We start from the raw sequence: 111,091 nt of genomic DNA on the forward strand, positions 1-111,091 counted from the left end.
GGCGAGTTCGACCCGGAAGGTTTTCTCTACCTCAAGGGCCGCAAGAAGCATCAGTTCGTTACCAGTTTCGGACGCAACGTCAACCCGGAATGGGTCGAGTCCGAACTGACTCAGCGCCAGCACATCGCCCAGGCCTTTGTATATGGCGAGGCCTTGCCGCACAACCACGCCCTGCTCTGGCCACATCGCCCTGATTGCACCGATGCACAACTGGAAGCCGCCGTCGCCGCTGCCAACGAGGCCTTGCCCGATTACGCCCAGGTGCATCACTGGACACGCCTCGAACAACCTTTCACGGCCACCAACGGCCTGCTCACCGCCAACGGCCTGCTCACCGCCAACGGTCGCCCCCGCCGCGAGGCAATCGTCACGCAGTACCGCGCCGTGCTTACCGAATCCGCCTTTTCCGAGGAATCCGCACCATGAGCTTTTTTGACACCTTGCAAGAAGCCACGCACCAGGAACGCCACGAGCTGTTCAATTTGCCGATCATCCTCGATGCGCTGCAAGGCAAGGTCAGCCTTGAAAGCTATCGCGCGTTTCTCGCCCAGGCCTACTACCACGTGCGCCACACCGTACCACTGATGATGGCTTGTGGTGCGCGCCTGCCGACGCATCTGGAATGGCTGCGCATAGCCGTGTGCGAATACATCGAGGACGAATACGGTCATGAGCAATGGGTACTCGACGACATCGCCGCTTGTGGCGGTGATCGTGACGCGGTCCGGGACGGTCAGCCTTCGTTGCCGATCGAGCTGATGGTCAGTTTCCTTTACGACCTGATCGCCCGGGGCAACCCGGTGGGACTGTTCGGCATGGTGAATGTGCTTGAAGGCACCAGCATCGCTTTGGCCACACACGCGGCAGGCAGCATCCGCGAACGTCTGGCCCTGCCGGAAACGGCGTTCAGCTACCTCAGCTCCCACGGCTCGCTGGACATCGAGCACATGCAAACCTATCGCCGGCTGATGAATCAGCTGGAAGATCCGGCCGACCAGGCGGCGGTGATTCATGCCTCGAAAGTCGTCTATCGTCTCTACGCCGACATGTTCCGAGGCCTGCCCCGCGACGCGGAGGCTCAACATGCAGCTGCATGAAGCCCGTGTGGTGTTGACCGGTGCCAGCGGCGGCATCGGGATAGCGATCACGCGTGCCCTGTGCGCTGCCGGTGCGCAGGTCCTGGCGGTCGCGCGACATCAGGAATCGTTGCGCCCGTTGCTCGACCTTTACCCACAGAACCTGTGCTGGGTCGCTGCCGACCTGACATTCCTCAGCGACCGGCGCAAGGTGCTGGCCGCCGCCGAGGCCATCGGCGGCATCAACCTGCTGATCAACGCCGCCGGGGTCAATCATTTCGCAATGCTGGAACAGCTCGACGACAGCGACATCAACGCCATGCTGGCGGTGAACATCGGTGCGCCGATCTGCCTGACCAAACTGTTGCTGCCGCTGCTCAAACAGGCCGACAGTGCCATGGTGGTCAACGTTGGCTCGACCTACGGGTCGATCGGCTATCCCGGTTATGCCAGTTATTGCGCAACCAAGTTTGCCTTGCGCGGATTTTCCGAGGCCTTGCGCCGAGAGTTGGCGGATACCCGGGTCGGTGTGTTGTACGTGGCGCCCCGCGCCACACGCACCAGCATGAACAGCCCCGCCGCCCAGGCATTGAACGATGCACTCAAAGCCAGCGTCGACGATCCGCAGGCCGTCGCCGCTGCGGTGATTCATGCGATTGCCGGTGATCGCCGCGACCTCTATCTGGGCTGGCCGGAGCGCTTCTTCGTACGCCTCAACAGCCTGCTGCCCAATCTGGTGGATCGCGGTCTGCGCAAGCAATTGCCATTGATCCGTCGCCTGAGTGAAAAAACCGAGAACGAGACGCCGAAACCATGAAAAAACTTCTCGCCTGTGTGCTGCTGGGCGCCCTCAGTCAAAGTGTCTGGGCGCTGGAAGCTGCCGATCAACAACGCCTCAACAGCATCCAGCAGAGCTGGGCACACATCCAGTACGAAACACCGGAAAAACAGCGCGCCGCTGCATTTGAACAGTTGGCCGTCCAGGCAACGCACTTCGCCACCGAACGGCCGGCCGTCGCCGAGGCCTGGATCTGGAAAGGCATCGTCACCAGCAGTTGGGCCGGTGCCGAGGGCGGACTGGGTGCTCTGGGTAAAGCCAAGGATGCCAAAGCCGATCTGGAAAAATCCCTGACCCTGGACCCCAAGGCGCTGCAAGGTTCCGCCTACACCAGCCTCGCCGCGCTGTACGATCGGGTGCCCGGCTGGCCGATCGGTTTCGGCGACAGCGACAAGGCTGAGCAACTGCTCAAGCAGGCCCTGCAACTCAACCCTGATGGCATCGACAGTTTGTACTTTTGGGGCGATCACCTTTACCGTCAAAAACGCTACGCTGAAGCCAGAGCAGCGCTGCTCAAGGCCCTGCAAGCCGCTCCGCGCCCGGGCCGGGAAAGTGCCGATGCCGGGCGCCGCAAAGAGATCGCCGCGTTGCTGGTGGACGTAAACAAGAAACTCGACTGACAGGAGTCCGTGTGCGCTTATTACTGATCGAGGATGACGTGGCCCTCGGCGAGGGCATTCATCAGGCACTGGGGCGCGAGGGCTACACCGTCGACTGGCTCAAGGACGGCAGCAGCGCCCTGCACGCCCTGCTCAGCGAAACCTTTGATCTGGCGGTGCTCGATCTCGGCCTGCCACGCATGGACGGCCTGGAAGTACTACGCCGTCTGCGTAGCACTGGTTCTAACCTGCCGGTGCTGATCCTCACCGCCCGCGATGCCACCGAAGACCGCATTGCGGGGCTGGACGCCGGCGCCGACGATTACCTGATCAAGCCCTTTGACCTGGCCGAGCTCAAAGCCCGCCTGCGCGCCCTGCTGCGACGCAGTGCCGGACGCGCGCAGATGCTGATCGAGCACGCCGGCATCAGTCTCAACCCCGGCACCCAGCAAGTCAGCTATCTGGGGCAGCCGGTGGTGCTCACGCCCAAGGAATATCAGTTGCTGCACGAACTGCTCTCGCCGCCGGGTCGGGTCATGACCCGCGACCACCTCACACAACTGCTTTACGGCTGGAACGAAGAAGCCGAAAGCAACACCCTGGAAGTGCACATTCATCACCTGCGCAAGAAATTCTCCACCGACCTGATCCGCACCATTCGCGGCGTGGGTTATCTGGTGGAGGAGCGCCGATGACCTCGATCCGGCGCCGCACCCTGACCCTGATCATCGGCCTGATGCTCGCTGGTCTGACTGTGCTCAGCCTGTTCAACCTGCACGACAGCAACCACGAAATCGCCGAGGTCTACGACGCGCAACTGGCGCAGAACGCGCGTCTGCTGCAAGGCGTGATGCGCATGCCGTTGTCAGCGCCGGAACACACGAACCTGTATCAGGCCTTCAACTCGGCACTGGCTGAAGCCGTGCCTCGGGGCGATGGCCACCCCTACGAACGAAAACTCGCCTTTCAGGTGTGGAATCCCCAAGGCGAGGTGTTGGTACACACCGCCAGTGCACCCTCCTTCAGCACGCCGCCGATCCAGCCAGGCTTCAGCGACGTGGAGGATCTGAACAAGCGCCACTGGCGGGCGTTTGTCCTGGAAGACAAACAGAACGGTTTGCGCATCTGGGTGGGTGAACGTGGCGACGTGCGAGCGGATCTGGTTGACCGGATCGTCCGCCATACCCTGTGGCCGAACGTAATCGGCAGTCTGGTCCTTGCGGCGATGATCTGGCTGGCCATCGGCTGGGGGCTCAAGCCGCTGGCCAATATGGCGGCGACCCTGCGCGCCCGCCACAGTGGCGCTCTCGAACCGCTGCAACTGACGCCGCTGCCCAGCGAACTGGAACCGATGCAAGCCGCACTCAACCGCATGCTTGCGCAGATCCAGGAAGTGCTCGGTCGGGAACGCCGGTTCATCGCCGACGCCGCCCACGAAATGCGCACGCCGCTGGCGGTACTGCGGGTACATGCGCAAAACCTGCTGGAGGCTGGCACCGAGCAGGAACGTCGCGAGTCACTCGAATTTCTGATCGCCGGGGTGGATCGCACCAGCCGACTGGTCAATCAGCTACTGACCATGGCCCGCCTCGAACCCAAGGCCAGTGCGCCTGCCAACCAACGCATCGACCTTGGCGACACCGTGCGCAACAGTCTGGTGCAACTCACGCCATGGTTGCTGAGCAAACATCTGGAACTGGCCTTTGACGTCAGCGACCAACCTTTTCCAGCGTTCGCCGATGCTGCCACCATCGACATTGCCTTGAACAACCTCATCACCAACGCCGCCAACTTCTCCCCGGAGCAAGGCGTGATCAGCGTGCAATTGACCCGCGTCGACGGTTTTTACCATTTGGACGTTGAAGATCAGGGCCCGGGTATCGATGAAACGGACCGGGCGCGATTGTTCGAGCGGTTCTACAGCCGGGGCAACCCCGAGGGCGCGGGCCTGGGGCTGACCATCGTCAATACCATCGCCACCCGTCTGGGTGGGCGGATCACACTGCAAAACCGGGTCGAGGGAGGCCTGCGGGCGACGCTGTCGATTCCCGCCGGTTGAACAGGTCTTGGGACCGTTGAGTCAAGGCGTAACCATCCGCGACGCCTTGCTTTGCAGTGCAATTGAGTCGGCATTGGAACCCGATACTGTCTCGGGCACCGCCACCCAAAGCAGCACCAGCGCTACCAGCGCCACGGCCGCCAAGGTCAGAAACCCGGCGCTGTAACCGGCCTCTTGAACCACGATGCCCGCCAGACTGTTGCTCAATGCCGCGCCCAGTCCGAACACTGTCGAAATCGCCCCCAGACTGACGTTGAAGTGGCCGGTCCCCAGCGTCAGGTCTTTCACCACCACCGGAAACAGCGCGCCGAAAATCCCCGCGCCGATGCCATCGAGCAACTGCACCGAAACCAGCCACCACGGATCGTTCGACAGCACATACAGCACACCGCGCAACGGCAAAATTAGAAACCCCGCCAACAGCAACGGCTTGCGTCCCCACAGATCGGCCTTCGCCCCCACCAGCAGCGCGACCGGCACCATCACCAGTTGTGCCGCGACGATGCAGGCAGACGTGAGCGGTGTGGCCATCTGCAGATTGGCCTGCGCCAGCTTCTGGCTCACCAGCGGCAACATCGCCGCGTTCGCCAGATGAAACAGCGCGCAGCAAATCGCAAACATCAGCAGCGGGCGGTTGGTGAGCAACACGGAAAAGCCCGAAGGCTGCTTGCCCTGCCCCGCTTCGCTGGGGGAAAGACCTCGGGCGAGATCGTGGTCAATGGCGTCGGCCGATACGAACGAGACAGCAATCACACTGGCCAGCGCCATGACCGCCATCAAATAAAACACCGCAACCGGACCAAACAGGTACGCGGACAAACCGGCCAACAACGCGGCGCAGGCGTTGCCGGCGTGGTTGAAGGTTTCGTTGCGCCCGGTTCTTCGCGTGAAGGCACGAGGCCCGGTAATCCCGAGGGTGATCGCGCAAATGGCCGGCGCGAAAATCGAAGCGGCGACGGCACTGATGGCTTGCGTCACCGCCACCAGGCTGAACGACGTCACAAACGGCAGCAGCAGACAACTCCCGGTGACCACCAGCGCGGCAATCGCGATCAGCGCCCGTTTGAAGCGCGTGCTGTCGACCAGCGCACCTGCCGGGGTCTGGGTGATGAGCGCGGCGATCCCGGCAAGGGTCATGACCAGACCAATACTCGCCGGCTCCCAGTGGTGAACCGCCAGCAGGTAAATCGCCAGATAAGGACCGAGCCCGTCACGCACGTCGGCGAGGAAGAAATTCAGGCTGTCGAGGGACAGGTTATTGCGGCGATCGAGGTGAGTGGCCACGGGAAACGTCTTCGTTGTCGAGGTTCTGCGTGATGACTCAACCTCCGCAAATCGAATGACCTTTTGCCGGGCGTTTTAGTTGCATGAAACCGCTGTCTTTACTGGCCCATCAACAACTCGCGCTCGCCTTCGCACAAGCCCACGACGTAATCCCAGACCACCCGCAACCGTACCGACTTGTGCAACTCGCGCCGCGTGCTGATCCAGTAACTGCGCTCGATGCTCTCATCCGGCAACAGCGCTACCAGATCCGGATCCGACGCGGCCATGTAGCAAGGAAGTACCGCAATCCCCAACCCCGAGCGCGCCGCCTGCTGCTGGGCGATCACGCTGGTGCTGTGAAACACCACCCGTGGGTTGCGGCAGAAGCTGTTGAGAAACATCAGCTCCTGACTGAACAGCAGATCATCGACGTAGCCGATCCACGCGTGCCGTCCGAGATCTTCGCGACTGCGCAGCGGCGGTGAATTATCGAGATAGGCGCGGCTGGCATAGAGCGCGAGTCGGTAATCGGTGAGTTTGCGGGTGACCAGCATGTCCGCCGCCGGCCGCTCCAGGTGAATGCTGATTTCCGCCTCGCGATTGAGGATGCTGACGAAGCGCGGCACCGCCACCAGTTCCACTTCCAGCCCCGGATAGCGTTCGAACAACCCGATCATGCGGCTGGCGAGAAACATGATGCCCAGCCCTTCTGTCACACCGACGCGAATCTTGCCCAGCGGCGCCGTGGACTGGGTGATTTCTTCCTGAGCCAGCAGCGCGACATTTTCCATGGCTTCGGCATGCTTGAGCAGCGCCTCCCCCGCCGGAGTCATTTCGTACCCCTGGGCGTGCTGGACGAACAACGCGGTGCCAAGGCTTTTTTCGATGGCTTCGATATGTCGGGCGACGGTGGCGTGCGTGGTGTTCAGTCGGCGGGCGGCGGTGAGCAGGCGGCCGCTGCGCTGCAACTCGAGAAAGAACCGCAGGTCGTTCCAGTCGAACATGGCTTGTCCTTGTCGGCTATCGTCAGGGAGCACTGTTTGAAAACGCACAGCGGCTGCGCAAAAACTAACATTCTTTTGACGAAAGCTAACAACTAGGATGACTGACAACAAAAACAATAAGCGAGGTCAGGGAATGCAGACGTCCCTCGATGAGTTCGATTACATCGTGGTCGGTGCCGGGCCGGCCGGGTGTTTGCTGGCCAATCGGCTGTCGGCCGATCCACAGCAGCGCGTGCTGTTGCTGGAGGCTGGCGGGCGCGACAACTATCCGTGGATTCACATTCCCGTGGGTTACCTGTTCTGCATCGGCAACCCGCGCACCGACTGGTGCTTCAAGACCGAAGAGCAACCGAGCCTCAATGGCCGTGCGCTGAGTTATCCGCGCGGCAAGGTGCTGGGCGGCTGCTCGTCGATCAACGGCATGATCTACATGCGTGGCCAGGCCAACGACTATGACGGCTGGGCCGCCGAAGGCAATCCGGGCTGGGCCTGGAACGATGTGCTACCGCTGTTCAAACAGAGCGAAAACCATTTTGCTGGTGCGGCGGACTTTCATGGCGACAAGGGTGAGTGGCGAGTCGAACGCCAGCGCCTGTCGTGGCCGATTCTCGATGCCTTCCGCAGCGCTGCCGAACAGAGCGGCATCGCCAGCATCGACGACTTCAACCAGGGCGACAACGAGGGTTGCGGCTACTTTCAGGTCAATCAGAAGGCCGGGGTGCGCTGGAATGCGGCGAAGGCGTTTCTGAAGCCGATTCGCGATCGGGCCAATCTCACCGTGCTGACTGAAGTCGAAGTGGATCGCGTGTTGTTCGAAGACGGTCGCGCTTCGAAAGTCAGCGCCCGTTGGCAGGGTCAACAAAAGAACTTCAAGGCGCGCAAGGAGATCGTGTTGTGCGCCGGCTCCGTGGGCTCGCCGAGCATTCTGCAACGCTCCGGAATCGGGCCGCGCCCGCTGCTGGAAAAGCTCGGCATCGGCGTGGTGCATGAATTGCCGGGCGTCGGCGGCAACCTGCAGGATCACCTGCAACTGCGGCTTATCTACCAACTGGAGAACGCCCGCACCCTCAATCAGATCGCCGGCAGCGTGTGGGGCAAGATGGGCATGGGCCTGCGTTACCTGTACGACCGCAGCGGGCCGTTGTCGATGGCCCCGAGTCAGCTGGGTGCGTTTGCCCGTTCCGGGCCTGAGCAGACCTCGGCCAACCTCGAATATCACGTGCAGCCGCTGTCGCTGGAGCGCTTTGGCGAACCGCTGCACAGCTTCCCCGCATTCACCGCGTCGGTGTGTGATTTACGGCCGCAGAGCCGGGGTCGGGTCGAGATCCGTTCCGCCGATCCACAAACCGCGCCGCTGATTCAACCCAATTACCTCAGCCATCCCGAAGACCTGCGCGTGGCCGCCGATGCGATTCGCCTGACCCGGCGCATCGTCAGCGCCCCCGCCCTGCAAGCTTTCAATCCGGTGGAATACCTGCCCGGCGCCAGTCTGCAAACCGAAGAACAACTGCACGAAGCGGCGGCGAAGATCGGCACGACGATTTTCCACCCGGTCGGCACTTGCCGCATGGGCAACGACGCGGACGCCGTGGTCGATGCGCAGTTGCGCGTGCACGGCGTACCGGGGCTGCGGATTGCCGATGCGTCGATCATGCCGCGCATTACCTCGGGCAACACCTGTTCGCCTACGCTGATGATTGCTGAAAAAGCGGCACAGCTGATTCTCAACCCAACCGCCCGGAGTTTTCCCGCCGAAGAAAAAGCACTGACCGCACTCTCTTGACCAAAGGAACAGCGGCGCCCGCCCACAAGGCCGGTGCCGACAGTGGAAACAACAAAAACAATCACTGTGAGGGATACCGATATGTCAGAACACGTTCAGTCTCTGGATGCCGTGCGCAGCGCGGACGCCAGCCCCGATACCCGAAAGGTCATCTTCGCCTCGTCCCTGGGGACGGTGTTCGAGTGGTATGACTTCTTCCTCTACGGCGCCCTGGCGGCGGTCATCAGCAAGCAATTTTTCGCCGGGGTCAACGACACCACCGCATTCATCTTTGCGCTGATGGCATTTGCCGCAGGCTTCATCGTGCGGCCGTTCGGGGCGCTGGTGTTTGGTCGGTTGGGGGACATGATCGGGCGCAAATACACCTTCCTCGCAACCATCATCCTGATGGGCGTGGCGACGTTCGCCGTGGGCCTGCTGCCGACCTACGCCAGCATCGGCATCGCCGCACCGATCATTCTGGTGATACTGCGCATGCTTCAGGGCCTGGCCCTCGGCGGCGAGTACGGCGGCGCCGCGACTTACGTGGCCGAACACGCGCCGATCGGCAAGCGCGGGTTCCACACCAGCTGGATTCAATCCACCGCGACCCTTGGTCTGCTGCTGTCGCTGCTGGTGGTGCTCGGTTGCCGCTACTTCACCGGCGATCAATTCGAAGTCTGGGGCTGGCGTATTCCGTTCCTGTTGTCGATCGTGCTGCTGGGTATTTCCACCTGGATTCGCCTGAGTCTGCACGAATCGCCGGCCTATCTGAAAATGAAAGAAGAAGGCAAGGCCAGCAAGGCGCCGATCCGCGAGTCCTTCGGCAAATGGGAAAACCTCAAAGTCGTGCTGATCGCCCTGTTCAGCATCAACGCCGGGCAAGCGGTGACCTTCTACGCGGCGCAGTTTTACGTGCTGTTCTTCCTCACCCAGTTCCTGAAAATGGACCCGGCGGTGGCCAACAGTCTGCTGATCATCAGCGTGGTGATCGGCGCGCCGTTCTTCATCATTTTCGGCTGGCTGTCGGACAAGGTCGGGCGCAAACCGGTGCTGATGCTTGGCTTGCTGCTGGCCACCGCGCTGTACTTCCCGATCTTCAAATCCCTGGCCCACTACGCCAACCCGGCCATCGACCACGCCAGCCGACAGGCACCGATCACCGTGGTGGCCGACCCGGCGACCTGCACCTTCCAGTTCGATCCGGTGGGCAAGGCCAAATTCGACAGCCCGTGCGACAAGGTCAAGACCTTCCTGGTCAAGCAAGGCCTGCCCTACTCCAGCGTCGCCGCGCCGGCGGGCAGCACGGTGCAAGTGAGCGTCGGCGATGTGAAACTCGACGGCTTCGACGAAGCCGCCCTGCGCGGCGCCATCACTCTGGCCGGCTACCCGCAACAGGCTGATATGCAGCAAATCAACAAACCGATGATCGTGGCCCTGATCGTCGGCCTGATCATCATCTCGGCCATGTGCTACGGTCCGCTCGCCGCGCTGATGGTCGAACTGTTCCCGACCCGCATCCGCTACACCTCGATGTCCCTGCCGTATCACATCGGCAACGGCTGGTTCGGCGGATTCCTGCCAACCGTGTCGTTTGCGCTGGTGGTGTACACCGGGGATATTTTTTACGGGCTGTGGTACCCGGTGCTGATTACCGGAGTGAGCCTGGTGGTGGGGATGATCTGTCTGCGTGAGACGAAGAATATCGATCTGGACAAGAACTGATTGATATTCGTGTGGCGGGGGCGCAATGCCCTCGCCACCCTGCTGGATCTCAGACCTCCGCGTCCAGCAACTCAAACTTCACCTGATCGGGATAAAACGCCACGTAATCCTTGATCTGGCTGACCGAAATCTTCGGATTTTCGTACGTCCACACCGCATTCGCCCCTTCGTGCCCCGGCACTTGCAGACTGAAATAGTTGGCATCGCCCTTGTACGGGCAGTAGGTGGTGTGGTCGGTGCGGGCGAAGTATTTTTCGTCGATATCCTCGCGCGGGATGTAGTAGACCGGCGGGTAATTGGCTTCGAGCAGCACCAGGGCTCGGGCCGAGGCGGCGACCTGTATGCCGTGGAATTTTACCAGCAGGCAGCCAGGCTGCTCGGCGACGGTGATGACGGGACTGGGACCGGAACTTTTCATCGGTTTCTCCTGACGGGCGGCGAAGGCACCGGTTCAGGTATAACCCATGCGGGGGAATCTCGTCGGATCCGCAGCCGAACGGTTTTTTCTCCGATCAGCAACAACCGTCGCTTGCGAAGGCGGTGGTTTCTGTTTTCATATCACGCGCAAAACGACCAAGACGCCCACCGACAGGAGTCATCATGCGTAAGGATTACCTGGCTTTTTTCATCTCGCTGTTCCTGTCGCGGCTGGCGGATCAGATTCTGTTGTTCATCGTGCCGCTTGTGGTGTTCCAGACCACCAACAGCGCGTCCTGGGCGGGGCTCGCATTTTTCGTCGAGTCGCTGCCGCGCTTTCTCGCGTTTCCGCTATGCGGAGCTTTGTGCGACAAGTTCTCGCCCATCAGGATCCTGCACATCAGTCAGGTTTACCGGGCGTTGCTCTGCGTATTGGCAGTAGGGCTTTATGCCGTCTTCGGCGGTATCGCGTGGCTGGTGGTGCTGTCGGCGCTATGCGGCGTGCTGACGACTCAGGGCATCATGGCCCGCGAAGTGCTGATGCCGCGTATTTTCCAGCACTACAGCTACACCAAAACCCTTTCCTACTCGCAGATAGCCGACCAGACCGGGCTGGTTCTGGGGCCCTTGGTGGCGGCATTGCTGCTCGAAGTGTCGGCCTGGCACTGGGTGGTGCTGTGGGTGGCCGGGCTGTTCCTGCTCGCCGACCTGAGCATGCGGGTGTGGCAACGTTTCAGCCGTATCACTCTGGAGGTGTTCGAGCAGCATCAGGACATCTGGCTGCAGCCTCTGCGCATCGCTTTCAGGCATATCCGTGAACGGGCGGAGCTGAAGAAGATCATCACCCTGGCTGTGGGGGTCAACCTGATTGTCGGGGTCACCCTGGCCACTTCGGCGGCCATGGTGCTCGGTCAGTACAGCGCCGGCAAGGACGACTACGCCGTGCTGCAAACGGCAGGCGCGGTGGCCACCATCGTGATTCTGTTTTTCCTCGCCCGGGTGGTATTGCCGTTGCGCGTATTGGGTGGCGTTGCCTATTCGATGCTCGCCGCCGGCGCCTTCATCAGCGCCCTGAGCCCGAACCTGGCGGGTTATGTGCTGGGTTTCCTGTTGATCGTCGGCTTCGACAAGATGTTCAACGTTTACATGCGCAGCATTCGCCAGCGAGTCATTCCCCCTCAGGACTTCGGCAAGACCGTGGGCGTGATCACCCTGCTCAACAACTTGTCACAACCGCTCGCAGGACTGCTTGTTGCGCTGCTCGCCGCGCCTTTGGGGGCACAACGTGTGATCCTGATCCTGGCTGTGCTGGCGACGCTGCTGGGCGTTGCGGCTCTCTGGTGGTTTGCCAGAGTACGTAATACATCCGCCGCTTCGATCCTCGAAACCGAGCAGTAACCGATTTCAATGTCGTAGAGCGATGTCCGAAAACAAAAAAAACCGCAGCCTGCGAAGGACTGCGGTTTTTTTCGTTTCAGATCACGCGACAATATCGGTCGCCACAGCCTGCCCCACCACACCCACGGCGAAGTCCACCGAACCCTGGCCTGTGAGGTCAATCATCAGGCTGGTCTGGTTGGTCTGTTCGAAGTAAGTGAGGATCGCGTCCCCGGCATGCCCTGTGAAGCCGCTGACGAAGTTCAGAGTGGCTGCGCCGGTGGCGAACCCCGCGATGCCTGACAGGTCGATCTTGTCCAGGCCGCTGGTGAAATCCATGATCCAGTCTGGCGCGGTCATGGTCGAGTCGCTGGCCGCGCCGAACACGAAGGTGTCTGCGCCTTCACCGCCCCACAGCGAATCACCGCCGCCACCGCCGTAAATGATGTCGTTGCCGGCACCGCCGATCAGGTCGTTGGCCGCTGCGTTGCCGATCAGCAGGTCATTGCCCGAACCGCCAATGGCGTTTTCCACGGTCACGCCGTGAGCGATGGACACGTTGCCCACCAGACCGCCGACATCGGAGAACGACCCTTCGTTAAGGTTGATCTTCTGGTTCTGGCTGAAGCCGGAGAAATCCAGCGTGTCATTGCCGCCGCCGTCCCACACCGAGAACACCACTTTGGAAGTGTTCGAGGTGGCGCTGTAGAAGTCGCGATCGGCGTTCGAGTTGAAGCCGTACACGGTGTTGTCGGCACGGGTTTCGAAGTTGGCGCCGTAGAGTTTCTGCACCGCGACGATGTCGTCCATCAACGGTGCCGAGGCGTAGGCGCCGCTGCCGTCCTTGCTGAAGTTCTGGTCGGTGTTGGCTTCGCTCCAGTAGCTCATCAGGCTGTAGCCGCGGGTGTCTTCGGCGTATTTGGCGTCGCCGTAGGTCGGGTTGCCGTTGCCGGCGTTGTAGGCGCCCGGGTGCGACAGGCCGAGGGTGTGGCCGATTTCGTGGGTCAGGGTCTGGCGCCCGTAGTTGTTGGTGTCCGGGGTCTTGTTGACCTGGTACTGATCGTTGATCAGGTACCACGATTGACCGTCGTAGCTGCTGCCCTGCGGCAGGTAGGCGAACGCCGCGCCGCCGGTGCTGACATCGTAGTTGCCGAAGGTCATGTGGCCGTCACCGCCCTTGCCTTCGGTGAAGGTCACGTTGGCCACGTCGGACCACGATTGCATCGCCAGCACGGCCTGGGCCTTTTGCTGGGCGCTGAACTCGCTGAAGTTACCGAGTTTCGGGTTGTAGTTCGACGGTTTGTCGGTCAGGAACGTGTAGGTCAGATCAATCTTGCCGTCGGCATTCTTGTCCTGCCACGACATGCCCTTGCGCAGGATTTCGTCGGCAGCCTGGTCGGCGGTGAACGATGGTTTGCCGTTGACGGTCCCGGTGCCGCGATCGTACAGGTGGCTGAAGGTGTCGACGGCGGTGAAGGCGCTGCTGGCCTGGGAGGAAGGTTGAGACATGGTGTACGTCCTTGTTTCTGAAGAGTCAGTGTCAGACAGAAAAACGGCGATCTTCTGGCGAGATCGTCCTGTCACTCGCCCTGTTAGGCAGATTTAACCTGCCACAGCCGCCAACGAGGGGCTAATCAATTTCTCGATAGCGTCCCGGATTGCCCTGGCGACAGCTGTCATGACCGGCAATCTTTTTATCTGTATATCCATACAGATAAAAGTTGCCCGTTCGCCCGAGTCAGGCCATTCTGTGCGCCTCTTCGGGCAATGATCGACGACGGTGGTTATGCGGCTGTACCTCTGTGAAAAACCTTCCCAGGCCAAGGACATTGCGGCCGTGCTCGGCGCAAAGCGTCGGGGCGACGGCTGCTGGCTGGGAACGGACGTCACGGTGACCTGGTGCATCGGCCACTTGCTGGAAACCGCGCCGCCGGACGCCTACGACGCCAAATACAAGCGCTGGGTGCTGGCGGACCTGCCGATCATCCCGGACAAATGGAAAATGACCGTCAAGCCGCGTACCGCCAGCCAGTACAAGGCGGTCAAGCGCCTGCTCGGCGAGGCCAGCGAACTGATCATCGCCACCGACGCCGACCGTGAGGGCGAGATGATCGCCCGGGAGCTGGTGGAGCATTGCCGCTATCGCGGGCCGATCCGCCGCTTGTGGCTGTCGGCGCTGGATGAAGCCTCGATCCGCAAGGCGTTGGCAGCGCTCAAACCGGGCGCTGAAACCTTCAGCCTGTATCACTCGGCACTGGGGCGCTCGCGGGCGGACTGGCTGATCGGGATGAACATGAGTCGCCTGTTCACCCTGCTCGGCCGGCAATCAGGCTATCAAGGTGTACTGCCGGTGGGCCGGGTGCAGACGCCGACGTTGCGGCTGGTGGTGGATCGCGACCGCAGCATTGCCGATTTCGTGCCGGTCGCGTACTGGGCCATCGACGTGCAACTGCTGCACAACGGCACGCCGTTCACGGCGCAGTGGCGTGCGCCGGGCGATGCCTGTGACGATCAGGACCGTTGTCTCAATCAGGCCCTCGCCCAGCAAGCGGCCGCCGCCATCGGCAGCGCCGTCAGCGCCCGGGTGGTCAAGCTGCGCACCGAACGCATGCGCGAAGTGGCGCCCCTGCCCTTCGATCTGGGCACCTTGCAGGAAGTCTGCTCGAAGAAGCTCGGCCTCGGTGCCCAGGAAACCCTCGACATCGCCCAGGCGCTTTACGAAACCTACAAGGTCATCACCTACCCGCGCAGCGATTGCGGCTACCTGCCCCTGAGCCAGCACAGCGAGGCGCCAGGGATTCTTGCGGCGTTGCGTCAGGCCGATCCGAGCCTCGAAGCGCTGCGCGAGCATCTGGAGCCACAGCGCCGCTCCCGCGCCTGGAACGACGCCAAGGTCAGCGCCCACCACGGCATCATTCCGACCGCTGCCGCGAAAAACCTGGAGCGTCTGACCGGCAAGCACCGCGCGGTCTACACGCTGGTTCGCGCACGGTATCTGGCGCAGTTCCTGCCCAATCACGAATACGACCGCACCCAGGCCGATTTCGATTGCGCCGGGGAAGCCTTGCGCGCGGTCGGCAAGCAGATCATCGAGCCGGGCTGGAAACGCGCGTTGCCCGAAGCGCTGGCCCCGGCCAGGGGGCGTGAAGCCCCCGCGCCACAGACGCTACCGACACTGACCCAAGGCGCCGAGTGCGCCGTGGCGGACGTGAAGCTCAAGGACCTTTGGACGCAACCGCCCAAGCCCTATACCGAAGGCGACCTGATCAAGGCCATGAAGAACGTCGCCAAACTAGTGGAAGATCCGCTGCTCAAGCAGAAACTCAAGGACACCACCGGCATCGGCACCGAAGCTACCCGCGCCTCGATCATTCAAGGGTTGCTGGATCGCGGCTATCTGGTGAAAAACGGCAAGGCCCTGTCCGCCACGCCCGCCGCCTTCAGCCTGATCGACGCCGTGCCGCGGGCGATTGCCGACCCCGGCACCACAGCGATCTGGGAACAGGCGCTGGACATGGTGCAGAGCGGCGAAATGAGTCTGGAGGAATTCGTCACCAAACAGGCCGCGTGGATGAGCAAGCAAGTGACCCGCTGCGCCGGGCTGAGCCTGACCATCAGCGGCCCGCCACCTGCCGACAAAGCCGCTGCGCCATGGAAGAACAAACGCAAGACCACTCGGAGCAAAACCACCGGAACCGGCAAACGCTCGGCGAAACCGGCGGCCAAATAGCCCGCTGCGCGCTACTGTTTCAACAGTGATGGTCAGGAGGCAGCGGCATGTCTGTCATCGAACTGCGCGTCGCCCGGCGCGACGAACTGGAAACCCTTGAAAACCTGATGCAGTTCTACACTTATGACTTCAGCGAGTGGCTGCCGCTGAAGCTCGGCGGGCATGGGTTCTTCCCGATCCAGTTGAAAGACGATTACTGGCGCCAGCCGGCGACCCGGCCATTCCTGATCCACGTCGACGGCGAACTGGCGGGGTTCGTGACCGTGGATGACCACCTCCTCATCGAAGGCGCCGACTACAACATCGGCTACTTCTTCGTCAGCCGACGCTGGCGTGGCCAAGGCGTCGCGCAGTTTGTCGCCTCTGCCCTCTTGAGCCACCTGCCCGGTCGATGGCAGATTTTCCACGTCGACGCCAACCTGCCTGCACAGCGGCTCTGGGCCCGGCTCATCCCCGAGCTGAGCGGCGGCGACTTTACCCGCCAGACAAAAAACGTGGACGGCTATCCCTGCACGTTCTACTGCCTGCGCAGCCTTACTCCCACTGCCTGAAGCCCCCCTTTTTTCATTCCAGAATGACTTTGTCCGACAATATGTAGTGACAAAAAATAATCACTACAAAACCGTTGACGGCATCGTTTTGCTTTTGCATGATGCAGACGTCTCCCCGATCGGGAGCACTGGCAACACGCTTGAGCAAGCTCGTCTGACCGCCGAGCTGTTTTTTCCGGATACACGCTGCCCACAAGGCAGATTGAAGAAGCTGACCTGGCCTGAACGTCCAGTACAAGGACGAGAAGCGCTGGCGAAAATTCTCAAGACGCTTGTGGTCGACCCTGAAAACGTCGTCAAGGAGCCTCCCGGTTTTCGCTGCTTCTCCTCGTTGTGACGCTTTTGCGTAGCAGTTATTCAACACGACTACATGCAACAGACGCATGACCCCGTACTTCACACGGGCGACCGCTGACGTCCTGGTTTCGGTGCCAGGGATCAACTAACCGATGGGCTACCTGTATTAGCGAATCAACTTTGAAAGATCACCAGACTGGTCAAGGGGCAATATGATGAATCTGAACAATCAACCTACTATCGAAGAACTGGCTCGTATGTTCGCTGCGCAAAAAGACAGCCACGACAGCCATATTCTGTGGATCAGCAAGTCGGGTCAGGTCCATATCGACTGCCTGTCGCCCCATGCTGGTGAAGAAGAGTTCGACCGGAACAACCAGAACCTGCTGGCCCGCTTGAAGATGTACCGCCGCGGCCACGGCTATGTCGGCAAGAAAGCCGCGGCCGACAAGGACTTCATCGGTAATGTTCTGCAAACGCTGAAACAGGCGTGGGACTCGATGCAGAACAAGAACGAAGTTCGGGTGATTGATCGGTTCTGCTAAGTTAAAACTTCAATAAAACAAGAGCCTGCTTCGAAGACGAAGCAGGCTCTTTTTATTGCTCGCAAAAAAAGCTCATGAACGAGTTTCCAGCACCAACTTCATAAACGCCTCAGCCGCCGCACTGTGATAGTTGTTCTTGCGCCGCAACAACGCCGCTCCCCGCTGCGGCGCTTCGCTCTCGACCCGCAACCTGCGCAACGCCCGGTCCTCGGTCGCAATCGCCTCGGGCAGCATGGTCGCAATCGGCGCATGCCGGATCACTTCCAGCAACGTGCTCACCGAATTCACCTCGATCTGCACCTTGGGGGTGATGCCGTTCTGGCGGAAGTATTCATCGATCGACAGGCGCGTGAAAAAATCCGGCGCCAGCAAGGCGAAATCCAGCTGCGCGATGTCCTCCGGCGTCAGCACCGAAGCGCTGTCATACAACGGATGTTCACGCCCGACCATCACCCCCAACGTCTCGACAAACGCCGGAATGCACTCAATGTCCGGATTGCGCACTGGCGTGAAGGCAATCGCAATATCCAGCGAGTCATCCGCCAGCCCGGCCTCGATGTCATCCATCGACAACTCGAAAATCTCCAGGTGAATCCCCGGATACCGCGCCACGTAGTCGCGCACCAACGGCCCGACCAGGTACGCCATGAACGTCGGCGTCATGGCCAGGCGCAGCGAGCCTCGGGACAGATCCTTCACGTCATGCAACGCGCGCTTGCCCGCCTCCAGCTCCACCAGCACCCGTCGCGCGCATTCGATATAGGCCTGTCCGGCGTCCGTAGGTTTGACCGAGCGCGAGGTGCGATCAAACAGATCGACACCGAGGCTTTCTTCCAGTTGGCGGATCTGTTGCGACAAGGTCGGCTGCGACACATGCAACGCCTCGGCAGCCCGGGTAAAGCCGCCGTGATCGGCCACGGCCAGCAGGTATCGCAAATGTCGCAGCAGCATGGAACGCTCCATCTATAGGCATTACTTATGCTTGGCATTGTATATCGGTCTTGGACGCTATGGATCAATCGGCAGAAGATGAATCCACACAACAAGCCAACCCCGAAAGGAGAAGCACCATGCAATCCCAAGCCTACAACGACAGCCGCATCGCCCTGACCACCCGCGCCCTGGATGCCAAGGCACAGAAAAACCTGTCGTGGCAGGATCTGGCCGACGGCACTGGCCTGAGCCTGGCCTACGTCACCGCCGCCCTCCTCGGCCAGCATCCACTGCCGAAAGCCGCGGCCGAAGTGGTCGGTGACAAGCTTGAGCTGAGCGCCGAAGACGTCGCCGCCCTGCAAATCATCCCGCTGCGCGGCAGCCTCGACGGTGTGCCGACCGACCCGACCATTTACCGCTTCCACGAGATGATCCAGATCTACGGCACCACCCTGAAGGCGCTGGTTCACGAGCAGTTCGGCGACGGCATCATCAGCGCGATCAACTTCAAGCTCGACATCAAGAAAGTCGAAGACCCTGAAGGCGGCTCCCGCGCCGTAGTCACCCTCGACGGCAAGTTCCTCCCGCTGCGTCCGTTCTGATCCCTCCCGGGCCCGCACCCCGCGTGCGGGCCCATCCAAACCTGATTTGCCAAGTCATCACCACATCTGTCTGGAGGCTGCCCCATGCAAAAAATTCTGTTGACCCTGGCCCTGCTCGCCGGCCTCGCCGCCCAGGCCCAGGCTGATGAAGAGGCCGTCGCCTACCGCTACGGCATGTCGCTGGACATCGCGCAAGTCGTGAGCATCACCCCGGTCGCCGACGTCTGCGGCGTGGTGCCGGTCGAAATGACTTACCTCGACAGCCACGGCGCAAAACACATTCTTCAATACAGCGAATTCGGCACCGGCTGTTCGAACTGAGAGGACACACCATGAAAAACCTGATCGAAGGCTTCCTGAAGTTCCAGAACGAAGCGTTTCCACAACGCACCGAACTGTTCAAACACCTGGCGACTACCCAAACCCCGGGCACGCTGTTTATCACTTGCTCCGACAGCCGCGTCGTCCCGGAACTGCTGACCCAGCAAGAGCCCGGCGAGCTGTTCGTGATCCGCAACGCCGGCAATATCGTGCCGTCCTACAGCCCGCATCCGGGCGGGGTTTCGGCGACGGTGGAATACGCGGTGGCCGTGCTCGGCGTAACCGACATCGTGATCTGCGGCCACTCCGATTGCGGCGCCATGACCGCCATCGCCCAGTGCAAATGCATGGATCACCTGCCCGCCGTCAGCGGCTGGCTGCAACACGCCGAGTCGGCGAAAGTGGTCAACGAATCGCGGCCACACGCCAATGACGCCGCCAGGCTGAGTTCGATGGTGCGGGAAAACGTGATCGCGCAACTGGCGAATATCCAGACTCACCCGAGCGTGCGCCTGGCTCAGGAGAAAGGCCTGCTGAATCTGCATGGCTGGGTGTACGACATCGAGACCGGCTCGATCGACGCACTGAGTGCCGACCGTCGCACCTTTGTCTCGCTGGCCGAGCAACCGTCGACGTGCGCGGTCTACGGTCAGGCAGTCGATGCGGCTTGAAAACACAACGCCGCGCCCGTCATTGCGACGGGCGCGGCGTTGTTCTGTTCAGCGTTTAACGCCCAGATCGATCTGCGTCATGCGGCTGCGTACGGTGAACACGCCGTCACCCGAGAGGATCGCGCTGCGGGCAAACAGGCGGCCGCTTTCCCAGTTCGAAAGCCCCAGTTCCGGCTTGTTCAGCGCGTACTGGCCATCGACCCAACGGGTGATCCCGTTGCCCACGAACGGCGCGTTGACCGCGCTGTAGAAACGTTCCTGAACCGCCGCGTCTTCGCTGATCAGCGACACGGTGAATTGTGGGCTGTAGCGATTGAACAGCGCGATGGCCTGATCCAGGTCGTCGACGATCATCAGGCTGGTTTCCGGGGTTTCTTCCCATTCCCACTCGCGGCCCAGTCGGGCTTCCGACAGCGGTTCGGCCAGCGCTTCGGTCTGGTAACCCTCGGCGCGATAGACCTCGACCGTCGCGTTCTGCCAGTCGCTCGGCAGGTAGCTTTCGCTGCCTTCGACGATATGCAATTTGCAGCCCTGACCACGCGCGGTGCCGGCCTGCTGCAAGGCGTCGAGGAACAGCGGCACCAGTTCGGCAGCACGGTCGCGCTGGATCAGGCAGACGTTCAACGTGTTGCAGACTTTGCGATCCAGCGAATTGCGCACCACGGCGGCGAAGCGTTTGGCATCGGCATCGCGATCAGCAATCAGCCACGCGCCACCAGTGCCGTGCAGGCTGACGGCGGTGCCGGCCTGCTGGGCGATGCTGCCCAACTGGCTGACCGCACGCCCCGAACCACGAGCCACCGCCAGCGACAGACGCCGGTCGGCGAACATCGCCCAACCGGCGGCGTGGTTGACGCTCTCCACCAGCGACACCGCGCCCGCCGGCAGACCGGCATCGGCCAGCGCCGGGTTCAGGGCGTGAGTGACGATCGCTTGTGCGGTGCCCAACGCATCGCTGCCAATGCGCAGCACGGCGGTGTTGCCGGTGCGCAGTACGCCCGCGGCGTCGGCGAAGACGTTTGGCCGACCTTCGAACACGAACGCGACGATGCCCAGCGGCGACACTACCTGCTCGACCTTCCAGCCGTCATGTTCGACGCTGCTGATCACCTTGCCACGGGTGGCCGGCGCATCACGCCAGGCCCGCAGACCGGCGATCATGTCGCGGCGCATGCGCTCGTCGGCGAGCAAGCGGGTGGTGGAGCGACCGCGCGCCTTGGCCCGTTCGATGTCGGCGAGGTTGGCGGTTTCGATCAGTGCCCAGGCGTCAGGGTTTTCCAGGCGTTGGGCAAACAGATCAAAGAAGCGGCTGATGGCTTCATCCGGCACAGCGGACAACGCGGTAAACGCCGCCGCTGCACGCTCGATCGCCACCGAGGCTGCCTGCTGATCCGCCACCGGAATCAGCAACAGCTCGCCGCTCACCTGCTCCACCAAAAGGTGGTCGCCGGGGCGGAAACGCTCGGCCAGTTCGGGGCTGACCACGGTGACGCGGTTACCGGCGAAAGGGATAGGCGTGCCAGCGACGAGACGTTCGAGCGCGAGAGACATGGAGCGGATTCACCATATTGAGGGCGGCCGGAAAATGTATAGGTTGGCCTCCCTCAAAGCAACACGGCCTCAGAACACCGACCAGCCAATCCGCGAGCTGAGCATTTCCAGCGCCGCCATCCCCGCCAGCGAATTGCCCGCCGTGTTCAACTCAGGCGACCACACGCACACCGTGAACTGCCCCGGCACCACCGCGACGATGCCGCCACCGACGCCGCTCTTGCCCGGCAGACCAACGCGGTAGGCGAAGTTGCCCGCCTCGTCGTACAGGCCGCTGGTGGCCATGATCGAGTTGACTTGCTGGGTCTGGCGGCGAGTAAGAATCTGCTCGCCGCTGTGTTTGCAGAAGCCGTCGTTGGCCAGGAAACAAAAGGCCCGGGCCAGGTCGATGCAGCTCATGCGCAACGCGCAGTGGCTGAAGTAGCTGCGCAGCACCGCTTCAACGTCGTTGTGGAAATTGCCGAAGGATTGCATCAGGTACGCCATCGCCGCGTTGCGCGCGCGGTGCTGGTATTCGGAGTCAGCAACCTTGCCGTCAACCATCACCTGCGGGTTGCCCGACAGCCGTCGCACGAAGTCGCGCATCGACAACGCCGGTGCGGCAAAGCGCGACTGGTTGATGTCGCAGATCACCAGCGCCCCGGCATTGATGAACGGATTGCGCGGACGGCCGCGTTCGAATTCCAGCTGCACCAGCGAGTTGAACGGCTGGCCGGACGGCTCGTGGCCCAGACGCTCCCAGATCGCCTCGCCGGAATGTTCGATGGCCTGCACCAGGCTGAATACCTTGGAAATACTCTGCACCGAGAACGGCGTCTCGGCGTCGCCGGCGCAATACATCTCGCCGTCGTTGCCATACACGGCGATGCCCAGTTGATTGGCCGGCACGGTGCCGAGGGCGGGAATGTAGTCAGCCACCTTGCCCTGCCCGATCAGGGGCCGGACAGCGTCAAGGATCTCGTTCAACAGCGCTTGCATGCCGGGCTCCGAAGTCTCGCCCCATGGGATTGCGGGGACACCGTGGCTAGACGCTGCGCCCGGCAATCGAATCACAACGGCGCTGTGTATCGCAGTGTGTACGGCCCGACGCCCGACACATCCCGCGCACAAATCCGGCCCTTTGCGACACATCCGCGATACAGCCTGACGCTCAAATACGCCTGTCGATCGGCAACCCCGATCAAGCCTTTGAACTCACCTATCGCATCGGAGATACATCATGACCAAGCGCTCGAAAACCTCCCTGACCCTCGGCCTCCTGCTTGCCGGTGGCCTGGCCCTGTCCAACGCGGCTTCGGCTTCCGAAGCGTTCAGCGTCAAGCAACTGGATCACGGCTACAGCCAGGCCCAGGCCAAGGCCGACACCGCGGAAAAAACCTCGGAAGGCAAATGCGGCGAAGGCAAGTGCGGCGCCGGCGAATAACCCTTTTCACGGGGCACGTCGGTGCCCCGTTTTCTTTTGAATGAATGGAGCCTTCCCATGACCACAGCTCTCTCGTCGGCCGTCAAAGGCCTGCACTGGAACCTCGACCGCGCCGGCCAGTGGCTCGCGCCGCTGACCTTGCGCCTGTTCATCGCCTGGGAGTTTTTCGAATCGGGGCTGGAGAAATTCAACGGCCAGAACTGGTTCGAAGACATTCAGGAGCGGTTCCCGTTTCCCTTCGACCACTTGCCGGCCACGCTGAACTGGGAACTGTCGATGTGGGCAGAGCTGATCTGCGCGCTGGCGATCCTGATCGGATTCGGCACGCGGATTTCGGCGATTTCGCTGATTGTCGTGACCGTCGTCGCCACCGCTGCCGTGCACTGGCCGGCGGACTGGTCATCGTTGAGTGAACTGGCCCAAGGTTATGCGATCACCAACAAGGGCTTCGGCAACTTCAAGCTGCCGGCGATTTATTTGGCTGCGCTGCTGCCGCTGGTGTTTACCGGGGCCGGCAAGTTGAGCGTGGATGCGTGGCTGGCGCGGTTTTTCTGGAAACACGCCAGCCACTGAGGATCAATGCGCCCGGTCCAGCCCGGCCAGCAACGCACTGTCCCGGCTGTAGATGTCCGGTGCGTAGAGCACACGCCCCTGGCCGTCGACCTGTGCCGTCCAGTAAGTCATGAGGATCGGCACCGGATTGCTCAGGCGGAATTCATGGGTGGTGCCGGTGGCGAGCAAGGTGTCGGTGCGCGCCCTCTCCGCCGGGCTGAGCAGCAAATCGCGCAGCTTCATCGGATGCTCGACCCGCACGCAGCCGGAGCTGAACGCCCGTGGCCCCTTGTCGAACAGCGCCTTGCTCGGCGTGTCGTGCAGGTACACCGAAAACGGGTTGGGGAACCGAATGACCATTTGCCCCAGCGGGTTGCGTGGCCCGGCGTCCTGACGCAGGAGGATGTTGCCGGGGTTGTCCCAGTCGATGTCGGCGGCGGCCAGCGGCTGGCCGTTGGCGTCGAGCACTTGCAGGTTCTGGCGGCTGAGGAAGGTCTGATCCTTGCGGATTTCCGGCAGCTTGTCTTCCTTCCAGATGGTCGGCGGCACGGTCCAGGTCGGGTTCAGCGTCAGGCGCGTGACCCGGGATTTGAGCAGCGGGGTCTGGCGTTCGGCGCGCCCGACCTGGGTGCGGGTCTGCCACACCGGCAGGCCGCCCTGATAAAGCGTCAGCTCGGCCGCGGCGACGTTGACCAACAGACCATCCGGCTCCATGTCCTGGGCCATCCAGCGGAAACGTTCTAGGTTGACCCGCAACTGTTCACGGCGAGTCAGCGGACTGATGTTGAGTTCGGCAATCGTTCCCGGCCCGACCACCCCGTCGGCCTGCAACGAATGGTTGGCCTGAAAACGCTTCACCGCCTCCACCAATACGCCGTGATAAGCGTTGTCCGGCGTGCCGACCACACTGCTCAGATAACCTTCGCTGTAGAGCCGGCGGGCCAGTTCCGGCACGCGTTTGTCTTCCATGTCCGGACGCAGCAACGGCCCATTGCCCACCGACGTCCACTGAGGCAGGGCTTGCAGGCGCTGCGCGGCATACAGATGACGCAGGTTCTGGTACTGCGCCAACTGCGGCCGGGCCAGATCGAAGGCGGCGGGAACGTTGTGCACGCCCGGCACGGCGATCGCCAGCAATTCGGCCTGCCGGTCGCGTGGCGTTTCGTCGGAATGCCACAGCGGTTCGAAGTGCGATTGCAACAGGCGGCCGTAATGCAAATCCTGCAGGGCTTGCAGGTAATAGCGGCTGATCTCGATATCGGCGCACAGTTCGCCGTCCTGCGGGGCAGTGAGCGCTACCGGATAGCGTTTCGGGTTCAGGCCATCGTCGGCCAACAGCTGCAATTGCGCATGCAAGGCCGGCAATTGCCCGCCATCGGCCCACACTGGCAGCCAGTCCTGCTGCTGGTAGAACGCGCGCAACTGATCCAGCGACGGGCCGCTGAGGCTGGTGCCGATCGTCGGGCACGCCTGGGGCAGGCTGATCAGCGCAGCCTGCAACGGGCTCTGCGGTTCGATGGGCATTTCCGTCGGCACGGGCGGCAGCGTCGGAAGTTCCGGCAACGGTTCCTCGGCGCAAGCGACAAACGGCGCAGCGAGCAAACAAATGCTCAAGTAGCATGCGTACTTTTTGAACAACTGCTTTACTCCAATCCATGGCCGTCTTGATTGACGGTCAACCTTACCTCAGGTGCGGTGCACAGTCAGGCCCGATTCGCGGGCTTGCCGGGAACGACTGGACGTCAGGAGCCTAAGTGCCAAACAAGTAGCAAGTGGAGACTCACTTTAAATGTTGACGTTTTTGCGCCGACTTCTGCTGACTGCCACCGCCCTTGGCGTGCTGACCAGCCCAGCCTTTGCCGCCGGCACCTCTTCGCCGGTTCTCTACACCAGCCTCGCGCACGCCGCTCCGGAACTCAATCCCCAGGCGCTGAAAGGTGCCTTGAGCGCCATGCAATGTGCGATCAACAACGGCGCGAAGCAGTCTCGTCATCTGGCGATCATCGACTATTCGCAGCCGTCCACCGAGCGCCGGTTGTGGATCTTCGACCTGACCCGGAAAAAACTGGTGCTGCGCGATCTGGTCGCCCACGGCTCGAACTCCGGGGAAAATTTCGCCACCCGGTTCTCCAACCGTGAAGGCAGTTTCCAGTCCAGCCTCGGCCTGTTCCGGACCCAGGAAAGTTACCAGGGCACCCACGGTTACTCGCTGCGCATGGACGGTCTGGAACCGGGCATCAACGACATGGCCCGCGACCGCGCCATCGTGATCCATGCCGCCGACTACGTGAACCCGTTCTGGAGCAAACGTACCGGCCGCTTGGGCCGCAGCCAGGGTTGCCCGGCGGTGCGACCGCAGGTTGCCAAACGGGTGATCGACAGCCTGAAGAACGGCCAATTCATGTTCTCCTGGTACCCGGATCAGCAGTGGCTGAAATCCTCGCCGTACCTCAACTGCCAGCCACAACAGATCGCGAGCATTCTCAGCACTCACGCCAGCTGAATACTCTGTGGGAGTGCGCTGGCTCCCACAGGTTCGGTTTATTACAGATTTGTCATCGAGTTGTCGGTTTGCCGAGCGGATCGCCCGGTAGCTTGAAGTTGTCCCGGCCAGAACGCCGATCAACTTCAACGATTCGAGTGACTCATCATGAAAACCCTGATCCTCGCCTTCACCGCCCTCCTCGCTACCGGTTCCGTGTTCGCCGCACCTGCGCCGGACGCTGCCGTCATTCATGACAAAACCGGCTTCTTCGTGCACCTGGATGTCGACAAAGTCCTCTCCAGCACCGATATTTCCCAGGCCTGCGGCGTGATCCCCGCGCAGCTCGACTACCTCGACCACCAGGGCCGTGAACATGTGCTGGACTATCAAGTGCAAGGCAGCGGCTGCACCAACGACCATTGAGGCGCAGTAGCCATGAATATCCTTGTTGTCGAAGACGAACCGAAGGCCGGCAATTACTTGCTCAACGGCCTGCAGGAACTGGGCTACAGCGTGAGCCTGGCCCGGGACGGCGCCGACGGTCTGCACCTGGCGCTGGAGTTCGACTTCGACGTGATCGTGCTGGACGTGATGATGCCGAAAATGGATGGCTGGGAAGTGCTGCGCCGGCTGCGCAAGGAAACCGACACGCCGGTGCTGTTCCTGACTGCCCGCGACGACATCGCCGACCGGGTCAAAGGCCTGGAACTAGGCGCCGACGATTACCTGATCAAGCCGTTTTCCTTCGCCGAACTGGTGGCGCGCCTGCGCACCCTGACCCGGCGCGGGCCGATCCATGAAGATGAGCAATTGCAGGTGGCCGATCTGCAGATCGACGTGCTCAAGCGTCGGGTCAGCCGCGCCGGCAACCGGATCACCCTGACCAACAAGGAATTCGCCCTGCTGCAACTGTTCGCCACCCACACAGGGCAAGTGCTGTCGCGCTCGCTGATCGCCTCGCGAGTGTGGGACATGAATTTCGACAGCGACACCAACGTGGTCGATGTCGCCGTGCGCCGCCTGCGGGCGAAAATCGACGATCCGTTCCCGCTCAAGCTGATCCACAGCGTGCGCGGCATCGGCTACCGCTTCGATACCCAGCCATGAAAGTCGCCGGCACGTATTCCCTGACCTTGCGCCTGGCGCTGGTCTTCGCCGTGCTTGCCTTCGCCGCTCTGGCAGGCCTGGGCGCGGCACTGTACAACCAGCTGGAAGCAGCTCTGATTCGCCGCGACGACATCCAGTTGGTCAGTCGCGTCGATCAGTTGCGCACCTTCCTCAACGACAGCAACACCCTGGAGCTGATCAAGAACAAGCCGGCGCTGTTTCAGAACATGCTCGGCAACCGCGAAGCCTTGCTGACCATCGGCGCCCCCGGCCAGCCGCCGCTGCTGGTGGTCAACCCCGGCAACCTCGCCACCCCGAACTTGCCCGCCGTACCGATCGATCATCCGATGGCCCTGAGCGATGTACAGCACTTGCCGAGCGTCGACGGTGTGCCGTTTTCGGCGGTGGCGGCGACCATCGACTCGGGCGATCTGGGCAACCTGCAGGTGCTCACCGGACGCCTGATGACCGAGCGCACGGCAATGCTCGCCAATTACCGGCTCAGCGTGTACGGCCTCGCTTCATTGGCAGCGATTGTGCTGGCGCTGGTCGGCTGCCTGCTGGTGTATCGCGGTTTACTGCCATTGCGGCGGATTGCCCGGCATGCCCACGGGATCGGCATCGCCAACCTCGGCGAACGCCTCGACCGCCACGGCACGCCCCGGGAATTGCAGCCGATGATCGAAGCGTTCAACGCGATGCTTGACCGGCTCGACCGAGGGGTTGCGCAACTGAGCCAGGTCTCCACCGACATGGCCCACGAACTGCGCACGCCGATCAACAACCTGCTCGGCGAAACCCAGGTCGCCCTGCAACAGAACCGCAGCGTCGACGCCTATCAACAGTTGCTCGCCTCCAACGTCGAAGAACTCGAACGGCTGGCGCGGATGCTCGACAACATGCTGTTTCTCGCCCGCACCGACCCGGCCAGCGCGCTGAGTCAGCGTCAGGAACTGGACGCCGGTGATGAGATGCAACGCATTGCCGATTACTTCGAAGGGCTGGCCGCCGATGTCGGCGTCACCATCGAGGCCAGTGGCAGCGGTGTGATCTGGGCAGAGCCGATGCTGCTGCGCCGAGCGCTGGCCAATCTGTGCGCCAATGCGATCAAGTACGGCGCGGCGGATTCGACGTTGCAGGTCGAGGCCGTGGCTGAAGCGGACGGCAGTTATCTGCGGGTACGCAATCAGGGCGCGACCATTCCTGCCGAACACCTGTCGCGGCTGTTCGAACGCTTCTACCGCGTCGATCCGTCCCGCGAGCGCTCGGCCCAATCCAACGGGCTGGGCCTGTCGATTGTGGCGACCATCATGCAATTGCATCAGGGCCGCTACAGCGTCAGCAGCGCCGACGGGATCACCTGCTTTGAACTGTTCTTTCCGGCCCGACAACCCCGCGACTGATTTCGCCAAAGTGTCCCTGTGGGAGCGAACTGCTTGCGAATGCGTTGGGTCAGGCACTGATGAAACTGGCTGACCGGGCGTTAACGCGAGCAGGCTCGCTCCTACTAGGGAAATGGCGGCGCCATTGTGTGCGGGAAGTCTGCGCCTAACGCGCATCCCCGCCTGCGGGTTTGTAGAACAGGAATTTCCTGGTCTCGGCGGTCTTTCTGTATTCCTTGGCCCAGCTCGGATGAACGTTGCGGTCGTGGAAATACAGCGCGCCGCGGGTGCGGTCGGTGAGCTGGCGGTTCAGGGCCTTGCCGGCGATTTCCTTGGCCAGCGCGTATTCGGCGTCCTCCTTGACCTGATCCGGACGCCCGTCGCACCACCAGGAAAACTGGCAACTCCTGGTTTCCGAGCCCTGCTTGACCACCTCGCAGACCGTGCCCGGAAAGCCGTCATGCCCGAGACGGTTCATCACCACACTGGCCACGCCTTCCATGTCGGCGGTGTCCTTGCCCTTGGCTTCCCAATAGATACTGCGTGCCAGACAGGTGATCGGATCGTCCAGCGGCGCAGCGCCGGCGGGGTCGACCGCCTGGGCTTCGGTCGGGGTGATGGCTTCGGATTTGGGTGCCGGGGGCGCGTCGGGTTTGTCGGCCGCTTTCTCTTCCAGTACTTCGGCTTTCGCTTCGGCCTTTTCCTTGATCGGCACCTGATCGGTGGCCAGTGCCGTACCACTCAACAGGGTCAACGCAAGACAGCAAAGCAAACCGTTCAATCCCATGATCATTCTTCCGGCAGGGCCCGCTGCGGGCAAAGTGTTACGTGGTTGAGACGCCCGGTTTCCGGGGTCTTCGCAGAGTGTAGACGGCAAATTGCACGGAATCGTTCTGTAGAAAAATCAGCGTCGTGAAGAAAAAGACATTGCACCAACCGGGGCCCTTTCGCGCATGATGTGCGCACTCAGCCCAAGGGAGATTTCCATGCGCTTCATGCCATCCGTTCTGCGACTCGCCGCGTTGTCCGTGGGCCTGGCGCTGGCCACTTCGGCCATGGCCACCGACGAGTCGCAATTGATCGAATCGATCAACAGCTACCGCAGCCAGCCGCAGCGTTGTGGCAGCCAGGCGTCCAGCGAATTGCCGCCGCTGTCGGCCGATCCGCGCCTGATTCTGCCGGCCACCGGCGTGGTGGATTTGCAGCAGGCGATGTCCAGCGCTCGCTACCCGATGGTCAACGTGCAGGCGATCACCCTGAACGGACCACGGGACGCGGCGTCGGCGATGAAGGCGATTCAGGAGAGCTTCTGTCAGGTGGTGCTGGATCCGCAGTTCGTCGATATCGGTGTCAGTCGCGCCGACCGTGACTGGCGCATCACTCTGGCCCGACCGCTGCTGTCGGCCCGCCTCGGCGACGGTCAGGCGGAAGGCCAGAAACTCCTCGAACAACTCAATGCCGCCCGCGCCCAACCGCGCCAGTGCGGCAGTCAGGCATTCGCGGCGACCACGCCGCTGGCATGGAACGCCGTGCTTGGCGGCGTTGCCCAGGAACACAGCCGCGAGATGGCCAACAACAATTATTTCGACCACAAGGACCGCAACGGCGGCACTCCCGGCGACCGCGCCGAACTGGCCGGCTACAGCGGCCAGCAGGTCGGCGAGAACATCGCCGCCGGGCAGGACACGGTGCAGAAGGTCGTCGCCGGCTGGCTCGCCAGCCCCGGCCATTGCGCCAACCTGATGAACCCGCAGTACCGCGAACTGGGCGCTGCGTACGCAGTCGATCCGAAGAGCAGCGCCGGGATCTACTGGACCGCGATGTTTGGCGGGGAGTAAACCTCAAGGCATCCTCCCCATTAGGGGAGGATGCAAAATGCAGGCAATAAAAAACCGGAGCCAGGCTCCGGTTTTTTTATGCTCAGTGAGTTCTCATCCCCGCCGCGTACATCGCCAGTTTCAGCAGGCTCGCCACCACCGCCAGCGAAACCACGCTGCCGGACCAGATCAACAGCAACCAGCCCAGGCGTTTGTACCAGCGGCTTTTCACTTCACGCATCTCAATGGTAGCCATCGCCAATCCTCACTTTGCCGCGGAACACGTAGTAGCTCCAGAAGGTGTACATCAGGATCACCGGCAGAATGAACAGCGCGCCGATCAAGGCGAACAACTGACTGGTGGCCGGTGAAGCCGCCGCCCACAGACTGACCGACGGCGGGATGATGTTCGGCCAGATGCTCATTGCCAGGCCGATGTAACCGAGGAACATCAGCGCCAGGGTGAACACGAACGGCCAGTGGGTGTGGCGCTGACGCAGCGAACGCAACAGCCCGAACAACGCCAGCACCGCCAACACCACCAGCCCGGCGAACACGGTCAGGTGCGCATGGTTGAACCAGCGACTGGCCAGTTCCGGATGCAGTTGCAACGTCCACACGCCGATCACCACCACCATCGCCAGCAACAGCCACGCCAGCGGACGGCTGTAGTGGCGCATCCGCGATTCGAGCATGCCTTCGGTCTTGACCAGCAACCAGGTGCTGCCGAGCAAGGCGTAGGCGATCACCAGACCGACGCCGCAGACCAGCGGGAACGGCGCCAGCCAGTCGAGACCGCCACCGGCAAACTGCCGATCCACCACCGGAATCCCCCCCACATACGCGCCGATCACCACGCCCTGGGAGAACGTCGCCAGCAGCGAACCGCCAATGAACGCCCAGTCCCACAGATGGCGTTTTTCAGCCGGCGCCTTGAAGCGAAACTCGAACGCCACCCCACGGAAAATCAGACCCGCGAGCATGAAGATCAACGGCAGATACAGCGCCTCCAGAATCACCCCGTAAGCCAGCGGAAACGCGCCGTACAACGCCGCCCCACCGAGCACCAGCCAGGTTTCGTTGCCGTCCCACACCGGTGCGACGGTGTTCATCATCACGTCGCGTTCCTGCTCGTCGCTGATCATCGGGAACAGGATCCCGAGGCCCAGATCGAAGCCGTCCATGATCACGTACATCATCACCCCGAAGGCAATGATCACGCCCCAGATCAACGAGAGATCGATACCTTGAATACCCATGACTCAACGCTCCTTTTTCAGTGGATCCGGGTCGCGGATTCGAGGTTGTCGGTGACCGCCGAAAGTGGCCGGCGCGGGGTCTGCACCTGAGTGCCTTCGGGCGGATGTTCGTGGTGCGGCTGCGGACCCTTGCTCACCAGTTTCATCATGTAGCCGATGCCCACGGTGAACACCGAGCAGTAGATGACGACGAACAGCGCCAGCGAGGTGCTCATCTGCGCCACCGAGTGATGGGACGCGGCGTCATGAGTACGCATCAGGCCGTACACCACCCACGGCTGACGCCCGACTTCGGTGGTGATCCACCCCGCCAGCAGCGCAATCAGTCCGCTCGGCCCCATCAGCAGCACCAGCCGCTGGAAGCCGCGATGCCGGTAGATCTTGCCGTTGCGCCGCAGCGCCAGCCCCAGCACACCGACCAGAATCATCAACATGCCCAGCCCGGCCATCACGCGGAAGCTCCAGAAGATCACGGTCGAGTTCGGCCGGTCTTCTTTCGGGAAGCTCTTGAGCGCCGGGATCTGCTTGTCGAGGCTGTGGGTGAGGATCAGGCTGCCGAGGTACGGAATCTCGATCGCATACTTGGTCTTTTCCGCCTGCATGTCGGGGATGCCGAACAGCACCAACGGGGTCGGCCCGTTGTCGGCGTTTTCCCAGTGGCCCTCGATGGCGGCGATTTTTGCCGGTTGGTGTTCCAGGGTGTTCAAGCCATGGGCGTCACCGACCACCGCTTGAATCGGCGCCACGATCAGCGCCATCCACAGCGCCATGGAAAACATCTTGCGCACCGGTTTGCTGTCGTTGCCACGTAGCAAATGCCAGGCCGCCGAAGCGCCGACAAAGAACGCCGTGGCAACGAACGCGGCAATCGCCATGTGCGCCAGACGGAACGGGAACGACGGGTTGAACACGATCGCCAGCCAGTCGACCGGCATCACCCGGCCGTCAACGATCTCGAAGCCCTGCGGGGTCTGCATCCAGCTGTTGGAGGCGAGAATCCAGAAGGTCGAAATCAGCGTGCCGATGGCGACCATCACCGTGGCGAAGAAGTGCAAGCCACGGCCCACGCGGTTCCAGCCGAACAGCATCACCCCGAGGAACCCGGCTTCGAGGAAGAACGCGGTCAGCACTTCATAGGTCAGCAACGGCCCGGTGACGCTGCCGGCGAAGTCGGAAAATCCGCTCCAGTTGGTGCCGAACTGGTACGCCATGACCAGCCCCGACACCACGCCCATGCCGAAGTTGACGGCGAAGATCTTTGACCAGAAGTGGTAAAGATCGCGGTAAGTGTCGTTACGGGTTTTCAGCCACAGGCCTTCGAGCACCGCCAGGAAACTCGCGAGACCAATGGTGATCGCCGGGAAAATGATGTGGAACGAAACCGTGAACGCGAATTGAATTCGCGCCAGGTCCAGTGCCTCCAGGTTGAACATGATGATGTCCTCATCAAGGCTGAAAAGCGGCAGCACACGGCCGGGCCACCGCCAGGCGCGAGCGCCTGCAGCCAGTCAAAAAAGCAAAAGGGTTGGATCGCGTGGTTCGGTCAGGCCACCGACGACGGGATCAGGTTGCTCGCCTCGGCCGCTTCGAGGCGGATCGCCACGAATTTGGAGGTCGGCGTGTAGGTGCGGTCGCCGTAGCTTTCCAGCGGCACCAACGGGTTGGTTTCCGGGTAGTACGCGGCAGCCTGCCCGGCGGGAATGTCGTAGGCGATCAGGGTGAAACCGCTGACCCGACGCTCGCGCTCGTCGCCCCACAGCGCCACCAGATCGACCTTTTGCCCCGGTTCAAAACCGAGCCGGCGGATGTCCTGCTCGTTGGCGAACACCACGTCGCGCATGCCGTAAACCCCGCGATAACGGTCGTCGAGGCCGTACAGCGTGGTGTTGTACTGATCGTGGGAACGCATGGTTTGCAGGATCAGATGCGGTTTGACCGGCAGGTTGCGCACGCCTTCGCTGATCAGATGTTCCGGCAGCACACACGGGGTGAACTGGGCCTTGCCGGATTCGGTGTTCCAGACCCGGTCGGAGGCGTTGTTGCCGAGGTGGAAACCACCGGGGATCAGCAGCTTCTCGTTGAAGTTCTCGAAGCCCGGAATCACGTCGGCGATCAGGTTGCGGATGCGCCCGTAGTCGCCGACCGCCCATTCCCAGTCGATCGGGTGTTTGCCCAAAGTGGCGGCGGCGATCCCGGCAATGATCGCCGGCTCGGATTTCAGGTGCGCCGACTTCGGCTTCAGTTGGCCGAACGACAAGTGCACCATGCTGAAGGTGTCTTCCACCGTCACGCCTTGCGGACCTTCGGCCTGGACATCGATGTCGGTTCGGCCCAGGCACGGCAGGATCAACGCATCACGCCCGGTCACCAGATGGCTGCGGTTGAGCTTGGTCGAAATGTGCACGGTGAGGTCGAGTTTGCGCATCGCGGCGTGGGTGCGCGGGGTGTCCGGCGTGGCTTGAGCGAAGTTGCCGCCCAGACCGATAAACACCTTGGCTTCGCCGCGCTCCATGGCGCCAATCGCCATCACCGTGTTGTGGCCGTGCATGCGCGGCACCTTGAAGTTGAAGCGTTTTTCCAGGGCGTCCATCAGCTCGGTCGGGGCCAGTTCGTTGATGCCCATGGTGCGGTCGCCCTGCACATTACTGTGGCCGCGCACCGGCGACAGCCCGGCGCCCGGACGGCCGACGTTGCCGCGCAGCAGTTGCAGGTTGATGACTTCCTGCAGGGTCGGCACCGAGTGCACGTGTTGGGTCAGGCCCATGGCCCAGCACATGATCACGCTCTTGGCGCGGGCGTACATGCGCGCGGCCAGTTCGATGTCATGCAGCGGCACGCCGGACTGCTCGACGATGTGCTCCCAGCTCGTGGCATCGACTTCGGCAAGATAGCTGTCGAGACCCGACGTGTGCTCGGCAATGAAGGCGTGATCGAACACCGGTTCGCCGCCAGTGGCCTGGGCTTCGCGCTCCCACTCCAGCAGGAATTTGGCCATGCCGCGAATCATCGCCATGTCGCCGCCCAGTGCCGGGCGGAAGTACGCGGTGTTGGTCGCTTCCCAGCCGTTGCTGAGCATCTCGATCGGGTTCTGCGGATTCTGGAAGCGCTCCAGTCCACGCTCCTTGAGCGGGTTGATGCACACCACCTGCGCGCCGCGTTTCACCGCTTCACGCAGCGGTTCGAGCATGCGCGGGTGGTTGGTGCCGGGGTTCTGGCCGATCACGAAAATCGCGTCGGCGTGGTGCAGGTCTTCATAGACCACCGTGCCTTTGCCGACGCCCAGGCTCTCGCCCATGCTCACGGCGCTGGCTTCGTGGCACATGTTCGAGCAGTCGGGGAAATTGTTGGTGCCGTAGGCGCGGACGAACAACTGATAGAGAAACGCCGCTTCGTTGCTGGCACGACCCGAGGTGTAGAACTCGGCCTCGTGGGGCGATTTCAGGCCTTTGAGGTGCTTGGCGATCAGCGCAAAGGCGTCGTCCCAGGTAGTTTCCACATAGCGGTCGACCCGCGCGTCATAGCGCATCGGATGGGTGATCCGGCCCTGATACTCAAGCCAGTAATCACTTTGCTCGGCCAGGCTCGAGACCGTGTACTTGTTGAAGAACGCCGGATCGACCAGGCGGCCGGTGGCTTCCCAGTTCACCGCTTTGGCGCCGTTCTCGCAGAACTTCAGCATGCTCGCGCCGGGTGCCTCACCCCAGGCACAACCGGGGCAGTCGAAGCCGCCGTTCTGGTTGGTCTTGAGCATGGCGCGGATGTTTTTCAGGGCGTTTTCACTGCCCAGCCAGTTCTTGGTGAGGCTGATGACAGCGCCCCAACCCGCAGCGGCGCCCTTGTAGGGTTTGTAACGGTCGACTTGTGACATGGGACTTCTCCATGACGATGCACACAGGCAAAAACCTGATCGGGTTTAAACAGCGACGACTGACTTTCAAGTTAAAAAGCGGTCGTTTCGTTTGACGGGGCCAAGGATAGGAACCGCTGCAAAAACTTGTCTAATCGCTATTAATGACTGCGTTATCGAAAGCATCTATCACCGACTTAATCCCTTTAAATCCGGGCACTTGCAAAACCAGGAAGGGAAAAATGACGAATAATTTTTTCATCATCGACAGCATCAATCGGCCGGTCATTAAGAGTGATTGGACGCTGTTCGAAGTTGCTCATAACCTGCGCCGACCCAATCCCTTCAATAGCGGATCTCACCCAAGCGAGGCTGTCATGTCAGAGCGCGTCTTGATCGATGGTTACAACCGCCGCGTCGACTACCTGCGCATGTCGGTCACCGACCGCTGCGACTTCCGCTGCGTGTATTGCATGGCTGAAGACATGCAGTTTCTGCCGCGCCAACGGGTGCTGACGCTGGAGGAGATCTATCAACTGGCGCAGGGCTTCGTTGCGCTGGGCACCCGCAAGATCCGCCTGACCGGTGGTGAGCCGCTGATACGCCCCGGCGTCGTCGGCTTGTGCAAGCAGATCGCCGCCCTGCCCGGCCTGCGCGAACTGTGCCTGACCACCAACGGCTCGCAACTCGTCAAACTCGCCAGCCCGCTGTTCGATGCCGGGGTCAAACGCCTCAACGTCAGCCTCGACAGCCTCGATGCCGAGCGCTTCAAGCAGATGACCCGCACCGGCGATCTGGGCCAGGTGATCGACGGCATCGACGCCGCACGCGCCGCCGGATTTACCCGCACTAAACTCAACTGCGTGGTGATGCAGGGCCGCAACGATCACGAGATCAATGATCTGGTGCAGTTCGCCATCGAGCGGGATCTGGATATTTCCTTCATCGAGGAAATGCCGCTGGGGATCATCAGCGAACACAGCCGCGCCGAGTCGTTCTTTTCCAGCACTCAGGTGCGCGAAAAGATCGCCGAGCGCTACACCCTGATCGACTCCGCCGAATCGACCCAGGGCCCGTCGCGCTACTGGCGGCTGTCAGAAGCGCCGCACATTCGACTGGGGTTCATCTCGCCCCACAGCCACAATTTCTGCGGCACCTGCAACCGGGTGCGGCTGACGGTCGAGGGGCGTTTGCTACTGTGTCTGGGGAACGAGCATTCGGTGGATCTGAAAGCGGTGCTGCGGGCTCATCCGGGTCAACCGGAACGACTCGAGAAAGCCATCATTGAAGCAATGAAACTCAAGCCTTACCGGCACAATTTTGAAGTGAACGACGACGTGCAAGTGGTGCGTTTCATGAACATGACCGGCGGCTGATCCGCCACGTTTGCAAGGCAGAGAGCCGCATGATCATCCGACCCAAGGTCAATCAATTCGCCATTCTCTTCACCCTCAAAGGCTCGATTGCCAAGCGCATCGCCCTGCGCGCCCTGATGGTGACGCTGCTGGCGTCGGCCATCGTGCTGGTGGAAATGCTCCACCCGAGCAACTTCACCAAGGTCAACGCCACGCCGTTCACCCTGCTCGGCCTGTCGCTGTCGATCTTCATGAATTTTCGCAACAACGCCTGTTACGACCGCTGGTACGAAGCGCGCAAGGCCTGGGGCGAAGTGATCGTGCATGTGCGCTCGATGATTCGCGAGACCCATGTGATTCGCGAATCTGCGCAGCGCCGTCTGTTGCTGCTCAACCTCGCAGGTTTTGCCCATGCGCTGAATGCGCGCTTGCGCCGGGAAGACGAAGCCGCCGCCAGCGCCGAGTGGATCACCCCGCAGCACGATGCGCAGGTGCCGGACTACAGCGGGCGCATCCTGCAGACGGTGGGTCAGCAATGCTCCGATCTGCACGAATCAGGCGAGCTAAGCGAATGGCGCTACATGCTACTGGCCAATCACCTGACCAGCCTGACCCAGGCGCAGGCGGTGTGCGAGCGGATCAAGAACACGCCGCTGCCCTTCCCTTACACCTTACTGCTGCACCGCACGATTTACCTGTTCTGCATCTTGCTGCCGTTCGCCATGGCCGAACCGCTGGGCTGGCTGACGCCGCTGTTCACGGCGATTGTCAGCTACACCTTTTTCGGGCTGGATGCGATTGCCGATGAACTGGAAGACCCGTTCGGCCGGGATGAAAACGATTTGCCGACCGATGCGCTGGTGCGCAGCATCGAGCGGGATATTCTCTCGGAGCTGGGGACTGAGCCGTTGCCGCCAGCGCTGAAACCCGTCGACTACGTACTCAGCTGAAGTTGATGCACCGCTGTTCTCCTGTGGGAGCCAGCCTGCTGGCGATAGCGGTGCGTGATCCAACTGATTTGCAAGCTGACACAGCGTAATCGCCAGCAGGCTGGCTCCCACAGAGGGCATGTGGTGCTTTCTGGATCGGGTCAGTCCAGATGCGCCCAGGTCATGCGGAACGACGCCCCGCCCCACGGTGAATCGCCGACGTCGACCTGCCCGCCATGGGATTGCGACACCCGCCGCACCAGCGCCAGACCGAGGCCAAAGCCGCCCGTGCGGCGGTCACGGCTGGCGTCCAGGCGCGAGAACGGTTCGAAGATTTTCTCCCGTCCTTCCAGCGGCACGCCCGGGCCGTCGTCGTTGACCTGCACTTCGTATTGATCGCCGATGCGCACCAGCGACACCTCGACCCGCTGCTCGGCATAGCGAATGGCATTGCGCAGCAGATTGATCACCGCCCGCGCCATGAACCGCGGTTCGATCCGTACTTCATCGACTCGGCAATCAACGATCAGCAATTGCACACCGGCCGCCTCGGCCTCCAGGGCTACGCTGCCGACCACGCTGTCGAGCCAGTTGGCCGCCTGGATGTTTTCGCGGGTAATCACCGTCGCGCCACGTTCGAGGCTGGCGTAGGTCAGCAGTTCGGAGACCATTTCTTCCAGCTCGCCGAGGTCGGCATACATGTCGGCGATCAGTTCGCGGTTCTGGCTGGCGTCCGGTTGCTGCTTGAGTTGATCGAGCTCGAACGACAACCGGGCAATCGGCGTGCGCAGTTCGTGGGAGACGGCGTTGGTCAGTTCGCGCTGATTGGCGATCAGCCCTTCGATGCGCGCTGCCATCAGGTTGAAGTGGCCGGCCAGGTCGCGGATGTTCGAGCGTTTGGACAGCTGAATCCGCACCGAGAGGTCGTTGTCGCCGAAGCGCTCGGCGGCCAGCCGCAGTTTTTCCAGATCGCGCCAATGCGGGCGAACCCAGAAGTACAGGACGATGCCCAGTAGCACCGCCAGCATCAGGTAGGCCCCGGCAATGTAGAACGGCATCAGGCTCGGCTCGGGCGGCAGCTTGATGCTGAGCAACTGCGAACCTCCGTCGATGTTGCTGATGAACTGGGTGTAATCGTCACGAATAACCAACACATCCTGGGCCAGTTCGGCTTTTTCCTGATCATTGAGGTTCAATTGGTCAGCCTCGACCAGGCTCAACGTCAGCCCGTAGTGCGGCCGCAACGCCTCCAGTTGCGCCTCGCGCGCCGCGCCCTGCTGGTCGCGCATGTGTTCGACCAGCGACCAGGCCTGACCGCGCACCGCTTCACGGTTGTAGGCCTGCATCTGGTTGTCGAGCAACGCGTTGAAGGTGTGCTCGACGGTTTGCAGCGCCGCTACCAGCCCGACGGTCATCACCAGAAACAGCCCGAGAAATAACCGCAGCATCTACAACTCCCACGCGAACGGATTGAACAGGTAACCCTTGCCCCACACGGTCTTGATGCACACCGGTTCGCGAGGGTTGTCCTTGAGTTTGTTGCGCAACTTGCTGATGTACACGTCGACGCTGCGATTGAGGCCATCGAACGCGATGCCGCGCATGCGGTTGAGAATGTCATCGCGCGACAGGATCTTGCCGGCGGCGCTGGCCAGCAGCCAAAGCAGTTCGAATTCCATGGTGGTCAGCTCGATCAGCTCGCCCGCCAGACGCACTTCGCGGCAACTGCGGTCGATGATCAGGTTGCCGAATTCCAGTGAACTGACCACGCCGCTGTCCGGCACCTGCCGGCGTTGCAAGGCCCGCAGGCGTGCGAGCAGAACAGGCGGCTTGATCGGTTTGATCACGTAATCGTCGGCGCCGGACTCCAGGCCCAGAATGTGGTCGAGGTCATCTTCCTTGGCCGTCAGGATGACAATCGGTGTGTCCGACACGCTGCGGATTTCCCGACACACGTGCAGGCCACTCTGCCCTGGCAGCATCAGGTCGAGCACCACCACTTTGGGCTTGAATTCGAGAAACGCGGCCACGGCCAGGTCGCCGCGATGCACCGTGCGTACCTCGTAGCCGTGTTGTTCGAGAAAGTGGGCGATCAGCGCGGCCAGCCGCTCATCGTCTTCCACCAGCAGGACTCTGCCAAAACCCAGGTTATCCATAACAACCGCCGCCAACCGCTTTGTGAAGTGGGCGCCATTATGGCGGCATTCGCGGGCGAGTCGTTTATCGCAGGCAGCAAAAACCGGCCTCCGGGGCCGGTTTTCGTTGATGTTTCATACTCTTAAGAGTTTTTAACAATTCATGCCGCGACGGGTACGCCGCTGTGGAAGCGGAATTCCTCGTCCGGCGACTCGATCAGGTCCTGCTCGGCGGCGCGGACTCTCTCGATCACCTGGGCGATGTCCTTGGCGTCACCGTACTGGTAGGCCAGTTTCAGGTAACCCTGGAAATGCCGGGCCTCGCTTTTCAGCAGGCCGAAGTAGAACTTGCCGAGTTCTTCGTCCAGATGCGGCACCAGCGCTTCGAATCGCTCGCAACTGCGCGCTTCGATGAAGGCGCCGACCACCAGGGTGTCGACCAGTTTCACCGGTTCGTGACTGCGCACCACTTTGCGCAGGCTCGAGGCATAACGGCCGGCATGCAGCTGGCGCAGTTCAATCTTGCGCCGCTTCATGATGCGCATCACCTGCTCGTGGTGCACCAGCTCTTCCCGGGCCAGACGCGACATCATGTTGATCAGATCGACATGGGAATGGTACTTGGCAATCAGGCTCAACGCGGTGCTGGCGGCCTTGAACTCGCAGTTCTTGTGGTCGATCAGCAGGGTTTCCTGATCGGCCAGCGCGGCTTCAACCCAGGCGTCAGGCGTGCGGCAACCAAGGAATTCGTGGATTTCGGGAAGGATCATGGGGCTCACGGTCAAAAGGTGTTCGAGCGAAGGGCGCCGATTATACCGGCCTGCCCGCAGACCACCAGCCGCGCGCGTTGATATGCATCAAGTCGCAGACAGATGCGCAGCAACTATAGTTGTGCAACGCCGTGCCTTTTCATTGCTGGAGACTCACTCATGCAAGCCATTCGCAGCATTCTGGTGGTCATCGAACCCGAACACGCGGAAAGCCTGGCGCTCAAGCGCGCCAAGCTGATCGCCGGGGTGACCCAGGCCCATCTGCACCTGCTGGTCTGCGACAAGAAGCACGATCACGCCGGCATGCTCAGCGTGCTCAAGGCCGCGCTGCTGGCGGACGGCTACAGCGTCACCACCGAACAGGCGTGGAACGAGAGCCTGCACGAAACCATCATCGACGTGCAGCAGGCCGAAGGTTGCGGGCTGGTGATCAAACAGCACTTCCCCGACAGCTCGCTGAAAAAGGCCCTGCTGACCCCGGCGGACTGGAAACTGCTGCGCCACTGCCCTACTCCCGTGCTGCTGGTGAAAACCGCCGGTTCGTGGAAGGACAAGGTGATTCTTGCGGCGGTCGACGTGGGCAATGCCGACGGCGAACACCGTCATCTGCACACCACGATCATCGACCATGGGTTCGACATCGCCAGCCTGGCCAAGGGGCATCTGCACGTGATTACCGCCCATCCGTCGCCGATGCTGTCGGCGGCAGACCCGACGTTCCAGCTCAAGGAAACCATCGAGGCGCGCTATCGCGAGCAATGCCGGGCGTTTCAGGCTGAATTCGACATTGATGACGCTCACCTGCATGTCGAGGAAGGCCCGGCGGACGTGCTGATTCCGTTCATGGCGCACAAGCTGCAGGCGGCGGTGACGGTGATTGGCACCGTGGCGCGCAGCGGCGTATCCGGTGCGTTGATCGGCAACACGGCTGAACAGGTGCTGGATCAGCTGGAAAGCGACGTGCTGGTGCTAAAGCCTCAGGAGGTTGAAGACCATTTGGTCGAATTGGCGGTGAAGCATTAAGTATTGTGGCGCCTGCAAGGCCGTCATCGCTGGCAAGCCAGCTCCCACAGGAACTTCGGTGTGCACTCCATGGAGAGCTTTACACCATCATTGTGGGAGCTGGCTTGCCAGCGATGGCAATAGATCAGTCGCCGAGGGCGTCCTTGAGGAAACCGGGGGCGATGTAGCGCTGATAGTGCGCTTCCGACAGCAGGAAAAATTCCCGATCAATGGCATCGCGCAGTTCCGGCAGGTTCCAGTCGCGAAACTCCGGCAGCAGTACCATGCCGTAGGCTTCCAGATTAATGATCACCCGCGCGCCCCGGGCGATCAGTTGATACGCCGAGCAATACTCCGACTGATGCGGCACGAAGCGGATCTTGCGCTGCTCCAGCTGATGGCGCAGACGCGCCGGATCGAAGACCTCGACCTTGCTCGCCATCACTTGTGACAGCAATTGCTCAAGACGCAGCCAGACCGCGCGCTTTTCTTCCTCGTTGTAACCGTTCCAGTGGATCACTTCGTGGTGGAAACGCTTGCAGCCACGGCACACCAGATCACCGTAAACGGTGGAGCAGAGGCCGACGCAGGGGGTCTTGATGGTCTGATTGGGCATAGAATGGGCAAAACACTTGAAACGCGGAACAGGTCGGCATGTTAGCCCTTTGTCCGCCATTCATCACCCCTCAAACGTCAGGGACAAGCGCTGGATCAAGGTTTGCCCCACCCGTGCACAACGCAACCAAAGTCCAATAGAGCGCGACTTACCTTTAAATTTTTTTTGCCGTAGAATCAGCCAGCCTTTTTAGGCGCCAATGTCCGTTAGAAGCTGTTTTCAAAGCGTCACGAGCACAGTCGTTCCTTCAGAGCGGTGTTGGCGTAAGGTTTTTCCAGCGGGGAAAAGCCATACGCCAACCCTCATCAGCTCCCCGTTCTGCAGGCGTAAAACTTTGAAAGCAGCTTCTGTAAGGAATTGCCGGTAATTCTGGCCGAACGACCCACAACGTCGTGAGGAGCATGAGTACGGCAATTTCGGGATGAGCGTCCCGGACACCCATTTGGGACCACTGATGAGGGTAATAACTGTGCTTGAAGCCTACCGCAAACATATCGAAGAGCGTGCAGCCCTGGGTATCGTTCCCCAGCCGCTTAACGCCGAACAAACTGCAGGCCTGGTCGAGCTGCTGAAGAATCCTCCGGCTGGCGAAGAAGCTTTCCTCGTTGACCTGATCACCAATCGCGTACCACCAGGAGTGGACGAAGCCGCCTACGTCAAGGCCGGTTTCCTCTCCGCACTGGCCAAGGGCGAAGTCTCCTCCCCTCTGCTGGACAAGAAGCGCGCTGTAGAACTGCTCGGCACCATGCAGGGCGGCTACAACATCGTGACCCTGGTTGAACTGCTGGACGACGCCGAGCTGGCGCCAGTGGCCGCCGAGGAACTCAAGCACACCCTGCTGATGTTCGATGCCTTCCACGACGTGGCTGAAAAGGCCAAGAACGGCAACGTTCACGCCAAGGCCGTACTGCAATCCTGGGCTGACGGCGAGTGGTTCAAGAAGCGCCCGGTGCTGGCCGACAAGATCAGCCTGCGCGTCTTCAAGGTCACCGGCGAAACCAACACCGACGACCTGTCCCCTGCCCCAGACGCCTGGTCGCGTCCTGACATCCCGCTGCACGCCCTGGCCATGCTGAAAATGGCCCGTGACGGCATCGTTCCGGACGAGCAAGGCAAGACCGGCCCAATGAAGCAGATCGAAGAAATGCGCGGCCAGGGCTTCCCTATCGCTTACGTCGGTGACGTGGTCGGTACCGGTTCCTCGCGTAAATCGGCGACCAACTCGGTCCTGTGGTTCTTCGGCGACGACATCCCTTACGTTCCGAACAAGCGCGCTGGCGGTTTCTGCTTCGGCAGCAAAATTGCCCCGATCTTCTACAACACCATGGAAGATGCCGGCGCACTGCCAATCGAGTTCGACGTATCGAACATGAACATGGGCGACGTGATCGACCTGTACCCGCACGCAGGCAAAGTCTGCAAGCACGGTACCGACGAAGTCATCACCACCTTCGAAATGAAAACCCCGGTGCTGCTGGACGAAGTCCGCGCCGGCGGCCGTATCCCGCTGATCATCGGCCGTGGCCTGACCGAGAAGGCTCGCGCCGAACTGGGTCTGCCAGCGTTCGACCTGTTCAAGAAACCGGAAGCTCCGGCTGAAAGCACCAAGGGCTTCACCCTGGCGCAGAAAATGGTCGGCAAGGCTTGCGGTCTGGCAGAAGGCAAAGGCGTTCGTCCTGGCACCTACTGCGAACCGAAGATGACCACCGTAGGTTCTCAGGACACCACAGGTCCAATGACCCGTGACGAACTGAAAGACCTGGCGTGCCTGGGCTTCTCCGCTGATCTGGTGATGCAGTCCTTCTGCCACACCGCGGCTTATCCAAAGCCGATCGACGTGACCACACACCACACCCTGCCTGACTTCATCATGACCCGCGGCGGTGTTTCCCTGCGTCCGGGCGACGGCATCATCCACTCGTGGCTGAACCGCATGCTGCTGCCGGACACCGTCGGTACCGGTGGTGACTCGCACACCCGTTTCCCGATGGGCATCTCGTTCCCGGCCGGTTCCGGCCTGGTCGCGTTCGCCGCTGCCACCGGCGTCATGCCGCTGGACATGCCGGAATCGATTCTGGTGCGCTTCAAAGGCAAAATGAAACCTGGCATCACCCTGCGTGACCTGGTTCATGCCATTCCTTACTTCGCCATCCAGAACGGTCTGCTGACCGTCGAGAAGAAAGGCAAGAAAAACGCCTTCTCCGGCCGCATCCTGGAAATCGAAGGCCTGGAAGGTCTGACCCTGGAACAGGCGTTCGAACTGTCCGACGCCTCGGCCGAACGTTCGGCTGCCGGTTGCACCATCAAGCTGTCGAAAGAGTCGATCACCGAGTACCTGCAGTCCAACATCACCCTGCTGCGCTGGATGATCGGCGAAGGCTACGGCGATGCGCGTACCCTGGAGCGTCGTGCTCAAGCGATGGAAGCCTGGATCGCCAACCCGCAACTGATGGAAGCCGATGCCGACGCCGAGTACGCCGAAGTCATCGAAATCGATCTGGCCGATATCAGCGAGCCTGTGCTGTGCGCGCCGAACGACCCGGACGACGCCCGTCTGCTGTCCAGCGTTGCTGGCGAGAAGATCGACGAAGTGTTCATCGGTTCGTGCATGACCAACATCGGTCACTTCCGCGCTGCCGGTAAACTGCTGGATCAGGTCAAGGGTCAGCTGCCAACCCGTCTGTGGCTGTCGCCGCCGACCAAGATGGACGCTCACCAACTGACCGAAGAAGGCTACTACGGCATCTACGGCAAGGCCGGCGCCCGCATGGAAATGCCAGGCTGCTCGCTGTGCATGGGTAACCAGGCACGCGTTGAGCCGAACAGCACCGTGGTGTCGACCTCGACCCGTAACTTCCCGAACCGTCTGGGCGACGGCGCGAACGTCTACCTGGCTTCGGCTGAGCTTGCGTCCGTCGCTTCGATCCTGGGTCGCCTGCCGACCGTCGAGGAGTACATGGAATACGCTGGCAAGATCGACAGCATGGCGGCCGACGTTTACCGCTACCTGTCCTTCGACCAGATTGCCGAGTTCCGTGAAGCTGCTGCGAACGCCAAGATCCCGGTCGTTCAAGCCTAACGCTGCAACGCAATGAAAAACGCCGCCCATCGCGAGATGAGCGGCGTTTTTTATGCCTGTCGGATGGGGCCTCGCCCCGCGCTGATCGCAGGCACAAAAAAGGCCGACCTGCGAGGCAGATCGGCCTTTCTGTTTCACCAGATCAAACGGGATCTTGTGTTGGATCTCACGCCGTCAGCGAATAGATCAACGCCGAAATGGCCACCAGACCCACTGCGGTGACAAACACGTTCGACATCTGCCCACGGTAACGGGCCATCGCCGGCACTTTGCGGATCGCGTACATCGGCATCAGGAACAGGATCGCCGCGATGACCGGGCCACCGATGGTTTCGATCATGCCGAGGATGCTCGGGTTCAGGGTCGCCACGATCCAGCACACCACCAGCATGAACGCCGCCACGATGCGGTCCAGCGCCTTGGCGCCCGGACGCTTGCCGCTTTTGACGATCAAGCCCTTCAGGCCTTCGCTGGCACCGATGTAGTGACCGAGGAACGACTTGGAGATGGCCACGAACGCAATCAGCGGTGCCGCGAACGCGATAGTCGGGTTGCTGAAGTGGTTGGCCAGGTACGACAGGATCGACAGGTTCTGCGCCTTGGCTTCCGCCAGTTGCTCCGGCGACAGGGTCAGCACGCAGCTGAACACGAAGAACAGCACCATCACCACCATCAGCAGGTGCGCGCGGGACAGGATCTGCGAGCTGCGCTCATCCGCGTGAATGCCGTAACGACGCTTCTGATCCACAGCAAACGCCGAGATGATCGGCGAGTGGTTGAACGAGAACACCATCACCGGAATCGCCAGCCACAGCGTGTGCAGCAGCGCCGACGGTGCCGGCACCTGCGAAGCGGTGGTCAGGATGCCGCCGTTCCAGTGCGGAATCAGATACACCGCCAGGAACAGCAGCGCGACGATGAACGGATACACCATCAGGCTCATGGCCTTGACGATCACTTGCTCGCCGCAGCGCACCACGGCCAGCAGGCCGAGAATCAGCACGAACGAAAGCAGCGCGCGCGGTGGCGGCGTGATGTGCAGTTGGTGCTCGAGGAAACTGGCGACCGTGTTGGTCAGGCCAACGCTGTAGATCAGCAGGATCGGGAAAATCGCGAAGAAGTACAGCAGAGTGATCAGCGCGCCGGCCTTGATGCCGAAATGCTGTTCCACCACGTCAGTGATGTCGGCGCCTTCGCGACCGGAAAGCACGAAGCGGGTCAGGCCGCGGTGTGCGTAGAACGTCATCGGGAAGGCCAGCAGCGCGAGGATCACCAGCGGCCAGAAGCCACCCAGACCTGCATTGATCGGCAAAAACAGGGTACCGGCGCCGATGGCCGTCCCAAACAGTCCCAACATCCAGGTAGTGTCATGGCGATTCCAGCTCGACAGTTCGGCTGGTGCTGCCGCCTCAAAGCGTTGTTCGACGCTATTGGCCTGATCATTCATCCGGTCGGATCTCCGCATTCCGGTCACTTGCCACTCGGTCAGGACGCGTCGGAAAAAACCGACAGACATGCTCCGGCCGAAACAGGGGCGCGATTCTCCGCGATAAATGAGCAGAAGCAAAGACTTAGCTGAGGAATGGTTGTGCGGAGCAGATCGGAGGCTTGTCGCTTTTGGGAAAAAGACTGTCGGCGCCAGATACGTCACATGTCGTCCGATGGCATGTGCTGGCGCCGAATGTGCCATGGGAAAACCCGATCAGATCGATCGGGCCAATATGAAGCCGAGGGACATGCAGAAGATGCCGAAGCCAAATAACCCCAACATCGGAAGCATTTCACCTTTGTGTTTGATGCGCATTCTTTCGACCCACTCATCGTGCTCTCGCTCTGAGCGTTCCATTCTGGCCTTGCGGTCATATGTACTCATGCTGATCTTCCTCTGGGTTCCCTGGGCCTGACTGTTTTGAAAGGCGAACACTCAAAATTTGAAAAAAAATCCTGCTACTGCAGTGAATGCAGTCAACACCCCACCAAATACCGCGACTGGATACAAGTTTGCCTCCCACCTCAGCTTCTTTTCCTCCGCCAGCAGCTTTTGTCTTTCAGCCACGAGCTTTCGTGACTCATGTTCCAACCTGTCGAGTTCCAGACTTTCACGATCGTTATGAAACATTGGCCTTCCTTGGCTGATGGCAATTTCCGTCCGGGTTGCCGCTCCGTCCTGAAGAGCGCATCCCGTCCTGCCCTCTATGGTTCCGCGCTTCTCACCCCGCCGTATAGCGGATGAATCCGGCAGCACTTGTAGGCAACATCCGTAAATCCCGCAGGATGGTGCGTCCATTTCCTAACGTTTTTAAACAACCTCACTGACCGGCATTTTTCGGCTATACCCAATGGCGAATTGACTGACATTCCCGTCCAGTCCCCCCTCGCCTGTGGAGCCATCCCATGCCCCTCGTCCGCGTCGACATCAAGAAGAACCCGGACCCGACGTTCGCCAAACGCATTGGCGAAGTGATCTACGCCGCCCTGCGCAGCGAGATCAATGTGCCGGAACACGACAATTTTCAGGTGCTGGCCGAGCACGACGACCAGCACTTGATCTATGACCCGCAATATTTGGGAATCCAGCGCAGCGACGGCATCGTGTTCATCCAGCTGACCATCAGCGAAGGCCGTACCGTCGAGATGAAACAACGGCTGTTCCAGACCATCGCGCGCAACCTGAACCAGCAACTGGCCGTGCGTCAGGAGGATGTGTTTATCAATCTGGTGGAGGTGAAAAAAGAGAACTGGTCGTTCGGCAACGGCATCGCCCAGTACGTGACCTGATTCAGTGAACGTGAGCGCCGATGTCAGCTTCTGACGAAGCACCCGCGCACTCCCCGCCTCAGCTCCTACACTGCCTGATGCGGGGCCGAGCCAGCCATTGCCAAACCGCTCTGGAGTCAGCACTCTGAACCGACTTTTGCGCCCGAAGACCGACGATCAAGGAGCCGAGCAATGCCCGCCACCGTTCTGGTACTGGTTGAAACCATCAATGACTATTTGCCGATTCTTGAACATCAGGGTTTTCACCTGATTCTCGCGCCGACCCCTGCCGAACGCGCGCAAGCCATCGCCACCCACGGGGCGCGGATCGACGCGGTGCTGACCCGTGGCCCCCTGGGGTTATACGCTGAAGAGATCGCCGCATTGCCCGCGCTGAAAATCATTTGCGTGATCGGCGCCGGTTACGAGCAGGTCGACCTGCAAGCCGCCAGCGACCGTGGCCTGACTGTAACCAACGGCGCCGGCGTCAACGCTTCGTCGGTGGCCGACCACGCCATGGCCATGCTGCTGGCGCTGGTGCGTGACATACCGCGCTGCGACGCAGCCGTGCGCCGGGGTGAATGGCCGAAGATCATGCGTCCGTCACTGGCCGGCAAGCGTCTGGGGATCCTCGGGCTGGGCGCGGTGGGGATGGCGATCGCCAAACGCGCAAGCCTGGGCTTCGACATGGAGATCAGTTACCACAACCGTCAGGTGCGCAGCGATGTGCCTTACGCCTTCTGCTCGACCCCGACCGAACTGGCCCGGGCCTCGGACTTTCTGGTGGTCGCCACGCCCGGCGGCATCGGCAGCCAGCATCTGGTGACCCGCCCGGTGCTCGATGCCCTGGGGCCCAACGGCTTTATCGTCAACATTGCCCGCGCCAGCGTCATCGCCACCGCTGAACTGATCAGCGCACTGGAACAACGTCGCATCGCCGGGGCGGCGCTGGATGTGTTCGATCACGAGCCGCAAGTGCCCGATGCACTGAAAAACCTCAGCAATGTGCTTCTGACCCCGCACGTCGCCGGGTTATCACCGGAAGCCACCCAGGGCACCGTGGAACTGGTGGGCAAAAATCTGGTGGCTTTCTTCTCCGGCCAACCGGTGCTGACGCCCCTCCAGTTGCCGCCGAAACTGAACAACCAGCGCGTGCACTAAAGCGCGCCAGGCAAAGTTCAAGACGCCGGGATTCGGCGTCTGCCGAAATCATGCCAAGCGTGGCGGCGTTGGGCTGCGGGACGCCACGCCCATTCCCAAAGTTGATTACCGTCCAACACGCTAACCTATAAGACCGGACCGCGCTTGTGACGACCCGCGCGCGCCATTAGATTAGCCAATGATGTCTGGCCTCCAAAATAAGCAGAAGGGATAAGCATGGCGCTTACTGACCAGTCCACCCGTATCCGCTCTGGCGAAGAACTCGATGCCAGCCTGATCGATCCGTACCTCAAGTCGCATATTCCGGGCCTGACCGGCACACCGCAGATCAGCCAGTTTCCCGGCGGCGCGTCGAACCTGACCTACCTGCTGGAATACCCGGACCAGGAATTCGTCCTGCGCCGTCCGCCGTTCGGCCACAAGGCCAAATCCGCCCACGACATGGGCCGCGAATTCCGCATCCTCAACCAGCTGCGCGACGGCTTCCCGTATTGCCCGAAAGCCTATGTGCACTGCACCGACGATTCGGTGATCGGCGCCGAGTTCTATGTGATGGAACGGGTCAAGGGGATCATCCTGCGCTCGGACCTGCCGCCGGAACTGGGCCTCGACTCGGACAAAACCGAAGCCTTGTGCAAGAGTTTCATCGACCGTTTCGTCGAGCTGCACCGGGTCGATTACAACGCCTGCGGCCTGGGCGATCTGGGCAAACCCGAAGGCTACGTCGCCCGCCAGATCAAAGGCTGGAGCGAGCGTTACGAAAAAGCCCTGACCCCGGACGCTCCGCACTGGGAACAGGTCAAAGCCTGGCTCACCGACAAGATGCCGGCCGACCACCCGACCTCCAGCATCGTCCACAACGACTACCGCTTCGACAACGTCATCCTCGACCCGAACAACCCGATGCAGATCATCGGCGTGCTCGACTGGGAACTGACCACCCTCGGCGATCCGCTGATGGACTTGGGCAACACCCTCGCCTACTGGATCCAGGCCGACGACCCGGCACCGGTGCAACTGATGCGCCGCCAGCCAAGCCACGCGCCGGGCATGCTGACCCGCCGCGAATTCGTCGACTACTACGCCGAGCGCTCGGGCATCCAGATCGACAATTTCGACTTCTACTACACCTACGGCCTGTTCCGCCTGGCCGGCATCGTGCAGCAGATCTACTACCGCTTCTTCCATGGACAGACCCAGGACAAACGCTTCGCGCAGTTCATTCACATGAATAAACTGCTGGAGCAGATGAGCCTGCAGGTCATTGCCAAATCCAGCCTCTGATGACGGCGTTATAACAAGGCTTACTACAAGGGAATCCCATGTCCAAGACTCAGTTGTTCGACCTCGACGGCAAGATCGCTTTCGTCTCCGGCGCCAGCCGTGGCATCGGTGAAGCCATCGCCAAACTGCTGGCCCAGCAAGGCGCCCATGTGATCGTTTCGAGCCGCAAACTCGAAGGCTGCCAGCACGTGGCCGATGCCATCATCGCCGACGGCGGCAAGGCCACAGCGATCGCCTGCCACATCGGCGAAATGGAACAGATCAGCCAGGTCTTCGCCGGGATCAAGGAACAGTTCGGCCGGCTGGACATCCTGGTCAACAACGCCGCGACCAACCCGCAGTTCTGCAACGTGCTGGACACCGACCTTGGCGCCTTCCAGAAAACTGTCGACGTGAACATCCGCGGCTACTTCTTCATGTCGGTGGAAGCCGGCAAGCTGATGCGCGAAAACGGCGGCGGCAGCATCATCAACGTGGCCTCGATCAACGGCATCTCGCCGGGGATCTTCCAGGGCATCTACTCGGTGACCAAGGCTGCGGTGATCAACATGACCAAAGTCTTCGCCAAGGAATGCGCGCAGTTCGGCATCCGCTGCAACGCCCTGCTGCCGGGCCTGACCGACACCAAATTCGCCTCGGCCCTGGTTAAGAACGACGCGATCCTGAAACAGGCCCTGACACAGATCCCGCTCAAACGCGTCGCCGACCCGAGCGAAATGGCCGGCGCCGTGCTGTACCTGGCGAGCGACGCCTCGAGCTACACCACCGGCGTGTCGCTGAACGTGGACGGCGGATTCCTGTCCTGAGCCGCTTCTGACGCAAAAGAAAAGGGCAGCCCGAGGGCTGCCCTCTTCATGCCTCCAGAACCTTCGGCAACTGCCAGCCGAAATGCACCGACAACAACCGCAACAACAGACACGCCGCCCCGGCCAGCAACGCAGCCGCCACCGGCGGCACGCCCAGCCTGCGCCCGACAATCAACACTGCCGCCCCGACAAACGCCGAGCTGGCATACAAATCCGCCTGCAACACCACCGGCACCCGCGCCAGCACAATGTCACGCAGCACCCCGCCACCGACCCCGGTAATCGTGCCCATCAACATGGCCACAAACGGCGAGATTCCGAAATTCAACGCCTTCTGCGCCCCGGCCACAGCAAACAGCGCCAATCCCGCCGCATCCAGCACGATCAGGGTCGAACCGGACCAGCCCAGCACCAGCTCATGAAAAACAAACGCCACCCCGCCCATGGCAAATGCCAGCGCCGGATAGCGCCAGTCCGCCACAGCCTTGGGCGGCGTAGCACCGATCAACAGATCACGGGTCACCCCGCCACCGAGCGCGACGATAAACGCAATCACCATCACCCCGAGCAGATCGAGCTGACTGCGCATCGCCGCAATCGCGCCTTCCACGGCAAAGACTGCGGTGCCAACCAGATCGGCCACCAGCACAATCCACTCGACCCGCGCCTTCAACGGCGCCCGGCTTATTGAGTGACGCAACGGGTCTTGGTGATGTGTCGAGTCACTTGCCCGTCGGCATAGGCATCACCGGCGACCTCGGTATTTTCCATGACCTGACAAGTGCGCTCAGGTGGTGGAGGCGGTGCTGCCGGCGGAGGGGGTGGAGGACTGGCGCAACCACTGAGCAGCACCAGACCGAAAGCCGACAACAACGAAGCACACACGCGTTTCCCAGGATTGTTCATAGGATGACCCGCGATGAATGGAAGAAAACTCCCGTCGCCGAGCAGGACAACGCCCGGCTATGGAAACCGAACCACTCATTCCTTATAGACCAGTGGGGGGTGAGTGCCAGTGAAATGGCTCGAACTGGCAGGATTTGCTGTCGATTTTCGGAATGAGTCGACTGATCCATCGCCACCGCCGACAAGCCATCACCCACAGGTGAAAGTCGGATTGGGACGCAGAGCGTCCTGGGCTGCATTCCCACGCGGAGCGTGGGAACGATCAAAATCGGCCCTACGCTCCTCACCACTCACCACTCACCACGATGAGCGTTAGCTCGAGAAAGGCTTTTGACGTGCTAGCCCCGTCGGCAGGCTGAGTGGAGGGATTGATCCGGGGGTGGGAGCGCAGCGACCGTTTGGCGAAGCCAAACACATCGAGAGGAGGTGCAGCGAAGCAAACCGTAGGCGATGCCCCCGGATCAATCCCGGAGCGAAGGAACCCGAGCCACAGCGAGGGCCGTACGTCAGGGCACAAGACCTTTGGTTACTTTGGGGCGTTTGCCAAAGTGACCCGCTGTAAGAGCGGAACCGCCAGCCGCAACACCCGAAGAATCGGATATTCACCCAAAAACCCCATGAACCAGGTCGGCCCAGAGACCGCTAAGTTCACCCCGGCGTTCGCAACGAATTACTCTCAAGCTCATACCGCAATTCATCAACCAAAGCATCCACCGCTTCCGAAGTACGCAAGGCATCCAGACTCAACCCACTAATCACCAGATCAACCTGCCCTGAAGCCGGGTGATACAACTTCACAGTAAGGGAATGATCCCCATCCACCACACACTCACAAGCCAACGGCGAAAAACTACGCTCAAGTTGCGCCCGCAACTGCGTCAGATAAATCATCGCGCCAGCTCCGAAAATCGACGCAACACGCCAGGTTCAATGACAAACAACACATTCATGGTCTGATCCAATAACAACGACGGAAGGGACACGATCACGAACGAAACCCGCATCGCACCCCACCAGCCTAAGAACAGCCTGCATTGTCAGACACCCGAATTTGCACCTCATGAACTAGTGCATTTGCACCTTAGCGCTGTCCCCGGCTGCTCCCCGAGAACAACCCCCGTTCGCGGGCCCAGACAATCGCCTCGCTGCGGCTGTGCACATCCAGCTTGGAATAAACCGTCGCCACATGATTGCGCACTGTATTCGGCGCCAGTTTCAACCGTGCAGCAATTTCCTTGTCCGCCAGCCCCTCGCAGATCAGCCCCAGAACATCGCGCTCGCGGGCGGTGAGATCGGTGAACGAAACGCTGGGCAACTGCGGCGAGTTGATCTTCTTCACATTGGCCAGCTTTTCGATCAGCGTGCGGCTGAACCACGACGCATCCTTCATCACCTCTTCAATCGCTGCCACCAGTTCAAGCTCAGTGTGCTTGCGCTCGGTGATGTCCATCAGCACCAGCAGATAGCACACTGTGTTCTGGATGTTGACGGTGTCAGCGGACACCGCGCACTCCAGCACTTCGGCGTTTTTCTTGCGGATTCGCATATCGGCGCGATCGACCCGGCCGGTCTTCTCCAGCGCCGCCAGCAAGCGGGCGCGCTCAGCCTTTTCATCGATGAAGTCCAGTTGCGCGACGGTCTTGCCGAGCACGTCGTCGCTGTCGTAAGCCAAGGTATCGAGGAAGGCCTGGTTGACATCGATCAGCCGCTGCTCGTCGGCACTGCAAATCAGGATCGGCACCGGCGTCAGGCGAAAGGCCTTGGCGAACCGCTCCTCACTCTGGCGCAGGGCGACCTCGGCCTTGTGCCGTGGCTCCATGTCGACGAACGAAAACAGCATGCAGTCTTCGTCGTTGAGCACCAACGGCTGGCCGGCGACGATAACCTGTTTGCTGCCACCGTCCGGCAGACGCAGTTCGGCCTGCATCTGCGGAATGGTCGCGACATCACGCAGGCGCTGGATCGCCAGATCCTTGCGCTCGGCCCGTTCGAGAATATCCAGCTCATAAGTCGAGGCGCCGATCACCTGATCGCGGGCGTAGCCGGTCATTTCCAGAAACCCCGGATTGACCTTGATATAACGCAGATCGCTGAGGCGGCAGATCACCGCAGGCGCCGGGTTGGCATTGAAGGTTTTTTCGAAGCGCTGCTCGGCGTTGGCCCAATCGGTGACGTCGCTCATGATCAGCACCAGCGACTCGACCTCGCCATCGCGATCGGTCAGCACCATGCTGCGCACACTGTGTACCCAGGTGCGTTCCTCGTCACTGCACGGGGAGACTTCCACCAGCACGTCGCTGAAGGTTTCGCCGGCGGCCACACGGCAGATCGGGTACTGCTCCGGTGCCAGCGCGTGGTTGTTGCGATACCGCAGATTGAAGCGCTCGGCATATTCCCCGGCGTTGTTGCCCAGCTCTCCGATGCGGCTGACGCCATGCATCGCCAGCGCCGCTTCGTTGGCCCAGAGAATCGTCTGGTCGATTTCCAGCAGAATCACCCCGTCGGACAGCCCGGCAATGATTTGCTGCAACTGACGGCGATTGGTTTCGGTGGTCAGGACGTCCCGGCTCATTGATTCTCCACAAGTTCGCGCATGTGAAATTTACGACCGCGGACGGTTGTGATCGTGCCAACCACGATTGAGCGTTGACTATTCGCGCCTCGCGGCTTTCTCGTCTAACGTTAGTACCTCGACGGATTGTGTCCGCGCCTGCGGCCGGGCATCTGATCAAGGAGAGACAAATGACGAGCGACCGTATTACCGAACGGACCTATCGCACGTGGTCCACACCCATTCTGTTGGAGCTGAAAAAGCGCGAACACCAGATGGACCCGGCAGAGCGGCAGGCACTGGAAAACGTGATGATCGAAAGAAGGCTGTTGAACATCGGCAGCCCGGATGGCAAGGAACGGCGCAAGGCAGCGGTGAGCCACAAAAGAACAACTTGAGCCGGGCGTCTGTGGCGATCTGCCAGATCGCCACAGTCTCTTGACTACCCAACCCTGGCTTTACGCCGCGCGTTGCTTGCCCGCCACCGCCGCCGAAGCCGCCAGCATCGCCCGCAGCAACACCGCACACCCGGCCGCCAGATCGTCCGGGGCGGCGTTTTCGATTTCGTTGTGGCTGATGCCGCCTTCGCACGGCACGAAAATCATCCCAGCTGGGCCCAGTTCGGCGAGGAAAATCGCGTCGTGGCCGGCGCCGCTGACAATGTCCATGTGCGACAGGCCCAGACCTTTGGCGGCGCCGCGCACGGCTTCGACGCAGCCTTTTTCGAAGTACAGTGGCGGGAAGTCGGCGGTCGGGGTCAGTTCATAGGTCAGGCCGTGTTCTTCGCAGGTGGCTTCGATGACTTGCTTGACCTCGGCGATCATCGAGTCGAGGCGTGCCGGTTCCAAATGCCGGAAATCGAGGGTCATGCGTACCTCGCCGGGAATGACGTTGCGTGAGCCGGGATAGGCTTGCAGGCAACCGACCGTGCCGCACGCGTGGGGTTGGTGGCCGAGGGCAGCGCGATTGACCGCGCCGACGATCACCGAGGCGCCGACCAGCGCGTCCTTGCGCAGGTGCATCGGGGTCGGACCGGCGTGGGCTTCGACGCCGCGCAGTTTCAGGTCGAACCACTTCTGCCCCAGTGCGCCGAGTACTACGCCGATGGTTTTCTGTTCGTCCTCAAGAATCGGGCCTTGCTCGATGTGCGCTTCGAAATAGGCGCCGACCTTGTGCCCGCTGACCTTGCGCGGTCCGGCGTAACCGATGGCGTTCAACGCTTCGCCAACCGTTATGCCGTCGGCATCGACCTTGGCCAGGGTTTCTTCGAGGGTGAATTTTTCCGCGAACACGCCGGAGCCCATCATGCACGGGGCGAAGCGCGAGCCTTCTTCGTTGGTCCAGACCACCACTTCCAACGGCGCCTCGGTTTCCACGCCCAAATCATTGAGGGTGCGCAGCACTTCGACGCCGGCGAGCACGCCGAAGCAGCCGTCGAACTTGCCACCAGTGGGCTGGGTGTCGATGTGGCTGCCGGTCATCACCGGGGGCAGGTTCGGGTTGCGGCCGGGACGGCGAGCGAAGATGTTGCCGACTTCATCGACCGTGACGCTGCAACCGGCGTCCTTGCACCATTGCACGAACAGGTCGCGGGCCTGGCGGTCGAGGTCGGTCAGGGCCAGTCGACAGACCCCGCCCTTGACCGTCGCGCCGAGCTTCGCCAGCTCCATGAGCGACGCCCATAAGCGGTCGCGGTTGATGTGCTGATGGGTCGATTGCAGAACGTCTACGGCTGCGTTCATGGGGATCTCCTCAGGCAGTTCTTATGGGAATTACAACGGCGATTTGACGGCCACCGGCGTCGCACGCATCGCGCACAACCCGTAATAGATCAACCCGCCCAGCGCCGAGCCGGTGAACCAGCCGTAGCTGTAGAACCAGCTGAATGCGCTGCTGCCCAACGACAGCAGGGTCAGCACCACCGGCACGCCGAAGGCGATGAACCCGGCCCAGTTCCACGCCGGGTACACGTCGTCGCGGTACAGGCCAGCCAGGTCCAGTTGCTGTTTCTTGATCAGGAAATAGTCCACCACCATGATCCCTGCAATCGGTCCGAGCAGACTGGAATAGCCCAGCAGCCAGTTCGAATACACGGTTTCCAGGCTGACATCGGAGACGATCAGCCCGAGCTTCTTCAGCAGCTCATGGCCCATCAGCGCCAGACCGACGAACCCGGTGAGAATCACCGCTTTGGTGCGGTTGATGACTTTGGGCGCGATGTTCTGGAAGTCGTTGGTTGGCGAAACAATGTTGGCGGCGGTGTTGGTCGACAGCGTGGCGATGATGATCAGCGCCATGGCCACCGCGACCCACACCGGGCTCTGGATATGGCCGATCAGCGTCACCGGATCGGAAACGCTGACGCCCACCAGTTTCACCGAGGCGGCGGTCATCACCACGCCCAGTGCGGCGAACAGGAACATGGTCAGCGGCAGACCGAAAATCTGCCCGAGGATCTGATCCTTCTGGCTGCGGGCATAACGGCTGAAGTCAGGAATGTTCAGCGACAACGTAGCCCAGAAACCGACCATCGCCGTCAGCCCGGCGGCGAAGTAGCTGACCACGCTCGCGCCCTCGGGACGCTTCGGCGGAATCGCCAGCAACTCGGTCATCGACACATTCGGCATGGCCCATACCAGCAACCCGATGCCAACCGCCACCAGCAGCGGCGCCGATAGGGTTTCCAGCCATTTGATCGACTCGGCGCCACGGATCACCACCCACAAGTTCAACGCCCAGAAGACCATGAAACCGATCACCTCCCCCGTCCCGCCGAGGGATTTCCAGCCCTCGAACACCGAGCCGAGAAACAGGTGAATCGCCAGCCCGCCGAACATGGTCTGGATGCCGAACCAGCCGCACGCCACCAGCGCGCGGATCAGGCACGGCACATTGGAGCCGAGAATCCCGAACGACGAGCGCAGCAACACTGGAAACGGAATCCCGTATTTGGTGCCGGGAAACGCGTTGAGTGTGAGGGGAATCAGGACGATGACGTTGGCAAACAAAATCGCCAGCAAGGCCTCGCCGACGGTGAGGCCGAAATACGCGGTGAGCACGCCGCCGAGGGTGTAGGTCGGCACGCAGATCGACATGCCGACCCACAGCGCGGTGATGTGCCATTTGTTCCAGGTTCGTTCGCGCACCTTGGTCGGTGCCATGTCGTGGTTGTATCGGGGACTGTCGAGGACGTCACTGCCGGCTTCGAGTTCGAACAAGCCGTCGCGCTCGGTCACTTGCGATCTGTTCTGTTGCATGGCCGCTCCACTGTTCTTCTGATTATTTTTTGCTCATCAGGCGGCTGCACACGCAGGTGCGAGCCGGACGATGGCCGGAGGAACTGACAACTTTCATGCACCGGCCATGGTGTCAGCGGCGGCATCAATAAACGTGCCGGGTGCCCCGCTTTCGCATCGGGCCGTGCTTTCTATTTCCTGCAACTTACTGATGTTTATCAGTTTTAATTATTCACCCGGTGAGGCCGCGAAAACTTGACTGAACACTCAGGCTAAATGCCAGGCAAGTTGTCCGAACTGTCAGGAATCAATCTGGTGCACTGCATTATTTTTCTTCAGGACGCGTCACTCTCCGCTCAACTTCAAGCGGCTGATTTCACATAGGAAATCTTGCTCATATTTCCAACCTGTCAAGTGCGTCAAAATGGTGAAGGGCCTCACCATTTTGGTGATTTTGTATTTTTATCTTTATTTTTCAATGCTTTAAAACAGTCATAAGCTTATAAAAAATAATCTTGATCAATTGCAGAACTGCGACTAGCGTCTATTCCTGACAGCGCTGACAAGATTACGCATTCGGCGCTGCGAACAATAAAACACTAGAACCGGCACAAGTCGGTCATGCCTGCGAGGAACTCGGAATGTCTCTGTTGATCCGTGGCGCCACCGTTGTTACCCATGATGAAAGTTACCGCGCCGATGTCTATTGCGCTGACGGCGTGATCAAAGCCATTGGTGAAAACCTGGATGTTCCCGCCGGCGCCGAAGTGCTCGACGGCAGCGGTCAATACCTGATGCCCGGCGGCATCGATCCGCACACCCACATGCAACTCCCGTTCATGGGCACCGTAGCCAGCGAAGACTTCTACAGCGGCACCGCCGCTGGCCTGGCCGGCGGCACCACCTCGATCATCGATTTCGTGATTCCCAATCCGCAGCAGTCGCTGCTCGAAGCCTTTCACCAGTGGCGCGGCTGGGCGGAGAAGTCCGCGTCCGACTACGGCTTCCACGTCGCGATCACTTGGTGGAGCGAGCAGGTGCGGGAGGAAATGGCCGAGCTGGTCAGCCATCACGGGATCAACAGCTTCAAGCATTTCATGGCCTACAAGAACGCGATCATGGCCGCCGACGACACGCTGGTGGCGAGCTTCGAGCGCTGCCTGGAACTCGGCGCGGTGCCGACCGTGCACGCGGAAAACGGCGAGCTGGTCTATCACCTGCAACGCAAGTTGATGGCTCAGGGCATCACCGGGCCGGAAGCGCATCCACTGTCGCGGCCATCGCAGGTCGAAGGTGAAGCTGCGAGCCGGGCGATCCGTATCGCTGAAACCATCGGCACGCCGCTGTACCTGGTGCACGTCTCGACCAAGGAAGCCCTCGACGAAATCACCTACGCCCGCAGCAAGGGCCAACCGGTCTACGGCGAAGTGCTGGCCGGCCATCTGCTGCTGGACGACAGTGTCTATCAGCACCCGGACTGGCAGACCGCCGCCGGTTACGTGATGAGCCCGCCGTTCCGCCCGCGCGGGCATCAAGACGCGCTGTGGCATGGTTTGCAGAGCGGCAATCTGCACACCACCGCCACCGACCATTGCTGTTTCTGCGCCGAGCAGAAAGCCGCCGGCCGCGACGATTTCAGCAAGATCCCCAACGGCACCGCCGGCATCGAAGACCGCATGGCGGTGTTGTGGGATGAAGGGGTGAACTCGGGGCGGTTGTCGATGCAGGACTTCGTCGCCCTCACCTCCACCAACACCGCGAAAATCTTCAACCTCTACCCGCGCAAGGGCGCGATCCGCGTCGGCGCCGATGCCGACCTGGTGCTGTGGGACCCGCAAGGCACCCGCACCATCTCCGCCAAGACCCACCATCAGCAGGTGGACTTCAACATCTTCGAAGGCAAGACCGTGACCGGCGTGCCGAGCCATACCGTCAGCCAGGGCCGGGTGGTCTGGGCCGACGGCGACCTGCGCGCCGAGCGTGGCGCAGGCCGCTATATCGAACGGCCGGCGTATCCGGCGGTGTTTGATTTGCTGAGCAAGCGGGCGGAGTTGCACAGGCCGGTTGCGGTTAAACGCTGAAATCCAGGCCTTCGGCCATCGCTAGCAGGCTAGCTCCCACAGGTGTACGCATTCCAAATGTGGGAGCCAGCCTGCTGGCGATGAGGCCAGTTCAGGCAACAAAAAACCACTGCCCATTTAGAGGCAGAAAACCTCAATTAACCGTGAGGCAAAAAACCGTGATCGAGACCCTGAACCATCTCCCGCACCCGCACGAAAGTGCGGCCGCCCTCGCCGGCCATTTCACCGATCTGGCGCCGCCGCTCAACGACCGCCAGGCGCATCTGGAAGCCTCGCGCTGCCTGTATTGCTACGACGCGCCGTGCGTGAATGCGTGCCCGAGCGAGATCGACATTCCGTCGTTCATCCGCAATATCCATCAGGACAACGTGCCCGGCGCGGCGCAGAAAATCCTTTCGGCAAACATCCTCGGCGGCAGTTGCGCACGGGTCTGTCCGACCGAGATCCTCTGCCAGCAAGCTTGCGTGCGCAACAACGCCCACGAATGCGCGCCGGTGCTGATCGGCCTGCTGCAGCGTTATGCCGTGGACAACGCGCACTTCACCGAACACCCGTTCCAGCGCGCCGCCGCCACCGGCAAACGCATCGCCGTGGTCGGTGCCGGCCCGGCGGGTTTGTCCTGCGCACATCGCAGCGCGATGCACGGGCATGACGTGGTGATTTTCGAAGCGCGGGAGAAGGCTGGCGGGCTCAACGAATACGGGATCGCCAAGTACAAACTGGTCGACGACTACGCGCAGAAGGAGCTGGATTTCCTCCTGCAGATAGGCGGCATCGAAATCCGTCACGGCCAGAAACTCGGCGACAACCTGACTTTGAGCGAACTGCATCAACAGTTCGACGCAGTGTTCCTCGGCCTCGGTCTCAATGCGAGCAAGCAACTCGGCCTGGCCCACGAAGACGCTCCCGGCCTGCTCGCCGCCACCGACTATATCCGCGAACTGCGCCAGGCTGATGACCTGTCGCAACTGCCGCTGGCCGAGCGCTGCATCGTCCTCGGCGCCGGCAATACCGCCATCGACATGGCCGTGCAAATGGCCCGCCTCGGTGCCCGCGACGTCAACCTGGTCTATCGCCGTGGCGCAGCGGACATGGGCGCCACCGGCCACGAGCAGGACATCGCCAAGGCCAATCAGGTGCGGTTGCTGACCTGGGCGCAACCGGATGAGGTGCTACTCGATGCCCAAGGCAAGGTGCGCGGCATGCGCTTCGCCCGTACGCATTTGGTGGACGGTCGCCTGCAAACCACCGGCGAGACTTTCGAGCTGGCCGCCGATGCGATCTTCAAAGCCATCGGCCAGGCCTTCGACGGCAGCGCCCTCGCCGACCCGCTGGCCCGCGAACTCAAGCGTCAGGGCGAACGGATTCAGGTCGATGAAAACCTGCGCACCAGCATCCCCGGCGTGTATGCCGGCGGCGACTGCACCAGCCTCGATCAGGACCTGACCGTGCAAGCGGTGCAACACGGCAAACGCGCCGCCGAGGCGATCAACGCTCAACTGATGCTCAACGTGGAGGCTGCGTAAATGGCCGATCTCTCGATTGTCTTCGCCGGTATCAAAGCCCCCAATCCGTTCTGGCTGGCCTCCGCGCCGCCGACCGACAAGGCCTACAACGTGGTCCGCGCCTTCGAAGCCGGCTGGGGTGGCGTAGTCTGGAAAACCCTGGGTGAAGACCCGGCGGCGGTCAACGTGTCGTCGCGTTATTCGGCGCACTACGGCGCCAACCGCGAAGTGCTGGGCATCAACAACATCGAACTGATCACCGACCGCTCGCTGGAAATCAACCTGCGGGAAATCACCCAGGTGAAAAAGGATTGGCCGGACCGCGCGCTGATCGTTTCGCTGATGGTGCCGTGCGTCGAAGAGTCGTGGAAACACATCCTGCCGCTGGTGGAGGCCACCGGCGCTGACGGCATCGAACTGAATTTCGGCTGCCCCCACGGCATGCCCGAGCGCGGCATGGGCGCGGCGGTCGGTCAGGTGCCGGAGTACGTCGAACAGGTTACGCGCTGGTGCAAGACCTATTGCTCGCTGCCGGTGATCGTCAAACTGACGCCGAACATCACCGACATCCGCGTCGCCGCCCGCGCCGCGCACCGGGGTGGCGCGGATGCAGTGTCGCTGATCAACACCATCAACTCGATCACCAGCGTCGACCTCGAACACATGGTCGCCCTGCCCACCGTCGGCAGCAAAAGCACCCACGGCGGGTATTGCGGCTCGGCAGTGAAGCCGATCGCGTTGAACATGGTCGCGGAAATCGCCCGTGATCCACAGACCCAGGGCCTGCCGATCTGCGGCATCGGCGGCATTGGCAGCTGGCGTGATGCGGCGGAGTTCATCGCACTGGGCAGCGGCGCGGTACAGGTGTGCACGGCGGCGATGCTGCATGGCTTCCGGATTGTCGATGAGATGAAGGATGGCCTGTCGCGGTGGATGGACAGTCAGGGCTACGCCAGCATTGCCGAGTTTTCCGGGCGCGCGGTGGGCAACACCACGGACTGGAAGTACCTGGACATCAACTATCAAGTCATCGCGAAGATCGACCAGGAGGCATGCATCGGTTGCGGGCGTTGCCACATTGCCTGCGAAGACACTTCACACCAGGCGATCAGCAGCCTGAAACAGGCCGATGGAACGCATAAATATGAAGTGATCGATGATGAGTGTGTGGGGTGCAATCTGTGTCAGATCACTTGTCCGGTGGCGGATTGCATCGAGATGGTGCCGATGGAAACGGGCAAGCCGTTTCTGGACTGGAATCATGATCCGAGGAATCCGTATCACGTTGCGGTCTAGATCGCCTGTGGATCCGGAAGTCCCCTCATCGGAACGCCGCCCGCCTAGCCCTCTCCCAAAGGGAGAGGGAACCGACCGGGGAATATTGATGAACTGCACCGACATGAACGATCTGCTTTGAATCCATAATCGACCCGGTCTTGCAGGTCGATGTAACCCGAATGACACCTCCGTAGGCTCCCTCTCCCTCCGGGCGGTCCGACGTTTCGGGAGGGCTGGGGTGAGGGCCAGCTTTTGACTTTCAGGGCTCCAACCCGATCCCCCGCAAAATCACACTCGTCACCGTCTGCACCGCCCGTTCGAACTGCATGTCCGACAGTGGCTGATGCTCATTCAGAATATTCACCTGATGATCGAAGTCGGCATAGTGCTGCGTCGAGGCCCAGATCATGTACAGCAGGCTCGACGGCTCCACCGGCAGAATCCGCTTGTCCTCCACCCACTGCCGGATCTTCGCCTCCTTCATCTTCGCCCAGTCGTACAGGCTCACATCCAGCGCCTCGCCGAGGGTCGGGGCGCCGTGGATGATTTCGTTGGCCCAGACTTTCGAACCGTACGGCCGGCTGCGCGAGTGGTTCATCTTGGCGCGGATGTAGCTGCTGAGCACCACGCGCGGATCGTCGAACATCTCGAAGCACAGCGCGTCCTGCTTCCACACTTCCAGCAGGTCGAACAGCACCGCGCTGTACAGCTCGCTCTTGGTCGAAAAGTAGTAATGCAGGTTGGAGCGTGGCAGCTGCACTTCCGCGGCGATGTCCGCCATGGCGGTGCCGCCGAAACCTTTCTCGGCGAAGACTTTCTCCGCCGCCAGCAGGATCTTGTCGACGTTGGTGCGGCGGATTTCGATCTTGTGATTGCCCATGAGGGCTCCCTGAAGACAACGTTGTTGAAGACTAGCATCCGCTCTGGGCAAGGGGCGACAGCCGAGAACGATTCTTCACACACTTGGGCTTTTTTCTGGTTTAGGATCGCCCTCCTTCTCCCCGTCAGACACTGAAGGATCCTGCCCATGACCATTCGAAAGCGCATCGCTGCGGATGATCCGCAGCTCGCCGCACTGTGGGAGCGCTCGGTCCGCGCCACCCACGATTTCCTCCCGGAAGACGACATCCACCGGCTGTTACCGCTGGTGCGTGACACCTACCTGCCCGCGCTGGATGTGCAGGTTTTCGAGAACCCTGACCACTCCCCGGCAGGCTTTATCGCCACCGACGAGGACACCGTACAAATGCTGTTCATTGACCCGGCTCAGCGTGGCCAGGGTATCGGCCGACGCTTGCTCGACCATGTCCGCCGCCCACTGCTGAAGGTCGACGTCAATGAACAGAACCCGCAAGCCCACGGCTTCTACCGTCACTACGGATTCGAAGACATCGGCCGCTCGGCACTCGACGGCGAAGGCCGGCCCTTTCCGGTCATTCACATGCGCCTGAAAGCCCTGTGATCCACGTTCTATACTCAGCCCGCCATTTCGCTGAAAGGAATCTTTCCATGCCGATGAAAAAACTCTTCACCGCTGGCGCACTGCTGGCTTCGCTGATCGTCACTTCCCAGGCGTTCGCCCACGCCCATCTGAAAAGCCAAACTCCGGCTGCCGACAGCACCGTCGCGGCACCGGCGGATCTGCGCCTGGTGTTTTCCGAAGGCGTCGAAGCCAGCTTCACCAAAGTCACCGTGACCCACGACGGCAAGCCGGTGGCGGTCAAACCGCTGACCACCGAAGGCGACAAGAAAACCCTGATCGTCACCCCCGAAGCACCGCTGACCGCTGGGGAATACAAAATCGAATGGCATGCGGTGTCGGTCGATACGCACAAAAGCGAAGGCGCCTATCAGTTCAAGGTTGGCCAGTAATTCATGAGTGAAGCGCTGGTGCTGTGCCGGTTCCTGCATTTCATCGTGGTGTTGATGCTTTTCGGGGCCTGGCTTTTCCGGCCGCTGCTGCTCAAAGGTGAAGCGCCGCTTCTGGATCGGCAGCTGGCGCGACTGACTCGCTGGCTGGCGGCGATTGCCCTGGCCAGCGGCGTCATCTGGGCGTTGTTGATTACCGCAAGCATGGCCGGTTCGGCGGCGGCCGCGTTTGATCCGGCCACCGTCGAGCGGGTCCTTGGCCACACGTTTTTCGGTCAGGTCTGGCGCTGGCATCTGTTGATCAATGCCCTGTTGCTGGCGTTGCTGTTTACGCCGTGGCGTTCGAGCCGGCCATTGCGGCTGGGCCTGAGTGCGCTGCTGCTGATGACGCTGGCACCGGTCGGACACGGCGCGATGCTCGACGGTTTCAGCGGCCAGATGCTGATCCTCAATCAGGTCATTCACCTGACTTGCGTCGGCGCCTGGCTTGGAGGATTGCTGATGCTGGTGATGATCCTGCGCCAACGTCACGAAGACATGCGCGAAGTCTTGCAGCGATTTAGCGGACTCGGCTACGGGCTGGTCGCCGGCCTGCTGATCACCGGGCTGATCAATGTGCGCGTGCTCACCGGCCAATGGTGGCCGACGCCGCTGTTCTCGGGGTTCGCCCTGATCCTGTTGATCAAGGCGCTGCTGGTGTTCGGCATGCTTGCACTGGCGCTGTTCAATCGCCTGCGGATCAACGATTGCGAACAGCGGATCGACACCCTCAAACGCAGCGTCATGCTCGAATGGCTGCTGGGGATCGGCGCCGTGGTGGCGGTTTCCGTGCTCGGCACCCTGCCGCCGATGATCGCTGCCTGAGGTCAGTGTTTCTGGGTATCGCCCGCCGCCGTATCAATGCTGACCACCACCGACATCCCCGGCCGCAAACGCTCGCTCTCCTGCTGATCCGGATCGATGGTGATGCGCACCGGCACCCGCTGGGCGATTTTCACGAAGTTGCCGGTGGCGTTGTCGGCCTGCAACAACGCGAATTCGGAACCGGTGCCCGGTGAGATGTGCTGCACATGGCCGGTGAACTTGCGGTGGTTCAAGGCATCGACGGTGAAACTCGCCGGCTGCCCCACGCGCACATTGTCCATCTGGGTTTCCTTGAGGTTGGCGATCACCCATTTCTGGTTCGGCACCAGCGCCATCAACTGCGCCCCGGAGTTGACGTAGGCGCCGAGACGCACGCCGATCTGCCCGAGCTGACCGTCGCGCGGGGCGATGATCCGGGTGTTGGACAAATCGATCCGCGCCAGCTGCACCGCCGCCTCGGCGCTGGCCACCGCCGCTTCCAGCGAGCCGCGATTGACGATCACCGTTTGCAGATCCTGCCGGGCGATTTCCAGATTGGCCTTGGCCTGCGCCACCGCCGCAATGCTTTGCGCATTGGCGGCCAGCGCCACGTCCATCTCGCGCTTGGACACGGAACCGTCATTGACCAGCGCCTTGTTGCGTCGCAAGTCGGCCTCGCTTTTGCGCAGCTGCGCCTCGCTGTCGGCCACCACCGCCTGCCGCAACTTGATCGTCGCTTCGGCGCTATTGCGCTGCTGCACCACGTTGGCCAGCGAGGCCTTCTGTACCGCCAGTTGCGCCAGCGACTGGTCGAGGCGTTGCTGATAGATGCGGTCATCGAGACGTACCAGCAAATCACCTTCCTTCACGAACTGGAAATCCTGCACCGGCACTTCAAACACATACCCACTGAGCTGCGGGCCGATGATCGTCACCTGCCCGCGCACCAAGGCGTTTTCGGTGGTCTCAACTGCGCTGCTGAACGGCGGCAGTTGCCAGGCGTAAAGCACGATCAGCACACCGACGATGGCAATCGCGGCAAACCCCAGCGACGAGATGATCCGCACCCGCAACGAGCGCGGCTCGGTGTTCGGTGATGACGGCGGCGCCACACCTTCAGGGGTGGCGGCGATGGCATTGGTGGTCGTGGTAGTCGGTTCGGTCATGAAGAAGTGGCACCGCTGGAAGGTACGGAAGGTGTCGGGGTTACGGCTTTGGTGGTACTGATCAGCCACAGCGCACGGATGGAAATCCAGATCATGGTCAGGATCGCGATCACCGCAATCAGCATGAACACATCGTTATAGGCCAGTACGTTGGCTTCGCGCGTGGCAGCGTTGGCCAGGCTGCGAATGCCTTGCAGATTGCGCAGACTCGGGTCGGCAATCACGGAGCCGACCGCCGATCCGCCGCTCTGGACCCGGGCGGCGACCCTGGGATCGGACATCACCAGTTGCTCGACGATATGGCTGGAATGAAATTTCTCGCGCACGATCTGGAAAGTCCCCAGCAACGCCGCGCCGATCAGGCCGCCGAGGTTGTTGCAGATCCCGAACAACACCGAAAAACTCACGAGGTTGCGCGGGTTGGTCAGCACGTTGCGCGTGCCCAGCACCATGGTCGGGCCGAGGAAGAAAGTACTGCCGAACGCCAGCAGAAATTGGCTGAAATACAGGTTGCCGGGGCGGGTCAGGTTGTTCGATGAGCTGTCCATGATCGAGCCGGTGGCCATCAACGCCAGCGAAATGATCAGCGGCATCAGCAGGTGTTTCGGGTCGATGGTCAGTGCACTGGTCAGCAGCCCGGCGACGCTGCCGATCAGCATCACCACATACAGGCTATGAAGCTGCTGGCTGCTCATGTTCAGGTTCTGCATGAAGCCCACGGCGCCGGTGGATTGCTCCGAGGTCACCATGCGAATCAGGATCACCGCCAGCGCCAGGCGGATCATCACCCCGCTGCCGAGCCAGCGGGTCATCAGCATCGGGTTGCTGCGGTTATGTTCGATGGCCAGCCCCGCGAGGATCAGGGCGATCGAAGCGGCCAGGGCGATGCCGATCCAGTCGGCCTCCAGCCACCAGTCGATCCGCCCCAGGGACAACACCGCGCACAACAGCGCGACGCCGCTGGCGAGGATCGCGAAGGTCAGGAAGTCGAGCGGTTCGAAGGTCTTGAACCGGTCACCCGGCGGCAGTTTGAGCATCAGGACGCAGCCCAACGACAGCAGCGCCATACCCAGTTCAAACAGGTACAGGCCGCGCCATTCGGCGATCTGCAGCAGGTCTTCGGAAAACAGTCGCGCCAGTGGCAAGGCCAGCTGTGAGGTGCCGAGGCCCAGCACCAGCGCCTTCATCCGCCATTTGGCCGGGAACGCCTGCACCATGTAATACAGGCCCAGCGAACTAAGCGCCGCGCCAACCATGCCGTGGGCCGCCCGCACCGCGACTGCTGAATTCAAGTCATTGACGAATAGATGGCCGAAGGTCACCAGCGCATACAGCACCAGAAACACCTCGGTAAACGCCCGCAGCCCGAACTGCTGGCGAAACTTCACCAGCAGCAGGTTCATCGACACGTTGGTCATCACATACGCCGCCGGCAGCCAGGCCATCTCCGCCGTCGTCGCCCCGAGCGCGCCTTGCAGATAAGGCAGGTTGGCGACCACCAGCGCATTACCCAGCCCACCGGTCACCGCCACCAGCAAGCCCACCAGCGCATAAGCCAGGCGCTTGGGGTTGGAGTGCAGCGGCGTCGAGGGAGAACCGGGCAGACTGGGCTTCTCGTGCGGCTGCCAGTTGCGCGGGGCGTATTGATCCATTGAAAGGCCTTGTCTTGTAGTCGCTTAAGTGTGCCGCAAATCCTGGCCAAACACCTATCCAGTGTGGGAGCGAGCCTGCTCCCACAAGGGATTTTGGGTGGATTCGTAAATTTTGTTTAAAGGTCATCTCGCCCGCAGCGGATTTTTCCAAAGCGTAGCGGATGCCAACCTTGCAGCACTTCTCAACCTGCAAGGTGCCCGATATGACCACTCCCCGTTGGCAACGCTCCCCGCGTCTGCTGAAAAACCTGCTGGCCGCCGCGCTGTTGCTGCCAGCCCTCGCCTTCGCTCAGGAACGCCCGTGGCCGGATGGCTCGCAACTGGTGATTTCGGTGTCGATGCAATTCGAAACCGGCGGTCAGCCCGAAGGCGCTGAAAGTCCGTTTTCCGGTACACCGCTGCCAAAAGGCTACCCGGACCTGCCGGCGCAGACCTGGTTCGATTACGGCTACAAGGAAGGCCTGTGGCGCATGCTCGATCTGTGGGATCGCACCGGCATTAAAGTCACCTCCCACGTGGTCGGCGAAGCGGCGCTCAAGCACCCGGACCTGGCCAAGGCGATTGCCGAGCGTGGCCATGAACTGGCGGCCCACGGCATGCGCTGGGCCGACTCGTACAACATGAATTACGCCCAGGAAAAACAGTTCATCGGTGATGGCGTCGCGGCGGTGGAAAAAATCACCGGTCAGCGCTCGGTCGGCTACAACGCCAACTGGCTGCGCCGCAGCCCCAATACGTTGAAGGTGCTGCAGGATCTGAATTTCACCTATCACATCGACGATGTCAGCCGCGACGAGCCGTTCGTGACCATGGTTCGTGGACGCAAATTCGCCGTGGTGCCGTACACCCTGCGCAACAACGACATCGTGCTGGTCGAGGGCCGGCATTTCTCCGCCGAACAGTTCTATCAGCAACTGGTGCTGGAATTCGATCGCCTCTACGCCGAAGGCGCGAGCAAGCGGCGGATGATGTCGGTGAGTCTGCACGACCGCATCGGTGGCACCCCGGCGATGGTCGAAGCCATGGAGCGCTTCATCCGGTACGCCCAGTCGCATTCGAAGGTGAGTTTCATGCGCAAGGATCAGATCGCGCAGATCGTGCTGACCGAAAAAAATCCCCTGATCGATGACACTGAAGCGCTCTACAACCAGTAAACGTGCCGACAGCAGCCCTCTTCACAGCGCTTTGAGGGCTGCCCGCTCACCCAAAGTCATCGTACGACGCCCTGTTGACTTTTCCGGAAAACCTCGCAAATATCCGCAACCATGTTGTACGACGACGTATAACAAATAATAAAAACAACAAATGAAACAGGGAGCGTCACAGTGAGCACACTCGTCTGCAATTCCGTCCGCACGTCCCGTTTTTCTATCCCCCGCCCGCGTTCCACCCTGAGCCTGATCGGCTGCGGCAGTCTCGCCCTCGCCTTGCCGATGAGCGCCGATGCCGAGGGCTTCCTCGAAGACAGCAAAGCCACGCTGAACCTGCGCAACGCCTACTTCAACCGCAACTTCGTCAACCCGAACTATCCGCAGGGCAAGGCTGAAGAGTGGACGCAGAACTTCATCCTCGACGCCAAATCCGGTTTTACCCAGGGCACCGTCGGCTTTGGCCTGGACGTGCTGGGTATGTATTCGCAGAAGCTTGATGGCGGCAAAGGCACGGGCGGTACGCAGCTGCTGCCGATTCACGATGACGGACGCCCGGCGGACAATTTCGGGCGACTGGGTGTTGCGCTCAAGGCCAAGGTGTCGAAGACCGAACTGAAGGTGGGTGAATGGATGCCGGTGTTGCCCATCCTGCGCTCGGACGATGGTCGCTCCCTGCCCCAGACCTTTCGTGGCGGCCAGATCACCTCTACCGAAATCAATGGCCTGACCCTTTACGGCGGGCAGTTCCGTGGCAACAGCCCACGCAACGATGCCAGCATGGAAGACATGTCGATGAACGGCCGCGGCGCCTTCACCTCCGACCGTTTCAACTTTGGCGGCGGCGAATACACCTTCAACGACAAACGCACGCTTGTCGGTCTGTGGTACGCCGAACTCAGCGACATCTACCAACAACAATACTTCAACCTCAGCCACAGCCAGCCGCTGGGCGACTGGACGCTGGGCGCCAACCTCGGTTTCTTCACCGGCAAGGAAGATGGCAGCGCCCAGGCGGGCGACCTCGACAACAAAACCGCATTCGCCATGCTCTCGGCCCGGTACGGCGGCAACACGTTCTACATCGGCCTGCAAAAGCTCAGCGGCGACGATGCCTGGATGCGCGTCAACGGCACCAGCGGCGGCACCCTGGCCAACGACAGCTACAACGCCAGTTACGACAACGCGCAGGAGCGTTCCTGGCAGATCCGCCACGACTACAACTTCGTAGTCCTCGGCGTCCCCGGGCTGACGCTGATGAACCGCTACATCAGCGGTGACAACGTGCACACCGGCACCATCACCGACGGCAAGGAATGGGGGCGCGAGTCGGAGCTGGCCTACACCGTGCAGAGCGGTCCGCTGAAAAACCTCAACGTCAAATGGCGCAACGCGACGATTCGCCGGGACTTCAGCACCAATGAATTCGACGAGAACCGGATCTTCATCAGTTACCCGATTTCGTTGTTGTAAACCCTGGCATGGAGTGAACGGAGGGTGAATCGGCCTTCCGTCACTTACACCGAAAGTCGCGTTGACAAGTTCCGGAAACCCTACCGATACTTCAGCGCAGTCATACGACAACCTACAACAAACCTAATAACAACGTGTAAGGGATTGCCATGACGTCCACCTCCACCGCCCCAACTCCGTTCAATCGCCTGCTGCTGACCGGTGCCGCCGGTGGCTTGGGCAAAGTCTTGCGCGAACGTCTGCGCCCGTATGCCAACGTGCTGCGCCTGTCGGACATCGCCGCCCTCGCCCCGGCCATCGATAACCGGGAAGAAGTCGTGCTCTGCGACCTCGCCGACAAAGCTGCCGTGCATCATCTGGTCGAAGGCGTGGATGCGATCCTGCACTTCGGTGGCGTCTCGGTGGAGCGCCCCTTCGAAGAAATCCTCGGCGCCAACATCTGCGGCGTATTCCATATCTATGAAGCGGCACGCCGACACGGTGTGAAACGGGTGATCTTCGCCAGCTCCAACCATGTCATCGGCTTCTACAAACAGAACGAACACCTCGACGCCAGCTCTGCTCGCCGCCCCGACGGCTACTACGGTCTGTCCAAGTCCTACGGCGAAGACATGGCCAGTTTCTACTTTGATCGCTATGGCATCGAAACTGTCAGCATCCGCATCGGCTCGTCGTTTCCCGAACCACAGAACCGCCGAATGATGCACACCTGGCTGAGCTTCGACGATCTCACCCAATTGCTCGAACGTTCGCTGTACACCCCCAACGTCGGCCACACCGTGGTTTATGGCATGTCCGCCAACAAGGACGTGTGGTGGGACAACCGCTTCGCCAGCCACCTCGGTTTCGAGGCCAAAGACACCTCCGAAGTGTTTCGCGAAAAAGTCGAGGCGCAGCCCATGCCGGCAGCCGATGACCCGGCGCGGATCTACCAGGGCGGAGCCTTCGTTGCGGCCGGCCCGTTCGGCGATTGACCGGCGCGATTCACGTCTCCAATAAAACCAAGGGAATGAGTATGCAAGCCGAATTGATCGTCGACGCCCGCAACGCGGTGGGTGAAAGCCCGGTCTGGGTGCCACAGGAAAACGCCTTGTACTGGGTCGATATCCCCAACGGTGGCCTGCAGCGCTGGAGTGCCGACACTGGCCATGTTCACGCCTGGAAGGCGCCCGAGATGCTCGCCTGCCTCGCCCGACACAGTCGCGGCGGCTGGGTGGCCGGCATGGAGAGCGGGTTCTTTCATCTGCAACCGCATGGCGATGGCAGCCTCGACAGCGATCGGCTAGCACCGGTCGAACACAGTCGTCAGGACATGCGTCTGAACGACGGCCGCTGCGACCGCCAGGGCCGGTTCTGGGCCGGCAGCATGGTGCTGAACATGGGTCTTAATCTGCCGGAGGGCCGGCTCTATCGTTACGGTGCCGGGCAAACAGGCGTGATCGAGGCACAGCTTGATGGCTTCATCGTGCCCAACGGCCTGGGCTTCAGCCCGGACGGCAAAACCATGTACCTGTCGGACTCGCACCCGAACGTCCAACTGATCTGGGCTTTCGACTACGACACCGAGACAGGCACACCCTCCAACCGGCGGGTGTTCGTGGACATGAACCATTTTTACGGTCGCCCCGACGGCGCAGCCGTGGATGCCGATGGCTGCTACTGGATCTGCGCCAACGACGTCGGCCTGATCCATCGTTTTACCCCCGACGGTCGCCTTGACCGCTCGCTGCAGGTACCGGTTAAAAAACCCACCATGTGCGCCTTCGGCGGCAGCCGGATGGACACCTTGTTCGTGACTTCGATTCGCCCCGGCGACGACCAGGATCCGCAGTCCCTGGCCGGTGGCGTGTTCGCCCTCAACCCCGGCGTCAAAGGCCTGCCGGAGCCAATGTTCGACGATCTGCTGTAACCCGCCCTTGCTGCATTGCTGTGCCTTGAACACAAAAATAACAAGACTGGAGAACCCCTCATGGACTTCAAACGCACGTTGCTCGCCGTCGCCCTCCCCCTCGCGCTCACCTTCGGCAGCGCGGCCCAGGCGCTGGAAATCAAATTCGCCGACATCCACCCCGCCGGGTATCCGACCGTGGTCGCCGAAGAACAGTTGGGCAAGACCCTGGTTGCCGAAAGTGACGGCAAGCTGACCTTCAAGATGTTCCCCGGCGGTGTACTCGGCTCGGAAAAGGAAGTGGTCGAACAGGCCCAGGTCGGCGCCATCCAGATGGCCCGCGTCAGCCTCGGGATCGTCGGCCCTGTGGTGCCGGACGTGAACGTGTTCAACATGCCGTTCGTGTTCCGTGACCAGGCGCACATGCGCAAAATCATCGACGGTGAAATCGGTGACGAGATCCTCGACAAGATCACCAACTCCGAATTCAACCTCGTGGCGCTGGCGTGGATGGATGGCGGCACGCGCAACATCTACACCAAGAAACCGGTGCGCAGCCTGGCGGACCTCAAGGGCATGAAAATCCGCGTGCAGGGCAACCCGATGTTCATCGAAACCATCAACGCCATGGGCGGCAACGGTATTGCCATGGACACCGGCGAAATCTTCAGTGCCCTGCAGACCGGCGTCATCGATGGCGCGGAAAACAATCCGCCGACCCTGCTTGAACACAACCACTACCAGAACGCCAAGTTCTACAGCCTGACCGGGCACCTGATCCTGCCCGAGCCCATCGTGATGTCGAAAATCACCTGGGAAAAACTCAGCCCCGATCAGCAGACGCTGGTGAAAAAAGCCGCCAAGGCTGCGCAGGCCCAGGAGCGCACCTTGTGGGATGCCAAGTCGGCCAGCAGTGAAGAGAAACTCAAGGCCGCGGGCGTCGAGTTCATCACCGTCGACAAGAAACCCTTCTACGAGGCCACCGCTTCGATCCGCGAAAAATACGGCGCGCCCTACGTCGACCTGATCAAACGCATCGAAGCCGTTCAGTAACCTCCCTGCCCTCAATACAAGGCCCGGCAGCGCTGGCGTCGCTCGACGCTCACGCCTGCCCGGTTACGGTGGAACCCGATGAAGAATTTGCTGCTGCGCATCAATGACCGGATTTACATGGCCTGCATCTGGGTCGCCGGTCTGTCGGTGCTGACCATTTCCCTGATCATTCCCTGGGGCGTGTTCGCCCGTTACGTCCTCGGCACCGGCTCAAGCTGGCCGGAGCCTACCGCCATCCTGCTGATGATGGTCTTCACCTTCATCGGCGCCGCCGCCAGCTATCGCGCCGGCGCGCACATGGCGGTGGCGATGGTCACCGACCGTCTGCAACCGAACATGCGTCGAACCATGAGCATCGTTTCCCAAGTGCTCATGGGCACCATCTGCCTGTTCATGACCATCTGGGGCACCAAGCTCTGCCTGTCGACGTGGAACCAGTTCATGAGCGCCCTGCCGACATTGCGCGTCGGCATCACCTACATGCCGATCCCGATTGGCGGCGCACTGACGCTGATTTTCGTGCTGGAAAAACTCTTGCTCGGCGATCAAAGCAATCGCCGCGTGGTGCGGTTCGACCTGGTTGAAGAAAACGAAGGGGCTGCCTGATGGACGCATTGATTCTGCTGGGCAGTTTTATCGCACTGATCCTGATCGGCATGCCGGTTGCCTATGCGCTCGGGCTGTCGGCGCTGATTGGCGCGTGGTGGATCGACATTCCGTTCCAGGCCCTGATGATTCAGGTGGCGGGCGGGGTGAACAAATTCTCGCTGCTGGCGATTCCGTTCTTCGTGCTCGCCGGCGCCATCATGGCCGAGGGCGGCATGTCGCGGCGGCTGGTAGCGTTCGCCGGGGTCCTGGTGGGCTTCGTGCGTGGCGGGCTGTCGCTGGTCAACATCATGGCCTCGACCTTTTTTGGCGCGATTTCCGGCTCGTCGGTGGCCGATACCGCGTCAGTGGGTTCGGTGCTGATCCCGGAAATGGAGCGCAAGGGTTATCCCCGGGACTTCTCCACGGCGGTCACCGTCAGCGGTTCGGTGCAGGCCTTGCTGACTCCGCCGAGTCACAATTCGGTGCTCTACTCGCTGGCGGCTGGCGGCACCGTGTCCATCGCTTCGCTGTTCATGGCCGGTGTCGTGCCGGGCCTGCTGATGAGCGCGTGCCTGATGGTGCTGTGCCTGATTTTCGCGCGCAAACGCGACTATCCCAAAGGCGAAGTGATCCCGATGCGCGAAGCCTTGAAGATCTGCGGCGAAGCGCTGTGGGGGCTGATGGCGATGGTGATCATTCTCGGCGGGATTCTCTCGGGGATCTTCACAGCCACCGAGTCGGCGGCCATCGCCGTGCTGTGGTCGTTTTTCGTCACCATGTTCATCTACCGCGACTACAAATGGAGTGAGCTGCCGAAACTGATGCATCGCACGGTGCGCACCATTTCCATCGTGATGATCCTGATCGGCTTCGCCGCCAGCTTCGGCTACATCATGACCCTGATGCAGATCCCGGCGAAAATCACCACGCTGTTCCTGACCCTGTCCGACAACCGCTACGTGATCCTGATGTGCATCAACGTCATGCTGCTGTTGCTCGGCACCGTGATGGACATGGCACCGCTGATCCTGATCCTTACGCCGATCCTGATGCCGGTGATCCTCGGTATCGGCGTCGACCCGGTGCAGTTCGGCATGATCATGCTGGTCAACCTCGGTATCGGCCTGATAACGCCGCCGGTGGGCGCCGTGCTATTCGTCGGTTCGGCGGTGGGCAAGGTCAGCATCGAAAGCACCGTGAAGGCGCTGCTGCCGTTCTATGCGGTGCTGTTCCTGGTGCTGATGCTGGTGACCTACGTTCCGGCACTGTCGCTGTGGTTACCGCACCTGGTGTTGTAACGCGATCACTGTGGCGAGGGCGCCTGCTCCCTCGTCACAGACTTCATATCAAGCCCGCAGCAACATGTAAGCCGCAACCACCAGGCACACACTGGCAAACCCCACCTGCAACGTCCTGGCCGGTACTCGCGCGCAAAGTTGGCGACCGATGATCATGCCGATGATGCTCGCCACAATGAACGCAGCACCCAGGCGATCAATCCGCACCCCCGCGTGAAACGCGCCGATCACGCCGATGGCGGAAATCAGGCTGATGACCATCAGTGAAGTAGCGACGATCCCGCGCATCTGTACATCGGTCAGTTGCTTGAACGCCGGCACGATCAGAAACCCGCCGCCCACCCCCAGCAACCCGGACACCACACCGGTGACAGCGCCCAGTGCCGCGAGGGTCGCGGTGCATTTGGCGGTCCAGTCGAAACGGCCGGTCTGTTCATTGAGCATGCAGTTCTTCTGGCCCCAACTGGCGTGGCCATGGTCGCTCGGGCCCTCCTGCTGGCGTTCGCGACGCAGCATGCGCCACGCCACCATCACCATCAGCAGGCTGAACAGAATCATCAAAATCTTTTCCGGCAACTGATGGGCGAAGTAGATGCCCACTGGCGAAAACACCGCGCCGAGCGCTGCAATCAGCAGCGCCGCGCGATAACGCACCAGACCATGGCGCAAACCATCGATCGCGCCGACCGCCGCCGCGCTGCCCACTGCAAACAACGCCACCGGCGCCGCTTGCGTCATCGTCCAGCCCAGCCCCAGCACCAGCGCCGGCACCGCGAGAATCCCGCCGCCGGCGCCGGTCAGACCAAGGACCAATCCCATCACCACGCCAAACAGACTTGCCAGCAACATAGAGTGTTCTCAGTCGACCCTGGACAGACGCGTCAGCCATTCGCGGCCCTTGAGCATGCCGTTCCAGTAGAACCACGGCAGCAGCGTCGCCTTCAGCCACCACGCGGAGCGGCGCGGCACGGTCGGGTCGAGGGGAAAGGTCGGCAGCAATTTTCCGCCGTAGCCGAACTCGGCGAGGATCACCTTGCCCTTCTCTACCGTCAGCGGGCAGGAACCATAGCCGTCGTACTTCAGCGGCAGTGCCAGATCCTTGCGCAGGGCCAGCAGGTTTTCCGCCACCACCACGACTTGCTTGCGCACTGCCGCGGCGGTTTTCGCATGGGTGGTGCCGCAGATATCGCCCAGGGCAAACACGTCGGGATAACGCGGATGTTGCAGCGTGTGCGGGTTGACCTCGCACCAGCCGCCGGCGTCGGCCAACCGACTCTGCGCGATGAAATCCGGCGAAACCTGCGGCGGGACGGCGTGCAACAGATCGAAGGTTTTCGCCTGACGGGTGACATTGCCGTCCGCGTCCTTGACGTCGAACCAGGCGGTTTTCGCCGGGCCGTCGACCTTCACCAGATTGGAATTGAACGCCAGCCGCGCGTTGTATTTTTCGATGTACTTCATCAGCGGCGGCACGAAGGTCGGGACGCCGAACAATGCGGCGCCGGCCAGATTGAACTCGACCTCGACCTTGCTCAGCACGTTGCGCTTGAGCCAGTGATCGCAGGACAGGTACAGCGCCTTCTGCGGCGCGCCGGCGCACTTGATCGGGATTGGCGGCTGGGTGAACAGGGCTTTGCCGCCGCGCAGTTTCTGCACCTGATCCCAGGTGTATTGCGCGTGCTGATAGCTGTAGTTGGACGTGACGCCGTGCTGGCCGAGGCTGTCCTGCAGGCCTTCGATCTTCTCCCACGCCAGGCGCAGGCCGGGGCAGACGATCAGGTTCTGATAGGTGATGGTGCGTTGATCGTTGAGGGTGAGGCGGCGCTGGTCGGGGTCGATGCCGGTCACTGCCGCCTGAATCCAGGTTGCCTGGCGCGGCATCACTTTGTTCATCGGTCGGGCGGTGTCTTTGGCGTCATAGGCGCCACCGCCGACCAGCGTCCACGCCGGTTGGTAGTAATGCAGGGTGCTCGGCTCGATCACCGTGATTTTCAGGCCGGGATCGCGCTTGAGCAGGCTCGCGACAAAACCGATACCGGCAGTGCCGCCGCCGATGACCACGATGTCCGCACTGATGGATGGGCCCCAGTGTTGATCGTTCATTGTTTGTTCCTTATGGCTGCACGCAAGGATAGCCGGGACTATTGCGCCCAGCTTTTGAGCACGGCTCCGCAGTAGAGTCCGGAAAGGGTTTTCATCACCTGGATCACTTCGTGACTGGCGAGACCGTAAAAAATGTACTTGCCTTCACGACGGGTCGCGACCAGCCCTTCATCGCGCAAGATGCCCAGTTGCTGGGACAGGGTCGGCTGCCGCACGCCGGTCATTTTTTCCAGCTCGCCGACGTTGCGCTCGCCCTGGGTCAACTGGCACAGGATCAGCAGCCGATCCTCATTGGCCAAGGCCTTGAGCAAAGAACAGGCCTTGGAAGCCGAGGCGCGCAGTTGCGCCACTTCACATTCGGTCAGACTGGATTGCATTTGCAGGATGCCTTCAACGTCACTTAAGCTGCGGACATTATGTGTTTACATAAAGTGTTGCAACCCACTACTGATTTTTCGTCCTCTGCCACAGGTTCATGTCCATGCCCGCGTTGATTGAAGCCTTTCTCGACCCCGCCTCCTCGACCTACAGCTACGTGGTCTACGAAGCCGACGGTGGGCAATGCGCGATCGTCGATCCGGTGCTCGATTACGACGGTGCCGCCGGCCGCACCTGCACGCTGCAAGCCGACCGGATCATCGCGTTCGTGCGCGAACATCGACTGCAGGTGCAATGGCTGCTGGAAACCCACGCCCATGCCGACCACCTCTCCGCCGCGCCTTACCTGCGCCGGGAACTGGGGGGCAAGATCGCCATTGGCGAATCCATCAGCAAAGTGCAGGACGTATTCAAAGCGCTGTTCAATCTGGAGCCGGAGTTTCGTGTCGATGGATCGCAGTTCGATCATCTGTTCACGCCGAACGAGTCATTCAGGATCGGCAATCTCAAGGCCACCGCCCTGCACGTCCCCGGCCACACCCCGGCGGACATGGCCTACTTGATCGATGGCGAACAGATTCTGGTCGGCGACACGCTGTTCATGCCCGACGTCGGCACCGCTCGTTGCGACTTTCCCGGCGGCAACGCCCATCAATTGTTCAATTCGATTCACAAGCTGCTGGCCTTCCCCGCCAGCGTGAAGCTTTACGTCTGCCACGACTACCCGCCGCAAGGCCGTGACTCGCAGTGCCAGACCACTGTAGGCGAACAGCGCAAAAGCAATATCCATGTGCATGACGGCATCGATGAAGCCACGTTCGTTGAAATGCGCACACGGCGGGACGCGGGGTTGGGAATGCCGACGCTGTTGCTGCCGGCGATTCAAGTCAACGTCCGGGCAGGAAACCTGCCGCCGGCGGAAGGCAATGGCGTTGTCTACCTGAAGATTCCCATCAACTCCGTGTAAGAAAAAAACACTAAGGGAACCCGAAACAAGGGGATTCGTACCTGTCACGTCGGACCCCATGAACTGGGCGTAATCTCGGCCGACAGGCAGACTTCATGGAGTAATCAACCCATGGAGATTTGGCAATATGGATATTCGCCGCAACCACCGGGATCTGTCCCCGGAGGAAAAGGCCGCCTTCGTCAACGCGGTTCTGACGCTGAAAAACAACGTGAACAGCGTGCTGCGTCCCGGCCAGCAAAGCCGTTACGACGATTTTGTACAGATCCACAAGAATTCAATGGGACGAGGTAATCCTCTTGTTCCCAATCCGCATCGCAGCCCCCTGTTCTATCCGTGGCACCGTGTGCTGATCCGCCAGTTCGAGTTGGCGCTGCAGGCCGCTGCTGATGACCCTCGCATCACCCTGCCCTACTGGAACTGGCAACTCGGCGGCGCCGACAATCCGTTCACTTCGGACTTCATGGGCGGCAACGGTGACACTACCCAAAACATGCTGGTAACAACCGGGCCCTTTTCCAGTACACAGTCGTCATTCATTGTCTCCGTATGGGACGAGGGGTCCGGTAACGCCGGGGTGCGCCGCAATCTCGGTGCTGCGGGTGCCTTGCCGTCACCAGAAACCGTCATTTCGGCGCTGAACAGAACGTCCTACTGGATGGAGCCGGGCGGTTGGGAAAACGTCTCCGAGCGCGAACTGCACAATCAGGTACATGCCTGGATCGGGGGCAGCATGATGGAAGCATCCTCCCCCAACGACCCGATATTCTTCCTGCATCATTGCTATCTGGATCTGCTCTGGGAGCGCTGGAAGAAGCTCCATCCGAACGTCCCCTCCTTCACTCAGGACGACCTGAGTCACTCGACACTGGTCTTTCACCCGGAAAACGAACCCGCTCCCTGGCCTCAGAGCTTTACCGTTCAGCAGACACTTGTTACCGAAGACCTGGAATATCGCTATGAATACCTGTGAACTGCATCGCGCTCAGTTACCCAGCGTCAAGCCATTCGCCGGCAACGGCAACGCCGTCTTGTAGCGCACCTGCTTGAGCGCAAAACTTGACCGGATGTTGGCCACGCCCGGCACCTTGGTCAGAAAGTCCATCATGAAGCGTTCGAGCGACTGGATGGTCGGCACCAGCACCCGGATCAGATAGTCCGGGTCGCCGGCCATCAGGTAGCACTCCATGACCTCAGGGCGATCGGAAATCGCCTCTTCGAAATGCTGCAGCGCTTCCTCTACCTGTTTCTCGAGACTGACGTGGATGAACACGTTGACGTGCAGCCCCAGCAGGTCGGCATCCAGCAGGGTCACCTGCTCGCGGATCAGCCCCAGCTCTTCCATTGCCTTGACCCGGTTGAAGCACGGCGTCGGCGACAGATTGACCGAACGGGCCAGGTCGGCGTTGGTGATGCGCGCGTTCTCCTGAAGGCTGTTGAGAATGCCGATGTCGGTACGGTCCAGTTTGTGCATGAGACAAAACCACCTGTTTTTTATGTTTATGCAGAATTTCTATCTGCAAATGATCTTCAGCGCAACGAAACAGAGAGAAATATTCTTCTTGCCCGGGCCTATGATTGTTGTAGGACAAGATTTCTTTTATCGAAGAATGACTGCCAGCTCACTACAAGAAATTCACAAGATCGAGCGTAGAAGCCATGACCCAAGCGTATGAACCGCTGCGTCTGCACGTCCCTGAACCCTCGGGCCGCCCAGGCTGCAAAACCGATTTCTCCTACCTGCATCTGACCGATGCCGGCACGGTGCGCAAACCTTCCATCGACGTTGAACCGGCCGACACCGCCGACCTGGCCCGTGGCCTGATCCGCGTGCTCGACGACCAGGGCAACGCCCTCGGCCCATGGGCCGAAAACGTGCCGGTCGAGATCCTGCGCAAAGGCATGCGCGCCATGCTCAAGACCCGGATCTACGACAACCGTATGGTGGTCGCCCAGCGTCAGAAAAAAATGTCGTTCTACATGCAGAGCCTCGGCGAAGAAGCCATCGGCAGCGCCCAGGCCCTGGCCTTGAACATCGACGACATGTGCTTCCCGACCTACCGCCAGCAAAGCATTCTGATGGCCCGCGACGTGCCATTGGTCGACCTGATCTGCCAACTGCTGTCCAACGAGCGCGATCCGCTCAAGGGCCGTCAGTTGCCGATCATGTACTCGGTCAAGGATGCGGGTTTCTTCACCATTTCCGGCAACCTCGCCACCCAATTCATTCAGGGCGTGGGCTGGGGCATGGCCTCTGCGATCAAGGGCGACACCAAAATCGCCTCGGCCTGGATCGGTGACGGCGCCACCGCCGAATCGGACTTCCACACCGCCCTCACCTTCGCCCACGTTTACCGTGCGCCGGTGATCCTCAACGTGGTCAACAACCAGTGGGCGATTTCGACCTTCCAGGCCATCGCCGGTGGTGAAGCCACCACCTTCGCCGGACGCGGCGTCGGTTGCGGCATCGCTTCGCTGCGAGTTGACGGCAACGACTTCTACGCGGTCTACGCCGCCTCCGCCTGGGCTGCCGAACGCGCGCGCCGCGGCCTCGGCCCGACCATGATCGAATGGGTCACCTACCGCGCCGGCCCGCACTCGACCTCCGACGATCCGTCCAAATACCGTCCTGCCGACGACTGGAGCCACTTCCCGCTGGGCGACCCGATTGCCCGCCTGAAACAGCACCTGATCAAGGTCGGCCACTGGTCGGAAGAGGAGCACGCCGCCGTCAGCGCCGAGCTCGAGGCCGAAGTGATTGCCGCACAGAAACAGGCCGAACAGTACGGCACCCTCGCCGGCGGCCAGATTCCAAGCGCCGCGACCATGTTCGAAGACGTCTACAAAGAGATGCCGGAGCACTTGAAGCGCCAGCGTCAGCAGTTGGGGATCTGACATGAACGATCACAACAACAATATTCAGTTGGAAACCGCCATGACCACGACCACCATGACCATGATCCAGGCCCTGCGCTCGGCCATGGATGTGATGCTTGAGCGTGACGACAACGTGGTGGTGTTCGGCCAGGACGTCGGTTACTTCGGCGGCGTGTTCCGTTGCACCGAAGGCTTGCAGACCAAGTACGGCACCTCGCGGGTGTTCGACGCGCCGATCTCCGAGAGCGGCATCGTCGGTGTCGCGGTGGGCATGGGCGCTTATGGCTTGCGTCCGGTGGCCGAGATCCAGTTCGCCGACTACGTGTACCCGGCGTCCGACCAGATCATTTCCGAAGCCGCCCGTCTGCGTTATCGCTCGGCCGGCGAGTTCACCGCCCCGATGACCCTGCGCATGCCTTGCGGCGGCGGCATCTATGGCGGTCAGACCCACAGCCAGAGCATCGAAGCGATGTTCACTCAGGTCTGCGGCCTGCGCACCGTCATGCCGTCCAACCCGTATGACGCCAAAGGCCTGCTGATCGCCTCCATCGAAAACGATGACCCGGTGATCTTCCTCGAGCCGAAACGCCTGTACAACGGCCCGTTCGACGGGCACCACGACCGCCCGGTAACCCCGTGGTCGAAACACCCGCAAGCCCAGGTGCCAGATGGTTACTACACCGTGCCATTGGACGTTGCCGCCATCACTCGTCCGGGCAAGGACGTGACCGTGCTGACCTACGGCACCACCGTGTACGTGTCGCAAGTCGCCGCCGAAGAATCCGGCGTGGATGCCGAAGTCATCGACCTGCGCAGCCTGTGGCCGCTGGACCTGGAAACCATCGTCAAATCCGTTAAGAAGACCGGCCGTTGCGTCGTGGTTCACGAAGCCACCCGCACCTGCGGTTTCGGCGCCGAACTGGTGTCGCTGGTGCAAGAGCATTGCTTCCACCACCTGGAGGCGCCGATCGAACGCGTCACCGGTTGGGACACCCCCTACCCGCACGCGCAGGAGTGGGCGTATTTCCCTGGGCCGTCCCGAGTGGGCGCGGCGCTGAAACGGGTCATGGAGGTCTGAATGGGCACGCACGTTATCAAGATGCCGGACATCGGCGAAGGCATCGCAGAAGTAGAACTGTCGCAGTGGCACGTCAAGGTTGGCGATCTGGTCGTTGAAGATCAGGTGCTGGCGGATGTGATGACCGACAAGGCGATGGTCGATATTCCCTCGCCGGTCCACGGCAAGGTGATTGCGCTGGGTGGTCAGCCGGGTGAAGTGATGGCGGTCGGCAGTGTGCTGATCAGCATCGAGGTCGAGGGCGCCGGCAATCTGAAGGAGTCGGACAAACCGGCGCCAGTTGCGGCGAAAGAAACGCTAGTCGCACCCAAAGTTGAAGCTGTCGTTGAAAGCGAACCCGCCGCGCCGCGTACGGCTCCGGTTTGCCAGGGCCCGGTGGTCGCTCGCGAAGCCGATGAGCGTCCGCTGGCCTCGCCGGCCGTGCGCAAGCATGCGCTGGACCTGGGCATTCAATTGCGTCTGGTACGTGGTTCCGGCCCGGCCGGTCGCGTGTTGCACGAAGACCTCGAGGCGTATCTGGCGCAAGGTCAATCGAACGCTTCGGCGCCGGTCGCTGCCGCGTACGCCCAGCGTCACGATGAAGAACAGATTCAAGTGATCGGCATGCGCCGCAAGATTGCCCAGCGCATGCAGGACGCCACCCAGCGTGCCGCGCACTTCAGTTATGTCGAGGAAATCGACGTCACCGCGATTGAAGAACTGCGTGCCCACCTGAACGAAAAAAACGGCGCCAGCCGTGGCAAGCTGACCTTGCTGCCGTTCCTGGTGCGTGCGCTGGTCGTTGCCCTGCGCGACTTCCCGCAGATGAACGCCCGCTACGACGATGAAGCCCAGGTCATCACCCGCCTCGGCGCGGTTCATGTCGGCGTCGCGACCCAAAGCGATGTCGGCCTGATGGTGCCGGTGGTGCGTCACGCAGAAGCTCGCAGCCTGTGGGACAGCGCAGCGGAAATCTCCCGCCTGGCCACCGCTGCGCGCAATGGCAAGGCCAGCCGCGATGAACTGTCCGGCTCGACCATCACCCTGACCAGCCTCGGCGCCCTTGGCGGCATCGTCAGCACCCCGGTGCTGAACCTGCCTGAAGTCGCGATCGTCGGCGTCAACAAAATCGTCGAACGCCCAATGGTCGTCAAAGGCCAGGTGGTGATCCGCAAGATGATGAACCTCTCCAGCTCCTTCGATCACCGCGTGGTCGACGGCATGGACGCGGCGCTCTTCATCCAGGCCATTCGTGGCTTGCTCGAACAACCCGCGACCCTGTTTGTGGAGTGACGCAATGCAAACTCTGAACACCACGCTGCTGATCATCGGCGGTGGCCCCGGCGGTTACGTGACGGCCATTCGCGCCGGGCAACTGGGCATTTCGACCATTCTGGTCGAGGGCGAATCGCTGGGCGGCACCTGCCTGAACATCGGCTGCATTCCGTCGAAAGCGCTGATCCATGTGGCCGAGCAGTTTCACCAGACGCAACATCACAATCAGCATTCGGCACTGGGCATTAGCGTTTCGGCGCCGACCCTCGACATCACCAAGAGCGTCGAGTGGAAGGACGGCATCGTCGATCGCCTGACCACCGGCGTCGCCGCGTTGCTGAAGAAGCACAAGGTTCAGGTCATCAATGGCTGGGCCAAGGTCATCGACGGCAAGACCGTGGAAGTCGGCGATACCCGCATCCAGTGCGAGCATCTGGTGCTGGCCACCGGCTCGAAAAGCGTCAACCTGCCGATCCTGCCGATTGGCGGGCCGATCATTTCGTCGACCGAAGCACTGGCACCGAAGTCGGTTCCGAAACGCTTGATCGTGGTCGGCGGTGGTTACATCGGTCTGGAGCTGGGCATTGCCTATCGCAAGCTCGGCGCCGAGGTCAGTGTGGTCGAGGCGCAGGATCGCATCCTGCCGGCCTACGACGCCGAACTGACCCAACCGGTGCACGACGCGCTGAAGCAACTGGGCGTGAAGCTGTACCTCAAGCACAGCGTGCTGGGCTTCAACGGGACATTGCAGGTGCGCGATCCGAACGGCGACACCTTGAACCTGGAAACCGATCAGGTGCTGGTGGCCGTCGGTCGCAAACCCAACACCCAAGGCTGGAACCTTGAAGCGCTGAACCTGGACATGAACGGTTCGGCGATCAAGATCGACAGCCGCTGCCAGACCAGCATGCGCAACGTCTACGCCATCGGCGACCTGAGCGGCGAACCGATGCTGGCCCACCGCGCCATGGCTCAGGGCGAGATGGTTGCCGAGCTGATCAGCGGCAAGACCCGCGAATTCAACCCGACCGCCATCGCTGCCGTGTGCTTTACCGACCCGGAACTGGTGGTCGTTGGCAAGACGCCGGACGAGGCCAAGGCGGCGGGACTTGACTGCATCGTGTCGAACTTCCCGTTCGCGGCCAATGGCCGGGCGATGACACTGGAGTCGAAAACCGGCTTCGTGCGGGTGGTCGCTCGTCGGGACAATCATGTGATTGTCGGTTGGCAGGCGGTCGGTGTCGGGGTTTCGGAATTGTCGACTGCGTTCGCGCAAAGCCTGGAAATGGGTGCGCGACTGGAAGACATCGGTGGCACCATCCATGCGCACCCGACCCTGGGTGAAGCGGTGCAGGAAGCGGCGTTGCGTGCGCTTGGGCACGCGTTGCACCTGTAAAAACCCGACACGGGGGAGTTTTTTCATAAGCAGGCTAATAAATCTGCTGCTCCCCCCATCGCCCGGGCTGCGAAACCGCTCAAGAATGAAGTATTGTTGTGCCCATCCAAAAAAACGTCAGAAGCCTTGAACCGCTTCGGCGGTTGTTCAGTGATAGAGGGTGTCATGGGTAACGAAAGCATCAACTGGGACAAGCTGGGTTTTGACTACATCAAGACCGACAAACGCTATCTGTCGTACTTTCGCAACGGCGAGTGGGACAAAGGCACCCTGACCGAAGACAACGTGCTGCACATCAGCGAAGGCTCCACTGCCCTTCACTATGGCCAGCAATGCTTCGAAGGCCTGAAGGCCTATCGTTGCAAGGACGGCTCGATCAACCTGTTCCGTCCGGACCAGAACGCCGCGCGCATGCAACGCAGCTGCGCCCGCCTGCTGATGCCGCATGTCTCCACCGAGCAGTTCATTGAAGCATGCAAGCAAGTGGTACGCGCCAACGAGCGCTTCATCCCGCCTTACGGCACCGGCGGCGCGCTGTACCTGCGTCCGTTCGTGATCGGCGTGGGTGACAACATTGGCGTGCGTACTGCACCTGAGTTCATCTTTTCGGTATTCGCGATCCCGGTCGGCGCCTACTTCAAGGGCGGCCTGACCCCGCACAACTTCCAGATCTCCACCTTCGACCGCGCCGCGCCACAAGGCACCGGTGCCGCCAAGGTCGGTGGCAACTACGCTGCCAGCCTGATGCCGGGCTCCCAGGCCAAGAAAGCGCACTTCGCTGACGCCATCTACCTGGATCCGCTGACCCACAAAAAGATCGAGGAAGTCGGTTCGGCCAACTTCTTCGGGATCACTCACGACAACAAGTTCGTGACCCCGAACTCGCCGTCAGTACTGCCGGGTATCACCCGTCTGTCGCTGATCGAACTGGCCAAGTCCCGCCTGGGCCTGGAAGTGGTCGAAGGTGATGTGTTCATCGACAAGCTGTCGGACTTCAAAGAGGCCGGTGCTTGCGGTACTGCTGCGGTGATCACCCCAATCGGCGGCATCAGCTACAACGACCACCTGCACGTGTTCCACAGCGAAACCGAAGTCGGCCCTGTGACCCAGAAGCTCTACAAAGAGCTGACCGGCGTGCAGACCGGCGACGTCGAAGCGCCAGCAGGCTGGATCGTCAAGGTTTGATCTGACGGCCAGATGCACAAAAGCCCCCATCGAGTAATCGATGGGGGCTTTTTCATTCGCCTCGCTCGCCGGCCTTCATGGCAATCCGCTTGCCCGCACGACCGGCAATCCCACTCGCCTGCCCGTTCTGCTGCTTGCCCATTCGTGCCTGAGTAATCAATCCGGGAATCAGCTCCCCCTCCGGCAGGTTCTTCCAGAACCGCGTCGGCAAATGCCCCTGCATGACTTTCTCGTTCAAACGCGCCGGGTTGAAGATGTGGCTGTAGTACGTCAGCCACAAGTCACCGTGGGGATCGTCGACGTTCTGCGCCAGTTGCTGCCACTCCAGCGGACACTGACGTTCATGGATCAGTTGTTCACCATCGTAATAAACCCCGTCGCGGGGCGTGGCGATCAGCCAGCGATGCCGGCCCATGCGCCCGATAAAGTGTTCACTGGCGCTGTGCAGGATGTCGTGGGCCGGCTCGTGCCACGCGACATATTGCGGGCCCGGCAGCTCTGACGGGCGCTCGATGAAACGCACGAACGCATGCAGATGATGGGCTTCGCGCTGCACCTGCTTGATCCGCCGCTGTAACTCGCTGCCCAATTTGTCGCCGGCCATCATTGCCGTGCGATCACCATGGCTGACCCGCCACAGCACTTCATACAGCAGGCTCCAGCGTTGATCGCCACGGTAGCGTGACGCTTGTTCCAGGGTGTCGAGCAACGCACGGGGAATCCGTGCCTGAAACGGGCCCTGCCCTTCGGGAACCGACACGTCACTGGCGAACAGATCGCTCACGCCTTCCGACACCCAGCTCACCAGACTCGGATCGATTTCATGGCTGAGCAGCCAGCGCGCCTGCTGGCGCCAGGTGTCGAACAGGTCGTCGCAATCGAGGTTGATCATCCCCATAGCCCCATCTGCTGCGGCATCGGTCGGTCGCGCAACTGCTGATAAAGCATCTGGCTGGTGACTTCTGCCTGCTGCGGGTGGTAATCGCTGGTGATGATGAACGGCTTGGCCTTGGCCAGCACACAGCGCATGCGCGCCACGTCTTCGTAGCGAATGCGCCGCTGCCGACGCAGTTCCACCAGACGTTCGGTGGTGCGCAGGCCGATGCCGGGAATGCGCGAGATCAGCGCCGGTTCAGCGCGATTGAGGTCCAGCGGAAACACCTCACGATTCTGCAGCGCCCAGGCCAGTTTCGGGTCGATGTCCAACGCCAGATTGCCCGGCCCCTGAAGCAACTCACCAGCGCTGTAGCCATAACTGCGCAACAGGAAATCAGCCTGATACAGGCGGTGCTCGCGCATCAGTGGCGGCGCGGCCAGAGGTACGCTTTTCGGGCTGTCGGGAATCGGGCTGAAGGCCGAGTAATAGACCCGGCGCAGGCGGAAGTTGCCATACAGGGCCTGAGCGCTGTGCAGGATGGTGCTGTCGTCGGTGTCATCGGCACCGACGATCATCTGCGTGCTCTGCCCGGCCGGGGCGAACTTCGGAGCGCGGGGTTCATTGAGCACGGTCTGCACGCCGGTGTAGATGGTATTCATCGCCTGCTTGATCGAACCGATGTGCTTCTCCGGCGCCAGGGTTTGCAGGCTGGCATCGGTGGGCAATTCGATGTTGACGCTCAAGCGGTCGGCATAACGCCCGGCCTCTTCGATCAACGCGGGATCCGCATCAGGGATGGTCTTGAGATGAATATAGCCACGGAATTCATGCTCTTCGCGCAGCAGCTTCGCAACGCGCACCAGTTGCTCCATGGTGTAGTCCGCCGAACGGATGATCCCCGAACTGAGGAACAACCCGCTGACGCAATTGCGCCGGTAGAAATCCAGCGTCAGCGTCACCACTTCCTCGGGCGTGAAACGCGCACGCGGTACGTCGCTGGAGCGGCGGTTGACGCAGTATTGGCAGTCGTAAAGGCAGAAGTTGGTCAGCAGAATCTTGAGCAGCGACACACAACGCCCGTCCGGCGTGTAGCTGTGGCAGATGCCCATGCCATCGGTCGAGCCCAGCCCGCTCTTGCCCTCGGAACTGCGCTTGGGCGCGCCACTGCTGGCGCAGGAGGCGTCGTACTTGGCGGCGTCGGCGAGGATGCTGAGCTTGTCGATGATTTGCATGGCACGGACTCGATACTGTTCGCATATACAGTATAGAGAGCGGTTGGCTCACACAAGGCGCAATGCGGCTCTTCGTCGGAATGTCGAGTTGCGGCAGTCAGGTCAATTTGACTCAATAGCAGTCAGATTGACTCGATCTCCCAAGAGTCATAATGACTACCAACCCTGCGCAGCCCTTGATATCAAAGGCTGTCCGGCATGGCCCGAAAATTGACTGGTCCCCCGTAGCCATTTGGCTGAAGACCAAAAAACGGGAGTTGAACATGGATCAAGTTTTTCAGGGCAAGCTTGCCGTCCTCACCGGTGCCAGTTCGGGCATAGGCCTGGCCGCTACCAAACGCCTGCTGGATCAAGGCGCACGCGTGTTGGCCATGTCGCGAAAGCTCGGCCCACTGGCCGAACTGCTTGAGCGGTATCCGCAGCAACTGGTGTGGAAACCCGGCGATGTCACTCAAGCTTCCGACCTAAACGCTTTGGCCGAACAGGCTACACGCCTCGGTCCGGTGAATTTCGTAATCCCTAACGCCGGTATTGCGGAGCTCGCTGACGGGCTCAACAGCTCGGCGTTCGATCGCCAATGGGCAGTGAACGGCGCCGGCGCCCTGAACACCTTGGCCGCCCTGCGCCCGCACCTTGCAGACAAGGCGTCAGTGGTGTTCATCGGTACTTTTCTGGCCGGAATCAGTTTCGCGGGACTGGCCGCCTATATCGCATCAAAAGCAGCATTGATCGCCCACGCCCGAACCCTCGCGGTCGAGCTGGCACCCCACGGTGTGCGCATCAATTGCGTCTCCCCCGGCCCGACCGCAACGCCGATCTGGTCGACACTGGGCTTGAGCGACGAAGCGCTCGGCGACGTGGCCCAAGGCGTCAATAAACGGCTATTGGGCGGACAATTCCTGGAACCTGCGGCAGTGGCCGACGTCATTCTTTTTCAGTTGGGCAATGGCGCACGCGGCGTCATCGGTCAGGACTGGGTGGTCGATAGTGGATACACCCTGAGCTAACGCACATGCACCGATCCGGGCGTGGATTCCGTCAACTGGCGACCTGACGAATCCCGCCCGGACTCGAGCAAAACCAGCCCCCAGCGCGATAACAATTCTCGGCGCCCCTGCACCGTCAACGTCAGTGCGCGACTGTCCAGATCCTGCGTCACCCATTTGCGCTTCAGAGCCGCCTGCAACAACGCCGCACCGAGCGAACCGCTCAAATGCGGCCGACGCATGCTCCAGTCCAGACACGGGCAAGCGAAGCGGCGGCGCAGCGTCGACAGATCCTTGACCTCAATGCCCAGCTCTTCAAAAAACGCCTCCCCGCTTTCACTGAGGCGATAAACCTGCTCATCGGTTTCCACCAGCCATCCCGCCTCAAGCAGGCGGTCATGCAACAACACCGCGAGCGTCCCGGCCATATGGTCGTAGCAGGTGCGGGCAAATTGCAGGCGATCCGGCGTGTGTGGTTTGAAGGTCGGCGCGGGGTTTTGGCCGATCACCATCAGCGCTTCCAGCGCCTGGACCACGCGCTTGTCGGCGAGGCTGTAATAACGGTGGCGGCCCTGCACATGCAGGCGCACCAAGGCCAGATCCTTGAGCTTGCCCAGGTGTGCGCTGGCGGTCGAGGCGCTGACTTCGGCAAGGGTCGCCAGCTCGGTGGCGGTGCGGGCGTGGCCGTCCATCAGCGAGCACAGCATTTTGGTCCGCGCCGGTTCCGCGATGGCGGCAGCCACTTGCGAGACGCCGATGTCTTGATGTTCTGCGTGCATATTTCGCTCCCGGACGAATCATCGCCCTCAAGGACTGGAGATAGTAGCAACACTTTCCCCACCGACAAGGTTGCGATCCATGGACCCGATCATCGCTGCGACTCACGCCGACCCCTACCCCTATTACGCCGAACTGCGCGCGGCGGGCGGGCTGACTTTTCATCACGGACTGAAACTGTGGGTGGCCAGCAGCGCCCGGGCGGTGTGCGCGGTGCTGGCGCATCCGGATTGCCGGGTGCGTCCGGTGCAGGAGCCGGTGCCCAAAGCCATCGCCGATGGCATGGCGGGCAAGGTGTTCGGCCAGTTGATGCGCATGAATGACGGTGAAGCTCAGCGCTGCCCGCGTTCGGCCATCGAGCCGTCGTTGGGGCTGTTTGATCGGGAAGAAGTCAGCGCGCTGGTGTCCGCGCGGCTGATCACAAACGATGCCGACGGCCTCTATAAAGCCATGTTTCGCGGCCCGGTGTGCGTGGTTGCATCGCTGCTCGGATTCACCCCGGCGCAGGCGCGGGTCATCAGTGAACTGACGGCTGATTTCGCGGCGTGCCTGTCGCCGTTGAGCAATGACCTGCAACTGGCGGCAGCCCATCGGGCGGCGGAGCAATTGCGCGGATACTTCATCGAATTGCTGGCGGATCCGAATCTGTTTATCGCCGACATTCGCCAGCGTTTTGTCGGCAATGAGGACGTGCTGCTCGCCAACCTGATCGGCCTCTGTTCGCAGACATTCGAGGCCACCGCCGGGTTGATTGGTAATGCGCTGGTGGCGTTGCAGCGTCAGCCTGAATTACGCGCGACGTCAGTGGATTCGTTGCTGACTGAAGTCCAACGCTTCGATCCGTCGGTACAGAACACCCGTCGATTTGTGGCGAACAGCTGTGAAATCGACGGCGTGCGGCTGGAGGCAGGTGACGTAATTCTGGTGCTGCTGGCCTCGGCCAATCGCGATCCGGCACTCAATGAAAACCCGGATCGTTTTATGCCGGATCGCCCGAATCGCCGCAGCTTCACGTTTGGCAGCGGTCGGCATCAATGTCCCGGACAAATGCTGGCGATGACGATCGCCCGCGCCACGCTCACTGAAATCCTCGCCCGCGACATTGATCCGGGGCGACTCGCGTGGCACTACCGGCCTTCGTTGAATGGGAGAGTTCCGATGTTCAGCGAGGTGCAGATTTAAGCACCGCTGCAATCAAGGATCAGGTGGCCCATTCCAGGGAAGCAGGCAACTGGAAACAGAGATCTACTTCCAGTTTTGCGGCCGCCGACAGGTTGACCAGCGCATCCAGCGAGAACTTGTCGATTTTGCCGTTGAGCACGTCGTTGAGACGCGGCTGAGTGACGCCAAGACGCTTGGCCGCCTCCTTTTGGGGAAGCTCCCACGCACGAATCGTTTCGCAAAGCGTGCGCATCAGCTTGGCCCGCAGACGCATGTTGGCCGCTTCCTGCGGCGTGTCTTCCAGCGCATCCCAGATGCTTGAGAAACGCTGAGGGGGATTTTGATGATCCTTCATGGATTAACCTGTTCCTGGCATTTGAATGTGCCACGCAGGCTATATCGAAACCGATATAAATCAAGCTCGAAGTGGCTTATTAAATATTCGGTATCACAAAGAGGATGTTCACAAGCAAGCACGCTTCACAGGCCGGCGGCGACCTCTTATGTGAGCCATAAAGCCTGACAAATGAAGCATCATTTTGCCCTCATCCGCGAGGCTACATCGCCTTGCGCCTTTGCCTACAACTACGCCAGAATCCGCCGGCTTGTGCGGTTTTGAGGGCGTCGGTAACTTGGTCCGCGTCACTGAATGGTCAGTGATCGGGTTTAGTCGCTCGGTGTTCTCCAACTTCGCATGCAGTCATTCAGTCAGGTGCTTTTGCGCCTGCGCTCAATGGTAGCTGTGCGCAGGGCGCCTTCGGGTGCGCCGGTAAAGCTTGGAGTCCCGGTCGACTAACCTGCGCATAGCTACCACCCAATCGTTTAGTCGCGAAATGGGTGTCAGCATTACTGGAGACTCTGAGCAAATGATCAAGCCAACGCCTAATCCACCGGAAACAGACTTAACGTCCGAATCCGACCCAACTTCCCCCTACTCCTCCACCGACTCAAAAAAACTCCACGAAGCCGCCGAGCGCGCCCTCGACCATTACCTGAAACCCACAGCCCCGAAACAACACTGCCCCGGCCGCATGTTCCTCGTCGCCCCCGACCTGGATCAGCATGCCCTGCTGGCCCACGCCTGCGAATCGATGACTTCGGCCAGCGTGATGCTCAGCGACTTCGCCGCGCTGCTGGACCCGCCCTACCGCAGCACCGTGCTGGGCATCGCCCAAGTGGTGATGTGTGGCGAACTGGCTGTGAACCGGGCGCTGGACACTCTCGATGCCACGACCTGAGGAACACCCATGGAAAGCAAATCCGATGCACACATCGTCGCCGCCCTGATCTCCATCGGCCTCAACGAGAAAGACAGCCAATGGGCCCAAAAGGCCTGTCTGCTACTGCTCGAGAGCGAACGGAAATCCATCGTCAGCGCCGCCCTCACCGCCCTCGTCCAGATTGCCCGGGACCATGGCGAACTGGACCGCAACCGCCTGCTGCCGGCACTCGCCAGCGTAAAACGCAGGTTCCCAAGCCTGACCGGCACGGTTGCCGCGACGCTGGATGAGATGGCAATTGCTGCGTAATACCCGGGGCGCAAGGCAAGAAAAAACCCGCAGCCTCCGTTGAGGGAGGCTGCGGGTTTTGTGTGCAGATGTGGTTAACGCCGAAAGTCAGACAGAACGAAAGGCGTATGCGCCCTCAAGTAAGCCTCGACCTCCTCCAGCGAAAGCAACCCTTCGCGGGACGAAACAGTGGCTTCTTTGTCATCGTCGCGAGTCACTGTCACGGTGTAAGCGCCTTCCGTCTCCTGCAAAACGCCGGTGAGTCTGACCTTCTGCCCGTCTTCCTCGGCGAAGGAAATCGCAGACAGTGGCTTTGACGCCAAGACCTGAGCCTTGCGGGCCAGAAAGGCTTCTCGCCGTACGAGGACATCCTTTCCGGCGAACCACAAAAAAACCATCGTGGCCGCCATGATTACCAGCTCGATGTTGTACATCGATCTCCGTCTTCCCGGGTGTTCGATAGTCAACCACGCAACGGTTTTGTAAATGATCTGTTCAACATCCATCGACCTGATCCTTGAGCCGTTCGAACAAGATGACCTCCGGTCATCAATCCTCCCGCGTCAAAACCTCAAGCAACTCAATCTCAAACACCAGATTCGAATTCGGCGGAATCTTGCCCATCGTCCGCTCGCCGTAACCCAGATGCGCCGGCACCAGAAGTTTGCGCTTGCCGCCCACCTGCATCCCCATAATCCCCTGATCCCAACCCTTGATCACCCGACCGGTGCCGATCACACACTGAAACGGCTTGCCCCGGCTCCAGGACGAATCGAATTCGGTGCCGTCTTCCAGCCAACCGGTGTATTGGGTGGTGATCAACGCGCCTTTGACGGCGGCTTTTCCGTCACCGGGCTGAAGATCGATTATCTGCAGTTCGTCATTCATAACATTCGCTCTATTGTTCCGCTGGCCGCCGTTTTCCCAGAAATACCGGCCATTGGCAACCGTTTGGCCCAAGGTTGCCGCTGTTTCCGGTGTTGACCGCGAATGAGGATTGTGTGGCGGACAGGCGCTGAGTCATGACCGGGCTGATTGAATTTTCAGCGCTCGGGCGTGCCGAATACAACGCCATTAAAGGTATGCGTGCAGCACTGGCACGTAGGCGTCATGTCTTCGGCTTTCAGGGCTGGATTGACGATTTGCAGGCGCTTGTTCTCATCGACGTATAACCCACTGTAGATGCTGGACTCACCCACCCCCACCACATCCCTTCGCTCGTGTTAATGCAGAGCGACCATCCAGAACACCGGTTCCTGCCGATCCAGCCGCGACACGGCTTCACTGAAAATCTCGTCCCAATCACCGCCGACACGCGACAACAGAAAGCGAAACAACGGCGTGTAATCGTAGCCATGGTGCTTGATGCCATGCATCGAACCGCGTGTAGCTTCGCTGTGGATTTCAGACTTGGTGTTTCGTTGATGCCGGTAATGCCCGCCCAGGTTGTTGCGCCAAACGTTGTGGGCGGTGGTGTTTTCTTTGCGATAAAGGGGTTTCTTGTCCAACGAATTGCTCCTGACATCCAGTCACTCGAAACGCCCCTCGCGTTTTACCGGAACGGCGCTCGAATGCAATCAACCGTCCATGGCCAATTGTTGCTTGAGGTCAGCGCTCCACCGGCTGAATCGCCACAATCGTCCCGTTGGTGATCATCACCATCACGTACTTGTCATTGATCTGTACCCACTGCGCCTGCGGCTCCGGCTGTTTGAGGCCTTTCTGTTTCCAGTTTTTGATGGCTTTTTCGCTGCGCTGGTAGATATCCGGGGCGCGGTCGTTGACGTTCAATTCGCGGTTGCCGGTCGGTGATTGTTCGACGGTGTCGTTCGAGGTTTGCGCCGCTTGAACGAGAGGGCTGATCCCGGCGATGCCGGCGACGAGGGCCAGGCTGGCGATTAGGGTCTTGTTGTTCATCGGTGAACCTCCTTCAGATGTGTGATACCTGAACTCCGACTGCTGAGTTCCGGAATCATTCCTTGTTTTTTGATGGCGCTGAGCCGGAGATTGTAGTCGCCAGTCATGACGCTATCGCTGGCAAGCCAGCTCCCACATTAATCTCGATTGATCTGCATAGCACATCAATCCATGCCAACAATGCAATTAACAAATCGATCCCTGCGCGCCACTATCCGCCCCAATAAGAACCGTGCGCCGCCTCCCCGTCGCGCACGTCATAAAAGCGGTGGAGTACTTTTCTATGACAGCCTCAATCCCACACGGCGGCTCGCGGGCCGGCGCCATTTTCCGGGTGACCTCGGGTAACTTCCTCGAACAGTTCGACTTCTTTCTGTTCGGCTTCTACGCCACGCAGATCGCGGCGGTGTTCTTTCCGGCGAGCAGTGAGTTCGCGTCCCTGATGATGACTTTCGCAGTGTTCGGCGCAGGCTTTTTGATGCGTCCGCTGGGGGCTATCGTGCTCGGCGCGTACATCGATGACGTCGGTCGTCGCAAAGGTTTGATTGTCACCCTGTCGATCATGGCCAGCGGCACGATACTGATTGTGCTGGTGCCCGGATATGAAACCATCGGCCTGTTTGCCCCGGCGCTGGTGTTGATCGGGCGGCTGCTGCAGGGCTTCTCCGCCGGTGCCGAACTGGGCGGGGTTTCGGTGTATCTCTCGGAGATCGCCACGCCCGGTCGCAAAGGCTTTTTCACCGCTTGGCAGTCGGCCAGTCAGCAGGTGGCCATCGTCGTCGCCGCTGCGCTGGGTTATGGCTTGAACCAGTGGATGGCGCCGGAAGCGGTCGCCGATTGGGGCTGGCGGATTCCGTTTTTCGTCGGCTGCATGATCGTGCCGTTCATCTTCTTTCTGCGGCGCAATCTCGCGGAAACCGAAGAGTTCGCCGCTCGCAAACATCGTCCGAACATGAAGGAAGTGTTCCGCACCCTCGGCCAGAACTGGGGCGTGGTACTGGGCGGGATGCTGATGGTTGCCCTGACCACCACCGCGTTTTACTTGATTACCGTGTACGCACCGACCTTCGGCAAAACCGTGCTGCACCTGAGCACATCGGATGCGTTGCTGGTGACGCTACTGGTGGGCGTTTCCAATTTCTTCTGGCTGCCGATTGGCGGGGCGTTGTCCGATCGCGTCGGCCGCCGTCCGGTGCTGATCGCCATGGCGCTGCTGGCGCTGGCCACCACGTATCCGGCGTTGTCGTATCTGGTGCAGGCGCCGAGCTTCAGCCACATGCTGCTGTCGCTGTTGTGGCTGTCGTTTATCTACGGCCTGTACAACGGCGCAATGATTCCGGCGCTGACCGAGATCATGCCGGTAGAAGTGCGCGTAGCCGGCTTCTCCCTGGCATACAGCCTCGCCACTGCCGTGTTCGGCGGGTTCACCCCGGCAATGTCGACCTTCCTGATTGAGTACACCGGCGACAAAGCCGCACCGGGTTACTGGATGAGCATCGGCGCACTGTGTGCATTGTGCGCGACGCTTTATCTGTATCGCCGGGCCGGCGGTCGTCTGCAACCTGTTACTGCCTGAGAACATCACCATGAAAAAACTGTTTACCGTTTCAGCCCTGCTCGCCGGTCTTGCGTTCAACGTTGCGGCCCAGGCCGAAGAACTGCGGGTCATGACCTCCGGCGGTTTCACCGCCGCCTATAAAATCCTCGGGCCGAAATTCGCCGCCGCCACCGGCAACACGCTGGACACCCAACTCGGCCCGTCGATGGGCAAGGCCCCCGAAGCGATCCCCAACCGCCTCGCCCGTGGTGAAAAGGCCGACGTGGTGATCATGGTCGGTTACGCCCTCGACGATTTGATCAAGCAAGGCAAGGTCGACCCGGCGTCGCGGGTGGAACTGGCGGATTCGCGAATCGGCCTGGTGGTGCGCGAAGGCGCGCCGAAACCGGACATCAGCAACGTCGACGCCCTGAAGAAAACCCTGCTCGACGCCCAGTCGGTGGCCTACTCCGACAGCGCCAGCGGCGTGTACATCGAGCAGCAATTGTTCAAGAAACTCGGCATCGAAGATCAGCTGAAACCCAAGGCGAAGATGATCCCGAAAATCCCGGTGGGCTCGGTGGTCGCCACCGGCGACTATCAACTGGGCTTCCAGCAGGTCAGCGAATTGCTGCCGGTGCCGGGAGTGAGTTTTGTGGCGAAGATTCCTGAATCGGTGCAGTCGGTAACCCGATTTGCAGCGGGGATTCCGGTGGGTGCGCAGCATCCACAGGAAGCCAAGGCGTTGCTCGCTTATCTGGCCGCACCGGCCGCCCAGGCTGATGTGCAGGCCACCGGGCTGGATTCGGTCAAGCGCTGACCGTCGGCGGCTGGACTTTCATTTCCACCACCAGCCGCTCCAACTCCAATGCCGCCGGGGTCAACGTACGACCCCGGCGTTTGATGATGCCGACACTGCGCATCACTTGCGGCTCAGTCAGCGGCACCCGCGTCAGGATCGGATGATCCGCCGCCGGCATCGCCATCAATGGCACCGCTGCCACCCCCAACCCCGCTTCCACCAGACCGATCATGGTCGTCACATGCCGCGTCTCGCAGATGCTCGGGCGCTGCGGCACCACTTTGGCCAGCGCCTGATCCAGCAGAAAACGGTTGCCGGAAGTCTTGTCGAGCGAGATGTAATCCTGCCGGTAGAACTCGTCCCAGGTCACGCTGCTGCGCCCGGCCAACGGATGATCGCGGCGGCAGGCAACGACGTAGCTTTCCTGTACCAGAGGCTCAAAATCCACGCCCGCCTCCTGGGTGCCCATGAAACTCAGACCGAAATCCGCCTCGCCGTTGACCACCGCGCTCAGCACGTCGTGGGCGCTGGAATCGAGGACTTTGACTTTGATGCGCGGAAACTGCCGGTGATAACGGGCGACCACGCTCGGCATGAAGTAGTACGCCGCCGACGGCACGCAGGCAACGGTTACGTGGCCCTGCCGATTCGAGGCGACTTCGCTGATGCCCAGCAACGCGACGTCCAGATCGTCGAGCAAACGTTCGACGCTGGGCATGAAACCGCGTCCGGCCTGGGTCAGGCTGACCTTGCGCGTGGTGCGTTCGAACAGCTTCACGCCGAGGGCGTCTTCGAGCTTTTCGATGCGCCGGCTCAGTGCCGGTTGCGACAGGCGCACGGTGTCGGCGGCCTTGCGGAAACTGCCCTGCTCGACCACGGCGCGAAAGGCTTGCAGGTCGTTGAGGTCGAAGTTGATGGCCATGGAAGACTCGAAAGGAATTGATTCGCTGAGGCTATAAATGTAACCAATTGATGCAAATTATTACAGAAGCACATCTGCTCAAGCATGTGCTGCCCTGGAGTGTTCACATAGCCTGGGATCATCTCAGTCTCCCCTAGTGGGAGTGGGCTTGCTCGCGAAGAGGTCGTGTCAGGCAACTAGTCTGCGGAATGACACACCGCCTTCGCGAGCAAGCCCGCTCCCACATCAGGATCTGCGGTGGATCTTGAATCGTTGCAACCTTTATCCTTGTCGCCCCCCGCCGTACCGCGTTACTGGAGTTCCGCTCATGCCCCATGAAGGCAATCTGTTACAAGCCGCCGTCGTCTTTCTCTTCGCCGCCGTGCTTACCGTTCCCCTGGCCAAGCGCCTGCAACTGGGCGCGGTGCTCGGTTATCTGTTTGCCGGGGTGATCATCGGCCCGTCAGTGCTGGGCCTGATCGGCAATCCGCAAAGCGTCAGCCATATCTCGGAACTGGGCGTGGTGCTGCTGTTGTTCATCATCGGTCTGGAGCTGTCGCCGCGACGTTTGTGGGTGATGCGCAAATCGGTGTTCGGCGTGGGTCTGGCGCAGGTGCTGCTGACCGGTTCGGTGATCGGGGTGCTGGCGTTATCGGTGTTCGGTCAGCCGTTGAACAGCGCGATTGTCTTGGGCCTGGGTCTGGCGCTGTCGTCCACCGCGTTCGGATTGCAAAGCCTCGCCGAGCGCAAGGAACTGACCAGCCCCCACGGTCGCCTGGCGTTTGCGATTCTGCTGTTCCAGGATATCGCCGCGATCCCGCTGATCGCCCTGGTGCCGATGCTCGCGGGGGTCGATCACCACACCAGCACCGCCGACGACGTGCGCCACAGTTTGCAGGTGCTCGGCGGCATCGCGGTGGTGGTGATCGGCGGACGTTATCTGCTGCGCCCGGTGTTCCGCATCGTGGCGAAAACCGGTCTGCCGGAAGTCTCCACCGCCACCGCGTTGCTGGTGGTGATCGGCACCGCGTGGCTGATGGACATGGTCGGTGTGTCAATGGCGTTGGGCGCGTTTCTTGCGGGCCTGCTGCTGGCGGATTCGGAATATCGCCATGAGCTGGAAGCGCAGATCGAGCCGTTCAAGGGCCTGCTGCTGGGACTGTTTTTCATCAGTGTCGGCATGGGCGCCAACCTCAGTCTGCTGCTCAGCGCGCCGATCACGGTGCTGGGGCTGACGCTGCTGCTGATCGCCCTGAAGTTGCCGCTGTTGTTTGTGGTCGGGCGTCTGGCCGGCGGGTTGAACAAGGTCAGCGCGATTCGCCTCGGCATCGTGCTGGCGGCGGGCGGCGAATTTGCGTTTGTGGTGTTCAAGATCGGTCGCGATCAGGGGCTGTTCGAACCGCGCCTGTATGACCTGCTGGTGCTGACCATCACCCTGTCGATGGCGGTCACGCCGCTGTTGCTGTTGGTCTGCGCACGACTGGTCAGCCCGAAAGTACAACCGGTGGAAGTGCCGGAGAAATTCCGCCAGATCGAGACCGAAACCCCACGGGTGGTAATCGCCGGCATGGGTCGGATGGGCCAGATCGTGGCGCGGATTCTGCGGGCGCAGAACATCAAGTTCGTGGCGCTGGATACCTCGGTGGAGACTATCGAACTGTCGCGCAGTTTTGGTGGCGTGCCGGTGTTCTACGGTGACCCGATGCGTCCGGAAATCCTTAGTGCGGCCAAGGCCGGGGAAGCGGAGTATTTCGTGATTGCCACGGACGATCCGGAAACCAACATCAAGACCGCCGAGATCGTGCGCAAGCTCTACCCGCACATGAAGATCATCGCTCGGGCGCGTAACCGGCAGCATGTGCATCGGTTGGTGGATGTGGGGGCCGATCCGATCCGGGAGACCTACTACTCAAGCCTGGAAATGAGCCGTCGCACCCTGGTAGGCCTCGGCTTGACCCAGGCCCAGGCCGATGCGCGGATCAAGCGCTTCAAGCACCATGACGAACAAGTGCTTGAGGCTCAACACGCGGTGTACGACGACGCGGCCAAAGTCCTGCAGACCGCCCAGGAAGCGCGGGCGGAACTGGCCCGGTTGTTCGAGTCGGATCAACTGGAAGAACAATCGGGCAAGTCCTGAAGGTTGCAGAGTTCCAAATGTGGGAGCCAGCCTGCTGGCGATTGCGACAGCTCGGCCACCATCAAGGGTGGCTGAACCGGCCTCATCGCCAGCAGGCTGGCTCCCACAAGTTCAGGCTATCTCCAGCTCCCTCTCTTCTTTGGCCGGCGCCACTTCAAACCGATCCGCCAGAAACGGTGTGATGTCCAGCGGCAGCGGTTCATCGTTGACCAGTTTGTCCAGCAACACCCCGGTGATCGCCGACGTCAGCACACCGGTTCGGAAATGCCCGCAGGCGTTGAGATACCCCTCTACCCCGGCCATCGGCCCGAGAATCGGCAACTCATCCGGCGAGCCCGGCCGCAATCCGGCCCAGGTACGCTTGAGGTTGATGTCCGCCAATTCCGGCAAACAACGCACGGCGCCCTGTACTAGCCCGGCGATTTCCGGCCAGGTGGTGGTGACGTCGAAGCCCTTGTCCTCGGTGGTGCTGCCGATCAGGATTTCGCCGTTGTCCTTCTGCGCCATGTAGCAATCGCTGGTGGTCAGGCAACCGTTGAGGATTTTCGGCAGGCGTTCGGTCAGCAGGATCTGGCCTTTCACCGGTTTCACCGGAATCCGGATGCCCGTGGCCCACTCGCTCAAGTCCGCTGCCCAGGCGCCGGCGGCGTTGATCAGGGTTTTGCAGTGGAACACCCCGGCTTCAGCCGTCTGCACCCCGGTCACCCGCGTGCCGTGATGCAACACGCCGGTGATGTTGGTGTTGACGAACATGTCCACGCCATTCTGCCGGGCGCCTTCGGTGTAGCCGTCGGCCAGGCGGAACGGGCTGACCTGATGGTCGCAGAGAAACTCCAGCGCCCCGCTCGCTTCATGGCTGACGCTCGGCTCGGACTCGCGCAATGCCGCCTGATCCAGCCAGCGCACCTGATCGGCCAGATGCGGAATGCAGCCGACGATGTGCTCGGCGTACAACCGGTCTTCATCGTCATAAATGACGAATTTCAGCCCGGTCCTTTCGAACTTGAAATCCATCCCGTGGTTGTCTTTCAGCTCACGGTGCAACGCCGGGTACAACGCATTGGATTGCAAGGCGAAATCGAAGAACGACGGCGGCAGAATGTGCGGCGTGCTGGCGTCCACTGCCACCGCCGCGCCCTGGGTTTCGCGCTTGCGGTTGGCCGACATCATGCGGAAGAAAATCACCCCGCAGCCCAGCCCCACCGACTCGCCGATGGCCCACAAGCCACCGGCCGAAGCGCGGGTCGCGTTGCCCGGGCGCTTGGCGTCGATCAGCGCAACCTTGAGGCCTTTGCGCTTGGACAATTGATAGGCGATGGACGCGCCGATCACACCGCCGCCGGCAATGACCACGTCATAGAACTTACTCATGGGAAACGGCCTCCGTGCCGAGGGACTGGAATGCGGAAAAAGGAATCGGATCGATCGGGAAACGCGGCCGCAGCCAGCCGACATCCTGGCGCCCGGTGGCCTGCCGCAAACGGTCGCTGCAATAGCCGACGCACATCCGCCCCTGGCAGTCGCCCATGCTCACGCGAGTGCGCATTTTCAGGCTGGCGATGTCTTGCACGCCCTGCTCCAGCGCGCGGTCGATGTCGGCGCGGGTCGCGTGTTCGCAACGGCAGATCACCGTGTCGGCCGCCGGCAAGGCGGTCTGCCCGACGCCGCGTTCGGTGTAGCGATCCACCGCTGCGCGGAAACGCACGATGGCTTTGAGTTTGCCCAAGTAGCGGTCGCGACGGACGCGCACCAGCTCTTCTTCCAGCACGCCGCGTTGCAGCAGGATCGAAGTGGCAGCGATCTTGCCGGCGAGCATCGCCGCTTCGCCGCCGCGAATCCCGCCCATGTCACCGGCCAGGTGCACGTGGGGCTCGCTGCTTTGCTGCCAGATGTTGGCATTGGCGCGCAGGTAACCGTCGTCGCTGAAGCCGTGATCCAGGCCCATTTGCTGACTCAGTTGCGTACGCGGAATGAAGCCGTAACCGACCGCCAGCGTCTTCGCTTCGAAGCGCTCAACGCGGCTCATGTCCGGCTCCCACGTCGCCGAATACGGCGCCACGCTGACGCTTTTCAATTCGCCTTCGCCGTGCGCCTCGACCACGCCCCAGCCGTAGTGCATCGGGATGCCGTGTAATTTCAGGTAGGCCAGCATGCTCAAACCATCAAGGAACAGCTGCGGCTTGTTCAGCAGCGCCAGACTTTCCTTGGCGATCTTGCCGAACGCGCAGGCCTCGTAGACCCCTGCCACACTCACGCCCGACGCGTGCAACTGGGTCGCCACCAACGGCAACAACGGCCCGGTGCCGGCGATCACCACCGGACCCTGCGGTTTGACCACGCCACTTTTGATCTGCAATTGCAGGCCGCCGAGCATGATCACACCGGGCAAGGTCCAGCCGGGAAACGGCACGCTGCGCTCATGGCAACCGGCGGCCAGCAGCAACTGTGGGTAGGCGATTTCGTGCAGACGCTCGTCGCCGTCCAGCACCACCAGCGAGCGCGTGCCTTCGGCGCCGACCACGCGATGGTTGAGGCGCACGTCGATCAGCCCGGACTGCTCCTGGAAATCGCCGTGCAGTTTGCCCAGCGCCTCGGCATAGCGCGGCCCCAGGTAATCCAGCTGCACACCATCACGCAGCGGCCCGCGATAGACCACGCCACCGAGGCGCGAAGCCTCTTCGAGCAAGGTGCAGTGCACCCCGTGCCGGGCCAGTTCGATGGCCGCCGCCATGCCCGCCGGACCACCGCCGACGATTACCGGATGCAGGCTCATACCACCTCCTGCCCGTGAATGCGGTTGACCTGGGTCTCGATCAGCATGCCGTCGCGCACCACAGTCTGGCAGGCGCGGCGCTTGTGCCGACCGTTGATTTTCACCAGGCAGCACTGGCACACGCCCATGCCGCAATAGGCACCGCTGATCTGGTTGTGATCGTTGCGCGCGACCTGGCGCACGCCGAGGGACTGAATGACGCTGAGCACGGTTTCGCCGATGGCAGCGCTGACCGGCTGGCCGTTGATGTGGACAGTCATATCCGCCTGCGTCAAAGGCTGGATATCGAAGGTTCTTTCTAGGCAGTGCATTGCAATGATCATCCGTGAAAAGTTCAGGTGAGGTTGAAACAGCTCCTTGCTGCACTACACCTCGCCGGCTCGTGGGGGTTATCGCTCTCTATCGGGCCGGCAGGCGGGTTTTGCTCGCGCAGCAAAGTGCGCGCAAGCAATGTAGTCGATCCAGCGGCAAGGGCCTGGAAATTTCACGGTAGGGGATATTGCGCCGACGAATATTGATCCAGGCCATGGAAATGACTGTACGGTTCTGCCGCCGATCAGTTGGAGAAGACGAACTGGCCCTTGATCTTTTTCGACCCGATGAAACCAAGGTCGGGGAACAGTTTGGTTTTCAGCCACGCCACAAAAAACACCATGGCCAAGGTCAGGCCTGCACCGATCAGGGTGGATACCGGATCCTCGGAATAGCCTTTGAACAGGCGAGAAATCTGACTGAGCGTGAGGATCACGTAAATGGTGTAAGCCTGAGCGGAGTATTTGTAGAAGCCCCAGGCAAACAGCAGCGGAATACCGGCGGCGATCAGCGTGAATACCAGGGCAAATCCGACACCGATGTCCAGCCCCATGAAAAAACCGACGAGCGCGCCGAGCAGTGCCTGAATACAGGTCAGGACGATCAGAATCGTGACCTTGCGCGCATGCTGCCGGCGCAACTGGGGGTCAATCCGCGAACCTATCCAGTAAGCCAGAACCCGATCCTTGACCGCTCCACCGGAAAACGCCTTGAAGGTTTCATTTTTCGAGCGTCCTGCATCGAGCATCTCATCCAGCTGCCGTTTGATTTCCTTCTTGTCCAACGTATTCATCCTTAAATAAAAGACAGAAACGGCCAACCCACTTCTGCCGCGAGATAATCGCCGCTTACCTACCAGAAAGCAAAAACCTCAGATGCACGCGGGATAATTTGTTATCCCCGCGATTCGTAAACAGCTGAACAAGACATCACGACATCCATCAAAAAAGGTTCAAATCACGTCTTCTTTAGTCAATAACGATATAAAAGATTGGTATTTCTTACAGTTATGCACTTTTTGAAAAGCCCGCATCCTGAGTGGCGCCTAACCTCCTCTTCCCACCTGAACAAGACAGAAATCAAGGACGATCGATGATGAATACTGCGAGCCAAAAGCCTTCAGAAATTTTGAATCTTTCTCTCAACTCAACCAATCAGCGGCTTCAGCATCTGGCAGTCATTCTCGACGGAAACAGACGCTGGGCACGAGCGAATGGAGTGTCGACGCGAGAGGGTTATCGCAAAGGAGGTGAGGCAGTACACAGGCTGCTTTCATGGTGTGAAGAAAACTCCATTCCCCTGGTTACATTATGGCCTCTCTCTAAAGACAACTTAAAACGTGAACCTTCCGAGGTGGAAGATTTACTAATAACCATCGCCGAAGTAATTGAGCAACTCGTCGACAGTGGCAAATGGCGCCTGACTTTTTTTGGCGAGAAAAGTGCTCTTCCAGAAAAGCTGATCAAGATCATCTCTAACGCGGAATCAAGCACCCGAACAATCAGTGGAACCCGCGTCAACATCGGCGTGGCATACAGTGGAAAACTGGAAATCATTCACGCACTTCAAGAAATACTGGCTACGCATATATCTAAAAACCCACCCAATGCGCCAAACCGCAAAATATCTATCGATGAAATAACAAACAACTTATACAGCGCAGGAACACCAGACCCTGATCTTGTAATCAGAACGTCAGGAGAGCAACGCCTTTCCGACTTTATGCTTTGGCAATGCGCTTACAGCGAATTTTATTTTTGCGATGTTTGTTGGCCAGACTTCAGCCGTGAGGATTTTGATCTAGCGCTGCAAAGTTTTGCAAACCGGCAGCGCCGCGCCGGTTATTAGCTATAAAGAAACACCACATCGACAATGACAACGTCAAAGGGGCCATATGACATGCTTCCTACGAAACAACAGCTCGAGCTTCCCTTTCTGAATTACCCTTTTGCACCTGAGAGACATTCCTCAGCGGAGTCAGTCGATGTACAGATGACCGAATGGCTATCCCAACACAATTTACTGGATAATAAAAAACTTGCATTCGCCATTCGCCATGGCCGCTTTGGCGATTTCGCAGCGAGAGAATACCCGAGCGCCACAGATTATGGATTGCAACTCATCACCTACGTATTTGGATGGATCTTTACGTTTGACGACTTTATTGCCGACTGTGGATTTCTTGGGAAACATCCTGGAGAACTTTGTCGCATTCAACTTTGGCTGCGTGAAACAATGGATGCGCCAAGAGCATTCGACAGAAAACATTTCGAGATCCTATTTTTTTCGAACTACTCATCGGACCAGGCCACATTTTTGAAAAAGCTGGGAAACGCAACTGCCGATCTTTGGGGGCGTTTAGAAGACTTTTGCTCGGCCACCCAATATATGCGTTGCGTTGAAGCAGCCAGCTACTATTTCCTGGGGTTGGTGTGGGAGGCCAGATGGCATGAAGCCAACAAGCTTCCAACACCAAACGAGTATCTTAGCGGAAGAAAACTTACGACAGCCTGCTCCTTCGGACTTGCACTTCAAGATGTAGCAGCGCGATACGAAGTACCCTCCGAAGAATATCAAAGCACGGAGGTTCGCAAACTGATTGCTATCACCAGTGGATTGGTTGGACACTGCAATGATATTTTTTCTTTTCCAAAGGAGCGGGACGAGCCTCATACGTTATCTCTCAACTACCCTGCCACTCTAATTTTCCACCAAGGCCTCGATGCACAGGACGCCATTAATCTGGCAGCTGACCTTCATAACCAACTGATGGAGGAGTATCTACACTTGGAACGAATCTGCAGCCAACATGCGAGCATGCAATGTCTTCGCTTTCTCGACGCCATGCGTTCAAAGATGAGAGGACATTACGACTGGGCCCTCAACTCTCCGCGGTATGCCCTCTCAAAGCACTACGCTAACGTTGGTTAGATCGTCCGCCCCTGCTCGACGAAAAAGCCGCTTCAACCCGAAGGTTGAAGCGGCCAAGGCATATGCCTCAAGGAATCAGTGCACGAACAGGGCGATCAGGATGATGATCGGGATCGGTACGCCGAGGAAAAACAGCAGTAGTGAGCGCATGGTGAGTCTCCTTGATTAACGGACTGGCGGCAGCGTGGTCGTGGTGTAGGTTTCGACTTCGACGTACTCGACCGCATCCCGGCGGCGACCGCCGAAGGTGGCCGAGAGGCTGGCGAAGAACGCACCGGCCAGCAGCGCAATGAACATCCACAGCGAAGTCCAGGCGGCGACTTTGGCGGCGGTGTCGGCGGCTTGCTGCGCTTTCACCTTGGCGTCGGCGATTGCTTTCTGGGTGCGGGCGTAGATTTCATCAACCCGACGTTCGGCGTCGGCCTGGGTCAGGTTGGTACGCTGGGCGACCAGTTGGGCGAGGTAGGTACGGTCTTCGGCGCTGAGCTGACCGTTGGCCAGGCTCTGGGCGAAGATCCGGGTCACGGTGCCACGGGCCGCGTCATCGCTGACCGCGGCGGGACGATCATCGCGGAACAGGCTGTCGACGAAGTAGCCGTACTGATCGCCGTCAGTGTTGCCCGCTGCGGTGCCAGCGGCCTGGGTCATGGCGCCTGCTGCGCCGCCGGCAACACTCGCACCGGCCTGCACGCCGCCGCTGACGATGCTGCTGACCGAACCGACCACCAGCGTCGCGGTGACCAGCGTGGCCACGCACCAGGCGAGGAAGCCATGAGCGGTGTCGCGGAAATACACCTCGTCACCGTGCATGTTGGCCCACTTCACCCGCAGGCGACCGGCGATATAGCCACCGAGCCCCGAGGCAATGATTTGCGTGGCGGCCAGCCAGATGATGGTGGAAATGCCCAGGCCCTTGGCGCTGACGCCCTCCCCGGCCCACGGAGAAACGGCGGAAAAGCCCAGACCGAATCCCAACAGCACCAGAATCAGCGACAGTGCCGCTGCAGCGGCAGCCCCTGCGAAGATCGCGCCCCAGGACACGCCCGAGACGTTGCTCGACTCTCCTTCGTAGGCAGGATAAAACCCATCAGAGGATCTATTCATTGTTGTAGTGCTCCAGGCATGAAAAATGGTGTTACAACTCGTCAACAGAGGAATTGCAGTGACCGTGCCAGTCGCCCACATTAAATAAATCGTTTTAATTCAATAGCTTAAAAAGTCTGAACTTCCTAAGACCATGCAAATTGCAACAACGGGTCGATAACAGCGGGTTTTATGCATTGGCACAAAAGCCCGGCCGTGGCGTTTGTATCCGCTAAAACATGAAAGTTAATTTAAAGCGCCCGCGCAAAATCTTGGCAAAATGCTGCCATTGCGTTTGAACAGACCAGCAGGCCCACCATGACTCGCATCCTCACCATCGAAGACGACGCCGTGACCGCCCGGGAAATTGTCGCCGAACTGAGCAGCCACGGCCTCGACGTGGACTGGGTCGACAATGGCCGTGAAGGCCTGGACCGCGCCGTCAGCGGCAACTACGACCTGATCACCCTTGACCGCATGCTGCCGGAGCTTGATGGCCTGGCCATCGTCACCACGCTGCGGACCATGGGCGTGGCGACGCCGATCCTGATGATCAGCGCCCTCTCCGACGTCGACGAGCGCGTGCGTGGCTTGCGCGCCGGCGGCGATGACTACCTCACCAAACCGTTCGCCACCGATGAAATGGCCGCCCGGGTCGAAGTATTGCTGCGTCGCCAGAACAGCAACGGCGCACAACCGACCACGTTGCAGGTGGCGGATCTGCAACTCGACCTGATCAGCCACGAAGCCCGCCGCGCCGAGCAGGTGCTGACGCTGTTGCCGACCGAGTACAAGCTGCTGGAATTCCTGATGCGCAACAGCGGCCAGATCCTGTCGCGGATGATGATTTTCGAGGAGGTCTGGGGCTATCACTTCGACCCTGGCACCAACCTGATCGACGTGCACATCGGCCGCTTGCGCAAGAAGATCGACCCGCCGGGCAATGTCCCGTTGATCCGCACGGTGCGAGGCTCGGGTTATGTCATTGCCGAACCCGTCTGACGGTTGGCGTTCTTCCAGCAGTCGCTTGCTGGCGCTGTACAGTTCGTTGTTCGTGGCCTGGAGCGCGATCCTGATGGGGGTCATGTACTTCGAGGTCTCCGGTTACCTCGACAACCTGGCCAAGCATTCGCTGATGCAACGTCAGCATCTGTTTTCGCACTTTCGCGGCGATCAGCTGGAAGACGCGCTCGCCGCCAGCATGACCTTCGACATTCGCGGCATCGACGCCTACGGTCTGTTCGACGCCCAGCATCGCTACCTCGGCGGCGCGCTGCAGAGGATCCCCGAGGGCCTGCCGCTGGACGGCAAGATCCACATGCTCAGCGAATGCGCCGACTCCGACGACCCGACCCTGCCCGCCGACAGCTGCGACGCAGTCGCCACCCCGACCCGCGACGGCCGCTGGCTGGTGCTGCTGCGCGACAACGGTTCGCTGTTCGCGGTGACCAGGATCATTCTGCATGCGTTGCTCTGGGGCGTGTCGCTGACGATTGTGCCGGGGATCATTGGCTGGCATTTGCTGCGTCGGCGGCCGCTGCGGCGAATCCGGGCGATCCAGGACAGTGCCCAGTCGATCGTCGCCGGCGACCTGACCCATCGCTTGCCGCTGTCCAATCGCCGCGATGAACTGGACATGCTCGCCGCCATCGTCAACGCCATGCTCGATCGCATCGAGCGCTTGATGAACGAAGTCAAAGGCGTGTGCGACAACATCGCCCATGACCTGCGCACCCCGCTGACCCGTTTGCGCGCGCAGTTGTATCGCATGCAGCAACAGGCCGGCGAAGGTTCGCCGGAAGCGGCGCAACTGGATCTGGTGCTGGCCGAGGCCGATACGCTGATGGCGCGGTTTCGCGGTTTATTGAGGATTTCCGAACTGGAGGATCGTCAGCGGCGTTCGGGGTTTGTTGAGCTCGATCCGGTGTTGTTGCTGCAGGAACTGCACGAGTTCTATTTGCCGCTGGCCGAAGACGACGAGTTGCGCTTCGAGCTGAACATGCCGGAAACCCTGCCGATGCTGAACGGTGATCGAGCGTTGCTGTTTGAAGCGCTGGCGAACCTGTTGAGCAATTCGATCAAGTTCACCCCGGCCGGTGGCACAGTGGTGTTGCGCGGGGTCAATGATGCGGGGCATACGCGGATCGAGGTGCATGACTCCGGCCCCGGTATTCCCGAGACCGAACGGGAGGCGGTGTTCCAGCGCTTTTATCGCGCCGAGGGCGGGCAACCGCAGAATGGCTTTGGCCTGGGACTGTCGATCGTTGCGGCAATCGTCAACCTGCACGGGTTCAGTCTTGAGGTGGGACGCAGTGATCTGGGCGGGGCGAAGCTGGTGCTGGATTGTCGGCAGAGCTTGATTTCACAATCCTGAACTTCATGTATTGCCCATGTGGGAGCCAGCCTGCTGGCGATGACGGTGTGTCAGTCAATGAATATGAATGATCGACCGTTATCGCTAGCAGGCTAGCTCCCACAATTGGTTCTTGCAGAAACTCAGGCGGGATAGTTCGCGCGTAGCGCTTCGAGGCCACCCTGATAGATGCCGTTGAACAGCGCCACCACTTCCTCCTCGCTCACGCCCTTGGCCGTGAAGCGTCCCGACCACGTCACCTTCGCGCCCTGCCCCTGGGCTTCAACACGAATCGTCGCCAGATAATCGGTGGCCGGAAACGGTGCCTGCAGAATCGAATAACTGTAGGTTTTGCCCGCGTTATCGAACGTCTCCAGACGCTCGACCACCACGCCACCGTCAGCGGTTTGCAAGGTGCGCACACGCCCACCTTCACTCAGTTCGCTGTTGGGAATGAACGGCAGCCAGTCCGGCAGGGTGTTGAAGCCGCCAATCAATTGCCAGACCTGATCGGCCGAAGCCGGGATGTCGATCGTTGCTGATGCTGTTGCCATAAATAAAAAGTCTCTCGATAAATTCAGATAGTCAGGCTGTCGACCACGCCGCCGTCGACCCGCAACGCGGCGCCGGTGGTGGCTGAAGACAGCGGTGAAGCGATGTAGGTGACCAGGTGCGCGACCTCTTCGACATCCGCCACGCGCTGGATGATCGAGCTCGGACGGGCCCGGCGCACAAAGGCGTCAGCCTCGTCCCGCAGGCTGCGGCCAGATTCGGCGGCGGCATCCTTGAGCATTTCCTCGACACCGTCGGTGAAGGTCGGCCCGGGCAAAATCGCATTAACCGTAACCCCGGTGCCAGCCAGACGTTTGGCCAGGCCATGGGACACCGCGAGGTTGGCGCTTTTGGTCACGCCGTAGTTGATCATGTCGGCCGGAGTGGCC

General features: G+C 61.0%; 110 protein-coding genes and 1 pseudogene (2 of these 111 only partly in view). 62 read left to right on the forward strand and 49 right to left on the reverse strand.

Annotated elements, in window-relative coordinates; genetic code table 11:
* The 6 genes in view from L6D74_RS10280 to L6D74_RS10305 are tightly spaced (at most 11 nt apart) and all read left to right on the forward strand, a layout consistent with a single transcriptional unit that may run on beyond the window.
* Positions 1–426: the 3' portion of an AMP-binding protein gene (locus L6D74_RS10280; RefSeq protein WP_236189028.1), read on the forward strand. It extends 1,074 nt beyond the left edge of the window; the window shows 426 of its 1,500 coding nt (coding positions 1,075–1,500); the start codon falls outside the window, past its left edge; its stop codon occupies positions 424–426.
* The gene (locus tag L6D74_RS10285; RefSeq protein ID WP_236189030.1) at positions 423–1,097 is read left to right on the forward strand and encodes an iron-containing redox enzyme family protein; all 675 of its coding nucleotides are present in this window, start codon (positions 423–425) and stop codon (positions 1,095–1,097) included. Before L6D74_RS10280 ends, L6D74_RS10285 begins: the two co-directional genes overlap by 4 nt.
* A complete protein-coding gene (locus tag L6D74_RS10290) occupies positions 1,084–1,893 on the forward strand; it encodes an SDR family oxidoreductase (RefSeq protein ID WP_064597435.1) in 810 nt (269 codons plus the stop codon). Before L6D74_RS10285 ends, L6D74_RS10290 begins: the two co-directional genes overlap by 14 nt.
* Positions 1,890–2,534: a tetratricopeptide repeat protein gene (locus L6D74_RS10295; RefSeq protein WP_236189033.1), complete on the forward strand. Its 645-nt coding sequence runs from the start codon at positions 1,890–1,892 to the stop codon at positions 2,532–2,534. The genes L6D74_RS10290 and L6D74_RS10295 overlap by 4 nt, the downstream gene beginning before the upstream one ends.
* An 11-nt stretch (positions 2,535–2,545) precedes the next feature.
* Complete coding sequence (locus L6D74_RS10300; protein ID WP_064597443.1) at positions 2,546–3,208, forward strand: response regulator; 663 nt, start codon at positions 2,546–2,548, stop codon at positions 3,206–3,208.
* Positions 3,205–4,572, forward strand: coding sequence for an ATP-binding protein (locus L6D74_RS10305; RefSeq protein ID WP_064597446.1), 1,368 nt, complete (start codon positions 3,205–3,207; stop codon positions 4,570–4,572). The genes L6D74_RS10300 and L6D74_RS10305 overlap by 4 nt, the downstream gene beginning before the upstream one ends.
* Before the next feature lie 21 nt (positions 4,573–4,593).
* Here the strand turns inward: L6D74_RS10305 and L6D74_RS10310 are convergent, their stop codons facing one another.
* Positions 4,594–5,856, reverse strand: coding sequence for an MFS transporter (locus L6D74_RS10310; protein WP_236189034.1), 1,263 nt, complete (start codon positions 5,854–5,856; stop codon positions 4,594–4,596).
* A gap of 98 nt (positions 5,857–5,954) precedes the next feature.
* Positions 5,955–6,842 carry a LysR family transcriptional regulator gene (locus L6D74_RS10315; RefSeq protein ID WP_064597450.1) on the reverse strand — a complete coding sequence of 296 codons (888 nt, stop codon included), beginning with the start codon at positions 6,840–6,842 and terminating at the stop codon, positions 5,955–5,957.
* Between the two features lie 133 nt (positions 6,843–6,975).
* On the opposite strand from L6D74_RS10315, the gene L6D74_RS10320 reads away from it, so the two are divergent.
* Complete coding sequence (locus tag L6D74_RS10320) at positions 6,976–8,625, forward strand: GMC family oxidoreductase (RefSeq protein ID WP_236189035.1); 1,650 nt, start codon at positions 6,976–6,978, stop codon at positions 8,623–8,625.
* Between the two features lie 81 nt (positions 8,626–8,706).
* The gene (locus L6D74_RS10325; protein WP_064597454.1) at positions 8,707–10,329 is read left to right on the forward strand and encodes an MFS transporter; all 1,623 of its coding nucleotides are present in this window, start codon (positions 8,707–8,709) and stop codon (positions 10,327–10,329) included.
* A gap of 49 nt (positions 10,330–10,378) precedes the next feature.
* On the opposite strand, the gene L6D74_RS10330 is transcribed toward L6D74_RS10325, so the two are convergent.
* A complete protein-coding gene (locus L6D74_RS10330) occupies positions 10,379–10,747 on the reverse strand; it encodes a DUF427 domain-containing protein (protein ID WP_103385982.1) in 369 nt (122 codons plus the stop codon).
* Between the two features lie 182 nt (positions 10,748–10,929).
* Here L6D74_RS10330 and L6D74_RS10335 point away from each other — a divergent pair, with 182 nt between their 5' ends.
* The gene (locus L6D74_RS10335; protein ID WP_236189036.1) at positions 10,930–12,144 is read left to right on the forward strand and encodes an MFS transporter; all 1,215 of its coding nucleotides are present in this window, start codon (positions 10,930–10,932) and stop codon (positions 12,142–12,144) included.
* A gap of 81 nt (positions 12,145–12,225) precedes the next feature.
* Here the strand turns inward: L6D74_RS10335 and L6D74_RS10340 are convergent, their stop codons facing one another.
* Positions 12,226–13,632 (reverse strand): serralysin family metalloprotease, encoded by a 1,407-nt coding sequence (locus L6D74_RS10340; RefSeq protein WP_127798494.1) that lies wholly within the window; start codon positions 13,630–13,632, stop codon positions 12,226–12,228.
* 277 nt (positions 13,633–13,909) lie between these two features.
* Here L6D74_RS10340 and L6D74_RS10345 point away from each other — a divergent pair, with 277 nt between their 5' ends.
* Positions 13,910–15,853 (forward strand): DNA topoisomerase III, encoded by a 1,944-nt coding sequence (locus L6D74_RS10345; protein WP_236189037.1) that lies wholly within the window; start codon positions 13,910–13,912, stop codon positions 15,851–15,853.
* Between the two features lie 47 nt (positions 15,854–15,900).
* Positions 15,901–16,404 carry a GNAT family N-acetyltransferase gene (locus L6D74_RS10350; protein WP_236189040.1) on the forward strand — a complete coding sequence of 168 codons (504 nt, stop codon included), beginning with the start codon at positions 15,901–15,903 and terminating at the stop codon, positions 16,402–16,404.
* Between the two features lie 13 nt (positions 16,405–16,417).
* Here L6D74_RS10350 and L6D74_RS10355 read toward each other — a convergent pair whose 3' ends face one another.
* Entirely contained in the window at positions 16,418–16,789 is a 372-nt protein-coding gene (locus L6D74_RS10355) for a hypothetical protein (protein WP_236189041.1), read from the reverse strand.
* Positions 16,790–16,916: 127 nt separating this feature from the next.
* Here L6D74_RS10355 and L6D74_RS10360 point away from each other — a divergent pair, with 127 nt between their 5' ends.
* Positions 16,917–17,246 (forward strand): hypothetical protein, encoded by a 330-nt coding sequence (locus tag L6D74_RS10360; RefSeq protein WP_047293552.1) that lies wholly within the window; start codon positions 16,917–16,919, stop codon positions 17,244–17,246.
* Positions 17,247–17,318: 72 nt separating this feature from the next.
* Here L6D74_RS10360 and cynR read toward each other — a convergent pair whose 3' ends face one another.
* Positions 17,319–18,197: a transcriptional regulator CynR gene (cynR, locus tag L6D74_RS10365; protein WP_236189042.1), complete on the reverse strand. Its 879-nt coding sequence runs from the start codon at positions 18,195–18,197 to the stop codon at positions 17,319–17,321.
* Positions 18,198–18,316: 119 nt separating this feature from the next.
* Between cynR and cynS the strand changes: the two genes are divergently transcribed.
* From cynS to L6D74_RS10380, 3 genes are all read left to right on the forward strand, one after another.
* Positions 18,317–18,781, forward strand: a complete 465-nt coding sequence (gene cynS, locus L6D74_RS10370) for a cyanase (protein WP_011334741.1) — start codon at positions 18,317–18,319, stop codon at positions 18,779–18,781.
* Positions 18,782–18,865: 84 nt separating this feature from the next.
* The gene (locus tag L6D74_RS10375; RefSeq protein WP_064597472.1) at positions 18,866–19,102 is read left to right on the forward strand and encodes a DUF2790 domain-containing protein; all 237 of its coding nucleotides are present in this window, start codon (positions 18,866–18,868) and stop codon (positions 19,100–19,102) included.
* A gap of 11 nt (positions 19,103–19,113) precedes the next feature.
* On the forward strand, positions 19,114–19,773 hold the full coding sequence (locus L6D74_RS10380) for a carbonic anhydrase (RefSeq protein WP_039767103.1): 660 nt from the start codon (positions 19,114–19,116) through the stop codon (positions 19,771–19,773).
* Positions 19,774–19,821: 48 nt separating this feature from the next.
* Here L6D74_RS10380 and L6D74_RS10385 read toward each other — a convergent pair whose 3' ends face one another.
* Positions 19,822–21,324 carry an aldehyde dehydrogenase family protein gene (locus L6D74_RS10385; RefSeq protein ID WP_236189046.1) on the reverse strand — a complete coding sequence of 501 codons (1,503 nt, stop codon included), beginning with the start codon at positions 21,322–21,324 and terminating at the stop codon, positions 19,822–19,824.
* Positions 21,325–21,393: 69 nt separating this feature from the next.
* On the reverse strand, positions 21,394–22,302 hold the full coding sequence (gene glsB / locus L6D74_RS10390; RefSeq protein WP_102687036.1) for a glutaminase B: 909 nt from the start codon (positions 22,300–22,302) through the stop codon (positions 21,394–21,396).
* 241 nt (positions 22,303–22,543) lie between these two features.
* Here glsB and L6D74_RS10395 point away from each other — a divergent pair, with 241 nt between their 5' ends.
* Both L6D74_RS10395 and L6D74_RS10400 read left to right on the forward strand, forming a co-directional pair.
* Entirely contained in the window at positions 22,544–22,747 is a 204-nt protein-coding gene (locus tag L6D74_RS10395) for an HvfA family oxazolone/thioamide-modified RiPP metallophore (protein ID WP_064597478.1), read from the forward strand.
* 57 nt (positions 22,748–22,804) lie between these two features.
* A complete protein-coding gene (locus L6D74_RS10400; protein WP_064597480.1) occupies positions 22,805–23,320 on the forward strand; it encodes an HvfX family Cu-binding RiPP maturation protein in 516 nt (171 codons plus the stop codon).
* A 3-nt stretch (positions 23,321–23,323) separates the two neighbouring features.
* On the opposite strand, the gene L6D74_RS10405 is transcribed toward L6D74_RS10400, so the two are convergent.
* Positions 23,324–24,937, reverse strand: coding sequence for a L,D-transpeptidase family protein (locus L6D74_RS10405; RefSeq protein ID WP_236189049.1), 1,614 nt, complete (start codon positions 24,935–24,937; stop codon positions 23,324–23,326).
* 151 nt (positions 24,938–25,088) lie between these two features.
* On the opposite strand from L6D74_RS10405, the gene L6D74_RS10410 reads away from it, so the two are divergent.
* The 4 genes from L6D74_RS10410 to L6D74_RS10425 all read left to right on the forward strand — a co-directional run bounded on the left by L6D74_RS10410 (position 25,089) and on the right by L6D74_RS10425 (position 28,294).
* A complete protein-coding gene (locus L6D74_RS10410; protein ID WP_064597485.1) occupies positions 25,089–25,802 on the forward strand; it encodes a murein L,D-transpeptidase catalytic domain family protein in 714 nt (237 codons plus the stop codon).
* 147 nt (positions 25,803–25,949) lie between these two features.
* On the forward strand, positions 25,950–26,207 hold the full coding sequence (locus L6D74_RS10415; RefSeq protein ID WP_064597487.1) for a DUF2790 domain-containing protein: 258 nt from the start codon (positions 25,950–25,952) through the stop codon (positions 26,205–26,207).
* 12 nt (positions 26,208–26,219) lie between these two features.
* The gene (locus L6D74_RS10420; protein WP_236189051.1) at positions 26,220–26,891 is read left to right on the forward strand and encodes a heavy metal response regulator transcription factor; all 672 of its coding nucleotides are present in this window, start codon (positions 26,220–26,222) and stop codon (positions 26,889–26,891) included.
* Positions 26,888–28,294 carry a heavy metal sensor histidine kinase gene (locus tag L6D74_RS10425; RefSeq protein WP_236189052.1) on the forward strand — a complete coding sequence of 469 codons (1,407 nt, stop codon included), beginning with the start codon at positions 26,888–26,890 and terminating at the stop codon, positions 28,292–28,294. The genes L6D74_RS10420 and L6D74_RS10425 overlap by 4 nt, the downstream gene beginning before the upstream one ends.
* Positions 28,295–28,439: 145 nt before the next feature.
* Here the strand turns inward: L6D74_RS10425 and L6D74_RS10430 are convergent, their stop codons facing one another.
* Positions 28,440–29,060 carry a cell wall hydrolase gene (locus L6D74_RS10430; RefSeq protein WP_236189054.1) on the reverse strand — a complete coding sequence of 207 codons (621 nt, stop codon included), beginning with the start codon at positions 29,058–29,060 and terminating at the stop codon, positions 28,440–28,442.
* A 199-nt stretch (positions 29,061–29,259) separates the two neighbouring features.
* Between L6D74_RS10430 and L6D74_RS10435 the strand changes: the two genes are divergently transcribed.
* Entirely contained in the window at positions 29,260–30,111 is an 852-nt protein-coding gene (locus L6D74_RS10435) for a CAP domain-containing protein (protein WP_064597492.1), read from the forward strand.
* An 82-nt stretch (positions 30,112–30,193) separates the two neighbouring features.
* Here the strand turns inward: L6D74_RS10435 and L6D74_RS10440 are convergent, their stop codons facing one another.
* From L6D74_RS10440 to L6D74_RS10455, 4 genes are all read right to left on the reverse strand, one after another.
* Positions 30,194–30,346, reverse strand: a complete 153-nt coding sequence (locus L6D74_RS10440) for a DUF2474 domain-containing protein (protein WP_074688757.1) — start codon at positions 30,344–30,346, stop codon at positions 30,194–30,196.
* Entirely contained in the window at positions 30,333–31,349 is a 1,017-nt protein-coding gene (gene cydB / locus L6D74_RS10445; protein WP_236189056.1) for a cytochrome d ubiquinol oxidase subunit II, read from the reverse strand. The genes L6D74_RS10440 and cydB overlap by 14 nt, the downstream gene beginning before the upstream one ends.
* A 17-nt stretch (positions 31,350–31,366) precedes the next feature.
* On the reverse strand, positions 31,367–32,782 hold the full coding sequence (locus tag L6D74_RS10450) for a cytochrome ubiquinol oxidase subunit I (RefSeq protein WP_236189058.1): 1,416 nt from the start codon (positions 32,780–32,782) through the stop codon (positions 31,367–31,369).
* A 110-nt stretch (positions 32,783–32,892) separates the two neighbouring features.
* Positions 32,893–35,217, reverse strand: a complete 2,325-nt coding sequence (locus tag L6D74_RS10455; protein WP_039767129.1) for an FdhF/YdeP family oxidoreductase — start codon at positions 35,215–35,217, stop codon at positions 32,893–32,895.
* A 356-nt stretch (positions 35,218–35,573) separates the two neighbouring features.
* Between L6D74_RS10455 and moaA the strand changes: the two genes are divergently transcribed.
* Positions 35,574–36,572, forward strand: a complete 999-nt coding sequence (gene moaA, locus L6D74_RS10460) for a GTP 3',8-cyclase MoaA (protein WP_236189060.1) — start codon at positions 35,574–35,576, stop codon at positions 36,570–36,572.
* 29 nt (positions 36,573–36,601) lie between these two features.
* The gene (locus L6D74_RS10465; RefSeq protein WP_236189062.1) at positions 36,602–37,501 is read left to right on the forward strand and encodes a bestrophin family protein; all 900 of its coding nucleotides are present in this window, start codon (positions 36,602–36,604) and stop codon (positions 37,499–37,501) included.
* Positions 37,502–37,641: 140 nt separating this feature from the next.
* Here L6D74_RS10465 and L6D74_RS10470 read toward each other — a convergent pair whose 3' ends face one another.
* From L6D74_RS10470 to L6D74_RS10480, 3 genes are all read right to left on the reverse strand, one after another.
* Positions 37,642–38,928, reverse strand: coding sequence for an ATP-binding protein (locus L6D74_RS10470; protein ID WP_085648349.1), 1,287 nt, complete (start codon positions 38,926–38,928; stop codon positions 37,642–37,644).
* The gene (locus L6D74_RS10475; RefSeq protein WP_011334763.1) at positions 38,929–39,636 is read right to left on the reverse strand and encodes a response regulator; all 708 of its coding nucleotides are present in this window, start codon (positions 39,634–39,636) and stop codon (positions 38,929–38,931) included.
* A 140-nt stretch (positions 39,637–39,776) separates the two neighbouring features.
* Positions 39,777–40,385: a MiaE family protein gene (locus tag L6D74_RS10480; RefSeq protein WP_085602796.1), complete on the reverse strand. Its 609-nt coding sequence runs from the start codon at positions 40,383–40,385 to the stop codon at positions 39,777–39,779.
* A 159-nt stretch (positions 40,386–40,544) separates the two neighbouring features.
* Here L6D74_RS10480 and L6D74_RS10485 point away from each other — a divergent pair, with 159 nt between their 5' ends.
* Complete coding sequence (locus L6D74_RS10485) at positions 40,545–41,408, forward strand: universal stress protein (protein WP_007958823.1); 864 nt, start codon at positions 40,545–40,547, stop codon at positions 41,406–41,408.
* Positions 41,409–41,532: 124 nt separating this feature from the next.
* On the opposite strand, the gene L6D74_RS10490 is transcribed toward L6D74_RS10485, so the two are convergent.
* Positions 41,533–42,003, reverse strand: coding sequence for a DUF1289 domain-containing protein (locus L6D74_RS10490; protein WP_236189063.1), 471 nt, complete (start codon positions 42,001–42,003; stop codon positions 41,533–41,535).
* Between the two features lie 469 nt (positions 42,004–42,472).
* On the opposite strand from L6D74_RS10490, the gene acnB reads away from it, so the two are divergent.
* On the forward strand, positions 42,473–45,082 hold the full coding sequence (gene acnB / locus L6D74_RS10495) for a bifunctional aconitate hydratase 2/2-methylisocitrate dehydratase (RefSeq protein WP_041475328.1): 2,610 nt from the start codon (positions 42,473–42,475) through the stop codon (positions 45,080–45,082).
* Between the two features lie 166 nt (positions 45,083–45,248).
* Here the strand turns inward: acnB and L6D74_RS10500 are convergent, their stop codons facing one another.
* From L6D74_RS10500 to L6D74_RS10510, 3 genes are all read right to left on the reverse strand, one after another.
* Complete coding sequence (locus tag L6D74_RS10500) at positions 45,249–46,529, reverse strand: HAAAP family serine/threonine permease (protein WP_064597506.1); 1,281 nt, start codon at positions 46,527–46,529, stop codon at positions 45,249–45,251.
* A gap of 255 nt (positions 46,530–46,784) precedes the next feature.
* Positions 46,785–46,955, reverse strand: a complete 171-nt coding sequence (locus L6D74_RS10505; protein ID WP_167748742.1) for a hypothetical protein — start codon at positions 46,953–46,955, stop codon at positions 46,785–46,787.
* 51 nt (positions 46,956–47,006) lie between these two features.
* Positions 47,007–47,201, reverse strand: coding sequence for a hypothetical protein (locus tag L6D74_RS10510; RefSeq protein ID WP_085667572.1), 195 nt, complete (start codon positions 47,199–47,201; stop codon positions 47,007–47,009).
* A 275-nt stretch (positions 47,202–47,476) separates the two neighbouring features.
* Here L6D74_RS10510 and L6D74_RS10515 point away from each other — a divergent pair, with 275 nt between their 5' ends.
* The 4 genes from L6D74_RS10515 (at position 47,477) to L6D74_RS10530 (ending at position 51,090) form a co-directional block, all read left to right on the forward strand.
* Positions 47,477–47,860 (forward strand): tautomerase family protein, encoded by a 384-nt coding sequence (locus tag L6D74_RS10515; RefSeq protein ID WP_064597510.1) that lies wholly within the window; start codon positions 47,477–47,479, stop codon positions 47,858–47,860.
* Positions 47,861–48,031: 171 nt separating this feature from the next.
* Entirely contained in the window at positions 48,032–49,000 is a 969-nt protein-coding gene (locus L6D74_RS10520) for a 2-hydroxyacid dehydrogenase (protein ID WP_221397610.1), read from the forward strand.
* 216 nt (positions 49,001–49,216) lie between these two features.
* Positions 49,217–50,284 (forward strand): phosphotransferase family protein, encoded by a 1,068-nt coding sequence (locus L6D74_RS10525; RefSeq protein ID WP_236189065.1) that lies wholly within the window; start codon positions 49,217–49,219, stop codon positions 50,282–50,284.
* A gap of 38 nt (positions 50,285–50,322) precedes the next feature.
* Positions 50,323–51,090 (forward strand): SDR family oxidoreductase, encoded by a 768-nt coding sequence (locus L6D74_RS10530; RefSeq protein WP_064597516.1) that lies wholly within the window; start codon positions 50,323–50,325, stop codon positions 51,088–51,090.
* A gap of 46 nt (positions 51,091–51,136) precedes the next feature.
* On the opposite strand, the gene L6D74_RS10535 is transcribed toward L6D74_RS10530, so the two are convergent.
* The 3 genes from L6D74_RS10535 to L6D74_RS10545 all read right to left on the reverse strand — a co-directional run bounded on the left by L6D74_RS10535 (position 51,137) and on the right by L6D74_RS10545 (position 54,568).
* Positions 51,137–51,790: a trimeric intracellular cation channel family protein gene (locus L6D74_RS10535; RefSeq protein ID WP_236189071.1), complete on the reverse strand. Its 654-nt coding sequence runs from the start codon at positions 51,788–51,790 to the stop codon at positions 51,137–51,139.
* An 854-nt stretch (positions 51,791–52,644) separates the two neighbouring features.
* Positions 52,645–52,887, reverse strand: coding sequence for a DUF1652 domain-containing protein (locus tag L6D74_RS10540; RefSeq protein ID WP_039767197.1), 243 nt, complete (start codon positions 52,885–52,887; stop codon positions 52,645–52,647).
* Between the two features lie 190 nt (positions 52,888–53,077).
* Positions 53,078–54,568, reverse strand: coding sequence for a helix-turn-helix transcriptional regulator (locus L6D74_RS10545; RefSeq protein ID WP_085648345.1), 1,491 nt, complete (start codon positions 54,566–54,568; stop codon positions 53,078–53,080).
* A 170-nt stretch (positions 54,569–54,738) separates the two neighbouring features.
* Here L6D74_RS10545 and L6D74_RS10550 point away from each other — a divergent pair, with 170 nt between their 5' ends.
* Positions 54,739–54,945, forward strand: coding sequence for a hypothetical protein (locus L6D74_RS10550; RefSeq protein WP_221397613.1), 207 nt, complete (start codon positions 54,739–54,741; stop codon positions 54,943–54,945).
* A gap of 60 nt (positions 54,946–55,005) precedes the next feature.
* On the opposite strand, the gene L6D74_RS10555 is transcribed toward L6D74_RS10550, so the two are convergent.
* Complete coding sequence (locus tag L6D74_RS10555; RefSeq protein WP_236189072.1) at positions 55,006–56,289, reverse strand: Zn-dependent hydrolase; 1,284 nt, start codon at positions 56,287–56,289, stop codon at positions 55,006–55,008.
* A 30-nt stretch (positions 56,290–56,319) separates the two neighbouring features.
* Positions 56,320–57,804, reverse strand: a complete 1,485-nt coding sequence (locus L6D74_RS10560) for an NCS1 family nucleobase:cation symporter-1 (protein WP_236189073.1) — start codon at positions 57,802–57,804, stop codon at positions 56,320–56,322.
* Between the two features lie 620 nt (positions 57,805–58,424).
* On the opposite strand from L6D74_RS10560, the gene hydA reads away from it, so the two are divergent.
* The 3 genes from hydA (at position 58,425) to preA (ending at position 62,665) form a co-directional block, all read left to right on the forward strand.
* A complete protein-coding gene (gene hydA / locus L6D74_RS10565) occupies positions 58,425–59,864 on the forward strand; it encodes a dihydropyrimidinase (protein WP_085648341.1) in 1,440 nt (479 codons plus the stop codon).
* Between the two features lie 158 nt (positions 59,865–60,022).
* Positions 60,023–61,390 (forward strand): NAD(P)-dependent oxidoreductase, encoded by a 1,368-nt coding sequence (locus tag L6D74_RS10570; protein WP_236189074.1) that lies wholly within the window; start codon positions 60,023–60,025, stop codon positions 61,388–61,390.
* Entirely contained in the window at positions 61,391–62,665 is a 1,275-nt protein-coding gene (gene preA, locus L6D74_RS10575; protein ID WP_011334812.1) for an NAD-dependent dihydropyrimidine dehydrogenase subunit PreA, read from the forward strand. It begins immediately after the preceding gene.
* A gap of 241 nt (positions 62,666–62,906) precedes the next feature.
* Here the strand turns inward: preA and L6D74_RS10580 are convergent, their stop codons facing one another.
* Entirely contained in the window at positions 62,907–63,527 is a 621-nt protein-coding gene (locus tag L6D74_RS10580; RefSeq protein ID WP_007952885.1) for a TetR/AcrR family transcriptional regulator, read from the reverse strand.
* Positions 63,528–63,674: 147 nt separating this feature from the next.
* Here L6D74_RS10580 and L6D74_RS10585 point away from each other — a divergent pair, with 147 nt between their 5' ends.
* From L6D74_RS10585 to copD, 3 genes are read left to right on the forward strand one after another with little or no spacing between them, the layout of a single operon-like run.
* Positions 63,675–64,109: a GNAT family N-acetyltransferase gene (locus L6D74_RS10585; protein WP_236189083.1), complete on the forward strand. Its 435-nt coding sequence runs from the start codon at positions 63,675–63,677 to the stop codon at positions 64,107–64,109.
* A gap of 47 nt (positions 64,110–64,156) precedes the next feature.
* The gene (gene copC, locus L6D74_RS10590; RefSeq protein WP_236189086.1) at positions 64,157–64,519 is read left to right on the forward strand and encodes a copper homeostasis periplasmic binding protein CopC; all 363 of its coding nucleotides are present in this window, start codon (positions 64,157–64,159) and stop codon (positions 64,517–64,519) included.
* A 3-nt stretch (positions 64,520–64,522) separates the two neighbouring features.
* The gene (gene copD, locus L6D74_RS10595) at positions 64,523–65,380 is read left to right on the forward strand and encodes a copper homeostasis membrane protein CopD (protein ID WP_236189087.1); all 858 of its coding nucleotides are present in this window, start codon (positions 64,523–64,525) and stop codon (positions 65,378–65,380) included.
* Positions 65,381–65,382: 2 nt separating this feature from the next.
* Here the strand turns inward: copD and L6D74_RS10600 are convergent, their stop codons facing one another.
* Together L6D74_RS10600 and L6D74_RS10605 are read right to left on the reverse strand one after the other, a co-directional pair.
* Positions 65,383–66,525, reverse strand: a complete 1,143-nt coding sequence (locus tag L6D74_RS10600) for an HlyD family secretion protein (protein WP_039767224.1) — start codon at positions 66,523–66,525, stop codon at positions 65,383–65,385.
* Positions 66,522–68,177 carry an MFS transporter gene (locus L6D74_RS10605; RefSeq protein WP_236189088.1) on the reverse strand — a complete coding sequence of 552 codons (1,656 nt, stop codon included), beginning with the start codon at positions 68,175–68,177 and terminating at the stop codon, positions 66,522–66,524. The genes L6D74_RS10600 and L6D74_RS10605 overlap by 4 nt, the downstream gene beginning before the upstream one ends.
* Positions 68,178–68,380: 203 nt before the next feature.
* On the opposite strand from L6D74_RS10605, the gene L6D74_RS10610 reads away from it, so the two are divergent.
* The 7 genes from L6D74_RS10610 to L6D74_RS10640 all read left to right on the forward strand — a co-directional run bounded on the left by L6D74_RS10610 (position 68,381) and on the right by L6D74_RS10640 (position 75,625).
* Positions 68,381–69,331 (forward strand): polysaccharide deacetylase family protein, encoded by a 951-nt coding sequence (locus tag L6D74_RS10610; RefSeq protein ID WP_236189092.1) that lies wholly within the window; start codon positions 68,381–68,383, stop codon positions 69,329–69,331.
* Positions 69,332–69,502: 171 nt separating this feature from the next.
* The gene (locus L6D74_RS10615) at positions 69,503–70,798 is read left to right on the forward strand and encodes an OprD family porin (RefSeq protein WP_064597539.1); all 1,296 of its coding nucleotides are present in this window, start codon (positions 69,503–69,505) and stop codon (positions 70,796–70,798) included.
* 149 nt (positions 70,799–70,947) lie between these two features.
* Positions 70,948–71,772 carry an NAD-dependent epimerase/dehydratase family protein gene (locus L6D74_RS10620; RefSeq protein WP_236189093.1) on the forward strand — a complete coding sequence of 275 codons (825 nt, stop codon included), beginning with the start codon at positions 70,948–70,950 and terminating at the stop codon, positions 71,770–71,772.
* A gap of 41 nt (positions 71,773–71,813) precedes the next feature.
* Positions 71,814–72,707 carry an SMP-30/gluconolactonase/LRE family protein gene (locus tag L6D74_RS10625; RefSeq protein WP_236189094.1) on the forward strand — a complete coding sequence of 298 codons (894 nt, stop codon included), beginning with the start codon at positions 71,814–71,816 and terminating at the stop codon, positions 72,705–72,707.
* 60 nt (positions 72,708–72,767) lie between these two features.
* Positions 72,768–73,739: a TRAP transporter substrate-binding protein gene (locus L6D74_RS10630; RefSeq protein WP_064597546.1), complete on the forward strand. Its 972-nt coding sequence runs from the start codon at positions 72,768–72,770 to the stop codon at positions 73,737–73,739.
* A 78-nt stretch (positions 73,740–73,817) separates the two neighbouring features.
* A complete protein-coding gene (locus L6D74_RS10635) occupies positions 73,818–74,345 on the forward strand; it encodes a TRAP transporter small permease (RefSeq protein WP_039767235.1) in 528 nt (175 codons plus the stop codon).
* Entirely contained in the window at positions 74,345–75,625 is a 1,281-nt protein-coding gene (locus tag L6D74_RS10640; RefSeq protein WP_039767236.1) for a TRAP transporter large permease, read from the forward strand. The genes L6D74_RS10635 and L6D74_RS10640 overlap by 1 nt, the downstream gene beginning before the upstream one ends.
* Positions 75,626–75,673: 48 nt before the next feature.
* Here the strand turns inward: L6D74_RS10640 and L6D74_RS10645 are convergent, their stop codons facing one another.
* From L6D74_RS10645 to L6D74_RS10655, 3 genes are read right to left on the reverse strand one after another with little or no spacing between them, the layout of a single operon-like run.
* Complete coding sequence (locus tag L6D74_RS10645; protein WP_236189096.1) at positions 75,674–76,474, reverse strand: sulfite exporter TauE/SafE family protein; 801 nt, start codon at positions 76,472–76,474, stop codon at positions 75,674–75,676.
* 9 nt (positions 76,475–76,483) lie between these two features.
* Entirely contained in the window at positions 76,484–77,728 is a 1,245-nt protein-coding gene (locus L6D74_RS10650; RefSeq protein ID WP_236189098.1) for an NAD(P)/FAD-dependent oxidoreductase, read from the reverse strand.
* Between the two features lie 38 nt (positions 77,729–77,766).
* Positions 77,767–78,105: an ArsR/SmtB family transcription factor gene (locus L6D74_RS10655; RefSeq protein WP_007952897.1), complete on the reverse strand. Its 339-nt coding sequence runs from the start codon at positions 78,103–78,105 to the stop codon at positions 77,767–77,769.
* Between the two features lie 104 nt (positions 78,106–78,209).
* On the opposite strand from L6D74_RS10655, the gene L6D74_RS10660 reads away from it, so the two are divergent.
* A complete protein-coding gene (locus L6D74_RS10660) occupies positions 78,210–79,073 on the forward strand; it encodes an MBL fold metallo-hydrolase (protein ID WP_085648329.1) in 864 nt (287 codons plus the stop codon).
* 127 nt (positions 79,074–79,200) lie between these two features.
* Entirely contained in the window at positions 79,201–80,046 is an 846-nt protein-coding gene (locus L6D74_RS10665; RefSeq protein ID WP_236189100.1) for a tyrosinase family protein, read from the forward strand.
* A 12-nt stretch (positions 80,047–80,058) separates the two neighbouring features.
* On the opposite strand, the gene bkdR is transcribed toward L6D74_RS10665, so the two are convergent.
* Positions 80,059–80,547 carry a Bkd operon transcriptional regulator BkdR gene (gene bkdR, locus L6D74_RS10670; RefSeq protein WP_236189102.1) on the reverse strand — a complete coding sequence of 163 codons (489 nt, stop codon included), beginning with the start codon at positions 80,545–80,547 and terminating at the stop codon, positions 80,059–80,061.
* Between the two features lie 185 nt (positions 80,548–80,732).
* On the opposite strand from bkdR, the gene L6D74_RS10675 reads away from it, so the two are divergent.
* From L6D74_RS10675 to L6D74_RS10695, 5 genes are all read left to right on the forward strand, one after another.
* On the forward strand, positions 80,733–81,968 hold the full coding sequence (locus L6D74_RS10675) for a 3-methyl-2-oxobutanoate dehydrogenase (2-methylpropanoyl-transferring) subunit alpha (protein ID WP_007965287.1): 1,236 nt from the start codon (positions 80,733–80,735) through the stop codon (positions 81,966–81,968).
* Between the two features lies 1 nt (position 81,969).
* Complete coding sequence (locus L6D74_RS10680; protein WP_003224000.1) at positions 81,970–83,028, forward strand: alpha-ketoacid dehydrogenase subunit beta; 1,059 nt, start codon at positions 81,970–81,972, stop codon at positions 83,026–83,028.
* Complete coding sequence (locus tag L6D74_RS10685; protein ID WP_236189104.1) at positions 83,029–84,300, forward strand: dihydrolipoamide acetyltransferase family protein; 1,272 nt, start codon at positions 83,029–83,031, stop codon at positions 84,298–84,300.
* 4 nt (positions 84,301–84,304) lie between these two features.
* Positions 84,305–85,678, forward strand: coding sequence for a dihydrolipoyl dehydrogenase (lpdA, locus tag L6D74_RS10690; protein ID WP_236189105.1), 1,374 nt, complete (start codon positions 84,305–84,307; stop codon positions 85,676–85,678).
* Between the two features lie 165 nt (positions 85,679–85,843).
* Positions 85,844–86,863, forward strand: coding sequence for a branched-chain amino acid aminotransferase (locus L6D74_RS10695; RefSeq protein WP_064597568.1), 1,020 nt, complete (start codon positions 85,844–85,846; stop codon positions 86,861–86,863).
* A 52-nt stretch (positions 86,864–86,915) separates the two neighbouring features.
* Here L6D74_RS10695 and L6D74_RS10700 read toward each other — a convergent pair whose 3' ends face one another.
* A complete protein-coding gene (locus L6D74_RS10700) occupies positions 86,916–87,755 on the reverse strand; it encodes a TIGR03915 family putative DNA repair protein (RefSeq protein ID WP_236189107.1) in 840 nt (279 codons plus the stop codon).
* The gene (locus tag L6D74_RS10705; protein WP_236189109.1) at positions 87,752–88,972 is read right to left on the reverse strand and encodes a putative DNA modification/repair radical SAM protein; all 1,221 of its coding nucleotides are present in this window, start codon (positions 88,970–88,972) and stop codon (positions 87,752–87,754) included. Before L6D74_RS10705 ends, L6D74_RS10700 begins: the two co-directional genes overlap by 4 nt.
* 263 nt (positions 88,973–89,235) lie before the next feature.
* Between L6D74_RS10705 and L6D74_RS10710 the strand changes: the two genes are divergently transcribed.
* A complete protein-coding gene (locus tag L6D74_RS10710; RefSeq protein WP_236189111.1) occupies positions 89,236–89,979 on the forward strand; it encodes an SDR family NAD(P)-dependent oxidoreductase in 744 nt (247 codons plus the stop codon).
* Here L6D74_RS10710 and L6D74_RS10715 read toward each other — a convergent pair.
* Positions 89,976–90,737: an ArsR/SmtB family transcription factor gene (locus L6D74_RS10715; RefSeq protein ID WP_236189116.1), complete on the reverse strand. Its 762-nt coding sequence runs from the start codon at positions 90,735–90,737 to the stop codon at positions 89,976–89,978. The genes L6D74_RS10710 and L6D74_RS10715 overlap by 4 nt on opposite strands.
* 79 nt (positions 90,738–90,816) lie before the next feature.
* Between L6D74_RS10715 and L6D74_RS10720 the strand changes: the two genes are divergently transcribed.
* The gene (locus L6D74_RS10720; protein ID WP_236189127.1) at positions 90,817–91,917 is read left to right on the forward strand and encodes a cytochrome P450; all 1,101 of its coding nucleotides are present in this window, start codon (positions 90,817–90,819) and stop codon (positions 91,915–91,917) included.
* Between the two features lie 19 nt (positions 91,918–91,936).
* Here the strand turns inward: L6D74_RS10720 and L6D74_RS10725 are convergent, their stop codons facing one another.
* A complete protein-coding gene (locus L6D74_RS10725) occupies positions 91,937–92,251 on the reverse strand; it encodes a helix-turn-helix domain-containing protein (protein ID WP_236189129.1) in 315 nt (104 codons plus the stop codon).
* A gap of 511 nt (positions 92,252–92,762) precedes the next feature.
* Here L6D74_RS10725 and L6D74_RS10730 point away from each other — a divergent pair.
* Both L6D74_RS10730 and L6D74_RS10735 read left to right on the forward strand, forming a co-directional pair.
* A complete protein-coding gene (locus L6D74_RS10730; protein ID WP_064597583.1) occupies positions 92,763–93,134 on the forward strand; it encodes a DUF6124 family protein in 372 nt (123 codons plus the stop codon).
* 9 nt (positions 93,135–93,143) lie between these two features.
* Positions 93,144–93,425 (forward strand): hypothetical protein, encoded by a 282-nt coding sequence (locus tag L6D74_RS10735; protein WP_236189131.1) that lies wholly within the window; start codon positions 93,144–93,146, stop codon positions 93,423–93,425.
* Positions 93,426–93,499: 74 nt separating this feature from the next.
* Here L6D74_RS10735 and L6D74_RS10740 read toward each other — a convergent pair whose 3' ends face one another.
* The 4 genes and pseudogenes from L6D74_RS10740 to L6D74_RS10755 form a co-directional block, all read right to left on the reverse strand.
* Positions 93,500–93,910 carry a hypothetical protein gene (locus L6D74_RS10740; RefSeq protein WP_236189133.1) on the reverse strand — a complete coding sequence of 137 codons (411 nt, stop codon included), beginning with the start codon at positions 93,908–93,910 and terminating at the stop codon, positions 93,500–93,502.
* Positions 93,911–93,953: 43 nt separating this feature from the next.
* Positions 93,954–94,292, reverse strand: coding sequence for an FKBP-type peptidyl-prolyl cis-trans isomerase (locus L6D74_RS10745; protein ID WP_007952931.1), 339 nt, complete (start codon positions 94,290–94,292; stop codon positions 93,954–93,956).
* 155 nt (positions 94,293–94,447) lie between these two features.
* Positions 94,448–94,912: pseudogene (locus L6D74_RS10750) on the reverse strand (hypothetical protein).
* Positions 94,913–95,012: 100 nt separating this feature from the next.
* Complete coding sequence (locus L6D74_RS10755) at positions 95,013–95,321, reverse strand: RcnB family protein (RefSeq protein ID WP_064597595.1); 309 nt, start codon at positions 95,319–95,321, stop codon at positions 95,013–95,015.
* Positions 95,322–95,604: 283 nt separating this feature from the next.
* Here L6D74_RS10755 and tcuC point away from each other — a divergent pair, with 283 nt between their 5' ends.
* A complete protein-coding gene (gene tcuC, locus L6D74_RS10760; RefSeq protein ID WP_236189135.1) occupies positions 95,605–96,897 on the forward strand; it encodes an MFS transporter in 1,293 nt (430 codons plus the stop codon).
* Positions 96,898–96,907: 10 nt separating this feature from the next.
* On the forward strand, positions 96,908–97,678 hold the full coding sequence (locus tag L6D74_RS10765) for a substrate-binding domain-containing protein (RefSeq protein WP_236189136.1): 771 nt from the start codon (positions 96,908–96,910) through the stop codon (positions 97,676–97,678).
* Here L6D74_RS10765 and L6D74_RS10770 read toward each other — a convergent pair.
* Positions 97,668–98,582 (reverse strand): LysR family transcriptional regulator, encoded by a 915-nt coding sequence (locus L6D74_RS10770; protein WP_064597602.1) that lies wholly within the window; start codon positions 98,580–98,582, stop codon positions 97,668–97,670. The two genes, L6D74_RS10765 and L6D74_RS10770, sit on opposite strands and share 11 nt — an antisense overlap.
* Before the next feature lie 307 nt (positions 98,583–98,889).
* Between L6D74_RS10770 and L6D74_RS10775 the strand changes: the two genes are divergently transcribed.
* Positions 98,890–100,698 (forward strand): monovalent cation:proton antiporter-2 (CPA2) family protein, encoded by a 1,809-nt coding sequence (locus tag L6D74_RS10775; protein ID WP_064597604.1) that lies wholly within the window; start codon positions 98,890–98,892, stop codon positions 100,696–100,698.
* A 111-nt stretch (positions 100,699–100,809) separates the two neighbouring features.
* On the opposite strand, the gene hcnC is transcribed toward L6D74_RS10775, so the two are convergent.
* The 4 genes from hcnC to L6D74_RS10795 form a co-directional block, all read right to left on the reverse strand.
* Positions 100,810–102,069 carry a cyanide-forming glycine dehydrogenase subunit HcnC gene (gene hcnC / locus L6D74_RS10780; protein WP_236189137.1) on the reverse strand — a complete coding sequence of 420 codons (1,260 nt, stop codon included), beginning with the start codon at positions 102,067–102,069 and terminating at the stop codon, positions 100,810–100,812.
* Positions 102,062–103,471, reverse strand: coding sequence for a cyanide-forming glycine dehydrogenase subunit HcnB (hcnB, locus tag L6D74_RS10785; RefSeq protein WP_236189138.1), 1,410 nt, complete (start codon positions 103,469–103,471; stop codon positions 102,062–102,064). Before hcnB ends, hcnC begins: the two co-directional genes overlap by 8 nt.
* Positions 103,468–103,782: a cyanide-forming glycine dehydrogenase subunit HcnA gene (gene hcnA, locus L6D74_RS10790; RefSeq protein WP_039767680.1), complete on the reverse strand. Its 315-nt coding sequence runs from the start codon at positions 103,780–103,782 to the stop codon at positions 103,468–103,470. Before hcnA ends, hcnB begins: the two co-directional genes overlap by 4 nt.
* Positions 103,783–104,027: 245 nt before the next feature.
* On the reverse strand, positions 104,028–104,567 hold the full coding sequence (locus L6D74_RS10795) for a hypothetical protein (RefSeq protein ID WP_064597612.1): 540 nt from the start codon (positions 104,565–104,567) through the stop codon (positions 104,028–104,030).
* Positions 104,568–104,878: 311 nt separating this feature from the next.
* Between L6D74_RS10795 and uppS the strand changes: the two genes are divergently transcribed.
* Both uppS and L6D74_RS10805 read left to right on the forward strand, forming a co-directional pair.
* Complete coding sequence (gene uppS, locus L6D74_RS10800; protein ID WP_236189139.1) at positions 104,879–105,631, forward strand: polyprenyl diphosphate synthase; 753 nt, start codon at positions 104,879–104,881, stop codon at positions 105,629–105,631.
* Between the two features lie 144 nt (positions 105,632–105,775).
* Positions 105,776–106,714 carry a terpene synthase family protein gene (locus tag L6D74_RS10805; RefSeq protein WP_236189140.1) on the forward strand — a complete coding sequence of 313 codons (939 nt, stop codon included), beginning with the start codon at positions 105,776–105,778 and terminating at the stop codon, positions 106,712–106,714.
* A 165-nt stretch (positions 106,715–106,879) separates the two neighbouring features.
* Here L6D74_RS10805 and L6D74_RS10810 read toward each other — a convergent pair whose 3' ends face one another.
* On the reverse strand, positions 106,880–107,818 hold the full coding sequence (locus L6D74_RS10810; protein WP_236189141.1) for a hypothetical protein: 939 nt from the start codon (positions 107,816–107,818) through the stop codon (positions 106,880–106,882).
* 297 nt (positions 107,819–108,115) lie between these two features.
* On the opposite strand from L6D74_RS10810, the gene L6D74_RS10815 reads away from it, so the two are divergent.
* Both L6D74_RS10815 and L6D74_RS10820 read left to right on the forward strand, forming a co-directional pair.
* Positions 108,116–108,799: a response regulator transcription factor gene (locus L6D74_RS10815; protein WP_007952956.1), complete on the forward strand. Its 684-nt coding sequence runs from the start codon at positions 108,116–108,118 to the stop codon at positions 108,797–108,799.
* Entirely contained in the window at positions 108,777–110,171 is a 1,395-nt protein-coding gene (locus tag L6D74_RS10820) for a sensor histidine kinase (RefSeq protein ID WP_236189143.1), read from the forward strand. Before L6D74_RS10815 ends, L6D74_RS10820 begins: the two co-directional genes overlap by 23 nt.
* 122 nt (positions 110,172–110,293) lie before the next feature.
* Here the strand turns inward: L6D74_RS10820 and L6D74_RS10825 are convergent, their stop codons facing one another.
* Together L6D74_RS10825 and L6D74_RS10830 are read right to left on the reverse strand one after the other, a co-directional pair.
* Positions 110,294–110,704, reverse strand: coding sequence for an SRPBCC family protein (locus L6D74_RS10825; protein ID WP_236189144.1), 411 nt, complete (start codon positions 110,702–110,704; stop codon positions 110,294–110,296).
* A gap of 23 nt (positions 110,705–110,727) precedes the next feature.
* Positions 110,728–111,091, reverse strand: partial view of an SDR family NAD(P)-dependent oxidoreductase gene (locus L6D74_RS10830; RefSeq protein WP_064597620.1) — the 3' portion only. The gene runs 434 nt beyond the window's last position; 364 of the gene's 798 nt are visible here — the last part of the coding sequence; its start codon lies beyond the right edge, outside the window; its stop codon occupies positions 110,728–110,730.

Source organism: Pseudomonas pharyngis, assembly GCF_021602345.1.
GTDB classification, from domain to species: Bacteria; Pseudomonadota; Gammaproteobacteria; order Pseudomonadales; family Pseudomonadaceae; genus Aquipseudomonas; species Aquipseudomonas pharyngis.

What these genes read in the sequence shown, in the direction of transcription:
- L6D74_RS10285 (WP_236189030.1), top strand. Translation starts at nt 423, where the DNA reads ATGAGCTTTTTTGACACCTTGCAAGAAGCCACGCACCAGGAACGCCAC.
- L6D74_RS10290 (WP_064597435.1), top strand. Translation starts at nt 1,084, where the DNA reads ATGCAGCTGCATGAAGCCCGTGTGGTGTTGACCGGTGCCAGCGGCGGC.
- L6D74_RS10295 (WP_236189033.1), top strand. Translation starts at nt 1,890, where the DNA reads ATGAAAAAACTTCTCGCCTGTGTGCTGCTGGGCGCCCTCAGTCAAAGT.
- L6D74_RS10305 (WP_064597446.1), top strand. Translation starts at nt 3,205, where the DNA reads ATGACCTCGATCCGGCGCCGCACCCTGACCCTGATCATCGGCCTGATG.
- L6D74_RS10315 (WP_064597450.1), bottom strand. Translation starts at nt 6,842, where the DNA reads ATGTTCGACTGGAACGACCTGCGGTTCTTTCTCGAGTTGCAGCGCAGC.
- L6D74_RS10320 (WP_236189035.1), top strand. Translation starts at nt 6,976, where the DNA reads ATGCAGACGTCCCTCGATGAGTTCGATTACATCGTGGTCGGTGCCGGG.
- L6D74_RS10325 (WP_064597454.1), top strand. Translation starts at nt 8,707, where the DNA reads ATGTCAGAACACGTTCAGTCTCTGGATGCCGTGCGCAGCGCGGACGCC.
- L6D74_RS10330 (WP_103385982.1), bottom strand. Translation starts at nt 10,747, where the DNA reads ATGAAAAGTTCCGGTCCCAGTCCCGTCATCACCGTCGCCGAGCAGCCT.
- L6D74_RS10335 (WP_236189036.1), top strand. Translation starts at nt 10,930, where the DNA reads ATGCGTAAGGATTACCTGGCTTTTTTCATCTCGCTGTTCCTGTCGCGG.
- L6D74_RS10340 (WP_127798494.1), bottom strand. Translation starts at nt 13,632, where the DNA reads ATGTCTCAACCTTCCTCCCAGGCCAGCAGCGCCTTCACCGCCGTCGAC.
- L6D74_RS10345 (WP_236189037.1), top strand. Translation starts at nt 13,910, where the DNA reads ATGCGGCTGTACCTCTGTGAAAAACCTTCCCAGGCCAAGGACATTGCG.
- L6D74_RS10350 (WP_236189040.1), top strand. Translation starts at nt 15,901, where the DNA reads ATGTCTGTCATCGAACTGCGCGTCGCCCGGCGCGACGAACTGGAAACC.
- L6D74_RS10355 (WP_236189041.1), bottom strand. Translation starts at nt 16,789, where the DNA reads ATGCGTCTGTTGCATGTAGTCGTGTTGAATAACTGCTACGCAAAAGCG.
- L6D74_RS10360 (WP_047293552.1), top strand. Translation starts at nt 16,917, where the DNA reads ATGAATCTGAACAATCAACCTACTATCGAAGAACTGGCTCGTATGTTC.
- cynR (WP_236189042.1), bottom strand. Translation starts at nt 18,197, where the DNA reads ATGCTGCTGCGACATTTGCGATACCTGCTGGCCGTGGCCGATCACGGC.
- cynS (WP_011334741.1), top strand. Translation starts at nt 18,317, where the DNA reads ATGCAATCCCAAGCCTACAACGACAGCCGCATCGCCCTGACCACCCGC.
- L6D74_RS10375 (WP_064597472.1), top strand. Translation starts at nt 18,866, where the DNA reads ATGCAAAAAATTCTGTTGACCCTGGCCCTGCTCGCCGGCCTCGCCGCC.
- L6D74_RS10380 (WP_039767103.1), top strand. Translation starts at nt 19,114, where the DNA reads ATGAAAAACCTGATCGAAGGCTTCCTGAAGTTCCAGAACGAAGCGTTT.
- L6D74_RS10385 (WP_236189046.1), bottom strand. Translation starts at nt 21,324, where the DNA reads ATGTCTCTCGCGCTCGAACGTCTCGTCGCTGGCACGCCTATCCCTTTC.
- glsB (WP_102687036.1), bottom strand. Translation starts at nt 22,302, where the DNA reads ATGCAAGCGCTGTTGAACGAGATCCTTGACGCTGTCCGGCCCCTGATC.
- L6D74_RS10395 (WP_064597478.1), top strand. Translation starts at nt 22,544, where the DNA reads ATGACCAAGCGCTCGAAAACCTCCCTGACCCTCGGCCTCCTGCTTGCC.
- L6D74_RS10400 (WP_064597480.1), top strand. Translation starts at nt 22,805, where the DNA reads ATGACCACAGCTCTCTCGTCGGCCGTCAAAGGCCTGCACTGGAACCTC.
- L6D74_RS10410 (WP_064597485.1), top strand. Translation starts at nt 25,089, where the DNA reads ATGTTGACGTTTTTGCGCCGACTTCTGCTGACTGCCACCGCCCTTGGC.
- L6D74_RS10415 (WP_064597487.1), top strand. Translation starts at nt 25,950, where the DNA reads ATGAAAACCCTGATCCTCGCCTTCACCGCCCTCCTCGCTACCGGTTCC.
- L6D74_RS10420 (WP_236189051.1), top strand. Translation starts at nt 26,220, where the DNA reads ATGAATATCCTTGTTGTCGAAGACGAACCGAAGGCCGGCAATTACTTG.
- L6D74_RS10425 (WP_236189052.1), top strand. Translation starts at nt 26,888, where the DNA reads ATGAAAGTCGCCGGCACGTATTCCCTGACCTTGCGCCTGGCGCTGGTC.
- L6D74_RS10430 (WP_236189054.1), bottom strand. Translation starts at nt 29,060, where the DNA reads ATGGGATTGAACGGTTTGCTTTGCTGTCTTGCGTTGACCCTGTTGAGT.
- L6D74_RS10435 (WP_064597492.1), top strand. Translation starts at nt 29,260, where the DNA reads ATGCGCTTCATGCCATCCGTTCTGCGACTCGCCGCGTTGTCCGTGGGC.
- L6D74_RS10440 (WP_074688757.1), bottom strand. Translation starts at nt 30,346, where the DNA reads ATGGCTACCATTGAGATGCGTGAAGTGAAAAGCCGCTGGTACAAACGC.
- cydB (WP_236189056.1), bottom strand. Translation starts at nt 31,349, where the DNA reads ATGGGTATTCAAGGTATCGATCTCTCGTTGATCTGGGGCGTGATCATT.
- L6D74_RS10450 (WP_236189058.1), bottom strand. Translation starts at nt 32,782, where the DNA reads ATGTTCAACCTGGAGGCACTGGACCTGGCGCGAATTCAATTCGCGTTC.
- L6D74_RS10455 (WP_039767129.1), bottom strand. Translation starts at nt 35,217, where the DNA reads ATGTCACAAGTCGACCGTTACAAACCCTACAAGGGCGCCGCTGCGGGT.
- moaA (WP_236189060.1), top strand. Translation starts at nt 35,574, where the DNA reads ATGTCAGAGCGCGTCTTGATCGATGGTTACAACCGCCGCGTCGACTAC.
- L6D74_RS10465 (WP_236189062.1), top strand. Translation starts at nt 36,602, where the DNA reads ATGATCATCCGACCCAAGGTCAATCAATTCGCCATTCTCTTCACCCTC.
- L6D74_RS10470 (WP_085648349.1), bottom strand. Translation starts at nt 38,928, where the DNA reads ATGCTGCGGTTATTTCTCGGGCTGTTTCTGGTGATGACCGTCGGGCTG.
- L6D74_RS10475 (WP_011334763.1), bottom strand. Translation starts at nt 39,636, where the DNA reads ATGGATAACCTGGGTTTTGGCAGAGTCCTGCTGGTGGAAGACGATGAG.
- L6D74_RS10480 (WP_085602796.1), bottom strand. Translation starts at nt 40,385, where the DNA reads ATGATCCTTCCCGAAATCCACGAATTCCTTGGTTGCCGCACGCCTGAC.
- L6D74_RS10485 (WP_007958823.1), top strand. Translation starts at nt 40,545, where the DNA reads ATGCAAGCCATTCGCAGCATTCTGGTGGTCATCGAACCCGAACACGCG.
- L6D74_RS10490 (WP_236189063.1), bottom strand. Translation starts at nt 42,003, where the DNA reads ATGCCCAATCAGACCATCAAGACCCCCTGCGTCGGCCTCTGCTCCACC.
- L6D74_RS10500 (WP_064597506.1), bottom strand. Translation starts at nt 46,529, where the DNA reads ATGAATGATCAGGCCAATAGCGTCGAACAACGCTTTGAGGCGGCAGCA.
- L6D74_RS10505 (WP_167748742.1), bottom strand. Translation starts at nt 46,955, where the DNA reads ATGAGTACATATGACCGCAAGGCCAGAATGGAACGCTCAGAGCGAGAG.
- L6D74_RS10510 (WP_085667572.1), bottom strand. Translation starts at nt 47,201, where the DNA reads ATGTTTCATAACGATCGTGAAAGTCTGGAACTCGACAGGTTGGAACAT.
- L6D74_RS10515 (WP_064597510.1), top strand. Translation starts at nt 47,477, where the DNA reads ATGCCCCTCGTCCGCGTCGACATCAAGAAGAACCCGGACCCGACGTTC.
- L6D74_RS10520 (WP_221397610.1), top strand. Translation starts at nt 48,032, where the DNA reads ATGCCCGCCACCGTTCTGGTACTGGTTGAAACCATCAATGACTATTTG.
- L6D74_RS10525 (WP_236189065.1), top strand. Translation starts at nt 49,217, where the DNA reads ATGGCGCTTACTGACCAGTCCACCCGTATCCGCTCTGGCGAAGAACTC.
- L6D74_RS10530 (WP_064597516.1), top strand. Translation starts at nt 50,323, where the DNA reads ATGTCCAAGACTCAGTTGTTCGACCTCGACGGCAAGATCGCTTTCGTC.
- L6D74_RS10540 (WP_039767197.1), bottom strand. Translation starts at nt 52,887, where the DNA reads ATGATTTATCTGACGCAGTTGCGGGCGCAACTTGAGCGTAGTTTTTCG.
- L6D74_RS10545 (WP_085648345.1), bottom strand. Translation starts at nt 54,568, where the DNA reads ATGAGCCGGGACGTCCTGACCACCGAAACCAATCGCCGTCAGTTGCAG.
- L6D74_RS10550 (WP_221397613.1), top strand. Translation starts at nt 54,739, where the DNA reads ATGACGAGCGACCGTATTACCGAACGGACCTATCGCACGTGGTCCACA.
- L6D74_RS10555 (WP_236189072.1), bottom strand. Translation starts at nt 56,289, where the DNA reads ATGAACGCAGCCGTAGACGTTCTGCAATCGACCCATCAGCACATCAAC.
- L6D74_RS10560 (WP_236189073.1), bottom strand. Translation starts at nt 57,804, where the DNA reads ATGCAACAGAACAGATCGCAAGTGACCGAGCGCGACGGCTTGTTCGAA.
- hydA (WP_085648341.1), top strand. Translation starts at nt 58,425, where the DNA reads ATGTCTCTGTTGATCCGTGGCGCCACCGTTGTTACCCATGATGAAAGT.
- preA (WP_011334812.1), top strand. Translation starts at nt 61,391, where the DNA reads ATGGCCGATCTCTCGATTGTCTTCGCCGGTATCAAAGCCCCCAATCCG.
- L6D74_RS10580 (WP_007952885.1), bottom strand. Translation starts at nt 63,527, where the DNA reads ATGGGCAATCACAAGATCGAAATCCGCCGCACCAACGTCGACAAGATC.
- L6D74_RS10585 (WP_236189083.1), top strand. Translation starts at nt 63,675, where the DNA reads ATGACCATTCGAAAGCGCATCGCTGCGGATGATCCGCAGCTCGCCGCA.
- copC (WP_236189086.1), top strand. Translation starts at nt 64,157, where the DNA reads ATGCCGATGAAAAAACTCTTCACCGCTGGCGCACTGCTGGCTTCGCTG.
- copD (WP_236189087.1), top strand. Translation starts at nt 64,523, where the DNA reads ATGAGTGAAGCGCTGGTGCTGTGCCGGTTCCTGCATTTCATCGTGGTG.
- L6D74_RS10600 (WP_039767224.1), bottom strand. Translation starts at nt 66,525, where the DNA reads ATGACCGAACCGACTACCACGACCACCAATGCCATCGCCGCCACCCCT.
- L6D74_RS10605 (WP_236189088.1), bottom strand. Translation starts at nt 68,177, where the DNA reads ATGGATCAATACGCCCCGCGCAACTGGCAGCCGCACGAGAAGCCCAGT.
- L6D74_RS10610 (WP_236189092.1), top strand. Translation starts at nt 68,381, where the DNA reads ATGACCACTCCCCGTTGGCAACGCTCCCCGCGTCTGCTGAAAAACCTG.
- L6D74_RS10620 (WP_236189093.1), top strand. Translation starts at nt 70,948, where the DNA reads ATGACGTCCACCTCCACCGCCCCAACTCCGTTCAATCGCCTGCTGCTG.
- L6D74_RS10625 (WP_236189094.1), top strand. Translation starts at nt 71,814, where the DNA reads ATGCAAGCCGAATTGATCGTCGACGCCCGCAACGCGGTGGGTGAAAGC.
- L6D74_RS10630 (WP_064597546.1), top strand. Translation starts at nt 72,768, where the DNA reads ATGGACTTCAAACGCACGTTGCTCGCCGTCGCCCTCCCCCTCGCGCTC.
- L6D74_RS10635 (WP_039767235.1), top strand. Translation starts at nt 73,818, where the DNA reads ATGAAGAATTTGCTGCTGCGCATCAATGACCGGATTTACATGGCCTGC.
- L6D74_RS10640 (WP_039767236.1), top strand. Translation starts at nt 74,345, where the DNA reads ATGGACGCATTGATTCTGCTGGGCAGTTTTATCGCACTGATCCTGATC.
- L6D74_RS10645 (WP_236189096.1), bottom strand. Translation starts at nt 76,474, where the DNA reads ATGTTGCTGGCAAGTCTGTTTGGCGTGGTGATGGGATTGGTCCTTGGT.
- L6D74_RS10650 (WP_236189098.1), bottom strand. Translation starts at nt 77,728, where the DNA reads ATGAACGATCAACACTGGGGCCCATCCATCAGTGCGGACATCGTGGTC.
- L6D74_RS10655 (WP_007952897.1), bottom strand. Translation starts at nt 78,105, where the DNA reads ATGCAATCCAGTCTGACCGAATGTGAAGTGGCGCAACTGCGCGCCTCG.
- L6D74_RS10660 (WP_085648329.1), top strand. Translation starts at nt 78,210, where the DNA reads ATGCCCGCGTTGATTGAAGCCTTTCTCGACCCCGCCTCCTCGACCTAC.
- L6D74_RS10665 (WP_236189100.1), top strand. Translation starts at nt 79,201, where the DNA reads ATGGATATTCGCCGCAACCACCGGGATCTGTCCCCGGAGGAAAAGGCC.
- bkdR (WP_236189102.1), bottom strand. Translation starts at nt 80,547, where the DNA reads ATGCACAAACTGGACCGTACCGACATCGGCATTCTCAACAGCCTTCAG.
- L6D74_RS10675 (WP_007965287.1), top strand. Translation starts at nt 80,733, where the DNA reads ATGACCCAAGCGTATGAACCGCTGCGTCTGCACGTCCCTGAACCCTCG.
- L6D74_RS10680 (WP_003224000.1), top strand. Translation starts at nt 81,970, where the DNA reads ATGAACGATCACAACAACAATATTCAGTTGGAAACCGCCATGACCACG.
- L6D74_RS10685 (WP_236189104.1), top strand. Translation starts at nt 83,029, where the DNA reads ATGGGCACGCACGTTATCAAGATGCCGGACATCGGCGAAGGCATCGCA.
- lpdA (WP_236189105.1), top strand. Translation starts at nt 84,305, where the DNA reads ATGCAAACTCTGAACACCACGCTGCTGATCATCGGCGGTGGCCCCGGC.
- L6D74_RS10695 (WP_064597568.1), top strand. Translation starts at nt 85,844, where the DNA reads ATGGGTAACGAAAGCATCAACTGGGACAAGCTGGGTTTTGACTACATC.
- L6D74_RS10700 (WP_236189107.1), bottom strand. Translation starts at nt 87,755, where the DNA reads ATGATCAACCTCGATTGCGACGACCTGTTCGACACCTGGCGCCAGCAG.
- L6D74_RS10705 (WP_236189109.1), bottom strand. Translation starts at nt 88,972, where the DNA reads ATGCAAATCATCGACAAGCTCAGCATCCTCGCCGACGCCGCCAAGTAC.
- L6D74_RS10710 (WP_236189111.1), top strand. Translation starts at nt 89,236, where the DNA reads ATGGATCAAGTTTTTCAGGGCAAGCTTGCCGTCCTCACCGGTGCCAGT.
- L6D74_RS10715 (WP_236189116.1), bottom strand. Translation starts at nt 90,737, where the DNA reads ATGCACGCAGAACATCAAGACATCGGCGTCTCGCAAGTGGCTGCCGCC.
- L6D74_RS10720 (WP_236189127.1), top strand. Translation starts at nt 90,817, where the DNA reads ATGGACCCGATCATCGCTGCGACTCACGCCGACCCCTACCCCTATTAC.
- L6D74_RS10725 (WP_236189129.1), bottom strand. Translation starts at nt 92,251, where the DNA reads ATGAAGGATCATCAAAATCCCCCTCAGCGTTTCTCAAGCATCTGGGAT.
- L6D74_RS10730 (WP_064597583.1), top strand. Translation starts at nt 92,763, where the DNA reads ATGATCAAGCCAACGCCTAATCCACCGGAAACAGACTTAACGTCCGAA.
- L6D74_RS10735 (WP_236189131.1), top strand. Translation starts at nt 93,144, where the DNA reads ATGGAAAGCAAATCCGATGCACACATCGTCGCCGCCCTGATCTCCATC.
- L6D74_RS10740 (WP_236189133.1), bottom strand. Translation starts at nt 93,910, where the DNA reads ATGGATGTTGAACAGATCATTTACAAAACCGTTGCGTGGTTGACTATC.
- L6D74_RS10745 (WP_007952931.1), bottom strand. Translation starts at nt 94,292, where the DNA reads ATGAATGACGAACTGCAGATAATCGATCTTCAGCCCGGTGACGGAAAA.
- L6D74_RS10755 (WP_064597595.1), bottom strand. Translation starts at nt 95,321, where the DNA reads ATGAACAACAAGACCCTAATCGCCAGCCTGGCCCTCGTCGCCGGCATC.
- tcuC (WP_236189135.1), top strand. Translation starts at nt 95,605, where the DNA reads ATGACAGCCTCAATCCCACACGGCGGCTCGCGGGCCGGCGCCATTTTC.
- L6D74_RS10765 (WP_236189136.1), top strand. Translation starts at nt 96,908, where the DNA reads ATGAAAAAACTGTTTACCGTTTCAGCCCTGCTCGCCGGTCTTGCGTTC.
- L6D74_RS10770 (WP_064597602.1), bottom strand. Translation starts at nt 98,582, where the DNA reads ATGGCCATCAACTTCGACCTCAACGACCTGCAAGCCTTTCGCGCCGTG.
- L6D74_RS10775 (WP_064597604.1), top strand. Translation starts at nt 98,890, where the DNA reads ATGCCCCATGAAGGCAATCTGTTACAAGCCGCCGTCGTCTTTCTCTTC.
- hcnC (WP_236189137.1), bottom strand. Translation starts at nt 102,069, where the DNA reads ATGAGTAAGTTCTATGACGTGGTCATTGCCGGCGGCGGTGTGATCGGC.
- hcnB (WP_236189138.1), bottom strand. Translation starts at nt 103,471, where the DNA reads ATGAGCCTGCATCCGGTAATCGTCGGCGGTGGTCCGGCGGGCATGGCG.
- hcnA (WP_039767680.1), bottom strand. Translation starts at nt 103,782, where the DNA reads ATGCACTGCCTAGAAAGAACCTTCGATATCCAGCCTTTGACGCAGGCG.
- uppS (WP_236189139.1), top strand. Translation starts at nt 104,879, where the DNA reads ATGAATACTGCGAGCCAAAAGCCTTCAGAAATTTTGAATCTTTCTCTC.
- L6D74_RS10805 (WP_236189140.1), top strand. Translation starts at nt 105,776, where the DNA reads ATGACCGAATGGCTATCCCAACACAATTTACTGGATAATAAAAAACTT.
- L6D74_RS10810 (WP_236189141.1), bottom strand. Translation starts at nt 107,818, where the DNA reads ATGAATAGATCCTCTGATGGGTTTTATCCTGCCTACGAAGGAGAGTCG.
- L6D74_RS10815 (WP_007952956.1), top strand. Translation starts at nt 108,116, where the DNA reads ATGACTCGCATCCTCACCATCGAAGACGACGCCGTGACCGCCCGGGAA.
- L6D74_RS10820 (WP_236189143.1), top strand. Translation starts at nt 108,777, where the DNA reads ATGTCATTGCCGAACCCGTCTGACGGTTGGCGTTCTTCCAGCAGTCGC.
- L6D74_RS10825 (WP_236189144.1), bottom strand. Translation starts at nt 110,704, where the DNA reads ATGGCAACAGCATCAGCAACGATCGACATCCCGGCTTCGGCCGATCAG.